Origin of the sequence: Solidesulfovibrio aerotolerans, from assembly GCF_009856865.1 — a bacterium.
GTDB lineage: Bacteria > Desulfobacterota > Desulfovibrionia > Desulfovibrionales > Desulfovibrionaceae > Solidesulfovibrio > Solidesulfovibrio aerotolerans.
This window is the reverse complement of sequence record NZ_WVUD01000003.1, coordinates 114670-211633: the sequence shown is the minus strand read 5'-3', so window position 1 is coordinate 211633 and position 96964 is coordinate 114670. Positions and strand designations below refer to the sequence as shown.

The window sequence follows — 96964 nt, the reverse complement described above, 5'->3', positions numbered from 1 at the left end:
AGTCGTTCACAGGAAGCCTCCGTCTGTTTGAACTTTGAGCGGTTCAAGCGATGGAGGCTTCCGATTCCCGGAACTGTCAAACTTTGTGAGTCCCCCGGCAGAGCCGGGGGTTTACTCGTTATTATTACATGGTGTTAAATGTTTAAAAACTTTGGTTCAAACCTTGCTTTGTCCTTTGGTTGGCGGTGCGTCGCGCGAAAGCACCTTGGCAGCGGCCGGACAGGCTGCCGACCAAAGGCAGATTCCAGCAGCAGCACCGATACGGGTCTCAATGCTGTGCTTTTGAGAGAGGGATCATGTTGTCATTTGCAGTGAAAGTGCTTCCGTTTCTTGGTTGGTTTCCTAACTATTCGGCCGAGCGCCTGAAAGCAGATTTCATGGCCGGCTTAACCGTGGCCCTGGTGCTGATTCCCCAGAGTATGGCCTATGCGCAACTGGCTGGCCTTCCACCGCATTACGGTCTGTATGCATCGTTTCTGCCGCCGCTTATCGCCGCGCTCTTTGGCTCCAGCCGCCAGTTGGCCACGGGGCCGGTGGCGGTGGTGTCCCTGATGACCGCCGCCAGTCTCGAACCGCTGGCAACAGCCGGCAGTGACAGTTTTATCGCCTACGCCGTGCTCCTGGCCCTGGTCGTCGGTATTTTTCAGCTTTCCCTGGGCCTGTTGCGCCTGGGCCTTGTGGTCAATTTCCTTTCGCACCCGGTGGTGTCCGGGTTTACCAACGCGGCAGCCATCATCATTGCCACCAGCCAGCTCTCGAAGATGTTCGGGGTGTCGGTGGACAATGCCGAACACCACTACCAAACCGTCGTCGAGGTGTTCTCGGCCGCCCTCCACTACACCCACTGGCCGACCCTGGCCCTGGGAGGATTCGCCTTTGCCGTCATGTTCCTGCTCAAACGCTTTGCGCCACGGGTTCCCAATGTGCTTGTCGCTGTGGCCCTGACCACGCTTTTCGCCTGGGCCACCGGGTTTGAGCACAATGCCACGGTGGACGCCCAGAACCTCAACGATCCCCAGGCCATGGCAGACATTGCCCAATACAATGCGGCCATGGACACCCAGGCCAATCTGGCCAACGCACGCACGGCCCTTAGTACGGCCATTGCCAAGGCCAAGGACCAGGACGAACGCTTCACCGCCGTTGATGACGAAAACCAACTGCACCTGATCACCCTGGAAATGGATATCGCCCAAAGCACCGCCAAAGCGGCCCGGGCCCGGCTGCGGGGCATGCTTTTTAAAGGGGTGCCCGGCCCTGATGGCGCCTTGGCCTTTTATGCGCAGGGCCAAGTTGCACCAGGAGCGAAAACCGACGGCCGCACCTGGCGCTTAAAGGTTGGGAACAAGGGCCTGGACCAGACGCGTCTGACTATGATCGGCGGTGGCAGCGTGGTTGGCGTCGTGCCGGCCGGCCTGCCGAGCCTTGCTGTGCCGAAAATCGATCTGGCCATCATGGGGGGGGTATTGCCCTATGCCGCCATCATCGCGCTGCTCGGATTTATGGAAGCCATTTCCATTGCCAAGGCCATCGCCGCCAAGACCGGCCAGAGCCTTGACCCGAACCAGGAATTGATCGGCCAGGGGCTGGCCAACATTTTCGGTGCCGTAAGCCACAGCTATCCCACCTCCGGTTCCTTTTCCCGCTCGGCTGTCAACCTGCAAGCCGGGGCGCAGACCGGTTTTTCCAGCGTGTTCACCAGCGCCATGGTGGTCGTGTCCTTGCTCTTTTTTACGCCGCTGCTCTACAATTTGCCCCAGTGCACCTTGGCGGCCGTTATCATGATGGCCGTCATCGGACTCATCCACCCGTCAAGTTTCGTGCATTCCTGGAAAGTTGCCTGGTATGACGGAGCCATCTCCATTATCACCTTCGGGGCCACCCTGGCCTTCGCGCCCCATCTCGACAAGGGCATTCTGATCGGCGTCACCCTGTCCCTCGGGGTCTTTCTCTATCGCAATATGCGCCCTGTGGTCAGTTCCCTGGCCCGAACCGAGAAAGGCGAACTGCGCGATGCCACCCGCAACGGCTTGGCGCTTTGTCCCTATGTTGATGTTGTCCGTTTCAATGGGCCGCTCTTTTTCGCCAATGCAAGCTTTTTGGATGATTCCATAACCTCCCGCCTGCAATCGAAAAAGAACCTCAAGCATATCATCCTCGAGGCAAAGGGAATAAACGATATGGATGCGTCCGGTGAGGAAGCGCTGTCCCTGGTTATCGACAGATGTCGCAGCAGAGGAGTGGATATTTCCGTCTCCGGCGTCAATGATCTGGTCATGGCGATCATGAGCCGCAGTGGGTTATTGGAAAAAATCGGGCTGGAGCATCTCTATGCCGATGTCGACAAGGCGATATGCAGCGTCCACACCAATGCGCACCAGGACAGTACCGAAGACAGCTGCCCGCTGACCACGGTCTGCCGCCTCAACAATCAGCCTCCCGGGCAGATCAAACGGCCCAGACTCCATGCCTTTAACGTGGGCTAAGGTTTCGATGGACAGACTGGGCGGGCGGCGGCGAGGTCTCGACAGACTCCATGCCTGCATCGTGGGGGATAAGGTGGACCCGTCGCGGTTGGCCTTGATCCTCTGGCCGCCGCAGGTGAGCCTGCGGCGGGGGGGATTCTGCCTGCGGGAGAGTCACGCCGTATCAGACCAACTAGGCTGCTTCTTTCTTGGCGTCGTCAGGGGCGGCGGCCAGGTGGTCGAGGATCAGCCCATAGAAACCAAAGGCGTCGTCCGTCTGATGATGCCAGCCCAGATGGTTGCCGCAGCCGGCGCACACGGCCATCTGCCAGAAGCCTTCGGTCGGCTGGCCGAAATCCAGCGCGAAATGGCCCATGGACAAGCAGCCGGGGGCCAGGGAAAAACACCCGATTTCCTGGTCGATGCCATGGGCCGTCGGCACGGCGTGCCGGTGGGAGCCGTTGACGGCAATGCGCTGGCTCGACCGGGTTATGTCATCGCCGCACTGGGCGCAGACCATGCGGTCTGTGCTGGCCAGCGAGGGGTTGTCAAAGATCGGCTTGGGGGCCTTTATTGGTTCGTCAGGAGCCTCATCCCAGGTCAGGCTGATGGGCGGCGACGTCGTGAAAAGTGTGAGGTGCTTGTTCATGGTGCAATCCTCCCGGGCGACCGGTATCCCGTTGCGGCAGACCCGCTGTTTTGAGCCTTCGGGACGATTCAGTATCCCTACCGGCTCAGTCTGCATTAAGCTATGCACGATCTGTTCCCAAACAAGCGGGTTGGGAGGAGGGCGATGGCGAAAACGAGGGGCGCAGGCTGGAAATTTCAGTCTCGTAGCATGAAATCATGGATGATTTCTTAGTAATGAGTCCAAAAAAAGAGTCCGTGACAAGGGTGGCAGAGTGCCAGCCCGGATACAGGCCGCATGGCTCATGCGTCGGAAAGAATTGCATAAGTCCAACGCTGGCTATACACTATGCCTGAATCGTCAACCCGGCTTCGCGCGACACAATTGTCGCAGTCGGCTTCAAAAGTGTCGTCATGCATCAGTATCTTGGCCACCTCGCTGTTTCCGATCCCCTGCACGGGTATCTGCGCGACGTCATTTTGCCGCAATTGGCGGCATCGGATCGTGAACCACGCTGGCGTGTCTACCGCGTCGCTCCGGCCAGCGCCGTCTATCTCTACGAAGACAAATGGACCCAGGCCCGGGTGGTGGGAAAGTTCTACGCCCGCTCCAGGGGCTTAAACGGCAGCTTCGCCCCCCAGACTGCGGAAAACGAATACCGCAACCTGGAATTCGCCCGCAGCCTGGGCCTGGACGCTCCCCCGGATTATGTGGCCCGTCCCCTTGGCGTCAACGCCGCCCTGAGCGATCTGCTGGTCATCGAATACGTTGCCGGCGACCAGCTCGACAGCGTCATCGACGCCGCTGCCCGCGATGGCCGCAGTGAGCGGCTCTACCGCAAGCTTTCCGGTTTGGCCCGATTTTTTGCCCGCCTGCACAACGCGACGGCCGGTCCGGAACACGTCGATTTCGCCAGAACCCAAGGCTACTTCGGCCGGGTGGTCGACTATCTGGCCAGCCACGACGTTGTTTCCGCGCATCGCGCCGAGCGGTTGCGGGAGCTGGGGCATGCCTATGCCGGCCGGGAGGCCTTGTGGCAGGATGTCCAGGTCACGGTGCATGGCGACGCCACCCCGTCCAATTTTTTGTTCGGACGCGGCCAGGACGTTTACGCCATCGATCTGGAGCGCATGCACCGCGACGACCGGGTCTATGACGTGGGGCGGTTGTGTGGGGAGCTCAAACACTGTTTTCTGCAAATCACCGGCGACAGTGCGCGGGCCGAGCCGTTTATCGGGCATTTTCTCTGGGAATACGCCGGCTACTTCCCGGATCGCGAACGCACGTTTGCCGCCCTGTCCACCCGGCTGCCGTTTCATATGGGGCTGACGCTTATGCGCATCGCCCGCAACGCCTGGCTTGAAGAGGGCTATCGCAAACGCCTTGTCCACGAAGCCAAGGGTATTTTGACGGGGGCTTTATGATTGTTCGAGGAATCATCTGCGACATCAATGGTACGCTCATTGACATCAACACCGACGAGGGCAACGAACAGATTTACCGCTCCATCAGCCATCTGCTCAAGTATTACGGCATTCGCACCAGTCGCGGCGATGTGCGTGAGGGCTATTATCAGATCCTCAAAGAGCAGCGCCGGGCGAGTGGGGAAGCGTTTCCGGAGTATGATGCCGTGGCGGTGTGGCGGGAATTTGTGGTCAGCCGTCTGGAGCGCAGCGGGGCGAGCATACCCAAAAACAAGCTGACCCAGTTGCCGCATTTTCTGGCCGAGCTTTTTCGCGGCATTTCGCTCAATCGCCTGGAACTCTACCCGGAAGTGCGCCAAGTCCTGGACGAACTGCGCCCCAACTACCGTCTGGCCGCCCTGTCCGACGCCCAAACCGCCTGGGCCTTGCCGGAAATGCGCCAGGTCGGCATTGAAGAATTGTTCTTCCCCATCGTCGTCTCGGGCGACCTGGGCTACCGCAAGCCTGATCCGCGCATTTTCGCCCTGACCCTGCGGCGTATGCATCTGTCGCCACAGGAAGTGGTCTTTGTCGGCAACGACATGTACCGCGATATTTACGGCGCGCGTCAAGCCGGTATGCGGACCGTCTTTTTCGCCACCGGCCAGGGCCAGCAGCGCATGGACGGCGTCGAAGCCCACTACAACATCTACCGCTTCGGGGAACTGCGCAACGCCATCCGCTTTTTCGAGGCACAGCCTTAATGAAGTATCGCTGCGGGAGCTAAAAGGGGCGCTGCCCCTTCTGGACTTTCCCGCCGGGGGGGATAATCCCCCCCGGACCCCCTTTCCAGGGGGACTGGTCCGTAAACCGAGTCGGGGTGTGCGTAGGGAGAAAGAACTACTCGCCCATGTCCGTGAAGCCGTCCATCTCCTTGTGCTTTTTCCAGGAGATTTCCAGGGCGAACTTCTCTTTGTCCTTTTTCTGGGACGCCTTCATATCCACGTTGACCAGCACCGACGGACGCAGGGTGATGGACTCATCACCGGCAGCGATGGTGACCAGCCCGGCCTTCATGTCAGACACCAGCTTTTCCAGGTTGGCGATGACTTCGGTGATCTGCATCACCCCTTCGACCTTGATCTTGCCTTTTTCCTTTTCCATGGTGGACTCCTTATAAACGGCGTCAGCCGATGATTTCAAACGCAGTAGAGCGCCCACGGGCCAACCGGATTGACCCCTGGCGTTTGAGCACGAATCCCACAAGCGGTGTCAGGGCCTCCATGTCCAGGCTTGCCCCCGGCAGACGGCAGCGGAAAAACTGTCCGTCATCCGCCAGCGTCAGGGTGTAGCGGCCGATGCTGTGCGCCCGAAGCCGGGCGGTCAGGGTCGGCAGGGGCGCGCCTGCGTCGCCGGGATGCCGGCACAGCGCAGCAGCAGGCTCCAGGGAAGCCAGCAGGCGATGCAGGGCCTGACTGCAAAAAAAGAGCGTTGCCACCGGCAGATCCAACGCATCGGGAGCGACCGCAACCGTCAGGCTGGCCTCGCTCTCGGGAAGCAGCCCTTCCAGGACGCCGCGTAAAAAGGCCTCTGCCGGATGGAGCGGCGGGTCGGTGCTTGGCAGAGCTGTATGGGCGGCATGGGCTGCTGGGGCTACCGAGCTGGGCGTAAGCACACGTTCTGGCGGGCAGGGCGATTGGGGCTGTTCCGCTTCGGGCGAACAGGGGCCACCGGTGCCGTCGTCGCGCAGGGGAGGCGTCGGTTGTCCGGCACCGGCACCGGCTGTGCCTTTCGGGGGGCGCGGGCAGGTCTTCCAGTTTGCGGCTACCATGGGCGAACCACTAGCCTGGGCGACGTTACGATTTAAAGACAAGTTCGGGGCGGTCGGGAGCGGGGAAGCCGGCTAACGGCGGCGGGGGATGGCGGGAAGGCGTCCTGGTGGGTATTGCATTCGGGCTCAAGAGATAATGACGAAGGGATAAGACGCCGCTACATCGGTCAATCGGCTGCGGCAGGCGTTTTCTTTTGACGACACAGGGGCAATTGGTTCATTATTAACGCAAAGATATCGAATCATGCACACGATCATAGCGTCGGATATTTACGGCATAACGCCTGCCGTGCAGTCCCTGGCCGGCAATCTGGACCGGCAGGCCGTCGTGCTTTCGCCCTGGGACGGGGTGGGCTGTCCGTTTGCCACGGAGCAGGAGGCGCATGCGGCCTTTCTGGCCGGGGAGGGGATCGCCGGGTATGCGGCCCGGATTGCGGCGGCAGCCGGGCAAGCGCCGGCCTTTCTCGTGGGGTTTAGCGTCGGGGCCACGGCGATCTGGCTGCATACGGCCGGCGCGGGCTGCCATCCGGCCAGCCGGGCCGTGCTGTTTTACGGTTCACGGATTCGCTGCCATCTTGACGTCCGGCCGCGTTGCCGGGTGCGGGCGATTTTCGCCGCCCAGGAAGCGGCTTTTGATCCCCGGGACATTGCCTCGCAATTGGTGTCGGACACTGTTGCCGTACACATCGAACCGGAAGCGGCGCACGGGTTTATGAACCCGCTGTCGCCGGGGTATGATGCGGCGTTGGAGCGGAAATATCTCCATTTCTTGCAAAGTTATTGCGCAGAAGGTGTTCTTTCGTGAACGTGCGTATTGTGTATTTGTTGAGTTTTGGATTTGGTCTTTTTGGAGCTGTTATTTTGGTGTATGTGTATTCTGTTTGTGTAAATAGCAAAGACGACAAATTAAAAGACATGCTTCGACGTGTTGCGGGTGCTAATGGAGACAAGCAAGATTTGAATTGTTTTGTTTTAGAAAAAATCGTAATTTTTATATTTACAGCATTTTTTATGGGATTTTTTGCAGTTTGTTTTTTTGGTTCAATTCTGTTTAAAAATATTGGAACGGCAAAATATTGTCTTACGGTCTTTGTGTGTATTCTTTTTGCAATAGGATGTTTGTCATCGTTTGCTGATTATTTTCTTTCGATGGTTGTTGTTGTTGACGATTTGATTTATGTTAGATGTATGAAAACATGGTTTCGACCTGTCGTTGTCATTTTTGACGGAAGCCAGGCTTACGAAAGAATAGGGACTGAGGTGTCCTCGTTTTTGGTTGCGCGTTATATGGTTTGTATTAGAATAAATAATAAGTTGTTTGTTGTCATGAATGCGAGAAATAAAAAGCATCTCATAAAAGTATTTAATAACATGAAAGAAGTTCGTGGCACTGCGGTTTGATACTATTGATCTTGGAGCTTCGATCTATATTGGTCGCAATTGTCAAATAATGTTATTCGGTTGGAGAATCCAAAGCAATTGAACCTTTATTGTCATTAAGAGGAAGTCTATTCCGTTTTTATGTCAGCCAATCCGCAACCGCGCCTTTCCTGCCTCTTCTTCCACCACCCTCCCAATGACCGCCGCCAGATCGCCGGCTGCTTCGAGCATCTGCCGGGCCGCCGCAACTTTGCTCTCGGGCACGGCCAGCACCAGCCCGCCGGAGGTCTGGGCGTCAAAGACCAGATCGCAGCGGATGGGGTCCAGCCCGGCCGCAACAGACACGGCGTCGGCGCAGTAGCGTTTGTTGGCGAAACTGCCCGCCGGCAACATGCCGTAGCCGGCCAGCTCCACCGCTTGGGGCAGCAAGGGTATGTCGGCCAGCCGCAACTCCACCGCAACGCCAGACGCCGCAGCCATCTCCAGCACATGGCCGCCCAGGCCAAAGCCGGTCACGTCCGTGGCCGCCAAAAGCCCCAGTTCCCGGATCACCCGCGCCCCGGCGGCGTTTAAGCGTCCGGCCCAGATGTATAAAAGTTCCTCCAGCGCGAGGATGTCGCCGAAATCGCCCTTGATGGCCGTGGCGAGAACACCCGTGCCCAGCGGTTTGGTCAAAATAAGCACGTCGCCCGGCCGCAGGCCCGTATTGGAAGCAAAGGCATCGGCATCGACCAGCCCGGACACGGCCAGCCCGTATTTGATCTCCTTGTCCTCGACGCTGTGGCCGCCGGCCGGCACAGCCCCGGCTTCCAGCACCGCGTCCAACCCGCCGCGAAGGATTTCCCCCAAAATGGCGGTGTCCATGGTCTTGGCCGGGAAACAGACGATGTTCATGGCAGCCAGGGGCACCCCGCCCATGGCGTAGACGTCGGACAGGGCATTAACCGCTGCGATGCGCCCGAACTTGTAGGGATCGTTGACGATGGGCGTGAAAAAATCCACCGTCTGCACCAACCCCTGGCCGCCAGGAAGCCGCACGATAGCGGCGTCCTCGTTGACTCCCTGGCTGGTGAGCAGACGCGGATCGGTAAAAGGGGGCAGACCCCGCAAGACGGCCTCCAGGTCCCCTGGAGCGATCTTGGCCGCTCAGCCGGCGGCGGTGACGGTCTTGACCAGCGCAATGCCCATTATTTCTCCTTGCGTATCGCTTGGATAAGATCGGTCGTCAGCATCTTCCCGTCAAGGCCGAATCGGACGGCCAGACCGGCGACGGTCTCAAAAAGTCCCTGGCAGAGCAGACAGCAGCCGGCTGCTGCGTCGTAGCGGCGAAAGACCGCTTCGGTGGACGGGTGGGCGGCCACGAGATCCAACACCGTGGTGGTGTCGGGATCAAAGGCCATGAGGCCGCGTCCCGGCAGGCGCAACGGCAAGGGCAACGGCGTCGCAAACGACGGTCATGGGGCAGTTTCCCCGCCGCTTTGCACCGCCCACATGCCGGCATAGACCCCGCCGGCCGCCAGCAGCGATTCGTGGTCGCCGCGCTCCACCACACAGCCCTCCACCACCACCAGAATCTGGGCGCATTGCCGCACCGTGGACAGGCGATGGGCCACGGCCAGGGTGAGCCGGCCCTGGCGGAATTCGTGGAGATTTTGCTGGATGATGGCTTCGGTGCGGGTGTCCACGGCTGACGTTGCTTCATCCAGCAGCAGCAAGGCCGGGTCGCGCAAAATGGCCCGGGCCAGGGACACCCGCTGGCGCTCGCCGCCCGAGAGTTTCATGCCGCGCTCGCCGATGATGGTGTTGTAGCCCTCGGGCAAGCGCATGATGAAATCGTCGGCCCCGGCCATGGCCGCCGCCCGGCGCACGGCCGGCAAATCGGCTTGCGGGTCGCCGAGCAGGATATTTTCCGCCACTGTGCCGTGAAACAAAAAGGCATCCTGGGAGACATAGCCCAGACGCTGGCGGTAGCTGGCCAGGGTGACCGAGGCAAGGCTTGCGCCGTTGACCAGGATGTCACCGCTGGTGGGCTCGAAGTAGCGCAGCAGCAATTTGACCAGGGTGGACTTGCCGGCACCGGTTGGGCCGACCACGCCGACAACCTCGCCCTGGCGCAGGGTGAAGCTTACGCCGTGCAGGACCGGCTCGCGGCCGGGATAGGCAAAGCGCACGTCGCGAAAGGCAATCTCCCGGGGCCGCTCGGCAAGGGCCACGGCTTCGGGACGGTCCACGATGCGCGGCTCGGTGGCCAGCATCTCGGCGATGCGCGCGGCTGCCGCCTCGGCCCGCTGGATTTGATTGATCAGCATGCCAAAGACAAATAACGGCAGAACGAGCCGCGCGGCAAAAAGGGTAAACGTGGTGTAGTCGCCAACGGTCGTTCCGTTTCCGGTGGCAACGAGCCAGCCGCCGCCGGCAAAGACAGCGGCAAAGGACAGGCCGGCCACGGCATAGATGGCCGGCAGAAATCTGGCCCGTTCGGCCTCGGCCGCCACGGCCTCGTCGCGGTAGGCGGCCGAGCGCTCGCTGACAGCGGCCAACAGCCGGGCCTCGGCGGTATAGGCCTGGATGACGCCCATGCCGGCAATGTTGTTTTCAAGCAGCCCGGCAATGGCTCCCACTGCCTTTCGCGCCCCCCGATAGCGCGGCTGCACCCGGGTGACAAAACGGCGCACGGCGAAAACGGCCAACGGCAACGGCACGAAAAGGAGCAAAGCCAGTCGCCATTCCAGGAAAAAAAGATAGCCGTAGATGCCGACAAACGTGACCACGACCCGGATGATCGAGGTGGTGGCGTCGGTGAGAAAGCTCTCCAGGGTGTCCACGTCGCCGACCACCACGGACATGATGTCGCCGGTCTGGCGGTCTTCAAAATAGGCCGGGTCCAGTGTCTGGAGGCGGCTGTAGAGGGCCAGGCGGATATCGTGGCGGGTGCGCTGGGCCATGGCCGCCAGGATGTAATCCGAGCTGCTCTGGAAGAGGGCCAGAAAGATAAACGAGGCCAAGACGGCCAGTCCGAACAGCAGATAGGTATGCGGGGCGGTGACGCCGTTAACGGCGGCATCGATGACCTTGCCGGCCAGGGCCAGCGGGAGCAGATCGCAGGCCCGGGCCAGGACGTTTAAGCCCAGTCCCAGACCAAAAGCCCGGCGATAGGGAGCCAGGAAACGAAACAGCGTCCAGACATGGCGGCCGAAAAAAGGGCCGTTCGGGTCATTGGCCGCAGCAGCGGCAGGGATCTTTTTTTTCATACAACCAGCAGCAGGGCGGCGTAGCCCACCGCGCCAAGCGTAAAGGCCGGGGCGTTGCCTGAGCCGTCCAGGGGAAGTTCGTCCTTCATGGTGTTCATGACCACGCCACCGGCCAGAAAGGCGAAGAGAATGGCCAGCACGGCGTCGTGGACGCGGAAAAGATAGCCAAAGCCCCAACCGGCCAGGACAGCCCCGGCCAGGACCAGCCGGCCCAGATGACGGTAGCTGTCGGTAAAGTGGCGGCGAAGCCCATAGTCGTTGCCGGCCATGTGCAGGGCCATGGCCAGGAAATACGTGAGGAGGTTGGCCGGTCCCGGCGTCGCCCGGTTCACCAGCAGATAGCCGATAAGGAAATTGTACAGGCCAAACGAGGCCAGATGGAGCCAGAAAACGCCTTGTCCCGGGCTAAGCGGCGGGGTGTCGCGGCCGCCGCGCGCGCCAAGGGCCGCCCGTTCCAGGGCGTAAAACACCAGCAGTCCGGCCAGGGCGATGAGAAAGACGTGGCGGTCCAGGGTGGAAACCCAGGCCCAGCCGGTTCGCAGAACCACCTCCTGGCCGTCGCACAGGCTCGGAAAGATATGGACAAAGACGTAGGCCGTGGCCGCGCCGCCGGCCAGGGACAGCCAGGGACTGCGTGGCGCGTCGAGGACGGGACTGAGCAGGCGCACATACAAATGGAGCAGGGCCAGGCACAGGGCCAGCAGGGCACTTAAGCCCATCATGGCGTCTGGTCCTCCCCGGCAGCGGCCACGGCCCGGCGCAGCAAGGCATCCTCGTCATCCCAGGCGGCCTTGTCGGCATTTTTGACGAACCGACTGGCCCGGGCAAGACCCTCGGGGGAAAGCGCAATACCCAGCTCGGCCAGCCGCAAGGCCAGGGCCGCCTTGCCCGAGAGTGGCGAAAGCGGCAGCCGGATGCCGTCGGCACCGACCAGCTCCGGGCGAAAGGGCAGATAGGTGTCGGGGTGCTTGAGCAGGCCGTCCTGGTGGACGCCGGCCGAAGTGGCAAAGATATTGGCTCCGGTGACGGCCTTGTTGGCCGGCAGGGCAATGCCGGCCCGCTCGGCCACCAGCCGGCACAGGGCCGTGAGCTGGCGGGTGTCGATGTTGATGGAGCGGCAGTACTGCTGCTGGTTGAGGGTCAGGGCCATGACGGTTTCTTCCAGAGCGGCGTTGCCGGCCCGCTCGCCGATGCCGCAAACGGTCAGATGGACGATATCGGCCCCGGCGGCCACGGCGGCCAGGGTATTGGCTGTGGCCAGGCCAAGATCGTTATGAAAATGCACCCGTACCTTGACCCCGCGCGGATGGGCCAGTCTGGTCAGCATGGCCACCCGGCGGCGCACGACTTCCGGGGTCAGCACGCCCACGGTGTCGGGAAAGCCGATGCCGGTGGCTCCGGCGTCCATGGCCGTGGTATAGGCCTGGCGTAAAAAAGCCGGTTCGGTGCGGCTGCCGTCCTCGCAGCCAAAGGTCACCCGGTCGAAGCGTTCTCTGGCATAGGCTACGGCCCCGGCGATCATCTCCAGGCATTGGGCCTTGGTCTTAGCGAGCTTGTGGCGGCGGTGCAGCGGACTGGTGCCCAGAAAAATGCCCACCCCCCGGCGTGTCGGCGGGGCGTCGGCCAGGGCGGTCCAGGCGGCGTCGATGTCGGCGGTGACAGCCCGGCACAGCGCCATGATAAGCGGGCCGCTCGTTTCGGCGGCAATGCGGCGCACCGCCTCGATCTCATGGTCCGAACCGGCCGGAAAGCCGGCCTCGATGACGTCCACTCCGGCGGCGGCCAGGGCTTTGGCAATGGCCACCTTGTCGGCCACGGAAAAGCGCACTCCGGGCATTTGCGCCCCGTCGCGCAGGGTGGTGTCGGAAATGATCAGCGGGGACAGCGGCGGCGTGGCAAAAAAACGCTTGGGCATGGCTTCTCATGCGCTGTTTTCCCGTCAAAGGCAACGCCTTGGCGGCGTAACGGTTTGACGTAGCCGGGGGCAGAGGATAGATTTTTGCCCCGGCCGGCATAGGCTGCGGGAGAACAACACCAGTAACGGGAGGGGAGCATGGCGACCATCGGCGTACTCCTGTCGGGTTGCGGCGTCCTGGATGGCTCGGAAATCCACGAAGCCACACTGACGCTGTATTTTTTGAACAAGGCCGGGGTCAAGGTCGTGTGCCTGGCCCCGGATATGACGGTTGCGGCCATGGACCATGGGACGAAAAAGCCCATGGGCGAAACACGCAATATCCGGGTGGAAGCCGCCCGCATCGCCCGGGGAGCAGTGGCCGACGTGGCCCAGGTCAAGGCGGCGGACCTGGACGGCCTCATTTTGCCCGGCGGTTTGGGTGCGGCCACAAATTTGTGCGATTTTGCCGTCAACGGAGCCAAGGGCACGGTCGAGCCGTCGGTTGCCGCCCTGCTTTCCGCCATGCATGCCGCCCAAAAGCCCATCGGGGCCATTTGCATCGCCCCGGTTGTCGTGGCCCTGGCCCTTGGAGCGCATCATCCCGAACTGACCATCGGCAACGATCCCGCCACGGCCCAGGGGCTGGAAGGGACCGGCGCCCGGCATGTGGTCTGTCCTGTCGACGGAATCGTGGTGGATGCGGCCAACCGGCTGGTGAGCACGCCGGCCTACATGCTCGGGCCGGGCATCGCCGACATAGCTCTCGGCATCGAAAAGCTCGTGGCGGCCGTCTTGGACATGGCCCGGGCTTCCTGACCGTTTTGGCGGCCCCGGTCTGCCCGGTGGCGGGATGGCCGGCATTGGCGCAGGCCAGACCGTGACGCCTCCTTGGCCGGCATTGCGCAGGCCAGGACGTGACGATTGTTTTGAAGGGAAAGACTGCCAGGGAGGGCGGATGCGGCGGCTTTTTGTCAATGCGGATGATTTTGGGCTGACCGAGGGTGTGAGCGCCGGCATTGCCCAGGCCCTGGCCGCCGGGGTGGTGGGCGGGACCACGGCCATGGTTTGCGTGCCGGGCGCGGTGGAGCGGATTGCCCGCTTCGGCCGGCCGTTTTCGGACCGGGTGGGCCTGCATCTGCAACTCACCGGCGGCACCCCCTGTCTGCCGCCAGACGCGGTGCCGAGTCTGGTGACGGCCGAGGGCCTGTTCCCACGCAAAAAGATGGCGCTGGGCAATGTGGACCCAGGCGAAGTGCGGCGGGAATGGCAGGCGCAACTGGCCTGTTTTCTGGAATCTGGCCTCACGCCGAGCCACCTGGATTCCCACCACCATATCCACAAGCGGCCCGAGGTGTTTGCGGCCTTTGTGGAATTGGCCCGGGAATGGGGCCTGCCGGCCCGGGCGCTTTCCGACGATATGCGCCGGACTCTCGACGCGGCCGGGGTGGCCCATGCCGACGTCTGCGTCACGCGGTTTTACGGGGAAACCCTCAGTGTCCCCCATTTTCTTTCTTTGGTTGATGCGGCGTTTGCGGCCCTGGGCGGCGAGGGAACCGTGGAAATCATGTGCCACCCGGGTCTTTGCGACGCAACACTGAGCGCTATCAGCACCTATGACTTCGGTCGTGAGGAAGAGTTGCGGGTGTTTACTGCGCTGCAACTGCCAGATCTGCTGGTCCGGCACGGGGTGACGGTGATTGACGCCGCGTCCCTGGCCCCCTAGTGTTGCGTTCACAAAAAAATATTTATGTTTTTTTGTGAATAAAAATAATAAATTTTGTGTTAATACTTGGGTAACCATAACGGCAATTCGCGAACGCCATAGTAGAACATTGTTTCGGCGAGCGGGCACAGAGATGTCAGACGCCGCCAAAGGATGGGCGCATGCCGGAGAGACTCCTACTATCCATGCGCAAATTTGTGGCCCCGGAGTTCGTGTTCGGTCAGGGTGCCCTGGGTCTGGCCGGCCGACAGGCGGCCGGACTTGGGGTGCGTCGGGCGCTTTTGGTGGCCGATCCCGGATTAGCTGATTTGGGCTGGCCCCAGCGTGTCGCGGCCAGTCTGAGCGAGGCCGGGGTGGAAACCGAACGCTTCGAGGCCCTGTCGTCCAATCCCCGGGACCACGAGATCATGGCTGGCGTGGCCGCCTTTGCCGCGTGCGACTGCGACGCCATTGTGGCTGTGGGCGGCGGTTCGGCCATGGACTGCGCCAAGGCCATCGGCATCGCCTGGGCCAATGGGCGCCATATCCTCGACTTCGAGGGCGTGGACAACGTCGAGCGGCCGGGGCCGCCGCTGTTGTGCGTCCCGACCACCTCGGGCACCGGTGCCGAAGTTTCGCAGTTTGCCATCGTCACCGATACGGCCCGGCAACGCAAAATCGTTATTGCCAGCAAGACGCTCATTCCCGACGCCGCCCTGCTTGATCCCGACGTCACCACCACCATGCCCGCCGAGCTGACCGCCTATACCGGACTCGACGCCCTGACCCACGCCATGGAAGCCTACGTGTCCAATGCCCATGGTCCGGTCACCGATCTTTTCGCTCTGGAGGCCGTACGCCTCATTGCCGCCAATTTGCCCCGCGCCATGCATGCCCCGGATGCTATCGAGGCCCGGGGGGCCATGCAGTTGGCCAGCCTCTATGCCGGCCTGGCTTTTTCCAATGCCATCCTCGGCGCGGTCCACGCCATGGCCCACAGCCTCGGCGGGCTGCTCGATCTGCCCCATGGCCTGTGCAACGCCATCCTGCTCGATCACGTGGTCGCCTACAATTATGCCGCCGCCCCGGACCGTTACGACACCCTGGGGCGCTGTCTCGGGGCGCAGTTTGGCGCCGCCGCGCCGCAAAGCGAGAAAAAAGCCGCCACCCTGGCGGCTCTGGCTGCCTTCAAACGCAGCGTCGGCGTTTCCATGGGGCTGGCCGACCTGGGCGTGCGCGTGTCGAATTTTTCCGATCTGGCCCGCACGGCCCTGGATGATCCGTGTCTGTTGACCAATCCCCGGCAGCCGACCCAGGCTGATCTGGAAGCCCTTTATGAAAGCGCCTACCAATCCCGGGCCTGAGCCTGACGACCGCCGGACCCGGCTGCTCGGCTTTGGGGAACACTCGGTCAGCAAGAGCTATTATCCGGAGTTGCGGCGGCGTCTGGAGGAACTCGAACGGTTTCGCTCCCTGCTCGATCAGACCGGCGACGCTATTTTTCTCGTGGATGTGGGCAGCGGCCGCATTACCGACGCCGCCGGGGCGGCCGGGGCCATGCTGCGCCTTGGCAGCCACGAATTGGTCGGCCGGTTTTTTGAAGATTTCCTGCCCGTTGACGCGGTCTGTCAGCTCCGGGGCCTTTTTTCCGGGGACTTTGCCGCCGGGCGCATCGAAACCGCCCTGGCCCTGCCCGGCGCGGTGGCCGGCACCCGCCTGCCGGTGGAGATGACCTTTCGTCTGGCCCAGGGCGGGGACGGCCCCATCGCCGTTATCGTGGCCCGCGACGTCATCGAACGCAAAAAAAGCGAAGAGGCCCTGCGCCGGGCCGAGGAACGTTATCGGGGTATTGTCGAAAACGCCGCCGAGGGCATTTTCCAAAGCACCCTGACCGGCCGGCTCATGAATGTGAACCCGGCTCTGGCGGCCATTCTCGGCTATACCTCGGCGCTGGACCTGATGGAGCATGTGAAAAACGTGGTGGACGACGTGGTGGACTGCCCCGACGACCGCCACCGCATCCGCAACGAGCTTGAGCGCTACGATCAGGTCAAGAATCTGGAAGTCCAGCTCCTCACCAAATCGGGCCAGCGCATCTGGGGACTGATCAACGCCCGGCGCATCCGGGACGGCGAAGGCCAGGCCGAACGCTTCGACGGCTCGGTCCAGGATGTGTCCGTGCGTAAAAAGGCGGAAGAGACCCTTATCCGCTACCACGACGAACTGGAACAGCGGGTGGCCGAACGTACGGCAGAGTTGACGCGCATCAACGAGCGCCTCCTGCACGAGGTGACCATCCGCAAGCGGGCCGAAGAAGCGGCCGAGGCGGCCAACCGGGCCAAATCCGATTTTCTCTCCATGGTGTCCCACGAAATCCGCACGCCCCTGACCTCGGTCCTGGGCTTTGCCGTGCTGATCCAGAAACGCCTGCAAAAATTGCTGGCCCCCCTGACCGACGGGCCGCCCCAACGGCGCCGCCAGGCTGAGCAGGTCCAGGAGAATCTCGGCATCATCGTGGCCGAGGGTGAACGGCTCAAACATCTGATCAACGACGTCCTCGATCTGGCCAAGCTCGAAGCCGGCAAGATGGCCTTTCACAAGGATCGGGTGGACCCGGCCGCTGTGATCCGCCATGTCATGAGCGCTTGTGTCGGGCTGTTGCAGGGGTCCAGGGTCAATCTGACCACCAGCATCGAGGGACGGCTGCCGGAGATCGTCGGCGACCGGGACAGGCTTATCCAGGTGCTGGTCAACCTCGTCTCCAATGCCCTCAAATTTACCGAGACCGGCTCGGTCGCCTGCCGGGCCAGGGTGCAAGGCCATTCCATCGTCATCGAAGTCGCCGACACCGGCATCGGCATTCCCGAGGCCGAGCAGCATAAGGTCTTTGAAAAGTTTAACCAGATCGGCGGAACCCTGACCAACAAGCCCAAGGGGACCGGTCTTGGCCTGGCCATCTGCAAACATATCGTCGAGTCACACGGCGGTCGCATTTTTTTTGTATCAAAGCCCGGAGCCGGCAGCACCTTTACCTTCACACTGCCGATTGCCTAAGTTGGACCATTGCGGTATGTCCCCGTCCCCCGGCAGCGTCCCCGACGTTTGCCCCCAACGCCCTTCAAGGATTCCTGCATGAAAAACGCGACCAGAAACGAAGCCCTGCGCAATATCGCCATCATCGCCCACGTCGACCACGGCAAAACCACCCTGGTTGATCATATGTTCCGCCAAAGCGGTCTGTTCCGCCAGAACCAGGAAATGACCGACCGCATCATGGACAGCATGGATCTCGAACGCGAACGCGGCATCACCATTGCCGCCAAAAACTGCGCCGTGATCTGGAACGGGGTGAAAATCAACATCATCGACACCCCGGGCCACGCCGATTTCGGCGGCGAAGTGGAGCGGGCGCTGTCCATGGTCGATGGCGCGGTGCTGCTGGTCGATGCTTCCGAAGGGCCGCTGCCCCAGACCCGCTTTGTGCTTAAAAAGACCCTGGACCGGGGTCTGCCCGTCATTGTGGCTGTGAACAAGATCGACCGCAAGGATGCCCGGGTCGAGGAAGTCTTAAACGAAATTTACGACCTCTTTATTGACCTCGACGCCTCCGAGCAACAGCTGGAATTTCCGGTGCTCTATGCTATCGGCCGCGAAGGCATGGCCAAACGCAGCCTGGACGATGCAAGCGGCGACCTCTCGCCCCTGTTCGAGACGATCCTGTCCGAGATCAAGGGGCCGCTCCACGACGCTGCCGAGCCGTTTCGCATGCTGGTGTCGGATCTGGGCTATTCCGATTTTCTGGGCCGTCTGGCCGTTGGCCGCGTTGTCTCCGGCACGGCGCACATCAACCAGACCATGGTGTGCATTGACGCCGAAGGGACGACCAAACCGCTGCGCATCTCGAAATTGCAGGTCTATCAAGGCCCCAAGCTGACCGAGACCGAAGCGGCCGATCCGGGCGACATCCTCGTCCTTTCCGGCGTTGAAGACGTGACCATCGGCGACACCATCACCGTGGCCGAATCGCCCAAGGCCTTGCCGCGCATCAATGTGGACGAACCGACCGTGTCCATGCGCTTTGCCATCAACACTTCGCCGTTCGTTGGTCGCGAAGGCAAGTTCGTGCAGTCGGCCAAGCTTCGCGAGCGCCTGTACAAAGAGACGCTGCGCAACGTGGCCATCAAGGTCGAAGAGACCGAAGACAAGGACGCCTTTACGGTCAAGGGCCGGGGCGAGTTCCAGATGGCCATTATCGTTGAGACCATGCGCCGCGAGGGTTTCGAGATTTCAGTCGGTCGCCCCGAGGTCATTTACAAGACCGAAGGCGGCGTGCGCAAGGAACCCATCGAGCACCTGTTTATCGACTCCGACGAGGCTTTTGTCGGCGTGATTACGGAGAAGCTGTCCGTGCGCAAGGGCCGCATGCTCAATCTGGTCAACCACGGCTCGGGCCGGGTGCGCCTGGAGTTCTCCATTCCCGCCCGGGGGCTGATCGGCTATCGCGACGAATTTTTGACCGACACCAAGGGCACCGGCATCATGAACTCGTCGTTTTCCGGTTACGACGAATACCGGGGCGATTTCCCCAGCCGGTTCACCGGTTCCATCGTCAGCGACCGCCAAGGTGTTGGCGTTCCCTATGCGCTGTTTAACCTCGAACCGCGCGGCCGGCTGTTCATCACGGCGGGCGAGCCGGTCTACGAGGGCATGATCGTTGGCGAGCACAACCGCGACAACGACATCAACGTCAATCCCTGCAAGGAAAAAAAGCTCACCAACATGCGGGCTTCCGGCAAGGATGAACATGTCATTCTCACCCCGGTCCTGCCCATGACCCTGGAGCGGGCGCTGCACTTCGTGCGCGAAGACGAGATGGTGGAAGTCACACCCTTATCCATCCGTCTGCGCAAAAACGTGCTGCCGGCCAAGGATCGCCACACCATGGACGGGGCCAGGAAAAAAGATAAATAGCCTTTGTTTCCTGGACGTCGATCCTACCGGGCGTTTGTATTTGCGGCGATTTCCCTCTGGATGGTTTAACTGTCCAGGGGCAGGTCGCCGCTTCTTTTTCTCGCAGCCCTCCGAAAGACCGGCAGCCCGCCCCGGCCATTGCCAGTCGCCCGGCCTTCGGGCATGACAAGGCCATGAACAGACACCTGACCATGCCCGGTTCCCTGGCCGTTGCCGCGCGTTATCTGCTTGTGGTCGTCCTTTTGACGTTTTATGGCGGCCAGGTCTGACCCTTCATAGACGCCGTGCCCCCCGTGCATCTGGGGGCCATACTTGCCACTTCCTTTGCCGTTGCCCTGGCTGTGCGGGGACTTTACATGCGCCGCGTTGTCCTGGCCGCTGCGGACCGGGACCAGCCTTCACGGCAATTCATCCTGGAGATGGGATGCTGCCTGTTGGCCGGGCTGCTTGGGGGCCTGTGGATGGAGGCGCACATTGATTTTCTCTGGGTTTCCGGCTGGAAACTGGTGCTTGGGTCTTTGGCCGCCGGGTTCTATCTGGGCCTGGAAGGCGCTTTGTTGCGCCTGCGTACCGTGGTACTCCGGGCCACGGCGGGGGGCGGCGGCTTTACGGCTGCCCGGCCGCACCGGCTGCGCAGCCTGTCCCGGCGCTTTTTGCTTATGGCCGCAATAGCCACCGTCCTTCTCATGGGTCTTTTCGGATTGATCTGGGCTGGCGACGTAAGCTGGCTGTCCTCCCTGGATCGGGAGCCGGCGGTGCTGGCCGCAGCCCGTCGTTCCGTTATGCTTGAAATCGCCTTTGTCATGGCCGTGTTGCTGGCCGGGGCTTCCCGGCTGATTCTGCTTTATGCCGGCAATCTGCACTTTCTTTTCGGCACGATCACGCAGGGAATGGCCCGGGTGCGCCAGGGCGACCTGACCGTGCGCCTGCCTGTGGCCACGGCCGACGAATTCGGCCTGATTGCCGCTGAGGCCAATGCCATGATCGAGGGACTGTCCCAGCGGGTGGCGTTGCTCGATGCGCTCAAAGTGGCTGAAGATGTGCAGCGCAATCTTTTGCCGACCGGGCCGCCGCGAATCGCCGGCCTCGATATTGCCGCCTCAAGCGATTATTGTGATGAAACTGGCGGTGACTATTATGATTTTATTCAAACCGGGCCATCCAAAACCGTGGTGGTGGTGGGCGATGTGGCCGGGCACGGCGTGGGACCGGCCCTGCTTATGGCCTCGGCCCGGGCAACCGTGCGCATGGCCGCCGCCATGTACGCCGATCCCGGAGCGGTGGTCAGCGCCGTCAACTCCCGGGTGGCCGAGGATGTCTACGGCACGGGACGGTTCCTGACGCTTTTTTATCTGGAGATCGACGCTGCGGCCAAGCATCTGCGCTGGGTCAGGGCCGGCCACGATCCGGCCCTGGTGGTGGGGGCCAGCCAGGGCGAAATAGCTGAACTGGCCGGTGGCGGCCCCCCCCTTGGAGTTGTGGAGGGTTTCCGCTATGTGGCCAGTTCAGGCCCTTGGCCGGCTGGCGGTGTGGTGTTTATCGGCACCGACGGCATATGGGAAACCCGGGGCGCCAACGACGCGATGTTCGGGAAGCGCCGGCTGCTTGACATCCTGCACGGTACTGCCGACAAGCCGGCCGACCGGATTTTGGAAGCCGTGGCCCAAGCCTTGCGAACTTTTGCCCAGGGCCGTCCCCGGCAAGACGACATCACCATGGCGGCCATCCGGTTTCCCTGACCGGGACGGCCAGACCAGTACGCCCGCGTCTTGCCCGCCCGACCGTCTTGGGCTAGGAGAGGACAATCAGGCCAGCACCCATGAAATCCCGTATCGTCGATGTCGCCGTCAATGTTTTTGGCAAACCGGCCCAGACCGCCCTGGCCCTGGTCTCTTTGCTCGCCCACAGTGGCCGCTTCATCGACAAGATTTATTTTTGCGAAGAGCCCGACTCCCTCAACGCCGTCTTTGCCCATGCCGATATTCTGGCGGCCCTGGGGGATCGGATCATCCACCACCGGCCGTCCTTTATGAACTGGCGCTACGCCGTGGACGAAACGCGGCTTGGCGACGATGCCTACCGCCACGCCCTGCGCTATCAGTATGCCTTTGAGCACACCGACAAGCGCTATCTGCTCCTCATCCATAACGATTGCGAATTTATTGGCGACGCCGTCGGCCAGTTGCTGGCCGGCCTGGGCAGTCAGGCCGGGGCCGGGGAGATCGGCCAATGCTGGTTGTGCCCGGCGCACATGCTCGGGCGCTGCGGTCCGGGACGCTACCGGGACTATCGCCCGGATTTCGCCGAACTGGCTGCGCTCTATGCCGCCGTGGACCCGTCGGTGGTCTATCGCCGCAAATATCTGGACGAGCCGACCGAGGCCCTGCGCCAGCGGCCCTGGCCCTTGCCCGAGTGCCGGCTCAACGAATTCTGCTGTCTGCTGCGCCTGGACGCGGTGCGGCCCGACACCTGCCCGAAAGGCCCGGCCCGGCCGTTTGGGGCCTACGTCGATGTTGGCAATCCCGAAACCGGCAACGGCATCCTGGACATCGGCGTGGCTTGGTTTGGCGACATGGTCCATCTGGGCCACAGCTTCGCCCATGTGCCGCTCGATGCCTGTGTGCGCCACAACGTCGGGCACACGGCCCTTTTTGCCCCGGATATGTACGTGCAGCGCGAGGAAGAGGCCCTGACCATCCTGCGCGACACCTATGGCCGCCGCATCCCCTGATCCCCGCCCCCAAGGAACACCATGGAACTATTTAGCGTCACTGCAAATTGCACTGGCTGCGGCCTGTGCGTTGCCGCCTGCCCGGCCAGTCTGGTGCGCCAGCGTCAGCCGGGTGAAGCGCCCCAGGCCCTGGCTGGCCGGGAAGCCCATTGCATCCGCTGCGGCCATTGCGTTATCGCCTGCCCGGCCAAGGCCTTTGTCCATGCCTTGCTGCCGCGAGAAGATTTCGAGCCTATCCGGCGAAAAGAACTGCCCAGCCCGGCCTCCCTGCGCCATCTGCTCATGGCCCGGCGCTCGTGCCGCACCTACGACCCGGCTCCCGTGCCCCGGGAGGACATCGTGGGCCTTATCGAAGCCGTGCGCCACGCCCCCACCGGCCACAATATGCGCCAGGTGGGGTATGTGGTGGTGGATGGTCCGGCGCGCATGGACGCAGCCCGGCAGCTTGTTTTGGATTGGATTGCTTTGGAAGTGGCGGCGGATTCGACCCGGGCGGCTGAGCTGCATCTGGCCGGCGCGGCCCGGGCGGCGGCCAAGGGCAAGGATGTGATCTTTCGCGGTGCGCCCCATGTTGTGGTGGCCCATGCCCCGGAGCAGGGCATCAGTCCCGAGGTCGATGCGATTATCGCCGCCTCGTGGCTGGAAATCGCGGCAGCAGCGGCGGGCTATGGGGCCTGCTGGTGCGGGTATCTCATGTTCGCCCTGGCCGCGCATCCGCCGGTGGGGACGGCGCTGGGCGTGCCGGCCGGGCACAGGGGCTATGCCGCACTTTTATTGGGCCGCCCGGCCAGCCGCGTGGGGCAGATCCCGCCCCGGGACATGCCGCCCGTCCATTTCTATTAGCACGCCACAGGGGGAACTTGCAGCAGGAGCCGCCGGCACTTGTTGTGCTGGCGTAAAAACCGGCCAGTTCTCCCTGTTCGGCTATTCAAAAAGCTTTTTGATCTCGGGATCGGCCGGGTAGGCCTCATCGAGGTTGACCACTTCGGCCCTAAAGTTGCCATTGGGCGTCCAGGCGAAGCCTGCCCCGTCCGGCAAGGCCAGCAGATCGACACGATTGACGGTCTTGCCCCGGGTGTAGGCCCGGGCCCACAGGGTCTTGCCCTGGGGGCCGACCCGGCCGGCCGTGCCGGCGCTGATGCCGCTGCCGAGCAGCACATCCAGGGCATCCGGGTGGGCGGTGAGGAAGGCTTCCTCGTCGGGCATACCCAGGCCGCTTAGGCCAATAACCAGCCGCACCGAGGGGCGAAGCGCCTTGGCCGCCCGGGCCACGGCATCACCGATGGCGGCCGGAGCCGGTTTGGTCAGATCCGGCGGCGGCGGAAAAAAGACAAGGCCCACCGGCACACCGGCAACGTTGAGCACTTTGGTCTGGGGCTTGTTGTCCAGGACGTCAAAGCCGGACGGGATGGGCGCGTCAGCGCTTTTGAGATAGGCGGCCTCATCCGGCAGCAAGGCCCCGGCATCGTAGCCGATGCGGGAAAGCGCCTGGCTTATGGCCGGCAGGCGATGGGGATCAGGCTTTCGGTCCGGCCCGTCAGGCAAAATTTCAAAGGGCGCGCCGAGAACAAGCGTGCGTGCCTTGCCAGGGGCAGTGGCGCGAAGCGATTGGATAAAGGCGGCCCGCCGGGCCAACCCGCCAACAAGCTTGCCGCCTCAGGAAGGGCAGGGCTCGTAGTTGCCGTAGGTGTTGCCGGATAAGACGATGGTGAGGATCGGTTCCTGGGCAGCCGCCGGCAGGGCGACGACTACGGCCAGAACCAGGGGCAATAGGGCGAGGGCGGCGCGATGGGAGCGAGTCTTCACGGGATGAGCCTCGGGTTGCGTTGGCGGTTTGACAGGGGGGTAAAAACCATCGGTTGCCGCCCCGCCTCCTTGTCGGTTCCCTTGTCTGCCAAGGACACCAGCCGGGAGACGGGGCGGCAACCAGACGCGGGCCGCACAAGGTCGGGTTATTTGAGCAGCGCGTCCACGGCCTGATCCTGGGGAAAGTTTTCATCCAAAGGATCGACCTTGGCAGTGAAGTTCTCGCCGATTTTCCAGACAAAGCCGGGCTTTCCGGGCAACGCGAGCAAATCCAGGCGGTTGAGCGTCTTGCCCTTGATATAGGCCCGGGTCCACAAGGTGCGGCCGTCCTTGGAGGTGCGGGAGGCAAAACCGGATCCGCCGCCGCTGCCGAGCAGCACATCCACGGCCCCGGTTCGGGTGTTGATAAAGGCTTCCTCGTCGAGTGCTCCCCAGGGGCTGATGCCGACCACCAGGGCGGCCTTGGCCCGCAGTTCGGCTGCGGCCCTGGCTGTGGCGTCCATAAGCTTGTCCGGCACCACGGCGCTGATGTCTTTGGGCATGGGGAAGTACAAAAGCCCCACGGCAACGCCGCCAACGATGACGATGCGGGTGACCGGGGCGTCTTCGAGTACCACCGCGCCCTTGGGCGGCAGGGACTTGTGCTCGGCTAAAAGCCTGGCTTCCTGGGGGGCAAGGGCCATGGCGTCGTAGGCCAGGCGTTCATGGGCCTTGGCCACGACCGGCAATTTGTCTGGCTCGGGCGGCGCGGCCGAGACTTCGGGGAGAAACTCCCACGGCCCGGCCACGGCCAGCACTTTGCCGGCAGTGGGCGCGTTTTGCCGCAGCATCGCGATGGCTGTGGCCCGGCGGGCCAGACCGCCCAGTTTTTGCGGCCCGCAGGTGGGGCAGGGATCGTAATAGCCGTACGTATTGCCGGCATAGAGGATGGTCAGGGCCGGATCGGCGGCAAAAGCCGTTGCTGCGGTCGCTGCCGCCAGGGCCAGGACCAAAAACAGAATGCGCAGAGTTGCCATAGGATTATTTATTGAGGTATTCCTTGAGTTCTTTGCCCGGGCGGAAAAACGGCAGTTTTTTGGGTGCCACGGTGACGACGTCGCCGGACTTGGGATTGCGTCCGGTATAGCCTTTGTAGCCCTTGATTTTAAAGCTGCCAAACCCACGGATTTCCACGCGGTCTTCGTTAATGAGCGCCTGTTTGACGGAATCGACGAAGGCGTTGACGATGTCGGCGGCTTCGTCGATGTGCAGGCCTTTGGTTTCGGCCAGGGTCTTGATGAGTTCGCTTTTGTTCATCGCGTGGTCCTCGCGCTTTTGACGGTTGGCCGAATCCCGCTGGAAGCGGGTCGGATCAATCGTCCATCTATTTCATACCATTGCCGAAAAAAACCGGTGCCCGTCAAGACTTACTTGCGGATTATCGGTATTTTTCCAAGCACTGGCGCATCAACCAGGGCTTGCTGGCGCTGTTGGCGGACCCGGTGGAGCTTGACCGCCCCGTTGACGATGTCCTGGGCGGCCGGGCTGCGCGGGGCGTGGCGCAACAGCGGTATCTGGCGTCGCACCGCAGCCGGCAGGGCCGGATCGGACCGCACGCCGCCAAGCAGGATCGGCTCAAAGCCCAGGAAATGGTTGCAGGCGGTGGACAGGCGGGTAAACGTGGCCTGGGTGTCGGCCGGTCCTTCCACCTGATTGACGATGATATGGAAGTCGGTAATCCCGTACTGGGTGTGGAGCACCTTTATTACGGCGTAGGAGTCGGTGAGCGAAGTGGGCTCGGGGGTGACGACCAGCACGCGCAATTGGCTCATGGCGGCCACGGACAGGATGGTCTGGGAAATGCCGGCCCCAAGGTCGAGCATGAGATAGTCGTAGCTGCCAAAGACCTTGTTGAGCTTATGGAACAGGACTTCGCGCATGTCGTCGTCCATTTCCAGCATTTCCGGCACACCGCTGGCGGCGGGCAGGAAATCGAAGCCGCCCGGCTCCACGGCCAGGACCACTTCCTCGGCAGTCACATCGGGCCGAAAGAGATCCTGGAGATTTTTTTCCGGCGACAGACCGAGGAGCACATCGACGTTGGCCAGGCCCACGTCGAAATCCATGAGCAGGATGCGGTGGCCGGCCCTAAACAGCGCGTAGCTTAAATTCAGGGCGAGATTGGTTTTCCCCACGCCACCCTTGCCGCTTAAAATAGCCACGGACAGGGTGGCGTTGGGATTTTGGGCTTCGGACATAGCCATGTCATCCTTTGGTTGAACCGGTGAACAGGAAGCGTTTTTCGTCGGCCCGCACCAGGGTGTTTTCCGGTGGTGCCGTGAGGTCGGCGATGGGGGCGGAAAAGAGTCGGTCCTTGCCTTGGGCCTTGGCGGTGTAAAGGGCCCCGTCGGCCAGGGCGTAGAGCTTTTCCAGGGAGATGGGGTATTTGCCCTTGGTGCAGGCCAGACCGGCTGAAATGGTCACGCGCAGGGGCGTATCCACGCCGTCGCAGACAATGCGCAACGACCGGGCCGACTCGATGAGGCGTTCAATAACCCCTTCGGCCCGCATAAGGCCGACGCCGGGCAGGATCAGGGCGAATTCTTCACCGCCGATGCGCGCCGCGTAGTCGTAGGTGCGCTTTTCAGCGGCCAAAAGCGCCCCGATGGTTTCCAGCACCCGGTCGCCGCAGGGATGGCCATACGTGTCGTTGACCAGCTTGAAGTCGTCAAGGTCCAGCAGCACCAGGGCCAGGGATTGGCCGGAACGGGCCGACCGGATAAGTTCGGCACCGAGAATGCGCTCGAAAGCCCCCCGGTTGTACAGCTTGGTCAGGGGATCGTGCTCGGAGAGAAAGACCAGCTCCTCAAGCGTCTGCTGGATGCGGGTCAGATAAGGGAAGGGATTGGCCGACAGGGGCAGGGCCAGCCAGTCGCGCAGATCCCGCCGGTTGCGCAGGCACTCCCACTCCGGCAAGGTCAGGCCCGAGCACAGGCGCATGATGATCAGGCCGTCGCCTTCGGTGGCGCAGGCCGGTTTCTCCACCGGTGCCAGCATCTGGCGCAGGGCCTCAAGCTCGGCCAAAAGAGCCTCGTCCGGAAAATCCGGCACACAACCGTTGGCTTTGCCGACGGCCGGGGCGTCGGGGTCGTTAGCGGGTTTCATTGCCGGCGCTGAGCAAAAAGCCACGGATGAACTTGTCCAATTCGCCGTCCATCACCGCGTCAACATCGCCGGCATCGACGCCGGTACGATGATCCTTGACCAATCTGTAAGGCTGCATGGTGTAGGTCCTTATCTGGGAACCAAAGCCGATGGCGTTTTTGGAATCGTAATTTTCCTGCTTTTCGGCCTGGATCTTTTTCAGTTCCAGATCGTAGAGCCGGGCCTTTAACACCTTCATGGCCGATTCGCGGTTGCGGTGCTGCGACTTCTCGTTCTGGCACTGCACCACGATGTTGGTGGGCAGGTGGGTGATACGGATGGCCGAGGAGGTCTTGTTGACGTGCTGGCCGCCCGGGCCGGAAGCCCGGAAGACATCCACGCGCAGATCATCCTCTTTGATCTCTATGTCGATATCTACGCCAGCATCGGGGTAGACGTCTACAGAGGCAAAGGAAGTATGTCGCCGCCCCGAGGAATCAAACGGTGAAATCCGGATCAGGCGGTGGATGCCTTTTTCAGAGGCCAGCAGACCGTAGGCATAGGGACCGGAAATCTGCAAGGTGACGCTTTTCACCCCTGCTTCATCGCCGGGCAGGAAATCGAGCAGCGTGACGGTAAACTGCTTGCGTTCGGACCAGCGGCGGTACATGCGCAACAGCATTTCAGCCCAATCCTGGGCCTCGGTGCCGCCGGCTCCCGGATGGATTTCCATGATGGCGTCGGCGTTGTCCTCGGGACCGAAAAAGGCGGCCAGTTCGGCATCGGCCAGTTCAAGCCGCAAGGCCTCGATCTGTTCGGCCAGGGCGTCGAGCACTTCGGGGCTGCCGTCGTCCTTGGCCATGCCGAGCCATTCGTCGAGATCGGCCCGGGCGGCCAGCAACCGCTCGGCATCGCTCACCTTGGCCGTCAGGACGCTTTTCTCCCGCAAGATCGGGGTCATGCGTTCGGGGTTTTCCCAGGCACCGGGTTGGGACAGTTCCAATTCGATAACGCTTAGGCGCTCGCGGCTTTTGGCCAGGTCAAAGACGCCTCCAGAGTTCCTCAAATTTGTCCAAGAGTTCGGTACTCTGGGTGCGCAGCTCCGAATATTGCAACATGGTGACGTGATCGCTTGCTTAAAGGGTTAGATCCCGGGGACGCATCTGCGCCCGGCGGGCGGGCAGCAGCAGGGCGGTCAGGCCGAGCACCGCGAAAAGGCCGGGGATGCCCCAGGTGATGAAAAGATAGTGCCGGTGGTACCAGGTCGTTTCCGACACGAGGGGGGTCTCCGGGCAGGGCAGGGCCAGGGCGGTAAACAAGCCACCCTGGGCCATGATGCGCCCCCGAGGATCGATCACGGCGGAAATGCCCGTATTGGTGCCTCGGATAAGCGTTCGCCCCTGTTCCACGGCCCGCAGCAGCGCCAGATCGAGATGCTGGCGCGGGGCAGCCGAATCGCCGAACCAGGCGTCGTTGGAAATGTTGACCAGGACGTTGGCCCCGGCCGCAACCCGCCTTTGGGCGAGTTCCGGAAAGATTGCCTCATAACAAATGAGCGTCCCCAGGGCAAGGTTGCCTTGCAGCAGGGGTTTGCCGTCCTGGCCGGGCCGAAAATCGCCCAGGCCTTCAACGAGCTTGCCGATAAACGTTAGAAGGTTGCCGAGCGGCACGTATTCCCCGAACGGGACGAGATGCTCCTTGTCGTAGGCTGCGGTCTGGCCGGAGGGGGCGAGGAGGTAGGCCCGGTTAAAAAGGACATGGCCGCCGAGCGAGCGCAGGTAGGCTGGCGCGCCAAAAAGCAGCGGCACGCCGGCACCGGCCGTGAAGTCCCGGATGCGCTGGGCGGGCGCATCCCCGTCCTGGTAGAAAAAAGGCATGGAGGTCTCGGGCCACACGATCAGATCCGTGGGGGCGTCGGCCACGGCCTGGCGGGACAGGGCCAGATACTTCTCGACAATTTCCGCTTCGGCCTGGGGATCCCATTTGCGGCTCTGGTCCACGTTGCCCTGGATGATGGTCACATGGGCCGTTGCGTCCTTGGGCAGCGGTTCGGCCAGCCGGCGGTTGCCGAGAAAAATGAGGCCCAGGGCCAGGACGGCGGCGGCCAGGGTCGGGCGGGAAAGGGGACCGTAGATGGCCGGGGCGGCGGCCAGGGCGGCCAGCAAACCGGACAGGCCGTAGGCACCGAGAAAGGCTGCGCCCTGAACCAGCACCGGCCACGGCGAAAAGGCGGCCGCCAGGGTGAGCCAGGGAAAGCCGGTAAACAACACGCCGCGCAGCAGTTCCATGACCGTCCAGGCGCAGGCGCAGTAGGGCAGACACAGCAACGCCGGCAGGCGCTTAATCCCAAACCGCAGGGCCACGGTCAGGGCGGCCGTGTACAGGCCAAGGACAAGCCCCATGAGCACGGGCACGGGCAGGGCGAGCAGCCAGGGCACGCCGCCGAAATCGTGGATGGGCAGGCAGGCCCAGTACAGGCTGGCCGCGGCAGACAGGGCACCGATCCAATAGCCGGCCTTGATGGCGGCCCGGGTCGAGGGAGCCCGGGCGGCGACGTAGGCCAGACCGGCCGGCAGCAGCAGCACCAGCACAGGCAGACGGGAGAGGGGATTGGCCAAACCGAGCCAGGCTCCGGCAATGGCCAGTAGGGCAGCTATGGTCACGGTACTTCTTTTTTTAACCTTTTGGGGTTGTGGCGGCGGGGCGGCCCGGACAGGCAGGCGATCCCCGGGGAAGCGGCCAAACGGTCCCTGTTCGTCCGCGCTTCGGGGGCAGCGGGGCAACGCAAATGGACCCCGGGGACGGGACCGACCGTGGGGCAAGGCGGCAAACCGCTCAAACCGTCAGGGAGCCGGGGGGGCTGGAGGCCGGGTGTCTCCCCGCCCCGGCCGGACCCGTTCGGTGGCGCGGCCCCCTTGCCGCCCGCGTACAGGATGCGCCCCGGTCGGACCGCGTCGGCGTGGCCGGTCAATCGCCGGCCGGTTCGATAACGATCCAGCGGATCTGGCGGCGGTCGGCCTCGCGGATGGTGAACCGGCGGCCTTCCAGGGTAAACGCGTCGCCAGGGCGGGGCACCCGGCCGGCCAGTTCGGTTAAAAAGCCGCCGATGGTCTCCACCTGCTCCGACTCAAGCGACAGGCCCAGGGAGACGTCGAGATCTTCGAGCATGTAGCGGCCGGAGACGAGATAGACGTCCTGGCGCAGCTCCTTGATTTCCTCGGGCTTGCTCGGATCGTGTTCGTCTTCGATCTCGCCGACGATTTCTTCCAGCACGTCTTCCAGGGTAAGCAGCCCGGAAGTGCCGCCGTATTCGTCAAGGGCGATGGCCATGTGCTTTTTTTGATTGCGAAATTCCAGGAGCATCTTCTTGAGATCCAGGGTCTCCGGGATGAAAAGCGCCTCGCGCATGATGTCCCGGGGGTCCGGCGTTTCGCTTGCGGCCGGCAGGATGTGGCTTAAGATGTCCTTGGCGTAGAGCACGCCCAGGATATTGTCCCGGTTGCCTTCATAGACCGGGATGCGCGAATGGCCATGGGTCTTAATCAGCGCGCACACGGCTTCCAGGCCGTCGTCGACCTCGGCGCAGACAATGTCCGGGCGGGGCACCATGATGTCGGACACCTGCTTGCCTTCCAGCCGCAGGATGTTGAGCAGCATGGAAGCGTCTTCCTGAATGATGGAGCCTTCCGCCTTGGCTTCAAGGATCAATTCTTCCATGGAAATGCTTTTTTGGCGGAAAAACTTGGTCAGGGCATTCCAAAACCGACCATCGGAATCGTCGTCCAACCTGGTCCTCCTTGGCGGGTCGTGCCGTCAGGCGCGGCACGCTATAGTCCGCATTGTGCGTCGATATAATGACAATGCTGGAAAAAAACGTTTGTTAAATACCCAAAATTCCCAGGGGAGTCCATGCCTCTGTTAGGGCGGTTGCGCCGCCTATTCCCCGCGCTGGCGGTAGATGGCCAGATGCCGGCGAAAGGCCCAGTCGTCCAGGGCCGGCACTCCCGTCGCCGCCGGCTTCCAGGACAGCGGCTCACCGGGCATGTCGCCCGGCACGCCAAAGCTCATGATGCGAAACCCCATGACCACAAGCCCCATGGCCTGTGGGTCGCCGTAGATGTTTTGCAACCGCAGGGCCAGATGAAACTCCATGGGCTGCCCCGCTTCCGGCTCGGCCAGGAGCAGGCGGATGATGAACCGGGAGGCGGGTTCAAACAGCCGGTGCTGGCGGCGATAGGCGTCATGCTGGAGTTCCAGGCGCAGGCCGCCGCCGGAAATGTTTCGCACCTCCACGTCCGGGGTGTCGAGCTTGGGGTCAAGGCGCAGCAGCGGTTTGCCCCAGGTGGCCGGATCGCCAAAGCGTCCCCGGATGCTCTTGATGGTGGTCTCGTGCCACATGTCCAGTTCCAGGATGCACTCGCGTGGCGGCTCCACCCGCAAAAAACCGCGCTTTTGCTCCAGCTCAAGGCGGGACGGCCAGTCCAAGAGCATGCGGATGAACGTATCGCCGGCCTTGTTGACGGTCAGAATCGGGGCCACAAAATTGTAAAAGCTGTGCAAATCCTTTTTCGGGTCCAGGCGCAGACGGAAGTCGCAGGCTACCAGCTTGCCAACCCAGGTCGGATTGGCGCGCACCAGCGAGGTCATTTCCAACTCGATGCCCCGCCCCGGCGTGGCGGACAGGATGGTGGCGTCGGTGGAGCGCGCCCCGGCATCGTCGCGGACAAAGCTCACCCGGACCTTGCTGCGCTGGGTCAGGGCCGTTTCCACCAGGGCGCGGACCTCGCCCGGGCCGGTGATCCAGGTGCTGGGCACGATGCCGGGAGACTGGTTGCGTCCCTTGATCATAAGGCCCAGGGCGATGAGGAGAAAAAACGTGGCGAAAATGGCGGCCATGAGAATGAGCGCTTCCGGGGAGGCATGGCCGGTGTTGGTGGCGTCAAGCATCCTGTCCCACCAACCGGGGTCGAAAAGGCTTAAAAAAGCCGGGAGATCGCCGAAACCCCTGAAATACGCCATGAATCCGTCATATGCCATCGTCGTGGCCGGCACAAGGGGGCCTAGGCGCTCTTGGCGTGCTTTTTCAGATGTATTTCCAGGCAGGCCACCGCAGCCGGAGTCACACCGGAAATGCGCCCGGCCTGCCCCAGGGTGCGCGGAGCCACCCGGGCAAGCTTTTCCACCACTTCCCGGGACAGCCCGGAGACGGCGGCATAATCCAGGTCCGCCGGCAGGGCGACGGCCTCATGGCGGCCCGAGCGCCCGGCCAGCTCTTCCTGGCGCTTGAGATAGCCTTCGTATTTGATGCGCGTCTCGGTCTCGACAGCGGCCTCGGGATGCAATTCGGCCAAGGGCGGCCAGAAGCGGACCAGATCGGCCAGGGTGACATCCGGGCGGCGCAGCAGTTCGTCCAGGCGCAGACTGCGATCCGCCGGCCGGCCGCCAAGGGTGGTCCAATCCGCATCGTCGCACTCCCCGGGTCGCACCCGGCGTTCGGCCAGACCGGCCATGGCCGCGGCGATGGCGGTTTCCTTGCGGCAGGCGACATCCCATTGCTGCTGCCCAACCAGCCCCAGTTCCCGGCCGATGGCGGTCAGGCGGGCGTCGGCGTTGCCTTCGCGCAACAGCAGCCGGTGTTCGGCCCGGGAGGTAAACATGCGATAGGGTTCGCTGGTGCCCTTGGTGACCAGATCGTCCACCAGGACGGCCATGTAGGCCTGATCGCGGCCCAGCAGAAACGGCGGGCGGCTGGTCAGGGCGCAAAAAGCATTGAGCGCCGCCCACAGGCCCTGGGCCGCCGCCTCTTCATAGCCTGAGGTGCCGTTGATCTGGCCGGCCAGATAGAGGCCGGGCAGCACCTTGGTCTCCAACGTGGGGGTCAACTGCACCGGGTCGGCATAGTCGTATTCGATGGCATAGCCCGGCCGCACGATGCGCGCGTTTTCCAACCCCGGGATCGTGGCGATGAGCGCCTTTTGCGTTTCGATGGGCAGGCTGGTGGAGATGCCGTTGGGATAGATTTCCGGGTTGTCCAGGCCTTCGGGTTCCAGAAAGACGTGGTGGCGGTCGCGTTCGGGGAACCGGGCCACCTTGTCTTCCACCGACGGGCAATAGCGCGCCCCGGTGCCCTGGATAACGCCGGTGAAAAGGGGCGAGCGCTCAAACCCGGCCCGTATGGCGGCGTGGGTGGCTTCGTTGGTGTAGGTCAGATAGCAGGGAACTTGGGGCAGGACCGGGCCGGGGCCGTGGAAGCTGAACCCCGGAGGCGGGGTGTCCCCGGGCTGGGCCACGGTTTGGCTCCAATCGATGCTTTTGGCCAGCAGGCGCGGCGTGGTGCCGGTCTTGAGACGCCCAAGTGTTAGCCCGTGATGGACCAAGCTGGCGGACAACCCGTCCGAGGGCGGATCGCCGAGCCGGCCGCCGCGCAGTTGGGTCAGCCCGATGTGGATCAGCCCGCCAAGGAACGTGCCGGTGGTGATTATGACGCTGCGGCCGGGAAAGACCTCGCCCGAGGCGGCCCGAACCCCGCATACGCGGCCGCCCTCGGCCAGAATTTCCTCCACGCTGTCCTGGCGCACGGCCAGATTGTCCTGGGCAAAGATATCGCGTTTGACCACCCGCATGTAGGCGTCGCGGTCGATCTGGGCCCGTGTTGCCCGAACAGCCGGCCCTTTGCTGGTATTGAGCGTTCGAAACTGGATGCCGGCCGCATCGGCCCACAAACCCATGCGGCCGCCCAGGGCGTCGATCTCGCGGACCATATGCCCCTTGGCCAGGCCGCCGATGGCCGGATTGCAGGACAGATGGCCGATGCGGTCCACGTTTTGGGTGAGCAGCAGCGTGGCCAACCCCAGCCGGGCCGCGGCCATGGCCGCCTCGCACCCGGCATGGCCGGCCCCGACAACGATGCAATCGAAAATCATGGAATGAAAGCCTCCGCAGGAGCGATCAGATTTTCCCGGCGCAGGGGTCCGGGGGGATCATCCCCTGGCCGGCGCAGGCGCTCTCCGTCTCTCCCGCTCTTTCGCTAATCGTATTTAACGGCACTTATTTCCATGAGTTTATCCAACCGAATGCGCGTTTCGATGCGGCGCATGGTGCCGGTCTTGCCGCGCATGACCAGGGAGCGGGTAATGGCGTGGGTGCCGGTGAATTCGACCCCGTCGAGGAAGGTGCCGCCGGAGATGCCGGTGGCGGCGAAATAGGTGTCGTCGCTACGCACCAGCGTTTCTTCGGTAAAAATCTGGGAGCAGTCGATGCCGGCTTCGGTAAGCGCCGCCTGCTCGGCTTCGGATTGAGGATCAAGCCGGGCCAAGAGCCGCCCGCCCAGGGCGCGGATGGCGCAGGCGGTCAGCACGCCTTCCGGGGTGCCGCCGGTGCCAAACATAACGTCCACCACGTTTTCGGGGTCAACGGCCATGAGCGACCCGGCCACGTCACCGTCGGTGTGCAGTTGGATACGGGCGCCAATCGCCCGGATTTCCTGGATGAGCACCTTGTGGCGGGGCTTGTCCAGGACAAAGACCACCAGATCGTCCACGTCCTTGCCCAGGGCCTTGGCAATGTTTCTGAGATTGTCGCCGACCGGCGCGTCCAGGTCGGCCACGTTCTTGGCTTGGGACGGCACCACCAGCTTTTGCATGTAGTAGCTGGGGCCGGGGTTGAACATGGAGCCGCGCGGGGCGATGCCGACCACCGAGATGGCGTTGGGGCGGCCGTAGGCCAGCAGATTGGTGCCCTCGACCGGATCAACGGCCACGTCCACGGCATGGCCCTGGCCGCTGCCCACCCGCTCGCCGTTATAGAGCATGGGGGCTTCGTCTTTTTCGCCTTCGCCGATGATGATGACGCCGTCGATGGGCAGGGTGTTAAACGACAGGCGCATGGCGTCCACGGCGGCCTGGTCGCCGGCGTTTTTGTCGCCCCGGCCCAGCCAGCGCGAGGAACTAAGCGCCGCCGCTTCCGTGACGCGTACGAGATCCAAACCAAGATTTCTGTCCGGCGCTTCCATGGCAGGCTCCTTTTTAAAAGAGGTATGGGGAAGCCGGCCCTGGCAGAGCGCTTTTGGGCGCAGACAGTGGGCCTGGATTCCAAACGGCCCCGAAAGCCGAAGCTTTCGGGGCCGAGTTTGTAACGGTCAGGCGGGCAAGTCCCCGTCTGGATGGTTATTTTTTGTCCCAGGCCTTTTGGATGGCCGCGGCCAGGGCCGGGGGCGTAAAGCCGTAGGCTTCGGCCAGCTTCTCGGCCGGGGCCGAGGCACCGAAATGGGAGATGCCGTGAATCCGGTCCATGGAGCCGGTGTACTGGCACCATAATTCCGGCCGGCCGGCTTCCGTGGCAAAGCGGAAGGAGACTTCCGGCGGCAGGACAGCCTCTTTGTACTCGTCGGGCTGCTCGTTAAAAAGCTCCATGCAGGGGATGCTGACAATGCGGATGGCCAACTGCGGCAACAGCTTGGCCGCGGCCATGGCCAGGGAGACTTCCGAACCGGAGGCCAAAAGGATCATATCGGGCTTGCCATCGGCAACATCGGCCAGCACGTAGCCGCCGCGTTTGACGCCCTCGACCAGCCCCGGATAGACGGCATGGTCCAGGATGGGGAGGTTTTGCCGGGTGAGCAGCAGGCAGGTGGGCCGGTTGGTCCGGGTCAGCGCCACTTCCAGACAGGAACAAGTCTCGTTGGCGTCGGCCGGACGCATGACCAGCATATTGGGAATAAGGCGCAGGGAACTGGTCTGCTCAATGGGCTCGTGGGTGGGGCCGTCCTCGCCGACATAGAAGGAATCGTGGGTGAACACGTGCAGGGCCGGGATGCGCTGGAGCGCGGCCATGCGCAGGGCGTTTCTTTCGTAGTCCGAAAAGATAAGGAAGGTGGCCCCAAAGGCCATGAGTCCGCCATGGAGCACAATGCCGTTGACAATGGCACCCATGGGGAACTCGCGCACGCCAAAGCACAGCGTGCGGCCAAGGGGTTTTTCCGGGCTGAAAACGCCGGTCACCGCGCGGAATTTTTCGGTCTGGTTGGAGGGATCAAGGTCGGCCGAACCGCCGACCAGCAGCGGGAACTGGTCGGTCAGGGCATTAAGCGCCGCTCCCCAGGCCGACCGGGTGGCCACGGCTTTGGCCGGATCGAAGGCCGGCCAGGCAAAGGTGCGGTTGCCGGGCGCGCGTTTGGACTGCCGCCACAAATCCTCAAAGGCGGCGTCGCTGGCCAGGCGGGCTTCCAGGGCCTTGTCCCAGGCCTTGCGCGCAGCGCTCAGTTCCGGATAGCGGGCGCGGAAATGCTGACCCACTTCGTCCGGCAGGTAGAAAGGCTTGTCTTCAGGCAGCCCCAGGTACTTTTTGGTGGCCGTGATCTCGGTATCGGAAAACGGCGCGCCGTGGGAGGCGCTATCGCCTTCCATGGTGCTGGCCCCTTTGGCGATGGTGGTGAGGCCGATGATCATGGACGGCCGGCTGGTTTCGGCCCGGGCTGCATCCAGGGCGGCGTGAATGGCGGCATGGTCATGCCCGTCGATTTCAACGACGTGCCAGCCCATGGACTCAAAAAGCGTCTTGTAATTGGTGTGGTCGCAGATGGCCACGGGGCCGGAGAGCTGGATCTGGTTCCTGTCGAGCATGACGATAAGCCGGCCCAGGCCCCACACGCCGGCCAGGGCGGCCGAACCCTGGAACACCGGGGTCTGGACGTCGCCATCGGAGGAAAGGACATAGGTGTATTGGCCGGCGATGTCCTCGCCCAGACGCTGCCGCAGCATGACTTCGGACACGGCCATGCCGACGGCCATGGAAAAGCCCTGGCCCAGGGGACCGGTGGTGCATTCGACGCCGGGGGTTTCGTAATTTTCCGGGTGGCCTGGGGTCTTGCTGCCAAACTGGCGGAAATGTTGCAGGTCTTCCATGGTGAGAAGGCCACGCAGATGGAGCAGGGTATAGAGCAGCATGGACTCGTGGCCGGCGGACAGGACGAAACGGTCGCGGCCAAACCACCGGGGATCGGCGGGATCGAAGCGCAGATAGTCCTTGAAAAGCACATACGCCATGTCGGCCGAGGACATGGCTCCGCCGGGGTGGCCGGACTTGGCCTTGCGGGTGGCGTCCATGATGAGGCCTTTGATGACGTTGACGGCCTTGGCGTCGATGGCGGCGGTGGTGGTCATGGAGGGATCCTCGGAAAGAGCAGTTGAGGGTTTTAGGCGTCGCAAGACGGGCAGCAGGTTTCGATCATGTCCACGCGGCGTTGATGCCGGCCGCCTTCGAAGGCCGTGTCCAAAAAGACATCGGCGATGGACGCGGCCAGACCCTGGCCGATAACCCGCTCGCCCAGGCACAGGACATTGGCGTCGTTGTGCAGGCGCGTCATGCGGGCCAGGTATTCATTCAGGCACAGGGCGGCCCGGATGCCGGGTATGCGGTTGGCGGCCATGGACATGCCGATGCCCGTGCCGCACACCAGGATGCCGGCGCTGCCGGGGGTGCCCAGCAGGCTGGCGCACACGGCTTTGGCGAAATCGGGATAATCAACACTTTTGGCTTCGGTGGGGCCAAGGTCGGTGACGTTGTGGCCGGCGGCGCGCAGATGGGCGACAAGGCTGGCTTTGAGTTCCAGGCCGGCGTGGTCGGAGCCGATGAAAACAGTTTTGGACATAGTCGCAACTCGCAGTCTGGTTGCCGTGGGGCGGTTTAGAGGTCCGGCAAAAGGCCCTGGTCCCCGGCGGCGTCCAGGGGACGGACGACGACGCTTGGCGGGACAGGCAATTCCAGGTCAACGGCCGGGTAGGGGGCCGGGCGGGGCTGCAGGGTCTTGACGCGAAGGGTCAGCGTAGCACCACCCGGCGTGGTCAGCACGAGCCGGCGGGCCACGGGTGCGGCCATGCCCGGCAACACTTCGTTGTCTTCGAAATCGACGCGCCAGGGTTCCACGCCCCGGCCGGTCAGATGTCGCGGTTTGCCCTGGAAGTCAAGGGTGAGGCTGGACAGGCGCGGGTCGCTGGAAAAGCTGTATTCGTACCCGTCGGCGACTTTTTTTGATGTGGCGAAACGGGCCGGGGCCAGCTCGCCCAGGCGTCCGGAAACAATGGCCGCCAGTTCCCGCAGGGTAAAGGGCAGGGGCATGCCCAGGCGTGAGGCTCCGGCCCGGGTGTCGGCGTGGGTGAAAAGCGTGTCGCGGGCCGGGACAAAGGCCGTAAATTCGCCGCCGGTTTCGCGCAGATGGGCGTACGCCCCGCCCATGGTCGTGGTCAGATCCAGCCGCACGGGGGTGGCGTAGTTGCCGAAAAAGCGGTAGTTGAGCCGCCCACTTTTGCTGCCCCGCGCAAAGCTTAAGGAGCCGGCCAGGGAAAAGGCCTGGGCCGGTTCGTTTTTGGCCTGATTGGCCAAAAAGGTCTGGTAAACGGCCTGGACCCCATCGGCAGTCGGAGCGGTTGGTTTGATGGTGGCGCAGCCCGAGACCCAGACGGCCAGGGCGGCCAGCACGAAAAGGCGCGGCAGGAGCGCGGCACAGCGCGGCATTACAGGGCCTCCAGCTTCTTTTTGACAGCGGCCGGGGTTTCGGAGCCCAGTTCCAGGGCGCTGCGATAGGCTTTCTGGGCCTCGGCCTTGCGGCCGGCGGCAGCGGCGATGTCGCCGTAGTGCTCCCAGATAATGGCGTCTTTGACCTTGTGGTCAATGGCCTTTTCTATGGCGGCCAGGGCATCGTCCAGGCGCTTGAGCTTATACAGCGCCCAGGCTTTGGAATCGAGGAAGAAGGGGTTGTCCGGCTCTTTTTCCAGGGCCTTTTCGATCATGCCCAGGGCGCGTTCCAGATCGCGGCCGTCTTCGGCCAGGGAATAGCCGAGGTAGTTGAGGGCATCGGCATGGCCGGCGTCCTTGTCCACGATGCGCTCCATGACCGCCTTGGCCTCGTCGCGGCGCTTGAGTTTTTCCAGGGCCACGCCGTAGCGGTAGAGCAGATCGAGGTCATCGGGCCAGGTGATAAGCGCCTCTTCCAGGGTCTTGGCCGCACCGGCGGTATCGCCGGCCTTGTCCTTGAGGGCCGCTTCCAGGCCGGCAAATTCGCGGCGGTCCGGGAAGCGTTCCCGGGCTTCGCGCACCAGCGACCGGGCCGCCGGCAGATCGCCGATTTCCGAGGCAATCTGGACGCGAAGGGTCAGGCTTTTATCATAGTTGGGATTTTCCGGCGACACCTGGGCCAGGATGCTCATGGCCGCCTTGGGATTTTTGTCGCCGTCATAGGCCAGCACGGCCTTGTAAAAGGGCAGATCGGGACTGGCCGGATCGGCTGCTTCGAGCAGGCCGAACACCTGTTTGGCCTGTTTGATATAGCCGCCGTCGACCAGGGCCGACATGGCGTCGAGATATTGGGATTTGCCAGTCTGGCCGTCTTTGAGCAGCGACAGGGCCTTGGCCGGATTTTTCTGGCGGATGGCCAGACGCACGAGCTTGGCCCGGACTTCCGGGGATTCCTCGCCCAGGCGAAGCATCTCCTGGTAGGCCTCCTGGGCACCCTTGAAGTCGTTTTCGGCTTCGAGCAAACCGGCCAGATCCGCCCAGGCAACCATAAGCCCGGCGTCTTGGGCGACGGCGTTGCGCAAATAGCGGACGGCGTCCTTGGGTTGTCCGGCTCCGGCAGCGGCTTTGCCCATGAGATAATACACGGTGGCGTCGCGTTCGGTTTCCGGGATGCGCCCCAGCAGCCCGGCCGCCTCTTTGTTGCGGCCGGCGTCGATGCAAAGCGAAGCCAGTTCCTGGACAGTGTCGGCATCGGCCGGATGGGTCGACAGAAACGTTTCCAGGACTGCTATCGCCTCGTTGTTGAGGCGGCGCATCTGGTAGGCGTTGGCCAGATAGAAAATGACTTGTCGGTTGCCCGGGAAGTCGGTCCGGGCTTTTTCCAGGGTTGCCGTGGCTTTTTCCCGATCATTTTGGCCCCAGTACAAATTGGCCAGCTCGATGGCCAGATCGGGCGAGGGGTGGGCGGCGTCGAGTGCGGCCAGGATTTTGGCCGCTTCGTCCTTGCGACCCTGGCGCAAAAGATCCTGGTAGATCAGAAATTGGTAGCTGACCTCCGCCGACGAGGTCAGCCCCCGGGCGGCATGGGCCGTGCGGGCCAGACGGCTGGAGGCGCAGGAATTGGACAACAGACACGGTAAAAGCGCCAGCACCACCAACAAAGGCAGGCGTGCCGCAGCGAGGCGATTGCGTACTTCAGACATAACCGGCATCCGTTGCGGCGGCAGGGGCGTTGTCAGCCGGCCCGGGGCCGGAGGGGAAACGTCCGGCGCGCACGCCGCTATTCATCCTTGTGGATCCAATCCGAGGAAAAATCCTCGATGCGCTTGGACAAATGGTCCTTGAGCTTCTCCAGGAGCCGGGATTCAATCTGGCGCACCCGTTCCCGGGTGATGCCGTATTTGGCTCCGATCTCCCGCAGGGTCACCGGGGAGTCGGAGAGGATTCGATTGTCGAGCAGGTCGATCTCTTTTTCGTTGAGCTTGGGTCGGATCGCCTGGATATGTTTGTCGAGCTGCTGCGAAATCTCATCGCCAGCCAGGATTTCCTCGATGCCGGGGGTCAACGCCGGGAGAAAATCCAGCCGGGTGGTGGTGGTGTCGTCGCCCAGCGACACGTCCAGGGACAGGTCGTTGCCGCTTAGCCGCTGATCCATCTCCACGATGTCGGATTCGGTGACGTTTAAGGCCTGGGAGAGCTGGGAGGCGCTGGGGTCAAAGCCCAGGCTCTGCAAGCGCTGGCGTTCTTTGTTGAGGTTGTAAAACAACTTGCGCTGGGCTTGGGTGGTCCCGATCTTGACCATGCGCCAGTTGTCCATGATGTATTTAAGGATGTAAGCCTTGATCCAATAGGCGGCGTAATAGGAAAACTTGATGCCCTTGTCCGGGTCGAACTTGGTGACGGCCCGCATGAGGCCGACGTTGCCTTCCTGGATGAGATCCAGCACATTTTGCATCCAGCGGCGCTGGAAATCCATGGCGATTTTGACCACCAGCCGCAGATGGGAGGAAATGAGCCGGAACGCAGCCTTTTGATCATTGGCGTCGCGAACCCGTCGGGCCAGTTCCTGCTCTTCCTCGGGCTTGAGCATGGGAAACTTTCCGATTTCACGCAGATAGAGCTGCAGCGGATCGCGGGTGGAAAGGGCTCCTTCCGATCTGGCCCGGGGAACTGACAACTGGAAATCATCATCGGGATCGATGTCAAGGGTTGGCGAATCGGGGTCGTCAGCCTCCTCGAACGCGTCGGGTTCGACAGGGGCCTGGTCCGTATCTTCCGGGGAAATGTCTTGATCGTCTTGAAGTTCCATCAGATAATGACCGTGTTTGCGGGTGCGGTCGCACCGCTTGGGTTTGCCGGGCTAAGGGCCTGTGACAGCATAGGGGCTGTCTCCCATGCCTACCCTTCACTGTAAACTTTTGGTTTGTCCTTTTCAATGTTTTTCAGTAGACGGTCCGCGTTTCGGTTGCGACGGTACGCCGCAGACACGCACAAGGAGGCTTCGTGGGCGATTTCAGAAAAGCGCTGGGCGACGACGGGCTGCTCATTTTCGACGGGGCCATGGGAACACTGCTCCAGGGCCGGGGACTGGCAGCGGGGGAATCCCCGGAACTGTTCGGTCTGGCCCATCCCGATGCCATCATGGCCACCCATCGCGAATATGTCCAGGCCGGCTCCCGGGTCATCACCGCCAATACCTTTGGCGGCACCCATTTCAAGCTGCCCCCCGGCACGGATGTTGTGGCGCTCAATCGTGAAATGGCCCGGCTGGCCCGGCAGGCCGCCGGTCCGGGCGTGTTTGTGGCCGGCTCCGTCGGTCCCACCGGCCATTTTGTCGCACCGCTGGGCAAGGCCAGCCTCAGCGATCTGGTGGCCGCCTTTGCCGAGCAGATTCGCGGTCTGGCCGAAGGGGGCTGCGATCTGATCATTGGCGAGACCCATTTCGATCTGGCCGAGGCCAAAGCCGTCATCCTGGCCTGCCGGCAGGTCTGCTCCCTGCCTGTGGCCATGTGCATGACGTTTGAGGGCGCGGCCAGCCTGACCGGTTCCAGCCCCGAGGTCTTTGCCGACGCCATGGAAAATCTCGGCGTCGATCTGATCGGCGTCAACTGCGGCCAAGGCCCCGACGACATGCGGCTCGTCGGCGAGGTCTTTGCCCGCCGTCTGGCCACGCCCTTTTTCGTCAAACCCAACGCCGGCATGCCGCGTCTGGAAAACGGCGTAACCGTTTTCCCCATGGGACCGGCGGAGTTTGCCGAAAAGACCGCCCGGTTCGCCGATCTCGGGGCCAAGGCCCTGTCCGGCTGCTGCGGCACCACCCCGGCCCATATTGCGGCCCTGGCCGGGGCTTTGGCCGGGCGTTCCTACAAACGCGCCGACACGCCCGACCGGCCGGTCCTGGCGGTCACCGCCCGTTCCACCACCGTCTGTGTCGGCGGGAAAAGCCCCTGCGCCCTTATTGGCGAGCGCATCAACCCCACCGGCAAGCCCGAACTGGCCGCCGAACTGGTGGCCGGAGAATTTTCAAAAGCCCTGGCCTTTGCCGAGGAGCAGACGGCCGCCGGGGCGCACATCCTCGATGTCAACGTGGGCGCGCCCATGGTCGATGAGGTGGCTGTGCTGCCGGGGCTGGCCCTGGAGCTGGTCAAACGCCAGCAACTGCCGCTGTGTCTGGATTCCAACAACGCCGACGCCCTGACCGCCGGCTTGTGGGCCTATCCGGGCACGCCGCTTATCAATTCCATCAGCGGCGAACCCGGGCGCATGGAGCGGCTGGGGCCGGTGTGCCGGGATCACGGCGCGCCGTTTATTCTGCTGCCGCTCAAAGGCCGCAAGCTGCCGGTCACGGCGGCCGAGCGGCTGGCCATCATCGAAGAATTGCTCATCCAGGCCGATTCGCTTCGCATCCCGCGCCGGCTGATCCTGGTCGATGCCCTGGCCCTGACCGTTTCCTCCAAGCCCGAGGCGGCCGTGGCCTGCCTGGACACCATCCGCTATTGCCGCGACACGTGGGGGCTGCCCACGGTCCTTGGCCTGTCCAACATCTCCTTTGGCCTGCCGGCCCGGGAGCTGGTCAACAGCGCCTTTTTCGCCATGTGTCTGGGGGCAGGGCTGGCTGCAGCCATCGCCAACCCCAACGTTGCCCGGCTCATGGAAACGTTGACTGCCGGCGAAGTGCTCCTGGGCCGCGATCCGCAAGCCGGCCGGTTTATCAGCCGCTATGCCGGCTGGAAACCGAACCAGGGCGGTGGGGGTGGCGTTGTTGCCGCTGCTGCGGTGGCCGGCGACGACGGCGAGAGCCGCTTGCGCCGGGCCGTGGTGCGCGGGCGCACCGAAGAAGTGCTGGAGCTGGTCGAAAAGGCGCTGGCCGATGGCCAGGACGCTGCAACCATTTTGAGCGACGAACTGATACCGGGTATTATGAGCGTGGGCGAGCGCTACGAGCGCAAGGAATTTTTCCTGCCCCAGCTTTTGGCCGCCGCCGAAGCCATGCGGGCCGGCTTTGCCCGTCTGGAGCCGCTGTTGACCGCCACCGCCGGGGCGGCCAAGGCCCGCATCGTCATGGCCACCGTCGAAGGCGACATCCATGACATCGGCAAGAACATCGTGTGCCTGATGCTTAAAAACCACGGCTTCGAGGTCATTGACCTCGGCAAGGACGTGCCGGCCGAGCGTATTGTGGCGGCGGCCAGCGAGCATGGCGCGTCGGTCATCGGCCTTTCGGCCCTCATGACCACCACCATGGTGCGTATGGAAGACACCGTGCGCCTGGTTCGCGAGCAGGGGCTCACCGCCCGGATCATGGTGGGCGGGGCCGTGGTCACCGAAGCCTTTGCCAAATCCATCGGGGCCGACGCCTATGCCACCGATGCCGTGGACGCCGTGCGCCAGGCCAAAGCCCTGGCCGCTGGCGCGTAGAAAAAACAACTGGCGCGGCGCGGCGCGTTTGGAGTAAATGTTCCTGGCGGCCGCGCCGCCGAATCGTTCCCCTGGAGGACGCCGTTGCCTATTCGTTCCCTTCTTATGGCCTTGCTGCTTGTCTGTGCGCCGTTATCTGTGGCCAGTGCCCAGGATACCGGCAGCATCACCGGCCAGGGCGTGCTCGATACCGTGGTCGCTGCCCAGGGCAAGGTCGTGGTCATTGATTTTTTTGCCTCCTGGTGCAAACCGTGCCTCATGGAGATTCCGGAATTTATTGAAGCCAGAAAGCATTATCCCGCCGACAAGGTGGTCTTTATCGGCATCTCCCTGGATCAAGACCCCGGGCAGTATGCCCGCTTCGTCAAACAGACACCCTTTAATTTTCCGGTCTATCTGGCCGATCCCGATGTCATCAACACCTTTGGCGTCAAGATGATCCCCAAGACCATCATCTATGACCCAACCGGCCAGCAGGCGCTCAACCACGCCGGCTTTATGCCCGGCGAGATGCTGCGCCAGGTGCTCGACAAACTGCTCGGCGGCGAAGCCAAATGAGCGATTATTTCATCCGCAAGGCCAGGATTCAGGACGTCAAGCCGATCCACGCCATGCTCATGCATTGCGCCCGCAAGGAATTTCTGCTGCCGCGCTCGTTTAATCAGCTCTACAGCCATTTACGGGACTTTTTTGTCCTGGCCGAACATGACGAGCCCGGTATTCGCGGCTGCTGCGCCTTGTCCATCTGCTGGGACGACATTGCCGAAATCCGTTCCCTGGCCGTGGACGAGAGCATCCAAAAACAGGGGTGGGGCGGCAAACTCGTGGAAGCCTGCCTGTCCGACGCCGTGACCCTTGGCATTTTTCGGGTGTTCACCCTGACCTACCGGCCGCATTTCTTCGAGCGCCTGGGCTTTGTGGGCGTGGAGAAGGAACAGCTGCCGCAAAAGGTCTGGGCCGACTGCATCCATTGTCCCAAGTTTCCGGAGTGCGATGAAAACGCGCTCATCATGGAAATGTAAGGGCCTTTTTTCGTCTCTAACAGTGCAAAAATGCAGGGAATGATGTCCGAATCATTGCGTGAAGTATTTGGCGAGGCGGCCATTGCCGCCCGGGTGGCCGAATTGGGACAGGAAGTGTCGGCGCACTTTGCCGGCCGGGACGTGGTCATGGTGGGCGTCCTTAAGGGCGCGTTGCCGTTTATGAGCGATCTGCTGCGGGCGCTTGATTTTTGTCCGGAGCTGGATTTCGTGCGGGTGGCCAGCTACGGCGCCGGCGTGGCTCCCGGCGAACTGCGGTTTCTCATGGACCTGGAGACAGATATCGCCGGCCGTCACGTCCTGCTGGTCGAAGACATTGTGGACACGGGCCGCTCATTGGCCTATCTCCTCAATATGCTTGAGAAGCGAAATCCAGCCAGCCTGACGGTCTGCTCGTTTTTGGACAAGCCGTATCGCCGCGAGGTCGCGGTGACGGTGGATTTTGTCGGATTTTCCGCCCCTCCCGTGTTCCTGGTGGGCTACGGCATGGACATCGGGGAACGGCTGCGGCGGCTGCGTGGCGTGTACGAGCTGATCCGGTAGGAAATGGCCTTGAATTTGCATTAGTTGGCCAAAAACCGCAACCGGCGTGGAAAAAACACCATGATTGTACAATGCCCGAATTGCCAGGCCAAGTTCAAACTGCCCGACGGCAAGGTTGGCCCGGCCGGGGCCAAACTGCGTTGTGGCAAATGTCGCAACGTCTTTCACGTCGAACCGCCGGCACCGCCTGAGGCCGATGGATTGGCGGATTTCGATTTTCCCGACGATCTGGCACCGACGCCCTCCAGAGCCGGGGCGGCCGGCGGCGGAGCGATTATGCCCGACGACGGCGTGCCGGCCGGACTCTTCCATTCCGAATCCTACGACGGGACCGCAACCTCCAAGAAAAAACGCGACCCGGAACCGGACGTTGAAGACGATTTTCCGGGCGCTCCGGTCAAGCCGGGGTTCAGCCTCGACGATGTGGCGGATCTGTCGCTGTCGGGCGGCCGGCCGTCAAAAGAACGACGCAAACGCTTGCTGATCATTGGCGGCGTGCTGGTTTTCCTCGTGGTTGTGACCCTGGCCGCCGTCCATTTCCTGGATTTGTGGCCCGGCAGGAAGGCCGCCAAGGACGCCGCCCAGACGGCACCGGCCGAAACCGCGACGCCGGCCGGCGAGGCTGCCAAGCCCGCCGACAAGGCCGCCGCTCCCGCAACACCGGCTGCGCCCGGTGCCCAAAAGCCCGAGGAGGCGGCCAAGGTCAAGGACATCATGCTGCAAAACGTGCGGCAGTATTACGTGTCCAATGAAAAGGCCGGCCAACTCTTTGTCATCGAGGGCAAGGCCGTCAATAATTTCAAGGCCCCCAAGGAAATGATCAAGCTTGAGGCCAGCCTGTTTGACGAGAAGGGCGGGACGCTGGCGGCCAAGGAAGAACTGGCCGGCAACACGGTGTCGCTTTTTCAGCTCCAGGTCATGACCCGCGATGAACTCAAAAACGCCCTGGCTTCCCAGGTCGGCGTGCTCACCAACAACACCAATATCGCCCCGGCCGGCGAAGTGCCGTTTATGATGGTCTTTTTTGATCCGCCTGAGGCCGTCAAAGAATTCGGGGTCAAGGTCATCGACGTCAAAGATCCGCCCCGGCAGTAGGATGGCGGTCAAGGCAAAGCGGCTTTTCGTCTGCTCCGACTGCGGGGGCACGGCCCCCACCTGGCGCGGCCAGTGTCCCCGATGCGGGGCCTGGAACACCCTGACGGAAAAGCTCGGTTCATCCCGCGTCGCCAGCCCCGACGGCCTGCCGTCCGGGCTGCCCATTGTCCTTGGGGAACACCCGGGCGCGGATTTCAAACCCTTCCCCACCGGCATCGAAGGCCTGGACCGGGTGCTCGGCGGCGGGCTCACCCCGGGCGGGGCCGTGCTCCTTGGCGGCGAACCGGGCATCGGCAAATCCACCTTGCTCCTGCAACTGGCCGGTCTGGCCGCCGCAGCCGGACGGCGGGTGGTCTACGTTTCCGGCGAGGAATCCCTGCCCCAGCTCAAATCCCGGGGCGAACGCCTGGGCGTGCTCCACGAAGGCTTGCTGGCCGCTTCCACCACCGACGCCGGGGCCACGGTGGATATTCTCGGTGCCAACCCCGCGCCGGATTTGGTCATCCTCGATTCCGTCCAGACCATGCACGCGGCCGGGGTCGAAGGTGCGGCCGGGTCTGTGTCCCAGGTCCGGGCCGTGGCCGCCGCCTGCGTGGAAGCGGCTAAACGCGGTGACGCCTGTCTGGTGCTGGTCGGCCATGTCACCAAGGACGGCCAGATCGCCGGCCCCAAACTGCTGGAGCACATGGTCGATACGGTGCTTTACCTCGAAGGCGAGCGCCGACATCTCTTTCGTATCCTGCGGGTGCTTAAAAACCGCTTCGGCCCCACCGACGAACTGCTGGTCATGGAAATGCGCGAGGCCGGCCTGTGCGAAGTGCCCGATCCCTCCACCTTTTTCCTGGGCGACCGCGATCCGGCCGTGTCCGGTTCGGCCGTGGTCATGGCCATGGAAGGGCGGCGGCCCTTTGCCGTGGAAGTCCAGGCCTTGGCCGCCAAGTCCTTTCTGGCCATGCCGCGCCGGGCCGCCCTTGGCCTCGACGTCGGCCGGCTGCATCTGCTGCTGGCCGTGCTCGAAAAGCGCCTGCGGCTTAACCTCGGCCAGACCGATATCTACGCCAAACTCGGCGGCGGCCTGAAAATCGCCGACCCGGGCCTTGATCTCGGCATTGCCGCTGCGGTCCTGTCCTCGTTTTACGACCGGCCCCTGCCGGCCGGGGCCGTCTTTTGGGGCGAAGTGGACCTCTCCGGGCGCATCCGCCCGGCCGCTGCCCAGGATACGCGCCTCAAACAAGCCGAACGCCTGGGCTACGGTCCCATCATCAGCCCCGACGCCGGCAAAGGCCGGCCCAAGGCCGACAACCTCGGTGATCTGGCCCGGCTGCTTTTTTCCTAAGCGCGCTGTGCAAAAACCGAAGATGCCTCCGGCGGCCAAAGGGCTGAGCCCTTTGGAATCCCACCTGAAAGGCAGGGGGTTAAAGGGGAACGGCGTTGCTGTTATGGTTGGTGGGACGAAAATGCATTTGCCTCGGGTAGGCAATGCCACAGGACAAGCTTGACGGGAACCACCGTAGGGCCGACGGCATGCCCTCCCCGAACCCCTGCAAGTGGAGAAGATTTTTAATGGGTTTGCGACACTGGCAGGGAATAGGGATATGCGCGAACAGGTGTGCTTCTGCTTTGGCTACACCGTGGCCGACATCGAGGCTGATCTGAACCGAAACGCCGGCCGCTCGACCATCCTGGAACGGATCGCAGCCGAGAAGTCCCTTGGGGGCTGCCACTGCGCCCAAAAAAATCCCCAAGGGCGGTGATGCCTGCCCCAAGTCCGCCAGGTGGCGGAAGCGTGGCGCAAGCGGCAGGGCGGGATTTCTGTTTTCTAAAGTAACGCCGGTCAGGCGGCAGGCGCGTCCTCGATGTCCAAAACATCGCCGGGCCGGGCATAGCGAAAGAGAACACTGCCGTCACGGGTGAGACGCTCGGCGTATTGCTCGATGTATGCGACGTGCCCGCCCAGGTGCATGGGCGCGAAGTAGCGCGGCTGGACCCGTTGGAGCAGTTCCGGCGCGCCGGACAGACTTTCCGCCAGCCTGGGGTCCATGTTGGTCAGGGCCACGTCCACCGGGCGCTCGGCCAGCCGGGTTAACGCCCGCCGCCAGGACATGCCCACTGCCCGGTTGGCCGCCGGCGAGTTGCCCGGCCAGTCCCACAAGGCCAGATCCCCGCCGAAGTAGACGGTCAGACCCGCCACGTCGATGCGATAGGCCAGCCCCATATCGTTGCTCTCAAGCCCTTCCACCGTCATGCCGCCGACCTCCCGGACCATGTCCGGCTCCAGGACCACCGTGTCTGCCGGCAGGACCGTCCCATAAAGGTCGGCCACGTCGTCGGATACGACGAAACGGCGCGAGGCAGCCCGACTCGTTGCCGCTGCAAGGTTGGGATCGAAATGGTCGTCGTGGCTGTGGGAGACGAAAACCGTCAGATCGGTGCCGGCAAGATGCGCCGCAGCGACCTGGGCCGCCGCCTGGGGCAGATACCTGGAAGCGGGGTAGTCAAAGAGCAAGGTCTTTGCGCCCGCTTCCAGGATAAAGCAGTCGTGGTGGATGTATAGAAGGCGCGCCGGCATGGCGGGCTGGCTAGGCAATATCCCACTGGGGGCCGGTGGGGGTGTCCATGACCGTCACGCCAAGCCCGGCCAGTTCGTCGCGGATGACATCGGAACGAGCAAAATCCTTGGCCTTGCGGGCTTCCTGGCGCTCGGCCACCAATCTATCCACCCGGGCGGCGTCGATGCCCAGGCGCGTCAAACGGCAAGCCTTTAATGCGGCCAGAAACGTCTGGCTGTCGCTGCCCAAAACCCCCAGGATCGTGGACCACTCGGCCAAAGCGTCCAGGATGCGGCGCAGGATGTCCGCCGTCTCCCGGCTTTTGGCCATGGTCTTGTCATCCATGAGGCGGCCGGCCAGACGCACCAGGCCAAAGACATGGCCCATGGCCTGGGCGGTGTTGAGGTCGTCGTCCATGGCGGCAGTAAAGCCTTCCACATGCCGGGCCAGTTCTTCGGACACATCGGCCGGCAGCTTGCTCTCGCTCCATTTGGCGCGGGTGAGCGCCTGCTCCATCTGCACCTTGGCCGCATAAATGCGCTTGATGCCTTTCTCTGCCTCGTCCAGGCCCTGGTCGGAATAATCCAGCGGGCTGCGGTACTGCGAGGATAAAAGGAAAAAGCGCAGCACTTCCGGGAGATAGCGGGCGTAGATGTCGCGGATGGTGACGAAATTGCCCAGCGACTTGGACATTTTTTCGGTGTTGATGCGCACGAACCCGTTGTGCACCCAATAGCGGCAGAATTCCCCGCCGATGGCCGCCTCGCTCTGGGCGATTTCGTTTTCGTGGTGGGGGAAGATCAGATCCTGGCCGCCGCCGTGGATGTCGATGGGCATGCCAAGGAGCTTTTCGCTCATGGCCGAACATTCCAGATGCCAGCCGGGCCGACCCGGGCCAAAGGGGCTCTCCCAGACCGGCTCGCCGGGCTTGGAAGCCTTCCACAAGGCAAAATCCAGCGGATCTTCCTTTTCCTCGCCCGGAGCCACCCGGGCGCCCGAACGCATGTCTTCCACGTCGCGGCCGGACAGCTTGCCGTAGCCGTCAAAGGAGCGCACTCGGAAATAGACATCGCCCGACGGGGTGCGGTAGGCATGGCCGCCGTCGATGAGGCGCTGGGCCAGCGCTGCCATTTCGCCGATATATTCCGTGGCCTTGGGCTCGGCGTCGGGACGCAGGATGCCGAGTTTGTCCATGTCTTCGTAAAAGGCCGCGATGTAGCGCTCGGCGATCTCCGTGGAGGTCGCACCCTCGGCATTGGCTTTTTTGATGATCTTGTCGTCCACATCGGTAAAATTGCGTACGAATTTTACCTCGTTGCCGATGTGGCGCAGATAGCGCACGAGCACGTCAAAGACCACCGAAGACCGGGCGTGGCCGATATGGCACAGGTCGTAGGCGGTGATCCCGCAGACGTACAGGGCCACCTTGCCCGGCACGCGGGGAACAAACGGCTCCTTGGCCCGGGTCATGGTGTTATAAAGCTGCATCCTCGCCTCCCGTCAAAAAGTCCTCACCCTTTGCAAAGGGGAGTTGTAAAGTCAACCAGGGGGAGAAAACCCCTGGTTGAAAAAAGGGGTTTTCTCCCCCTGGACCCCCTCTTTCCCCAAAAATTTTTTAAGGGGGTTGGGGTAAGAGAGCCACGGCTGTATTCACCTGACCGTGGGCTTTTTTCACCCCTGGCTTTCGCCAGGGGTGAAAAAAGCCCACCAGCCAAGGGGTCCGGGGGGATTATCCCCCCGGCGGGGTGCAGGGGCAGCGCCCCTGCATTCTTCTATTGCTCCAACCGCCAGCCGGTGACCAGGGCGACGGCTTTGATGCCTTTTTTTTCGCCGGTAAAGCCCAGCCCCTCTTCGGTGGTGGCCTTGAGGTTGACGTGCGATTTATCCAGCGCGAGCAATGCCGCCACATTGACCCGGATGGCCTCGGCGTGGGGGCTGATTTTCGGGATCTGGGCAATGATAGTCAGATCGACGTGGGTGATGGTCAGCCCCCTGGCTTTGGCCAGGAGCAGGGCTTCGCTTAAAAACACGCCCGAGGCCATGTTGTCGAAATCGGGATTGCTGTCCGGGAAAAGGCGCCCGATGTCACCGCCGGCCACACAGCCCAACACCGCGTCGGTCAGGGCATGCAGCAGCACGTCACCGTCGGAATGGGCCAGCACGTCCGGCGCGCCGAGAATGGGAAACCCGCCGAGCTTCATGGGCCGGGCCGGTTGTTTGCCGGGAGCCCGGTTCGGATCGGCGTAGCGGTGCACGTCGTAGCCGTAGCCGGTGACGGGCAGGGGCTGGCTGGCGGCGGGTGCAAGCCGGGCCAAGTCTTGGGGATGGGTGATCTTCATGTTTTCCGGGGTTCCGGCTACGGTGAAAACGGGCTGGCCCAGGTGTTCAACGAGGCTTGCGTCGTCGGTGACGGTGAAATCCGGGCCGGCATGGGCAAAAGCGGCCAGCAGCAGGGCCTTGTCAAAGCCCTGGGGGGTCTGCACGGCGGCCAGGGCGTCCCGGGGCAGGGTGGCGACGACGGTGTCCCCGGCCACTTCCTTGATGGTGTCGGTGACAGGCAGCACCGGAATCACGGCTTTGTGTCCGGCGGCCAGGGCGTCGGCCACCCGGCCGATGAGTCCGGCATCGACAAAGGGCCGGGCCGCGTCGTGGACCAGCACCAGGGCCGCTTCCCGGGGTAGGGCGGCCAGACCGTTTTGCACGGAGTCCTGCCGACGCGCCCCCCCGGCTGTGGTGAGTACCGGGATGCCCGGGTGGCAGCGTTCAAGAAGGCCCCCCAGTTCCAGGGCGGCCGCGTCCAGATCATCTGGCGGGAAGACAACCACCACCCCGGTCACGGCCGGGGATTTGGCAAAAGCGGCCAGAGATTGCCAGTAGAGCGGCCGGCCGGCACAGGAAAGAAACTGTTTTTTTACGCCGCCCGCCGCCTCGGCCAAACGGGTTCCGCAGCCGGCAGCGAGCAGCACGGTCCACAGGGACACAGGGCATCCTTTGGTTTGAAGGAAAAAAAAGGGGAGTCGGCCGATAAGCCGGGTTTTGTTCCCCGGAAGTTCCGGGGCGGCCATCATTCCTCTAGGACCGCAGTTGCCTACGGCCTCAAGCAACCTACCCGAGGGCACGGCCGGGCCAGCCTTAACGCCCTCCTATTTGGTCTTGCTTCGAACGGGGCATGCCGAGCTTGCCGTGTCACCACGGCAACTGGTGGGCTCTTACCCCACCGTTTCACCCTTACCTGCGCTTAGGGGCGCAGGCGGTTTGTTTTCTGTTGCGCTCTCCCGGGATCGCTCCCGCTGGACGTTATCCAGCGTCCTGCCCTGTGAAGCCCGGACTTTCCTCCCCGGGCCTTACGGCCCGCGACGATAGCCTGTCCGACTCCCCGGACAGATGCATAAGGCCCTTTTGCCGCTGCGTCAAAGGGGATGGTCGTCATTGTCGCCTTGAGAGCCGGCCGGGCCGGTGGTAGAAGGGGAACGATGTCACATCGCCGCACCGTTTGGAGGCTCCATGCGTTTGCTTTTGACCCTGCTCGTTGTTGCGGGAACGGCCTGCCCGGCCCTGGCCACGGATTGGCGGTTTTTAGCCGCCCATGACGATCAGTCCGTGGCTTTGTATTATGACCGCCATTCAGTGCGAACTGATGGCGAGCGGGTCAAGGTGCGGATCAAGCGGGTGTTTGCCCCAGATGAAGGGCGCGATATCGCCGCCGAACAGGGCTTTGCCGTGGGCGTGGCCTATGCCGTGGAACGGGTGAGCCTTGACTGCGGGCAAAAGCGCATCTCCCGCCAACAGGCTGCCTGGATTGGCGTTGGCGGCAAGCTGCTGGACCGAACCCTGGCCCCGGCCCAGGGGTGGCGGCCCATGCGGCCGGGCGGTCTGGGCGAGGCTCTTTGCCGGGAGCTGGAGTAGCTGGCTGTATTATAAAGCACGCATCGGCAATTTTGAGTCTGGGCGAGGTTTTTGCCGGGAACTGGAGCAGGGCGGCGTCTTACGCTTTTGCCCGAAAGGAGCCGGCCCAGCGCGACAAGGCGTGTGCGCTGACAGCCCTTTTCCCACGCGAACTGTGGCGGAGGTGGAAAGATGCGGCCTGGAATCTGTTTGATGATCTTTTTCCTGCTGGCGACGGGTTGGGCCGAGGCTTGGGGCGAAGGGGCGTATTCGGCCGGGTATGCTGCTGTGCTGGCCGCCCATGTCCGCGACGGCGGGGTGGATTATGCGGGACTCAAAGAGCAGGAAGCACTTTTGAATACCGTCCTGGAGGCCATGGCCGCTGTTGATCCTGCGACCTTGCCGCAACCAGAGCGGATTGCCTTTTACATAAACGCCTATAATGCCTGGACCATCAAGCTGATTTTGGACCACTGGCCGGGAATCCGGTCCATCAAGGAGGCCGGGAACATCCTGCGATCCCCCTGGAAGCGGGAATTCGTCCGGCTGGCTGGCAAAACGGTCAGTCTCGACGCCATCGAGCACGGTATCCTGCGCCGGCACTACGGTGACGCGCGCCTGCATTTTGCGCTGAACTGCGCCTCCGTGAGCTGTCCGCCCCTGGCCGGGGTGCCCTACCAGGGCCAGACCCTTAACGCCCAACTCGACGCACAGACCGCAGCGTTTATCAATGACCCGGCCCAGACCTTCGTGGCCGATGGCCGGCTGCATGTCAGCAAGCTTTTTGACTGGTACGGCGAGGATTTTGGCGGCGAAACCGGTGCGTGGGCCTTCATTCGGCGCTTTGCCGGCCCCCGGTTGGCTACGGCCTTGGACGCCTTGGCCGACCACCGTCTGGTGTACACGGACTATGATTGGGCGCTCAACGACCGGCCCCGGGGAGCGCGGCCGTCAGCCCCCGCTGCCGCGCCGGAGCAGCCGTGACCGGGAGGGTGGTCCCAGAGACGAACATTTCCCGGCCGGGCGCTGTGGGCCAAGTTCGGGGCAACGACGCGGCAGCGATGTGGGCAGTATGGCGGTTTGTCCCCCTCGTCCTGGCCCTGGCCGGGCTGGCGCTGTGCGGCCGCTACGAAGTGGGGCGGGTCGGGTACGCCGTTTGTTTCCTGGCGGGCTTTGCCGGGTTGCTCCTGGCGGTGCGCGGCTTTCCTGCGGCCTTTCCCCGGCATCGGACCACGGTCGGCCTTTTGGTCCTGGCCGTTTTGGTGCGCCTGCTGTTTTTGTGGGCCTGGCCGGCCGATTCAGATGCGAACCGTTACCTCGTGGAAGGGGACATGCAGCGAGCCGGGGGCAATCCGTATAGCCTCGCCCCGCGCGATGCGCGCCTGCCGCCCTTGCTCTCCGCTCCGGCCAGGGACGCGCTGGCCCGGGTCAACCACCCGGAACTGACCGCCGCCTATCCGCCCCTGGCCGAGCTGTTCTGCCGCGCCGTGGCCGCCATAAGCCCCCGGCCAATCGCCTTCAGGATCACTTTTGCCCTGGCCGATATGCTCACCGGGTTGGTCCTGGCCCGGCTGCTGGCAAGGCGCGGCCTGCCCGCCGTCTGGCTGGCCCTTTTTCTGCTCAATCCCCTGACCCTGGCCATGGGAGCCGGAGAAGGGCATCTCGACGCCCTGGTCGCCTTGGCCGTAACCTTGGCTCTGGCCGCCTTTGAAGACAACCGCCGCCAGGGATGGGGATTTTTCTGGCTCGGGGCCGCCGGGCTGGTGAAATATCCGGCCTTGCTGCTCATTCCTTTCTTTTTCTCAGGCAAAAACGTCGGCAAGGCTGCCTGGGCACTCGTGCCTCTGGTGTGTTTTCTGCCCTACATGGACGCCGGGTTCGGCCTCTTTGCCTCATTAATTGCTTTTGCCGGCCAGCTCTCCCATGGCGGACCGCTCGTGGCCGCCTTGCAGCCCGTCCTGGCCGCCAAGGCTCCGGCCGTGGCCCTGGTAGCGGGCGGACTGGCCCTGGCAGCGGGTTGGCTGGCCATCCAGGATCAGGCCCGGGGGGCGTTGTTGGCCATTGTTGTGGTCCTGGCCTGTCTGCCCACGGTCTATCCCTGGTATTTCCTGGTGGTTATTCCGTTTTGGACCCTGCGGCCGGGCTGGCCGATCTTGTGGTTGCTGGCTGCCCAGGCAATCGTCACCACGCCGACCTGGCTACGGGCCGCCGGCCTTGGCGGCGAGGGCTGGGCCATGGCCGTGGTCTGGCTGCCCTTCCTGCTTCTGCTGGCCGCCTCCCTGCGCCGGCCGGCCTTTCTTGCCCCGCTGCGAGCCTTTGCGCTGGTGCGTACGGTGTCGGTGGTCGTTGCGGCGCGCAACGAAGCGGCCAACATCGAACGCTGCCTTGCTTCCTTGCAGGGAATCGGCCTGACCGAAGTGGTGGTGGCCGACGGCGGCTCCACCGACGACACGGCGGCCCTGGCCCGTAGGCATGGCGCGACGGTGGTTACGGCCAGCGGCGGGCGCGGCGGACAGATTGCGGCCGGGCTGGCCGCTGGCCTGGGCGACGTTGTGCTGGTGCTCCATGCCGACGCGGTGTTGGCTGCCGCAGCCCCGGCCCGCCTAGTCCGGGCGCTCAATGCCTGCCCCTGGGCCGGGGGCGGCGTGGTCGGCATGCACTTTGACGCGCCCGGGGCCGGCTTGGCGTTTATAACGATGCTTAATGCCCTGCGCGCCCGGACCACGGGCATCGGCTTTGGCGATCAGGGCCAGTTTTTTCGCCGTGAGGCGATTGCCGCAGCCGGCGGCTTTCCGAATATGGCGTTGATGGAGGATGTCGAGCTGTCGTTGCGCCTGCGCGCTGTCGGCGAGACGTTGTGCCTTGGCGGCGGCGTGACGGTGTCCGGGCGGCGCTGGGCCGGAGCAGGCTTTGGCGGCAAGGCGGCCGGCGTGGTCTGGTTGTGTGCGCAGTATCTGGCCGCCCGCCGTTTTGGCCTGACCGACCCCACCGGCTGGCGCTATTTCAGGCGTTACTACCGGTAATTTCGAGCTGCCCCAGTCCACGGCTGAGAACTCTCAGCCATGCCCAAAACCCCTTGAAATACTTCTCCCTTTCAGGGAGGGCGAGGTGTGCCCCCTTAACCCCTTGCCTTCAGGTGGGATTCCAAAGGGCTCAGCCCTTTGGCCGCCGGAGGCACTCTTCTGTCTTCTTCCCCCGGCCACCGGAGGCATCATTTTTTTATGTAAATTTCACCAGACGGCGGTGTAGGCCAGGGGGGCGAGATTCCAGGTCCGGCCGTAGACGTGCACCCGTTTGGTCGGCTGTCCCGTGCCGTCCACAAGGGGACCGCCGGCATGGAGCCAGCCGAGTATTCCGGCAGCCAGGTTCAACGCCGGGATGCCTTGCTGGGCCAGGGTCCGGGCCACAAGCCCACTGCGGTAGCCGATGGTGCAGTAGACAATGACTGTCTTGCCGGCAAATCGGGCGGGATCGGCCAGAAAGGCCGCCTCGGTCACGGCGGCGGGCAGGGTGGACACGGCCCGTTCGGCGTCGGTGCGGGCATCGACAAAGACGGCTTCGCCCGCCTGCTGCAAGGCCAGGGCCTTGGCCGGGGCGATGTCTGCTACTTGCGGCAGTTGTTGCCGGTAGCCGTCGTACAGGGCATAGGCCTGCTGCTGGCGGCCGGCATCGTCAGCGGGCGGCCGCTGGCAGGCGGCCAGGGCCAGAACCACCCCCAGCGCCAGGGCCAGGAGTGCAGCGGGCAGCCCGGCCGGCTTGGGTCCGGGCGCACGGGAAGCGTTGGGTATGTGCAATGCGCCGCCGGGCGTTGTGGCATTGCTGGCGGGGCCGGGCTTATGGGAAGCAATGGGCATGTTCAATCCCTGTCTGGTGCGCCGTGCCCTCTCTTCTCGGGAACGGTGGGCTTTGGTTGCGAAGCGGCAGGCCGCCCCCGGCGGCAGGCTGCAGGCAGTCAGGTGCCGCCCGAGGCAGGTTCCTTGCCTGACAGGCAAAAGGCCAGCACACCGACAATGAGGGCGAGGCCGAGCAGCAGATATTCCATGGCCCCTTATTAGCAGGCCGGGTAGCGCGCGTCGATAATGGGTTGCCCAGGGTGCCGGGAGGCGAGGGCGGGAGACGGATGACAGGCGCAACGAAAGGGGCTATGAACCGGGGATAAAACGTCGAACTTGCGGCGGGTATCGGAGGAAGTATGGGCAAATGGAGACTGCTTGTGGCGGTGGCCGTGCTGAGCGCGCTGGCGCAGCCGGCCAGGGCTGACGACGACGTGGAACGCGTGCGCAAGGTGCTGCGCGAGCATCCCGAAATCGTGGTGGAGGCCATCCGCCAACAAGGTCCGGCCGTGCTCGAAGTGATTGAAAATACTGCCCGGACGCGCCAGAAGGAACTGGAGCGGGCCCGGTTTGCCCAGTCCCTGGCCAAGCCGCTGACCCCAGCCTTGGAAGCGGGGCGGGCAACGCTTGGACCGCAGAACGCGCCGGTGACCATCGTTGAATATTCGGATTTTCTGTGCCATTTCTGCGGCCAGGCCGCCGGCACGGTCAAGGCTCTGACCCAGAAGCACCCCCAGGACATCCGGCTGGTGTTCAAGCATTTTGCCACCGGGAAAAACAGTGTCCGGGCGGCCCTGTATTTTGAAGCCATCAATCTGCAAGATCCCCAGAAGGCCTGGGCCTTTATGGATGGTGTTTTTGCCCGGCAAAAAGATGTGACGGACAAGGGCGACGAAGTCCTGGACGCCATCGCCAAGGAACTCGGCGTTGACGCCAAACGGCTGGCCGAGGACATCAAGCGCAAGGATCTGGCCGAAAGGATCGCAGCAGATACCAAGGAAGCCCGGGATTTCGGCTTTGAAGGCACGCCGGTGTTCCTGATAAACGGCGCTCCGGTGCGCGGTGCCGTGCCTGTTGAAGTGCTTGAAGAATTTGTCGGTGTCGCGGCCAAGGTCGGCCAACCGGCCAAGAGCCAGTAACCGTTCACTATGCTGCGGCCCGGGGCTTGTCTTCGGGCCGCAGCAGGCCTACCAGGGACGATATCCGCGCAGGCCGGGATAGAGGCATGCCAAGCGTCAGACAGATACTCGTCCAAAACGTCATCAAGACCATTCCGGTTGGGTTGCTCGTCATAGGCCCGCGCGGTACGATCATTGTCTCCAGCCCGTCAGCCGCGCACCTGCTCGGCCTGGCAAACGACACCCTGGAAGGCCGTGACTGGCGCACGCTGGTACGCAGCGAACCGATCAACGAACAATTCAATCGCAATCTGGTCGAGGCCGTGGAGAAACGCCAGGCGTTTCGCCATTGTCTGGCCGACTATCTGCGTCCCGACGGCGAGTTGCGCCGTTTTTCCATGACTGCCTCCTGTCCGCAAATTGACGGCAAGCCGGTTGGCGTCACGCTGCTCTTTGACGACGAGACGGCCCTGTACCGCAGCCGGGAGCGGGAAACGGCCGCCCTGCGTGAAAAAAACCGTCTTCAGCACGACATGATCGAAAGCCTGAATAATCTGGCCCTGTCCGTGGCCCATCAGGTGCGCAATCCGGCGGCGGCCATCGGCGGCTTTGCCCTGAAGCTGCTGCGCGAGCACAAGGAGCGGCATCTCTCGACGGAACATCCCGACATCATCTTTCAGGAAGCCCGGCGTCTCGAAGATCTCGTGGGTGCTGTGGTGCGGCTGGCGTCCCTGGCCCAGCCCCGGTTTGATACCGTGGAGCTGACCCGACTCCTTGAGGAAGCCGCTTCCCGGGCGGGCGAAGCAGCAACCGGTCTGCACAAACGGGTGGAGTTTACGCTGGACCTTGAGTCGGTGGAGATCGTGGCTGACGAGGCTTTGCTTTGTCAGGCTTTGGACGAAATTTTACTGAATGCCGTGGAATTTTCCGGTCGCGAGGCCGTTGCCATCGCCATCAGCCTGACCCGGCGCGACGATGCCTGCCGGTTGACCGTGGCCGACGATGGGCCGGGGGTACGCGGCGAGTTGCGCGCCTTTGTCTTTGATCCCTTTTTCACCACCAAGGCCCGGGGGGCCGGCATCGGCCTGACACTGGCCCGCAAGGCGGTTCTCGAACACAACGGCGAGATTGATCTGCGCCAGGGCGAAGGCGGCGGCACCGTGGTGGCGATACGTCTTTTTGACACCCCGGAGGATGGCCTTGGGCGCGAAGCCTTTTACGGCACCATGGGACTCGATGTGCGGGAACTTAAAACCAAGGCCCGGGAACTGGGCCTGGACGTTTCGGGCCTGACCGCCATTGATGCTGTGCGCACCATTCAAAAACACGAAGGTTTTTCCCCCTGCTTTGCCTGGGGCGTGCATGACCGCTGCGGCCAGGAACTGTGCGCGTTTCGGCGCGAATGCGTCAAAACCACGCGCATCGACGACGGCCAGCGCATCGTCTACGGCGGGGCCTGATGCTCGCCTTCTGTGCGCCTGTCATCTGGCGGTTGCCGCCACGGTCTGGAGAAGGGCCTGCCTCACTGCAGCGCGGCTCCTGTGCGCGCGGCACCGGGCTGGGCTGGCTGGATCGGATCGTCAAGGGCGGTTTGCTGGCCGCGACGCTGGTCTTTCTGCTGCCCGGGCAGGGGTTGGCCCGCACCGTCTACGGCTATGAGGACAGCCTGGGCATGCTCCATACCAGCACGACCAAGGTCAACGAGCACTACAAGCCGCTGCTTGAAGGCAAGCTCGAACACGAGGCGCTCATGCGGGCGCTTCGGGAGCAAAACGCCCTGGGTGGGCCGCCTCTGGCCAGGGTGCTGTCCGTGGATCTGGGGCCGCTCTCCGAAGCCGGCGAGCGGATCATGGGCGCGGCCCAGCCGTATCTCGGCGCGCCCTATCGGCTCGGCGGCGACACTGCCACCGGCATCGACTGTTCCGGGCTGACTAAGGCCGTCTACGCCCGCTTCGGCTGCGATCTGCCGCGCCAGAGCCGGTTGCAGGCCGGGCTTGGCACGCCGGTGGCCGCCACGGAGCTGGCTCCCGGGGATCTGCTTTTTTTCGCCACCAACCGGGACGTGGGCATCAGCCACGTCGGCATTTATCTCGGCAGCGGCCGCATGCTCCATTCCAGCCCCCGGCGCGGCGGCGTGGGTGTGGATCGTTTGCCCGGAACAGATTACGAACGCTGGTTTGTGGCGGCCAGACGTCTGGCCCGGCCCGGCGGGTTTGATGCTGCGCTCGGGACGCCAATGACGCCCGGGCGACGCAAGTAACAGTTTTGGCCCAGAGGGAGTCGCAGCATGAGCATGGGGGAACAGTTGCCGCAGATTGATCCGCAGACGTGCAGTGGTTGCGGACTGTGCGCGACAGCCTGCCCTTCCGGGGTTTTGACCCTGATCGACGGGCGCATCCAGGTGCAGGAATCGGGTTGCATCGGCTGCGGCCATTGCGGGTCGGTGTGTCCGACCGGGGCTGCCACTGCGCCGGCCGGCGACGGCTGGGCCGAGCACTATGACGTTATCGAATCCCGTGGCGCGGTCCTTGCTCCCGGGGAATTCCCGGCCGGCCCCTTGGTCGATCTGCTGCGTTCGCGGCGCTCCTGCCGGTGTTTCACGGAAAAGCCCGTGTCCGGTGCCATGCTCGAAGATCTGCTGCGCGCGGCCGTGACGGCTCCTTCCGGCACCAATTCCCAGGCCTGGACCTTTACGGCCCTGACTTCCCGGGCTGCGGTCCTGGGGCTTGGCCAGGCCGTGGCCGGTTTTTTTGCGCGCCTCAACAAACTGGCCGCCAATACGCTTTTGCGGCGGGCTTATACCTTTATTGGCCGGCCGGAATTGGAAAATTACTACCGGGAGCATTTTGCCTCGGTGGCCGCCGCCCTGGTGGATTGGGAACGCGACCGCACGGATCGGCTGTTTCACGGGGCCACGGCCGTGGTGATCGTCGGGTCGCGGCCCGGCGGGAGCTGTCCGGCCGAGGATGCCTTGCTGGCCACCGGCAACATGCTGCTGACGGCCCATTGCCTGGGCCTGGGCACCTGCCTGATCGGCTACGCCGTCGAGGCCATGCGCCATGATCGGCGGGTCAAAGAGGCGGCCGGGGTGCCTTCCGGGGAAGCGGTCCATGCCGTGGTGGCCCTGGGCTGGCCGGATGTGACCTTTTTGCGGCCAACCAGTCGCCGTCGGCCCCTGGTGCGGTATAAAACGGCCTGAGGGCCGGGTTGGCCCGAAGCGGGCGGTCGTTTGTCTTGTCGGGGATGACAGTTTTATGGCAAGGCCCAGACAGAAAGGGTCGGACAGGGAATGTTGGAGGGATGGGAGTGATGCGGGGATGGGTTTTGGGCGCGATGCTGCTGGGACTGTTTGGGGCTGTGCCCTGGCAAGCTTTGGCCGGGCAACTGGAAGCGGTGCGTCTGCAGGGGCTGGCCTTGCGCCAGGGACCGGACGGGACATCGCCCATGATCCGGGCGTTGCGGGTTGGGGAGACTGTGACCGTAACGGCGCGAAAAGGCGAGTATGTGGCCGTGACCCTGGCCGATGGCCAGGCAGGCTATGTCCACGGCGGATTTCTGACCGGCTTTGACGATATCGCGCCCATGCCGGCCTATGCCGCACGCATGGATCGCAGCGTGGCCCGGCCCGGGGCCGGGCCCGGGTCGGACATGGGCACGGCCGAGACCGGCAAGACGGCTGGGGATGGAAAAACGGTTGCCGCGACCGGCCAGACCCCACCGGCCAAGACGTTGCCGGACAAGACCCAGTCGGGACAGACCCAATCGGGCAAAACGCCGGCAGCGGCCGGCAAGGCGGCCCCGGCACCGGCCGCCCCGGCCGGCGCGAACCGGGAAACGGTGGGCAAACTGACGCCGCCCCCGGCCATGCCGGCCTATGTCCCGGTTGCCGACGGCGGCGGGCTGGACCGGTTTTTGGCCACCCTTGTGGCGGCGCAACCTTCCGCCGCCGGGGCAGGGCAGGACGCAGCCGAGGCCAACGCCCACAAGATCCGCTATGCCATAGAAGTCCACCTGTCCCAGCGCAAGCTCTACCTCTATGAGAATCTGCCCGATGGCTCCCGCAATCTCGTGCGGCTATACGTGGTGGCCGTGCCGGGCCGGGATATGGAAGCCCCGCAAGGCTGGGGCACGGTGACCGGCATCAATTTCGAGCCGTCCTGGCGACCGACTCCGGCGATGAAGGAGCGGGCGTTGAAAAAAGGCAAGCCGCTGCCGGAATACGTGGGGCCGGGGGTCAAGGACAATCCCATGGGTACGTTTAAGATTATTTTGTCCCATGGCTATGGTTTCCGCATCCATGGCAACAACAACCCCGGCTCCATAGGCCGGCCCGTCACCAGCGGCTGCATCCGCATGCGCAACGATGAAGGCAAGGACTTGGCCAAAATGATTGACGTCGGCACGGAAGTGGTCTTTTTGAACTGAATCCGGCAGCAGTCAGGAGTGGTCGCGGCAGATCGGCGGCAGGCCGAGCGTTTGCCATGGAGGCTCCATGAAAGGGTTGTATCCAGGCGGGGAGCCGGCTGGGGAGGAATCCCGGGAAACCGGGGCCAGGGAGCCGGCGACTTTCGATCCAGAAGGCGCACGTCACCACATGGGTATTGATCCGGACGGTTTCCGGCGGATTTTCGACTGCATCTGGCATGAGGTGGCCAAGCGGCGGACCCTGCTTGACGAGGCCTACGAAGCCGGCGACCTGGATCGCGTTGTCCTGCAGGCCCACACCATCAAAAGTTCCGCCGCCTCTATTGGCGCGCAGGCCCTGTCCCGGGCCGCCGCTGTCGTGGAACAGGCTGCCCGGGACAAGGCCTTGGGCGAACTCGCTGCGGCCATGGTCCATTTTCACGCCGCCAAGGATACCTTGAGCCGGCTCGTAGGCATCGTCTAGACCGGTGTCTGCGCCAATCACGACAGGGAGGAGGCGCTTTTGAATCGGCGTCTGATCACCGCGTCAGCCCTGCTGGCTTGCTGCCTGGCCGGGTGTGCTGCGAACAAGGATTTTGAAAAGGAAATATTGGGGCATCCGGCCCCCGACCAGCCAAGCGACTCCGGCTGGTCCCGACAGGCGCCGCCACCGCCACCCCCGCCGCCGCCGGCCCAGGCCAGACCGACACCGCCGGCACCGTATTCCGCGCCTGCTCCGGTGGCTGCGCCGGATCAGGTCGTGCCGCCGTCTGCGGCTACGGGTCCGGCCGGGGCCGCCCGGACCATTGCACCGCCGCTGGTGGAGCCTGCCCCGGCCGTGACCGATCCCCGCTTTGCGCCCAAACCCTTTTCGCCGGGGACTGCCGAGCAGCCCGGGCAACCTGGACAGTCCGGGCAGGCCCAGGGGCCGGGTGCCCAGACCGCCCCGCCGGCCGCACCATCGGGGGCGGGCCAACAAGCCCTGCCAGCCGCCCCGGCAGCGCCTGCGCGGGCTGACGAGGCCCCGGCTGCTGGTGCCCCATCGGATCGGGCCGCGTTCACCTTCATGGTCGGTTCGTTTGCCCACAGCGAAAAGGCCGGCGAACTCATGACCACCCTGGAAGCGCGGGGATTTTCCACGCGTATGGACCAGGGCAAGCTCAACAATAAGACGTTTTTCAAGGTTTTTGCCGTCAAGGACGGCAACCGGGCGGAACTGGAAGGCGAGCTGTTTGCCGCCGGGGTGACCGAGCCCCGGCTGGTGGCCGAACAGCCTGTGGACAACGCTGCCCCGCCCAAAACTTCTGGCAAGGCGACCGCCAAGGTGAGTCCGGCGGCGGCCACACCTGCTCCTAACGCCTCTTCGCCCAAGCCTTCGGTCAAGTACGCGCCGCCCAAAGTGGAGCCGGCTCCGCCGCTGCCTGACGGCTATGTGCCGCCGCCGCCCAAGGCGTCGGGGTCCTGATCACTTCGCCGGCGCGGCCTTGGGGATGTGCCCAAGCCGCGCCGGTTTTGCTGCGGGCCGCACCGACAGACACACAATGCCGGCCAGCACCCCGACGCAGCCAGCCAACTCCCGCCAGCCCACCGTCTCCCCGCACCACAGCGCCGCGCAGCCCAGTGCAGCCACAGGCATAACGCCCGTGGTCACGCCAGCCGTGGCCGCATCCACCCGCATCACACCGTAAAACCAGAGCATATAGGCGGCGGCAGTCACGCCAAGGCCGTAGTAGACAACCTCACCGATGGAGCGGGCGGTCAGCTGGGAAAGCTGCATCCCCGTCCCTTGCCACATTCCAGGCCCGAGAAAGAGGACGCAGCCGAGCAGGGATACCCACATGGCCGCAGCCAAGGGGGAGAGTGGTTCCCGGACCGTGCGGCGCAAGAGCAAAAAGATCGCTTCAAAGCCGACGGCGCATAATACCAGCAGATTGCCCAAAATCGGCGACGGCCCGATACCAGCTTCGCCGCCACCGCCGATAACGGCAAGGCCGGCCGTGGTGCAGGCGATACCGGCCACAGCGGCCCGGGGCAGGCGTTCCCGGAAGAGAAGCCGTCCAAGGAGAGTGACCATGGCCGGCGTGGCTGCGGCCACCACCCCGGCCTGGGCCGCGCCGGTCAGGGCCAGACCGTAAAGCAGGCAGGCGGTAAACAAAAATGAACCACACACGGCCTGGGCGAACAGTGCCGCCAACGTGCGGCGCGACACCCTGGGGAAGCGGCCTTCCAGTATGACGACCAGGGGGACAAGAATCAGGCTGGCCAGGGCAAAGCGGGCCAGGGAAGCGAAATAGAGCGGTAGGACAGCGGTCATGCTGCGGCCCACGGCCACGGATGACCCGACCAGGACCATGGCGGCCACCAAGGCTGCAACCGCTTTGAAGCGGGACGACATAGAGACCTCCGTCAAAGATGATGACGGAGTCTAGCGGACCCGGACGCGGCTTTCTTGAACGATCTTGCGCCAGGCACCAGGCGGCAGGCCAAAGCGGGCCTTAAACGCCCGGGTGAGATGGCTCTGGTCGGCAAACCCTACATTGGCCGCGATATCGGCCAGCCGGGCGTTGCCGGCAAGCTGGTCCCGGGCGGCCCGGCAGCGAAATTCCAGCAGATGGCCGTGGGGCGGCAGGCCGGTGTGGCGGGTAACGGCCCGGGCCAGATGCCACGGCGACAACCCGGTGGCGGCGGCCAGATCGCTTAAGCAAATATCGGCGGCAAAGTGCGCGGCCAGCATCTCCAGGGCCAAACGCACCGCCCGGGGTTCGCAGCGACTGCGCGGGGCCGCCGGGTGGTCGTCGCCGTGGCGGGCAATCCAGGCGGCCAGCAAGGCGAGGAGCCGCGTCTCCTTGGCCAGGGTGGAGACGCCCGGCTCCAGGAGCAAACGATGGACATGGCCCAGTCTGTCCGCAAGAACGGCGTCTTCAATGACCCCCGGACGGAAATGGGGCGGCGGCGCGCCCGGCGGCAGCACCAGGGCCAAAGCCGGCAGCGGCAGGTAGAGCATGCGATAGCGCCAGCCTTCGGGCACGGCCGGTCCGCCGTCGTGGGCCACTCCGGGCTGGACCAGACTGAGGCTTCCCGGTGCGGCCACCACCGTGTTTCCCCGATAGCGAAAAGCCAAGGCCCCGGATTCGATGCGGCCCAAGGCGTATTCTTCGTGGATGTGGCGGGAGAAACGCTGGGTGCGGTAGCTGGCGGTCAGGGCCAGGATGCCGCCGCAGAGGGGCAGGCGGACGGCTGTGACCGCCTCGGTCGGGGATTGCGGCGAGGGTGTATCCATAAAACCACGAAAAACGCCGCCGTGCCTGGGCACGGCGGCGTCGGGATGGCGCGGGTTACTGGGAGATGGCGTTTCGCCGGTACTGGATATAGGCGTCCTTGACGGCGGTGTAGGGATCGACCGCCGGTTTGACGACACTGTCGTAAGCTTCCAGCCTGTTCGGCAGATTGTTAAAAACGTCGCCTCCCTTGATGATGTAGGACCAGTACCAGGGGTTGTCCTCGCCGCCGATGGACCAGGGGCCAAATATCCAGGTCAGGGGATTGGCGACGGCGTCGCCGGCCATGCCGACAGTGTCGCGAAGGGTGGAGGGGCCAAGGAACGGCCAGACGATGTAGATGCCGTCGCCTATGCCGTAAAAGCCCAGGGTCTGGCCGAAATCTTCGTTGCCCGGAGCCAGGTTGGGATCGGCTTTGGCCACATCCACGAGACCGCCGATACCCAGCGTGCTGTTGAGCATGAACCGGCCGAATTCCTTGGAGGCCTTCTTAAAGTCCATTTGGAGCAGGGCGTTTAAGAAGCGTATGGGAAAGATGAAGTTCTGATAGGCGTTGGTCAGGCCAGAACGCACGGGTTTGGGCACCACAAAGGCGTAGCTGACGGCGATAGGGCGCATCAGACCGCTGTAGAAGAGATGGTTGAAGCCAAACCAGAACTTGTTCCAGTGGTAGAGCGGATCAGCGACCGGGCCGTAGCTCGCCTCGGCCGGAACCGGGGCCTCGGCAGCAGCCGGCGTGACAGCCGGGGCTTGGGCCGCTGTTGCAGTCGGCTGCGCCACCTTGCCGATATCCTTGCCGGTCTGGTTACGGTGATGGCAACCAGTCGAAGCCAGGACCGACAGCACAAGCAGGATCAGGATACATTTACGGGGCAAGGCGGCTATCATGGCATCTCCACGCGGTTCTTGCGTTTAAAAAAAACAGCTCTACCGAAGCGTCATTGTACATGTCTTTTGCCCTTGTGCGGGGCCTGTGTCAAAAACTATTCACTGCCGCGTACCGATATGGTTGCAAAGACACCCACCGGGGTTCAGGAACGTTTGGTCGAAATTTTTGCAATCAGGGCATCAGGGCTTTCATTCATGAGGATCTGGCCGAACTGGCTGCGGTAGTTCTGTACGAGGCTCACGCCCTCAATGATGACATCGTACACTTTCCAGCCACTGCGATCCACCAGCCGGTAGGAGATGGGAATCTCCTTGCCCCTGCCCACGACCTTGGTAGCTACTTCGGCCTTGCCGTCACCAAGATCCTGTTCTTTAAGATACTGCACCTTTTCATCGGTGTAGCTTTCGATTTTGTCAAGGTAGGTGTTTTCCAGCAGCGTTCCGAAAGCTTTGACGAACCGGTCCTGCTGCTCTGGGGAAAACTTGTTCCACTCCGCGCCAAGCGCCCGGCGGGACAGTTCTTTCATGTCGAAAATTTCGGCAATGGAGGCAATGAGCTTGACCCGCAGACCGGGCCGGGATTCCTGGTTTTTGTACGCCGGGTCGGACAGCAGCCCGATAATACGGTCAACCGACTGGCTCAGCGTGTCCGTGGCCGGGCCGGCCGAGGCGCGGGAGACCGTGGCGCTCATGAGGATCAGGAACAGCACCAGACAAGACATGAAGCGTTGCATACGCAATTTCCACCACTGGTAAAAGTCAGGGGAGGGCGGGAGGCCGGCTATTTCACCCCGCCAAAAACATATTTGCCGATAAGATCGCCCAAATCAACCGACGACTCGGTCTCAACGATCAGGCCGCCGGGACGCAAAGGATCATCGGAACCGCCCGGGGAAATCTTGACGAACTTGTCGCCGATAAGCCCGCTCGTCTTGATCGAGGCAATGGCGTCGTCGGTCAGCCGCACATCCTTGTCCAGGGTCAGGGCCACCAGGGCGGCGTGATCTTTCTGATCAAGCTTTATGCCCGATACCCGCCCGATCCGCACGCCCGCCATCTCCACGTAGGCACCGCTTTTAAGCCCTGTCACGTCTTTAAACCGCGCCGTGACCTGATATCCATCGCCGCCGATGACTTCGAGCTTGCCGAGCTTGACGGTCAGATAGGCCACACACAAAAGTCCAGCCAGGACAAAGATGCCGACCGACGTTTCCATCGCGTATTTTTTCATGCCACCGGCCTTTTACGGCGAACCCGCGCAACTTGCAACACGCCCGCCGACTTCTGCGTTACAGCAAAAACGAGGTCAGGACATAGTCCGCGACCAAAATAACCACACAGGAAAGGACCACCGCCGAGGTGGTGGCCAGACTCACGCCCTTGGCCCCGAAGCCCTCCCGCCGGGTATGGGTGAAGTAGCCTTCATAGCAGCAAATTGCCGCTACAAGCAATGCAAAGACCAGGGCCTTGACAAAACCGCCTGTGACGTCGGCCAATTCCACCGTTGCGTCGATGCGGTCAAAATAGACGCCGGGGTTGATGCCGAGCAGCACACAACCGGAAATATAGCCGCCCATGATGCCCACAACATCAAAAAGAGCGGTCAGCAGCGGAAAACAGATAAGCGCCGCCGCCAGCCGGGGGGCCACTAAAAAACGAATGGGATTGATGTCCATGGTGGACAGGGCGTCGATCTGCTCGGAAATGCGCATGATGCCGATTTCGGCGGCCATGGACGAACCGGCCCGGCCGGTAATCATGATGGCGGTCAGCACCGGGCCAAGCTCGCGGATGATCGATAGGGCCACCGCTGCGCCCAAAAGGCCCTCGCTGCCGAATTTGACCAGGGTGTAATACCCCTGCAACCCAAGCACCATGCCGGTGAACAGGCCGATGAGCGCGATGACGAAAATGGATTTGACCCCGATGAAATAGACCTGCTGTACGATCTTGGTCCACGACGGAGCCGGGACCACGATGCGCCATAATCCCTGGACCAGAAAAATAGAGAAGCCGCCAAGCTCGGCCACAAAGGTTAGAGCGGCGCGGCCGACAGCCGTAAACGGTGCGAAAAGCAGAGAAAGGGCGGTTTGTGTCATCGTTTCCAGGCGCGGCGATTAAACGCTCTCGGGCCGGCCGGACTTTTGATTACACTTGTTTAACCAAAATGGGAAGTGGACAGCGCCGGTTCGAGCTTGACGCCGGCGACAAGACGTTTTAACCGTTTGTTTGAAACGAATGGTTTAACCGGAGAGTCCAATGGTCGATGCCCCAGATGTAAAAACGCGTATCCTCGACGCCGCGGCGCAGGAGTTTAGCCGGGAAGGTTTTGCCGGAACCAAGGTTGACGCCATTGCCAAACGGGCCGGCGTCAATAAGGCGGGGCTGTATTACCACGTCGGCAATAAGGAAAAACTCTACGAGGCCGTGCTGCTGCATCTCTTTGCCCAGGTGGCGGGAACACTCGAGCAGGCTGCAGCCCCCGAGACTGCGCCCGGTGCCGCCCTGGGCGCCCTGACCGCCGCTCTGGCCGACCTGTTTACGCGCCTGCCGGTGCTGCCCCGGATCATGGCCCTGGAAATGGCCTCGGGCGCGGTCAACATGCCGCAAGCCGCGTTGGCAGAATTTCGGCGCATTTTCGCCGTCACCCGGGGCATTTTGGCCCGGGGGCAGGCGGCCGGCCTGCTGGTTGCAGCCGAGCCCGTGTTTGTGCATCTGACCCTGGTGGGGTCGATGATCGTCTACTGCCTGTCCGAACCCCTGCGGCTGCGCTTTGCCGCTGCGGGCCGGGATATGGGACTGGATATGGAGAGGCCTGTTGCCGATATGGCGGCGTTTCTGGCCCAGGTCATGGGGCGCGGTCTGGCCAGGACCGATGGTCCCGGCCTGCTTGGCGGAGGTGGCCCATGCATCGATTGACACTGTTGGCTGCGGCTTTGGCCCTGGCCGTGGGCCTGGCCGGCTGCGACCAGCCCGGCCCCACGACCTACCAGGGCTATGTGGAAGGGGACTTTGTCTACGTGGCCGGCAAACTGGCCGGACGGTTGGACGCCTTGCTGGTTTCCCGGGGAGAGCGGGTGGCCGTCGGGCAGCCGCTCTACGCGCTGGAACACGCCTACGAGGCCCAGGGGCTGGCCCTGGCCGAGGCCGATCTGCGCCAGGCCGAGGCCACCCTGGACGACAAGAAAAAAGGACTGCGGCCCGAAGAAATCGACCAGATTCTGGCCGATCTGCGCCGGGCCGAGGCGTCCCACGAACTGTCGCGCCTGGAATACGAGCGCCGCGTCAAGCTCTACGCCTCGGCCACCATCGCCAAGGAAGAGCTCGACACCGTGCGCACGACCAACGTCCGGGACAAGCATCAAGTCAAGGAATTGGAAGCCAAACTGGCCACGGGCCGGCTGCCCAGCCGCATCGATCAGATCACGGCGGCGGCCGATGCCGTGGACGCTGCCCGGGCAACTGTTGGGCAGGCCCGCTGGAATCTCGACCAGATGCGCCAGTCGGCCGGGGTGGCCGGGGTGGTCTTTGATACCCTGCACTACCAGGGCGAATGGGTGGCGGCGGGCAGTCCGGTGGTGGTGCTGCTCCCCGACGCCAACATCAAGGCCCGCTTTTTCCTGCCCGAAGCCGTGGCCGGCCGGCTGGCTGTGGGCAGCCCGGTGCGGGTGGCCTGGGACGGCGGGGCCGAACCGGTGGCCGCGACCATCCGCTATATCGCCCCCCAGGTCGAATACACGCCGCCGGTGATCTACAGCCAGGGGTTTCGGGAAAAACTCGTCATCATGGTCGAGGCGGATTTTACCCCGGCCGACGCCGTGCGCCTGCATCCCGGCCAGCCCATCGATGTGTCCCTGGACCCTGCGGTCGGCGCAGGCCCCCAGTGAATCCGTCGCCCCCGGTCATTGACGTGACCGGCCTGACCAAGGTCTTTGGCCATAAAACCGTGGTGGACCACCTCGACATGCAGGTGGGCAGGGGGGAGATCTACGGCTTTTTAGGCCCCAACGGCTCGGGCAAGACCACGTTTATCCGCATGTTGTGCGGGCTGTTGCGGCCCGACGACGGGCAGGGCACCTGCCTTGGTTTTGACGTGCGCACCCAGGCCGAGCTGATAAAGCCCCATGTCGGCTATATGTCCCAGAAATTTTCCCTCTATGACGATATGACCGTGCGGGAAAATCTCGATTTCATCAGTCGCATGTACGGTGTGGCCAATCGCAGCGCGGCCATTGACCGCACCATCGGGCGCATGAACCTTGGCCGGTTTCGCGACCAGTTGGCCGGCACCCTGTCCGGCGGCTGGAAGCAGCGGCTGGCCCTGTCCGCCTGCATGATCCACGAACCGCAGCTCCTGCTTCTGGACGAACCCACTGCCGGGGTCGATCCCATGGCCCGGCGCGATTTCTGGGACGAGGTCCACAAACTGGCCGGTGAGGGCATAACAGCCCTTATTTCCACTCATTATATGGATGAAGCCGAGCGCTGCCATCGTCTGGCCTACATTGCCTACGGGCATTTGTTGGCCACCGGCACGGTGGCCCAGGTCGTTGCGGCCGAAGGGCTGGTCACTTACGAAATTGCCGGCCCGCAACTGTACGGCCTGATCGACCGGTTGCGCGGCCTGCCGGGTGTTGAGCAGGTGGTGGCCTTTGGCATCACCCTGCACGTCAGCGGCCGCGAGGCTGATGTCCTGGCCCACAGTCTGGCCCCGTATGCTGCCCCGCCGCTGACCCTGCGCCAGATTCCCTCCAACCTCGAAGAGGTCTTTATCAGCCTCATGCGTAAGGCGGTGACCTGATGGCCCGCATCGTCACGTTTTCCCTGATTCGCTTCGCGGCCATGGTATCCAAGGAATTCACCCAGATGCGCCGCGACCGGGTGACCTTTGGCATGATGGTGGGCATTCCGCTGCTCCAACTCATCCTTTTTGGCTACGCCATCAATTCCGACCCCAAAAATCTGCCCACGGCCATCCTCGACAACGACCGGTCGGTCTTTTCCCGCGATATGGCCATGGCGATGCAAAACAGCAGCTATTTTAAATTCACCCAGGCGATCGGCACGGAAGCCGAGGCCGACGAACTGCTGCGGCTGGGGCGCATCCAGTTCGTGGTGACCTTTCCCGTCAACTTCGGCCGCGATCTGGCCCGGGGCGACCGGCCGGTGGTGCTGCTCGAAGCCGATGCCACCGATCCGTCCGCCACCTCCAATGCCGTGTCCGCCATCCGCCAGGCCGCAACCGATGCCTTTACCCGCGACCTCACCGGCCCGTTAATAGCCCTGCGCCCGGCCAACGGGCCGGTGGAGCTGCGCCTGCACGCCCGCTACAATCCCGAAGCTGTCACCCAGTATAACATCGTGCCCGGACTCATGGGCGTGGTCCTGACCATGACCCTGGTCATCATCACCTCGTTGGCCATCACCCGCGAGCGCGAGCGCGGCACCATGGAGAATCTGCTCATTACGCCGGTGCGACCGGTTGAAGTGCTGCTGGGCAAGATGCTGCCCTATATTGTGGTGGGGTATATCCAGATGGGGCTTATTATCATTGCGGCCATGACACTTTTTAAAGTGCCGGTCATCGGCAGCCTGCCGCTGCTTTTTCTGGTGTCTTTCCCGTTTATTGCCGCCAATTTAGGCGTTGGGATCACCTTTTCAACCATTGCCCAGAACCAGTTGCAGGCCGTGCAGATGTCGTTTTTCTTCTTTCTGCCGTCGATCCTGCTTTCGGGGTTCATGTTTCCCTTTCAGGGCATGCCGGAATGGGCGCAGTGGATCGGCTCGGTGCTGCCGCTCACGCACTATCTGCGGGTGGTGCGGGGAATCGTGCTCAAAGGCAACACCTTTGTGGATATCGCGCCGCACATGTGGCCCATTGGCCTTTTCCTGTTCGCCTCTTTGGGACTTGGGATCAAGCGCTACCGCCAGACGCTGGATTAAGCGAGTCCTTCCACCACCTGGGCTTTTTCCAGCAGATCGCGCCCAAGAAGGGCCAGATTCTCGCGCCACAGGCGGTCGGCGTCGGCGTCGGACACGGCGTATTCCAGCTTGATCTTATTGCCCAGCACCTGGCTCACTTGCGCTTGCGTCTGGGCCTTGGCCAGACTGGAGCCTTGCTTGTGCCCCACGCGCACGGTGCCGTCGTACACGCAGGGATGGCCGGCCAGAAACGAGCGGATGTCGCGTTCGAGATCGTCGAACTGGGTGGGATTAAATCGGATGTCAAACGGACCGGCCTTTGTCAGGGCTTGGCGCGAAAGCAGATGGCAGCAGCCGGACACGGACAGGCAGGGGCGGGTATAGGCGAACAGGCTCAAATCCGCAGCACCCCGGCAGGCTTCACAGACAAACAGCCGCTCCTTGGCCTCGGCCATGGTCGGCTGGCCCATGTTTGGCGGGAAAAGGTTGAAATCGGCGGACTGGTGGTCGCGCGGCGCGTCCAGATCGTTAATGGCGCAGCCAACCGCCCCGGCCATGGGATTGTCCCGGGCCGTGGCCAGCAGGCGGGAAAGCCAGTCGCGTTGCGGGAAGGCGTCGTCGTCCAGGAAGGCGACATGGGTGCAAGCCGCCACTTCGGGCAGGGCCAGGAGCCAGTTGCGGGCTCCTGGCGCGCCGATATTGACGGGCAGGCGCACGCTGACGAACCGCCCGGCCGGGAACCGGGCGGCCATCCCGGCCAGCATGTCTGGCGTTGCATCGGTGGAACCGTTGTCCAGGACCGCCACCATTGCCTCGCCGAGATCGGTCGCGGCCAGGTGGGTCAGGCAGTCGTAAAACAGCTCGGCCTTATTAAGCGAATACAGGCACACGGCAACTTCGCCGGCCTTGGCCGGGGGCGGCACGGTAACGGGCTTGGCCAGTTCGAAGGCGCGAAGCGTCAGATTGACATGATAGGGCAAAACGCGCCGGGCCGTCAGACAGGCGCTGAGCGCTCCTTCCCGGTCGCCCAGGCGGTCCAGGCAGTGGGAGGTGGCGAGGGCGACGAAAAGGCCCCAGACATCGGCGTCAAGGGTGGCGAGGCGGTCCAGGGCGATTTCCGGGGACAGGCGCAACACGGCAAATTCGGCGGCCAGCCGGGCGAAAAGCGATGGCGGGAGCACGGGCGCAAACTCGGCAAGCAGCCGCTCGGCCAGTTGGGGGTCGGGCAGGCGGCACAGGCCGGCAAAGGCCGGGGCCAGCCGGGCCAGACCGGCGACGCGGTCGCGGCAGGACACTTCCAGATAGCGAATAAAAAGATCGGCATCGCCGCTGGCCGCGATGGCCTCGTAGGAGACGTCGTCGGCCGGTTGCGGCATTCCGGCCAGCAGGCTGGCCATGGCGGCGGCCCGGGGTGGCAGAAAAGGGGTCTGGGCCTGGGTCTGGGCGAGCAGGGCCAGACTTGGCGCGTCAAAGGGATCGATTTGGCCGGCATAGGCCAGCAGGCCCTTGGCGGCAGCGGCGCAATCGGGCTGGCCTGCCCCCTGGGCCAGGAGCAGACCGGCCAGGGACAGGCGCAGTTCCTTTTGCTGGGAAGTCAGCGCCCAGATGGGCAGGGCGTTTAAGATGCCGGCCAGAAATTGCGGCCCCGGCAGCGGCAGTGGTGCCACGGCGATGCGGCGCGGATCGATGGGCATGGCTTTTCCCTTTGGCGCGTTGGTGCTAGGTTGTCTCCCGCAACTACCCGGACCCATGCCGGAAGTCCAATCCCGATCCCAGGCCTAAACGGGCCAAAAGGCGGCAGTCCCCATGCAGTCGAGCACACTTGCCGCAGCAGCACAGATAGTATGCGGCGGCGGTTGTATCGTCTATCCGACGGAAACCTATTTCGCCTTGGGCGCGCTGGCAACCGATGCGGCGGCCCTGGCCCGCATTGCGGCCATCAAGGCCCGCCCGGCCGCCAAGCCCTTGCCGCTGCTGGTGGGTGACATGGCCCAGCTCGCCGCCGTATTGCCCGACGGTTTTCTGGCCGGGCCGTTGGGCGAGGATTTTACCACGCTGACCGACCGGTTCTGGCCCGGACCGCTGTCGCTGGTGGTGCCGTGCCGGGCCAGTCTGCCGGGGCTGGTCAAGGACGCGCTGGGCCGGGCCTCGGTGCGCTTTACGCCGCACGAGACTGCGGCTGCGCTGTGCCGCTTGGCCGGCGGGGCGCTGGTTGCCACCAGCGCCAATGTCAGCGGCGGCGCGCCGGCGGCCGTGCCGGGCGAGCTTGATCCGGCGGTGGTGGCTGCGGCCGACGGACTCGTAACGGCAGGAATGCCCCCGGCCGGCGGCCCGGCCTCGACAGTTGCGGGGTTGCTCGGCGGGCGGCGGCTGCGGATTTTTCGCCAGGGGGCGACGGCGGCGGCAATGCTTGAAGCGGCCGGGTATCAGCTCGTAAGCGGCTAAGAGATCCTACGCCTGCCTTTTCTCCCCAAGTCGCCACAACTTCTCCGCCACATGGCCCAGTCCCCAGAAACTGACCGAGAGCAATACGAAGAAAATAACCTTGTTGGTGGAATCCCAAAAGAATTCGAAAAATCGCGTGTAGCAGTTGAGAAAGAGAAAGGTGAGGCCGAATCCCTTGACCGTGGTGTTGTCGTGGCGCAGGCCGTAATAGATGGCCCAGCCGGCAGCAAGGGCGAATAGCAGCGACCAGTGAAACAGTTCGATCTGCTTGACCCGCGCCCAAGTCTCCTCATCGCCATGGTTGCCGAATATGGAGAGTATCCACAGGGCAATGAACAGATAAAGCAGGCCCATGACCAGGGTGGTGTGCTGGAACGGCCGCAGCTTTTCCTGGCTTTGCAGGGCGAGTCCCGCCGCCGTGAGCAGGCCGCCAAAAAGGGTAAAGCGCAGCGGGTAGTTCATGCCCAGGTAGTAGGCCCCCCAGCCCGAAGCATAGCCGGTCTCGGCCCCAAGCCAGCCCCCCAGCGAAAGCAGGGCAAAAAGCCAGATGAGCCCAGAGCGGAAAAAATAGCCCAGCACGCCATAGATCAAGCACGACAGCAGGATGAGCAGGGAAAAATGGCCGCTGTCCTTGCCCAGAGCCAGACCGAGTTGGTACACGGCCCCGGCCACGGCTAAAACGCCAAGAAAGAATATCGCTTCGTTGCTGAAGCTCTTGTCAGGATATTTGCCCCGCCGACGCAGGCCAAACGTAAAAATGGCCCCGGCCGTGGCCGCCATGCCGGCGCATTTGGCCAGCGGTGGCGCATTGAAAAGGACGTGCAGGAGCTCTCGCAGATAATCGTCGCTGATAACTGCAACAAGCGCGATGATGATGCAGATGATCGAGAGCAGAAAGGAATACTTGCCAAGGGCTTTCCAGTCGAACGGGATGACGGCAATGTCATCGGTAAGACGCTGTGCGGTTTCAGGGTCAAGGCGTTGCGTGTGTTGCCATTCGACAATGGCCCGGCGCAGAAATTTCGCTTCGCGTTTGCTGACCTGCATACGGTGTCCTCGCGATGGGTTCCGAGATGAAAGAGCCGGTTACGGCGAGGCTGTCTCTGACCAGCTTGCGGAAGTTGATACGGATTTCGGAATGTGGCCGCAAGCCTGTTCGCCTTCTCCCCCTGGCGTCGGTGTGGAAACCAGCGAGGTGGCGGCGTTTGTTTTTGATTTGACCGATGTTCGCCTTTTTCCGCTTTCGTGGGTATGGGATCATCTCGTCACCCTAACGCCAATACCTCCTGCGCCTGCTCCCAGACCGTGTCGACCGCAATGCCGGCCAGGCACGGCAGCGGGCGGGGGCAGGCAGCGGCAAATTCCCCGGACGTCACCCCGACGCACGGCGAGCAGGGCAGGTCGGCCGTGACGATGGCCAATCCCTGCGGTCCCCACTGGCGCGGTGCGGTGGGACCGAAAAGCGCCACGCCGGCAACGCCGTGCAGCCCGGCCAGATGCAACGGGCCGCAGTCCGGGCCGATGACGCAGCGCGCAGCTCTTAGGGCCGCCGAGAGCGCTTCCACACTGGCCGGGGCAAGTGTCTCGCCGGCCAAAGGGGCCACGCCGCGTTCCAGTTCCGCCGGCCCCAGCACAAAGACGGGCCGCAGGCCGTTGCGGGTTAGGAGGCTGGCCAGGGCTTCAAAGCGGGCCAGGGGCCAGCCCTTGTCGGCATGGCCGGCACCCGGGAAAAGCAGCACGGTGTCGCCGTGCGGCCCAGGACGGCCGAACAGCGCCTGAAATGTTTCGCGGTAATCAGCGGCAAAGGCAATGCCGCACCGGGCCAGGGCATCCTTATAGAGGTCGCGGGGCGAAGCCGCCGAGCCGGGCACGACCCCGTGCAGAAACAGAAACTGCGGTGCCTGCACTCCTGGCGGACGGGCGGCCAGTCCCGGGCGAACCACCAAAACGTTTTGCAGGACATCGGGCCAGCCGTTCCCCTGAAATCGGGCGTCCAGGCCCCGGCGGATCTCGGGCGGGCAGGGCGTGGCCAGGGGGGAAAGGTAGCCGGCCAGGGACGGGCGCACGGCGAAATGGGCCGGGATGCCGGGGAAGTGGCGCAGCACAGACAGGAAAACCGGCCAGGCCAAGAAAAAATCCCCAAGCGCACCGGCATGTTCCAAAACGATCTTGTCAGGGGTTTGCATTTCGCGTACTCTCGGTAATGGAAAAAGACGTTTCTTTATAAACGCTTGAGACTTCTTTCCCGGAAAGGACGGGCATTTTGCCGCCTCTCCCGGGGAAAGTGTCCCGCATCTTTCACGGAGACTGTGCCCATGTCCCTCGTCAAACCGTGTCCCCAGTGCGGCCATCCCATTGTCCATTACCGCAATCCCGTGCCTACGGTGGATGCGTTGATCCACATTCCCGGGCGCGGCGTGGTGCTGGTCGAACGCCAAAACGAACCCCATGGCTGGGCTTTGCCCGGCGGTTTCGTCGATTACGGCGAGCCGGCGGAGCTTGCGGCCATTCGCGAGGCCAAAGAGGAAACCGGGCTTACCGTGGAACTGACGGGGCTGCTCGGCGTCTATTCCGACCCGGCCCGCGATCCCCGCCACCACACCTTAAGCGTTGTCTACATTGCCCAGGCCGTGGACCCGGACGAATTGGCCGCCGGCGATGACGCCAAGGGCGTGGGCGTTTTTCCCCTCGGCCAGTGGCCCAGTCCGATATGCTTTGATCATGCCCGTATCCTCAATGATTACGAGAATTATTTAAAACAGATCAATCCGCATGCGCGGTGACGGCGGCGCAAGTTTGTTATAGGCTGTCGCCATGTCGGGCGGGATGTGCTCCCGGAGTCGCCGCATCGGCATTGTCAGCGGACAGCCTGCCATCAAAGACGGACGAGCGGACAGGGATGCCCCGCCTTGCCGTCAGGGAACGCAACCGGCCATGCCGAGGAGAGCGATGAAGTTTCATCACAAGGTCCTCTTTGTCGCTTCGGAAATGTATCCCTTCTCCAAGACCGGCGGTCTTGGAGACGTCATGGGGGCACTGCCCAAGGAACTCAAGCGCCAGGGCGTCAACGTCGCCCTGATCGCCCCGTATTACGGCCGCCTCAATCACGGCGACCATCAATTGCGGCTGATCTATTCCAAATGCCGCGTCGGGTATCCCTGGGCTCCCATCACCGCCGACATCTACACCGCGACCTGCGACGACGTGCCGGTCTATTTCGTCCAGCGCGGTGAATATTTCGACCGTCGTTTCTATTACAATACCCATGACGGCGATTATTTTGACAACTGTGAACGTTTTATCTTTTTCTGCCGGGCCACCATGGCCTGGGCCAGCCGCCTCGACGGCGCGCCGGCCATTGTCCACGCCCATGACTGGCAGGCCTCGCTGGTCCCGGCCTATCTGCACTTTTTGCGCCCGGCCGCTCCGTTTTGGCGCAACACCAAGACCGTCATGACCATCCACAACCTGGCCTTTCAGGGGCGGTTCGCCTCGCGGCTCTTTTTTGATTCGGGCTTGCCCAAGGAAGCCTGGGGCATTCATGGCGCGGAATTCTGGGGCGATTTCAATCTGCTCAAGGCCGGCATCGCCTATTCCGACATCATCACCACCGTCAGCCCCACCTACGCCCTGGAAATCCTCTATCCGCAATTCGGCTGCGGCCTGGAAGGCATTCTGTCCCAGCGGTCCTCGCAACTGCGCGGTATCTTAAACGGCGCAGACTATACCGTCTGGGACCCGATCAACGACCGACACCTGCCCAGCACCTACAGCCCCGATGACCTGTCCGGCAAGGACATCTGCAAACGCAACCTCGTGGCCGAACTGGGGCTGGACCGCCGGTTTTTAAAGCGTCCCATCCTGGGCTTTATCGGCCGCATCCGCGACCAGAAAGGCATTGATCTGCTCATCGACATCATGGGCCGCATCATGGAAAAGGACGCCGCCGTGGTGGTCCTTGGCGAAGGCAGCCTCGATTACGAAGCCGTTTTGCTCGAAATGATGGAGAATTATCCCGGCCAGTTGGCTGTTCGCATCGGCTACACCGAGGATTTGGCCCACCGCATCCAGGCTGGCTCCGACATCTTTCTCATGCCCTCGCGCTACGAGCCTTGCGGCCTGACCCAGATGTATGCCCTGCGCTTTGGCACCCCGCCCGTGGCTACGGCCGTGGGCGGGCTTCGCGACACCATCGTGCCCTGGCCCGATCCCCAGGCCACGGGATTCACCTTTTCCGACACCGACCCGGAACTGTTTTACCGGGCCGTGCTGGACGCCCTGGAAATGTGGAACCAGCCCGAGGCGTGGCGGGCCATGGTGGTGCGGGCCATGCGGGCGGATTATTCCTGGGAAAAGGCCGCCAAAAACTACATCAATCTGTATCGGGAACTTGGGGCGGATATTTAAAGCCCGCCGCTTGTTTCGCCGCCGAAGTGACGACGGATCGACCCTGATCCGTCGATGTCGCTTGGCATGACGGCAGTGCCGCCCGCGCGGCCAAAGGAGTCCTTGATGCGCCAAGCCGGTAAAAACAAGCTGCCCTGTCTGCCCGTTGCTCTCGGCGAACTCGATATCTTTCTTTTTGGCCAGGGAAAACACTGGGATCTGTACCGGGTGCTCGGGGCGCATCCCCACGACGGACCCGAAGGTTCGGGCTACCGGTTCGCCGTCTGGGCTCCCAACGCCCGCAGCGTATCGGTGGTAACCGACCAAAACGACTGGACTCCGGGCCGCCAAAGCCTCCATCCCGTGGCCGCCTCGGGCATCTGGGCCGGGTTTATCCCGGGTTTTGAAAAGGGCTGGCTGTACAAATTCGCCGTGGAACAAAAACACGGCGGGATCGTTGAAAAAGCCGATCCCTTTGCCCTGTGTACGGAAATGCGCCCCGGCATCGCCGCCCGGGCCTGGGACCTGGACAGCTACGCCTGGAACGACGCAGCCTGGATGGCCGAGCGGCGGGAGAAAGGCCTGCCACTCAATGAAGCCGTCTCCTTCTACGAAGTGCATCCCGGCTCCTGGCGCTGGAAAAGCGCAGAATACGGTTCGTTTTATTCCTACCGCGATCTGGCCGAAACGTTGGTCCCCTATGTGCGCGACCTGGGTTTCACCCACATCGAATTCATGCCCCTGGCCGAGCATCCCCTGGACGAGTCCTGGGGCTACCAGACCGGCCACTATTTCGCCCCCACCTCGCGCTTTGGCACGCCCGAAGAGCTGCGCTATCTGATCGATGTGTGCCACCAAAACGGCATCGGCGTCATCCTCGACTGGGTTCCGGCCCACTTCCCCAAGGATACCTGGGGGCTGGGCCGTTTCGACGGCACCGGACTGTTCGAGCACGAAGACCCGCGCCAGGGCGAACACCCCGATTGGGGCACCTATGTCTTTAACTACGACCGCCACGAGGTGAAAAACTTCCTGCTGGCCAACGCTCTGTACTGGTTTAAGGAATTTCACATAGACGGGCTTCGCATTGACGCTGTGGCCAGCATGATCTACCTGGATTATTCCCGGGAGGAGGGCCAGTGGATTCCCAACCAGTACGGCGGCAAGGAAAACATCGCCGCCATTGAGCTCATGCGTGAACTCAACACCGTCGTCCACGACCATTTCCCCGGCGCGTGCATGATCGCCGAAGAATCCACCTCCTGGGCCGGCGTCTCACGACCCGTCTACACCGGGGGGCTTGGGTTCACCTTCAAATGGAACATGGGCTGGATGAACGATACCCTGGACTATTTCAGCAAAGATCCCATCTACCGGGGCTTTCACCAAAACCAGCTCACCTTTTCCATGCTCTACGCTTTCCACGAAAATTTCATCCTGCCCCTGTCCCACGACGAGGTCACCCACGGCAAAGGGGCGCTGATCAGCAAGATGCCCGGGGATCAATGGCAGCAGATGGCCAACCTGCGCCTGTTTCTGGCCTACATGTGGGCGCACCCCGGCAAGAAGCTCCTCTTTATGGGCTGTGAATTCGGCCAGTGGAAGGAATGGAACTCCCGGGAACCGCTTGACTGGGTACTCATGGACTTCCCCAGCCACCGGGGGGTGTCCGAATTGGTTCGGGCGCTTAATCGCGTGCACAAGGACCATCCCTCCATGCACGCCAAAGACAACGATTGGACCGGCTTTGAATGGGTGGACCTGTCGGATTACGCCGCCTCGGTCATTACCTTTTTGCGCAAGTCCCCAACCGGCGCGCCGGTCCTGTGGGCCTTTAATTTCACCCCCATCGTTCGCGAAAGCTACGCCGTCGGCTGCCGCATTCCCGGCTACTGGCGCGAAATCGTCAACACCGATTCCGCCCTGTTCGGCGGAACCAACGCCGGCAACGGCGGCGGCGTCATGGCCCAGTCCGCTGCCTACGGTAACTGGCCGCACTACCTGTCCCTGACACTCCCCCCCCTGGCCGCCGTGGCCTTTACGCCAGAGTAAAAGAAAGAGCTGGGAGGAGGCGTTGCCTCCTCCCAGACCCTCCTCCACCGGGGGGGATAATCCCCCCCGGACCCCCTTGGCGGGGGCGGGTGTAGTCAATTATTTCTGAGTGTTGCGCCGGGGCGAGGCGGTGGCCCACCTGGAGAGACGAAATCCAACCGTAGACAGATGGAGTGTTATGACCGCATCCGCTACTGCTGCCGGCTCTGCCAGACCCGTCCCCGTCCTGCTCACCCTCGGCGACGCCAACGGCCTTGGCCCGGAACTGGCTTGCCGGCTCCTGGGCGATCCACAGTCCGCGCCCTGCGACCGCCCCATTGCCCTGGTCGGCCCGGAGTCGGCCCTGCTCTGGCACGGCGAGCATCTGGGGCTGGCCCCGTTCTGGACCCGGCTGGAGACCGGCGAGACCTTGGCCGATGCCGCGCCCGGCGTCTATTTGCTGGAGCCGCCGCGACTGGCCGGGCTGCCCGTCACCCCTGGCAGGCAAACTCCCGCCGGTGGACTGGCCGCCGGGGAGACGCTGGAATATGTCATGACCCTGCTGGCCGCCCATCCGAATTGGGGACTGGTCACCGGACCGCTGTCCAAGGCGGCGCTCAATGACGCCGGATTCCTCTTTCCAGGGCACACCGAATTTCTGGCCGAGCGCTCGGGAGTGGGGCGAAAAGGCGTGTGCATGCACCTGTGCGGCCCGGTGCTGCGGGTCAGCCTCGTCACCACCCATCCGCCCCTGGCCAAGGTGCCCTCGCTTGTCACCTACGACCGGGTGGCCCGCTGCCTGACGCTTACCTGGGACCATGTGCGCCGCCTGGGCGTGTCGGACAAACCCATTGCCGTGTGCGGGCTTAATCCCCATGCCGGGGAGGGGGGCCTGCTCGGGCGCGAAGACGAAGACGTGGTGCGCCCGGCCGTTGCGGCAGCTGTGGCTGCGGGCGTGTCGGCTGTTGGGCCGCTGCCGGCGGATACGCTTTTTTACCGGGCCGCCCAGGGCGAATTTTCCGCCATCCTGGCCATGTACCACGACCAGGGCCTGCCGCCGCTCAAGCTGTTGCATTTTAAGGACACCGTCAACGTGACCCTGGGGCTGCCCTTTGTGCGCACCTCAGTCGGCCACGGCACGGGCTTTGAACTGGTAGGCACGGGTAAGGCCGCCACCAGCAGCCTGGCCGCCGCCCTGGTGTTGGCCTGCCGCTTGACGGCTTGAGGCGTGAGGGAGGAAGAGCCTCCGGCGGCCGGGGGGGATAATCCCCCCCGGACCCCCTTGATTGGAGAAGTCTTTTAGGGGGTTTGGGGCGGCTGTCCGCGTTGCTTCCTGCCTCGAAGCATCATTGTTTGGGGTGCGCGTTATTCTTCAGGCAAGGCCTGAAGAATAACGCGCACCCCAGGCAGGGAGGGTCCGGGAGGGGGCTACCCCCTCCCGGCCGCCGGAGGCATTCTTCCGTCTTCCGTCCTGCTCCCCAATTTACGCCACCACCCATACGGCCAGCCCCTTGGCGGCGTGGATGATTTTGGTTGAGACGCTGCCGAAGAGAAATTCTTCCTGTTTGGACACGCCCCGCCGTCCCACCACCACCGTGTCGTAGCCGCCTTCCTCGGCCAGTCGCAAAATTTCCAGTGCGATGCTCGTGCCGATGCTGCATTCCTGGGCCTCGCGTAAGGGCGACCGGCAACTCTCCACAAAGCGCGTCGTCACAGCGGCCTCGGGCACGCCGGCGGCCACCAGCATGGCCCGGGCCTCGTTAAGGGAGGTCCGCATGGCCTCGATGCGTCGGGCGCATTCCGCTTTCCAGGCCGCGTCGTCGGCAAACAGGTCGCGGTCTGCCGGGCGTTCGATGGCGGCCACGTCCACCAGACGATTGCCGCCGGAACCGACCATGGCGGCGGTGTAGGACACGGCGCGGCGGGCGTTGTCCGAGCCGTCGTAGGCGATGAGAATTTTAGCGGTGTGCATGGCTGCTCCGGCTTCAAAGGGTTGGCTGGGACAGGGCGTCGCGGGCGCGTGACAGATCGTCGATCAATTCCGCTGTCGTGTCGTAATAGACTTCTGCGGCCAGGGAAAACCGCAAGAGAATGTTGTTGAGAGACTCCGGGATGTAGGGAAAGAGCTTTTTGAGATTGACGACGCGGTTGGGGAACATGATGGAACAGTCGTTGGCGTCGATGATGACCCGTTGGGACGGCGTTAACGCCTGGGTGGTGTGTTGGCCCATGCCGACCAGGAACTGGATGATGTTGCCCAGTCCAAAGAGGTCGAGGCCAAACGGGCTTTCCTGGAAATCAAAAGTGTAGTCAAAATCGATCCAGCAGTAGCGGCCAGTCTCGCGCAGCACGTAGAGGTGGTCGCGCCGGATGTCGCCGTGTTTTTCGCCCCGGTCGTGGAGCCACTGGATGGCCTGGCAGGCTTCGATAAAGCGTTCCAGCACCTCCGGGAAGTGGTCGTGAAAGTAGTCGCGGTGGGGCATCTCCAGGGCCTCGATCTTCTCATCAAGGCGCTTGCCGGGGACAATGTCCAGGATACGCACCGGGTTGTCCGCTGTGTCGTAGATGGTTTCGCCCTGCATGAACCGGTCGTCACCGTGGACCAGATCGAGGATGCGGGTTTCCTTGCGCGGGCTTCGGGTGCAGGTGACCGTCATGGTGCCGATGGTCATGGGGAATGATTCGTGAAAAACGAGCTTTAAAATGTTGCGGCCGCCGGTTTCCAGGCAGCGGCAGCGTTTGACCCAGAATTTGGGGTCTTCCATGCCGAAGCGGCGTTCGGCTTCGTCGCGCAGCACCAGAAAATGGCGATCCGCCAGCACAATGACGTCGCCGTGGCTGATGCGCATGAATTCGGTGGTGTCGGTATAAAGATCCCCGACGTGGCGGGCCGGAAAATCCGGGGCCATCTGGGCGAGCAGGGTACGGGCGGATGGGGCCAAGGAAACCTCCGTGGCAAAACGTGGTTCCTCTATCTTTTGCCTCAATTACCCGGTTTCGGCAATGCCCAGGGTGCACGGTGTATCTGGAAAAGCTCCTGCCGGCCGCAGGCGCGGTCATGCCTTCCCATTTGTCACCCCCGGACTTGTCGCCGCTTCCCGGCCGGTGTTAGGATGCAGGCAACAGGACAGATGGGGCCGGCTTGCGTTGTCGCATGGAGCGACTGCGTCCCGGGCCGGTCTGCTGTTGGCTGTCGGGCCGGATACAAGCAGGAGAGCAGTATGGATCACAAACGCGTTGCTATCGTGACAGGCGCATCCCGGGGAATCGGTGCGGCCATCGCCAAGCGGCTGGCGGCCGACGGGCTGGCCGTGGTCGTTAATTACGTGAACGGCGAGGCCAAAGCCCAGGCCGTGGTCCGAGACATTGTGGCCGCCGGCGGCCATGGAGTCGCCATCAGGGCGGATGTGGCCGATTCCGGTGACGCAGCCGAACTCTTTGCAGCGGCCGAGGCCGTGTTTGGCGGCGTGGACGTGCTGGTCAACAATGCCGGGGTGATGCAGCAGGGGTTGGTTCCCCTGGCCGACACCGACGATGCCCTGTTTGACCGGCTGGTGTCGATCAATCTGCGCGGCAGCTTTAACATGCTGCGGCTGGCGGCCACAAAGCTGCGCCAAGGCGGGCGCATCGTCAATTTTTCCTCCAGCGTGGTGGGGCTGGCCCCGCCGGGCTATGCCGTCTACGCGGCCACCAAGGCGGCCATCGAAACCATGACTGCCATTTTTGCCAAGGAACTGCGCGGGCGCGACATAACCGTTACGGCCATTGCCCCCGGGCCGGTTGGCACCGAGCTGTTTTTGATCGGCAAGACTCCGGAGATGGTGGAAAAGATCGCCCAGGCCGCGCCCATGGGCCGGCTGGGCACGCCGGAGGACATTGCCCGGGTGACGGCATTCCTGGTCGGCCCGCAAGGCGGCTGGATCAACGGCGCGGTCATCCGGGCCAACGGCGGCTTGGTCTAGAATCGCATTCGGTAATTTCTGGTATGGATTGCCAAGCAGCAACACTTCGCCTTGAGCCCGGCCGGTTGATCCTTGTGCGCACTGGAACGCACAGTGAGTTATTTAAATGGTAGTTGCAGCTGGTGAGTTGTCGCTTGCGGCCGGGCAAGGTACTCGTATGTATCCAAAATCTCGTATCCAAAAAAAATGGGGGCCTACCGGCGTGTGCCGGTAAGCCCCTGAAATCCGTTGGTGGAGGCGATGGGACTCGAACCCACGACCTCTGCGTTGCGAACGCAGCGCTCTCCCAGTTGAGCTACGCCCCCATCGGGAAGACGGTTAATAAGCGCAATCGTCGGCCCGGTCAAGAAGACCTTTGCCATTTTTTGGGGTGACCCTGATCGTCATATTCCCGTGTTGACCTCGCTCGCCGCTTTTGCCATTGTGTCAATCGAAACACCCCTGAAACCATTATGTCTTTTTTGGCGGCCTGGCCGCCCGGAGTTTGTTCATGAAGATCCATCGCGCCCTGCGCATGGAGCGCTGCATCGGTTGCCATTCGTGCTCCCTGGCCTGCGCCCGGCTGGTTTACAAGTCCATGTCCTGGAACACGGCCGGCATCCGTATCCGCTCCACTGGCGGCGTCTCCAGCGGCTTTCAGGCAATCCTGTGCCTGGCGTGCGATCCCGCCCCCTGCGCTGCGGCCTGCCCCACCGGGGCCATGGTCCAGCGCAAAGCCGGCGGTGGCGTGCTGCTCAAAAAAACGCTGTGTATCCAATGCGGGAAGTGCGCTGCCGCCTGTCCGGTGGAGGCCATCGCCCTGGACGCCGCCAATAATCCCAGCGTGTGCATCCACTGCGGCCAGTGTGTCGCCTATTGCCCCCACGATTGCCTGGAGCTGGTCGAGGCCGACAAGCCCGATGCTGCCCCCTGCCTGGAGAGTTGCCATGTCGAGCGATAACGATCTTTTTCGCGTTTTGGTCTATGATCTCAGCCGCAAACGCGGCGAGCTGGTCATGCTTCCCGGCCGGCGGCAATTTATCGGCGGCTCGGGCTTGGCGGCGCTGCTCTATGAAAAATACGGCCTGCCCGGGGCAGCCCCCTTTGATCCCGGCCAGCCGCTCATTTTCGCCATCGGACCGGCCACCGGCTATTTTCCGCTCATGAGCAAGACCGTGTGCGGTTTCAAATCCCCCTACAATGCCAACTACGCCGAGTCCCATGCCGGCGGCCGCTCGGCCCTGGCCTTGCGCTTTGCCGGCTACGATGCCCTGGTCGTCACCGGCAAAGCGGCGTCTTTGTCCACGTTGGTGGTGGGTTCGCGGCGCATCGAACTGATCGACGTCCACTATCTGGCCGGGGCCGATGTTTTTACCACCGGCAAGCTGCTGCGTAAAATCGCTGCCGGCGCGTCCGGGCATCGCAGCATCATGCGCATCGGCCCGGCCGGTGAAAACGGTTCAAGCTACGCCTGTATCAACGTCGATACCTACCGCCATTTCGGCCGACTCGGAGCCGGGGCCGTCATGGGGGCCAAAAACGTCAAAGCCATCGTTTTGATGGGCGACGGCGATTTGCCGCTGCCCGAAGACAAGGGCTATGCCAAACTGTTTAAGGACATCCACGAAAAGGTCACCTCCTCGGGGATGATGGAAAAATACCACAACCTGGGCACGCCGGCCAACGTGCTGCCCTTAAACGAACTCAAATCCCTGCCTTGGCGCAATCTGGCCGCCACCTCCGATCCTGACGCCGACAAGATCTCCGGCGAGGCCTTTGCCGACAAGCTTCTCATGCACAACGCGGCCTGCGCCGGTTGTCCGGTGGGCTGCATCCACGTCGGCATGGTGCGCGAGATGTTTTCCACCTCCCACCGGTTTGCCATCCATCAGGTGGCCTATGACCATGAGCCGAACTTTGCCGCCGGCCCCATGCTCGGCGTGGTCGATCCGGTCGAGGTGCTGGCCATAAATGACATGGCCGACCGCCAGGGGCTGGATATCATCTCCGCCGGCGTGGCTCTGGCCTGGGCCGTGGAAGCGACCCAAAAAGGGCTTATTTCGGAAAAGGAAACCGAGGTGAAGCTGACCTTTGGCGACGCTGCGGCCTTTAAGCGGGCCATGTGGCTCATCGGGCACAAGGCCAATGATTTCTATGCGCTGCTGGGGCAGGGGACCATGGCCGCGGCCGCGCACTACGGCGGCGGCGACTATGCCTGCGTGCTGGGCCAGGAAATGGCCGGCTACGCCACCGGCGAAACCTATTTCGCCTCCCAGACCGTGGCCTTTCGCCATTCCCACCTCGACACCGGGGCCTATTCCTACGACCAGAAGCACAAGGAACACGACGTCGATGCCGTGGTCAAATTCCTCGTGGACGACGAACGCGAGCGCGTGCTCCTGACGTGCCTTGTGGCCTGCCTGTTTGCCCGCGAGGTCTACAAGCCCCAGACCATGGTCGATATCCTGGCCTGCCTCGGCCATGGCGAGCTGGCTGCCGATCTCGACGCGGCGGCGGAAAATGCCCGGCGGGCCCGTTGGCGGCTCAAAATCGCCACCGGCTATGATCCCATGGCCACGCGCATCCCCAAGCGCTTTTCCGAGGTGACCACCTGGAAAGGGCCCATTGACGCCGTCTACATGGAGGCCCTGCGCCAGGGCTACGCCCGGGCCGTGGCCGCACTCGGCGTGCCTTTGGCGGGCTGATGCGAAGACGGAAGAGGCCTGCGGTGGCCAAAGGGCTCAGCCCTTTGGCCACCGCAGCAACGGTGTTACCTGACGCCTCGCTGCAGTGTACTCTAACAGGACATGCAAGTCGCCAATCTAAGCGGCTTGTGGCTTCAGGTTCCAGGCCAAAAGCTTAGACGTACTTCTTCATCGTCACTGTCCATTGGCGTTTAGCAGCAACAGGGGGTTATGGGCAGCCTGGGAAGGAGGATGGCTGGTATAGGTGTCGCAAAGGCTCCAAGGATCGGACCCGTTGCTGCTGCAATAGGAATGGACGGATATCTTTCCTACTGACCCTGAATTGTCTACATCCACGACAGCATAATTGAACTTTTTTTGTTCATTCCAGTTCGGTGGACCGTCCGGCATGGCCGGTTCGTCCGCTGTACCGGCAATGGGCGCGCCGCAGGTGCCGGCAACGATTTGCGGTATCGATTTTGTGAAATTGTTGGTTGGATTGCTGGCATTGAAGTTTGAATCGATCATGACCCGTGAATACAGGTGGGTGTGCCCGTTGAAGACGGCAGTTACGTTTTGGTCGTTTATAATCTGCCAGAACGAACACATGCTTGGGGCCCAACAGGCGTGGTAGGCTTGATCGGTTGGCTCAAAGGCTGGATTGTGCACAATTACGAATTTGGTCTTGGCGGTGCTGGCGGAAAGAGTCGTCTGAAGATAAGTGAGTTGCGCTTGGTTCAAAGAGCCGGATGCCGTGTAGGGGATCGAGGATTGACTTGGGTCTACGTAAAAACCGTCCAGAACGACAAACAACGAATTTCCGTTATCGGCCGTAAACGAATAGGCTAGGTACTTGTATTCATCGTTGTAATTCGTGATGCCCGGCATGAATTGGGCTGAAAGGTTGGCGGTTATGAAATCCTGATAGGCCACTTGGCAGGAACGCATGAGAACGGCTTCCTCAGCCGCGACCGAAGTGCCGCCGGCCTCGTGCAATTCATGGTTTCCGATGGCCAGATAGAGCGGCAGCGAAGCTGGCAGGCCCGTAGGTTGGGCCCGCATGAAGTTCAGCCAGGACGAATAGGTATATTGGCCGTTGATTTTGGCCCGATAGGACATGTCCCCATAAAAGATCAGGAATTCTGGGGATGGATTTAAAGCCGTCACCTGTTGGTTCACAGCGCCCAAAACTGTGTTGTTGACGGGCGCAGCCGTTGTGTAGCCGCGCGAATCGCCCATGGCGACAAAGCGTAGGGCCGAGGCCTGCCTTGGGACGAGGGCGGACAACAAGATGCCGAGCGTCATGAGCCAAACGAGAAGACGATGTTCGGATATAGGGGGCAAAAAGTGTGTTGCGTTGTGCACAATTCCCCTCCGGAGTCCGTTTGGGATTTTCCTACGAGGAGCTATTCATACGCCAAAGCCTAGCAATTCGCCACCGGAGCGAGGTTTCGTGACCGAATTTTTTCACAAAACAAATGCAATAATTTCAAACTTGGAGACAATGGAAAAGAACTTCGGTTTATTTGAAGAAGGCCCATGCAAACGTCTTGTCGTACGCTTTTTTCCCGTTTCGAGTTCGAACCCCACTTCCTGTCTGGCGGGCAATGCCGCTCCAAGTGCGTGGGCCCGGCAGGGCGCACAAAAAGAAAAAAGCGCGAGTTGCCTCGCGCTTTCAAGGGAAGCCGGACACCCGGCTCCAACCGTTACCGCTGCTTCCTTTCGGACCTGACGGGGTTGGCGGCGAAACCGCCATCCGACTTCCCCAAAATTCGTGGCGGAGAGGGAGGGATTTGAACCCTCGGTACCCGTTAAGGTACATACGATTTCCAATCGTACTCCTTCGGCCGCTCGGACACCTCTCCGCGAAGCACTGCTATCTAGCCAAGACCCTTGATCTTGGCAAGCAAAAAATGCGGGCTAGGCCAATTTTTTTCCGGTCAGCACCGCGTAGGCCGTCAGGTACTTTTCCTGGGTCTTGGCCACAACGTCCTCGGGTAGGTGCGGGGCCGGCGGCTGCTTGTTGAAACCGACAGCGGTCAGCCAGTCGCGCAGATACTGCTTGTCGTAGCTCGGCTGTGACTTGCCGGCCACATAGCCTTCGGCCGGCCAGAAGCGCGACGAGTCCGGGGTGAGCACTTCGTCAATGAGGATCAGTTCGCCGTCAAGGAGGCCGAATTCAAATTTGGTGTCGGCGATGATGATGCCGCGCTCCCGGGCATAATCCCGGGCCTTGGCGTACATGGCCAGACTCGTTGCTTCGACTTTGTCGAAAAGGGCAGTCCCGAGCAGTTCCCGGGCCGCGTCCCGGGTGATGTTCTCGTCATGGGCTCCCAGCTCGGCCTTGGTGGACGGCGTGAAGATGGGTTCGGGCAGGATTTGCGACTCCACCAGTCCGGCCGGCAGGGCGTGGCCGCAGACCGTGCCTGTGGCCTGATAGTCTTTCAGGCCCGACCCGGTGATAAAACCGCGTACGATGCACTCGATGGGCAGCGGCTTGGCCCGCTTGGCCACCACGGCCCGGCCGGCCAGATCAGCGGCGTAAGGGGCGAGCGGTGCCGGAAAATCGGCCGTGTCGGCGGCGAGCAGATGATTGGGGATCAGATCTTTGAATTGCTCCATCCAAAAAAGAGTGATCTGGTTGAGGATCACGCCCTTAAGCGGAATGGGATCGGGCATGATGACGTCGTAGGCCGAAATACGGTCTGTGGTGACGAGCAGCAGGCTTTCCGGGGACAAGGCGTAGATGTCGCGGACCTTGCCGCGCGAGAGCAGGGGATAGGCCTTGATGTCGGTTTCGATAACGGCGTGCATGGCAACAATCCTCGTTTAAGCTTTGAAGCGGCATTCCACGCTGCGGGCGTGGGCTTCGAGATTTTCAAGGCGTGCCAGCCGGGCGATCTTGGCTCCATGGGCGGCCACATAGCCCGGGGCAGCGGCAATGAGACTGGTTTTTTTGGTAAACGTCGAGACGGACAAGGCCGAGGAAAACCGGGCCGTGCCCATGGTCGGCAGCACATGGTTGGGACCGGCGAAATAATCCCCCACCGGTTCCGGGCAGTGGTGCCCCATAAAGACCGCCCCGGCATGGCGCACCTGGCCGACAACGGCCCAGGGATCGGCCACGCACAGCTCGAAGTGCTCGGGCGCTATGGCGTTTATGAGCTGCATGCCAACGCCCATATCCGGCACCAGGGCCAGGGCTCCGTAATGCCCCAGGGCTGAGGCGGCAATCTCGTTTCGCGGCAGATCGGCCAGTTGGCGGGTCAGCGCCGCGCACACGGCGTCAAGCAGGGCCGCGTCGTCGCTGACGCACACGGCCGCCGCCATGGGGTCGTGCTCGGCCTGGGACAGCATGTCAGCAGCCAGCCAGTCGGGATTGGCCGTGGCATCGGCCAGAATGGCGATTTCGCTGGGGCCGGCGATCATGTCGATGCCGATGCGGCCAATGAGCAGCCGTTTGGCCGTGGTGACATAGATGTTGCCCGGCCCGACCACCACGTCCACCGGTTTGATGGAGGCCGTGCCGTAGGCCAGGGCGGCGATGCCCCAGGCGCTGCCGATCCGGTAGACCTCGGTGACGCCGCACACGGCGGCAGCAGCCAGGATATAGGGATTGAGCGTGCCGTCGGCCCGGGGCGGGGAGACGACCACAATGCGCGGCACGCCGGCCACCCGGGCCGGAATGGCGTTCATGAGCAGGCTGGAAATCAGCGGCGTTTCGCCGCCGCGTCCACCCGGCACATAGCAGCCGGCCGCGTCCACCGGAGTGACGATCTGGCCGAGCATGGTGCCGTCATGGGAGGGAACCCACCAGGATTGCTCTTTTTGCCGTTCATGAAAGGAGCGGATGTTGGCCGCAGCCTCTTCAATGATGGCCAGATCGGCGGCAGGCACGGCGTCGCGCCCGGCCAGGATATCGGCGGGGGGCACGCGCAGGCAGGCGGCGTCGAAGGTCTTGCAGTCGAAATCGCGGGTCATTTCCACCAAGGCTTCGTCGCCGCGCGCGGCCACATCGGCCAGGATGTGCTCGACTTTCGGGATGACGTCGCCGGCGGCTTCCTCGCGGGTGGCCAGCAGGGAGGCAAGCGCCCCGAAATCGTCGGGGCCGGTGATGGTAAAACGGGGGCAGGGCATGGGAATATCCTTGGGACTTGGCATTGATTAGTGAAGTACCCCAATTTAGGCCCAAGCGCGGCAAATGTCGAGACGATGGATACTGGCGGCTACTCGTCTTGTATTATGCATATTTTCAAAAATACATAAAGTGTTGCTTGATGTTTTTGTTGGGCGTTCCGGTAGCAGTCGGCGTCCCGACCGCGACCGGCGTACCGGTTTAGGCTGGCGACGAGGGGTCGGTTTCCGGGAGTTGGCAGCGCTCGCCGCTCGGGGGGCGCGTCAGGAGCGCGGCCACCGGTTCGCCCTTGGCCAGCCGGCGGGCCAGTTCAAGTTGTTCGGACCGGCATACGGCCAGACCGTCGATGGCCGCCCCGACCACCCGGCGCAGGATGTCGGCGTAGCGGGGACCGGCTTCGACGCCGAGCTTTTTGAGATCATTGCCCGTCACCTCCACCCGCTTGTGGCGAAGCGTGGTCAGGTGCATGGACACGTACTTCTGGAGCGGCTCGCGGGGATTGCGGGCCATAAGATAAAGCGCCCCTTCCAAGGGCAGCGGCTCCAGCAGGAAATACAACTCCGACAGCGGCCCCTTGTGGTATTCCCAGTTGTAAATGCCTTGGGCCGTGTCGCGGATCTGCTGGCGCATGGCCGCCATGTCCCCGGCCACGCGCTTGGAGAAGTTGAGCCGTCGGGCGATAATGGAAAACTGCTCGGCATCAAGGCCGGTGCACAGGGCCAGGAAGTAAAGCAGCCAGACTTGCGGCTGCGGCTCGATGTAGAGCAGGCGGTACCAGTTGACGACGTTTTCCACTTCCAGGAGCACGGCTTCCTTGGAATGCGTCAGGGCCAGGAGCGGATGGATGGCGGCCAGGAGCTTATAGTCCTGCATGCGGCGCAGGCAGGACAACGGGGTCTTTTCCTCGAAAATAAGCTGCAACTCGTGAAAGACCCGGGCACCGGAGAGCTTGTGAAAAAAGCTGTGGCGCACGGCGTTTTTGATCAACCGGTCGGTTTGCCCGCCGATGCGAAAGCCGAAGCGTTCGCTAAAGCGGATGGCGCGCACGATGCGGGTGGGGTCTTCCACAAAGCTTAAGGAGTGCAGGACCCGCAGCACCCGGTCCTTGATGTCGCGCTGGGCACCAAAAAAATCCACCAGATCGCCAAACCGCTCGGGCGAGAGATGGACCGCCAGGGCGTTGACGGTAAAATCCCGGCGGTAGAGGTCCATTTTAATGGACGAAAGCTCCACCGTGGGCAGCGCCGCCGGGTATTCGTAGTATTCCAGCCGGGCCGTGGCCACGTCCACCCGCTGGCCATCCGGCAGGATGACGACAGCGGTTTTGAACTTGGGATGAGATTTGAAGCGCCCGCCGAAGACCCGCACCATTTCGGCGGCAAAGGCGATGCCGTCGCCCTCGACCACCAGATCCACGTCGAAGTTGGGGTGTTTGAGCAGCAGATCCCGGACAAACCCGCCCACGACATAGACGGCCTGGCCCAGCTCCTGGCCGAGCTTGCCGGCTTGTTGCAGCATGGCCAGCAGCTTTTTTGGCAACCGCTCGCGCAACACACCGCCGATATTGCGTTCCTTTTTGCGCTCGGGCAAAAGCGCCTCGGGAATGCGCGCCGGCTCCTTGACAAGCGTGTTGACCAGATCGGTGCGGGTGACCACGCCGGTAAGCTGGCCGTCCTCCACCACCGGGGCCAGCCGTTGCCGGCGGCCGAGAATGATCTCCATGACAGCGTAGAGGTCGGTGTCCGGGGTGATCACAGCCGGGTCGCGGATCATGTAGTCGCCGACCGGCACGTCGCCCAGACCGTGGTTAATGGCCTTATCCATAATGTCGTGTTCGATGACCCCCACACAGCGCTTACTGCCCTTGGCCACCACGGGCAGGGCCTTTAAGCCGTAGCGGGTCATGATCTCCTCGGCCCGGCGCATGGTGGCGGTATCCTCAATGGACACGGCCGGCTTGCTCATGAGTTGCCGGGCGTGGACCTGCGGATTGATCTGGGAATAGAGCAGGCCGAAGAGTTCCTCGCGCACTTGCGTGAGCGTCATGTCCTTGATCGAGGCCGAGGCGGCGTAGGGATGGCCGCCGCCGCCTAGGGCGGCGCAGATTTTGCCCACGTCCACGTCAGGGGTGCGCGAGCGGGCCACCAGATGCACCCGGTCGTTCATAAGCCCGACGGCAAAGAGCACGCGCAGGTTTTCCATGTCCAAAAACTTGTGCACGAGCAGGGCGAAATCGCCGATGTATTGGTCGGAAGCGGCCTCGGCAATGACCACTTCGATGCCGTTTATGTCATGGGTTTGGGCCGTCTCGATAAGCTGGCTCATGATGGTGATCTGTTCCGAGGACAGCTCGCGGGTCATGAGATCCGCAATGACTCCGACGTCCATGCCGCGTCCCCGCAGCCAGGCCGCCGCCGCCAGATCGTGCTCGGTGGTGGAGGCGAAAGTAAACGATCCCGTGTCTTCGTAGATGCCAAGCCCGAGGATCGTGGCCTCATCCGGGGTGAGCGTCATGTCCCGGGCCATGATCTCGTCCATGATAATCGCCGTGGTCGAGCCCCAATTTTTGACCACCGATTTTTCGGCGGCCACATCCTCGTCGGTGTCGGGATGGTGGTCGTAGCAGTGGATGACCAGGCCTGGGGTGTTAAAAACGGCTTCAATATGGGGCGCGCGGGAGCGCTGGCGGGTATCGACCAGGACCAGGGTCGTGACACTCCCGGGGTCGATTTCCTTAAAGCTCTTGAAATTAAACATATAGGTGGCACTTTGGATGAAAAAGTGCCGGATGTTTTTTTCCTGGCTGCCCGGAAAGATAAGTGTTGCGCCGGGATAGAGCTTGCCGGCGGCGATGATGGCGGCCAGACAGTCGAAATCGGCATTGGCGTGGCCGGTGATGATGGTTGCGGCGCGGATCAGATCAGGCTTGGGTGGCATGCTCATAGCTCAAGTATCACTTTACTCTTTGCCCTGGTCGCGGGACCGGGGGTGGTGGGCGCGGTGGACGGCCAGCAAGCGGCCGGCCTGGACATGGGTATAGATTTCCGTGGCGCTGATGTCGGCGTGGCCGAGCAGCATCTGCACGGTGCGCAGATCGGCCCCGCCGTCGAGCAGATGGGTGGCAAAGGAATGGCGCAGGCTGTGCGGCGAGATGCGGGTGGAAACGTCGGCGGCCAGGGCGTAGCGTTTGATGCCCTTCCACACGGCCTGACGCGTCAGTCCCCGGCCGGAACGGTTTAAAAAGACATGCTGGTCTTTGGGAGAAAACGCGCCGCGCACCGAGGAAAGATAGGTGGCGAGAAATTCCATGGCCAAGGCGTGGATGGGTGTGACACGTTCCTTGGAGCCCTTGCCAAAGACCCGCAGCAGGCCGGCCTGGGCGTCGAAATCGGCCAGATTAAGGCCCACCAGTTCCGAGACGCGAAGGCCGGCGGCGTAGAGCAGTTCCAGCATGGTCCGGTCGCGGTAGCCCAGCGGCGTGGTCGTGTCCGGGGCGTCAAGCAGGCGAACGACCTCCTCGCGTGAGAGCACGTCGGGGAGCAGGCGCGGCAGTTTGGGATTCTCGATCAGGGCGGCCGGCGACTGGGGCAACCAGGCCTCGTCAGCGGCAAAGGCAAAAAAACCGCGCAGGGCCGAAAGATGCCGGGCCAGGGAACGGCTGGCCAGCCCACGCGCGCGCAAGTGCATGAGATAGAGGAGCACTGTCTCGTCGCTGACAGCTTCAAGCGTGCCGGCGTGCTCGTTTAAAAAAATTAAAAAAGCTGTGATATCGGTTGAATACGCGGCGATGGAATGCTCAGAAAGCCCCTTGGCCACTATCAGATGCTCCAGATAGCGGTCGATCCAGGGGTGGGCTGGACGGGGCGGGGCAGGGGACATGTCGTGGGTCATCATGGGCAGATACAGCATCCTGCCATGATTTGTCCCGGTCGTAAACGGCTGTGACCGCCTTCTGGCGGCTTGACACGGGCTTTAGCCGTTCCTTATTGTATCCGGCCTGCCGCCGCAAGGCGGGGACACACGCCCAAAGGAGCCGTTCATGATCGAATTTCCCATGGCCGACCGCGTGGCCGCGCTGCCGCCGTATTTGTTTGCCGAGATCGACCGCGTCAAGGCCGAAGTCAGGGCCAGGGGCGTGGACATCATATCCCTGGGCATCGGCGATCCCGATCTGCCCACCCCGGACTTTATCGTCGAGGCCCTGTGCGCCGGAGCGAAAAAGCCCGAAAACCACCAGTATCCCGACTATGTGGGCTTGCTCGCCTTCCGGGCGGCCGTGGCCGACTGGTACAAGACCCGTTTTGGCGTGACCCTTGACCCGGCCAAGGAAGTGGTGAGCCTTATTGGTTCCAAGGAAGGCATTGCCCATTTCCCGCTGGCCTTTGTCAACCCCGGTGATCTGGTCATCGTCTGCTCGCCCAACTACCCGGTGTATCCGGTGGCCACGGGCTTTTGCGGTGGCGAGGTCAAGATCCTGCCGCTCACCGACGCCAACGACTATCTGCCCGATCTCGACAGCGTCACTGACGCCGAATGGGCCCGGGCCAAGATGATTTTCGTCAATTATCCCAACAATCCCACCTCGGCCGTAGCCCCGCGCGCCTTTTATGAAAAGCTCGTGGCCAAGGCCAGGGAAACCAAGACCATCGTGGTTTCCGACGCCGCCTACA

The 96964-nt window shown here is 63.1% G+C and carries 87 protein-coding genes, 2 tRNA genes and 2 other RNA genes (1 of these 91 cut by a window edge); 43 read left to right on the top strand and 48 right to left on the bottom strand.

The genetic code is table 11. The features are described from left to right. Window positions 1-296: 296 nt before the first annotated feature. Complete coding sequence (locus GTA51_RS03725; RefSeq protein ID WP_160958795.1) at window positions 297-2486, top strand: SulP family inorganic anion transporter; 2190 nt, start codon at window positions 297-299, stop codon at window positions 2484-2486. Window positions 2487-2658: 172 nt separating this feature from the next. On the opposite strand, the gene GTA51_RS03720 is transcribed toward GTA51_RS03725, so the two are convergent. After that, window positions 2659-3114, bottom strand: a complete 456-nt coding sequence (locus GTA51_RS03720; protein WP_160958794.1) for a cereblon family protein — start codon at window positions 3112-3114, stop codon at window positions 2659-2661. Window positions 3115-3506: 392 nt separating this feature from the next. On the opposite strand from GTA51_RS03720, the gene GTA51_RS03715 reads away from it, so the two are divergent. Both GTA51_RS03715 and GTA51_RS03710 read left to right on the top strand, forming a co-directional pair. Further along, a complete protein-coding gene (locus GTA51_RS03715) occupies window positions 3507-4517 on the top strand; it encodes an aminoglycoside phosphotransferase family protein (protein ID WP_160958792.1) in 1011 nt (336 codons plus the stop codon). Continuing rightward, window positions 4514-5260 carry an HAD family hydrolase gene (locus GTA51_RS03710; RefSeq protein ID WP_160958791.1) on the top strand — a complete coding sequence of 249 codons (747 nt, stop codon included), beginning with the start codon at window positions 4514-4516 and terminating at the stop codon, window positions 5258-5260. Before GTA51_RS03715 ends, GTA51_RS03710 begins: the two co-directional genes overlap by 4 nt. Window positions 5261-5396: 136 nt before the next feature. Here GTA51_RS03710 and GTA51_RS03705 read toward each other — a convergent pair whose 3' ends face one another. Continuing rightward, window positions 5397-5660: an amphi-Trp domain-containing protein gene (locus GTA51_RS03705; RefSeq protein WP_160958789.1), complete on the bottom strand. Its 264-nt coding sequence runs from the start codon at window positions 5658-5660 to the stop codon at window positions 5397-5399. Between the two features lie 22 nt (window positions 5661-5682). Further along, window positions 5683-6327: a hypothetical protein gene (locus tag GTA51_RS03700; RefSeq protein WP_160958787.1), complete on the bottom strand. Its 645-nt coding sequence runs from the start codon at window positions 6325-6327 to the stop codon at window positions 5683-5685. 244 nt (window positions 6328-6571) lie between these two features. On the opposite strand from GTA51_RS03700, the gene GTA51_RS03695 reads away from it, so the two are divergent. Both GTA51_RS03695 and GTA51_RS03690 read left to right on the top strand, forming a co-directional pair. Continuing rightward, entirely contained in the window at window positions 6572-7132 is a 561-nt protein-coding gene (locus tag GTA51_RS03695) for a dienelactone hydrolase family protein (RefSeq protein WP_160958786.1), read from the top strand. After that, window positions 7129-7728, top strand: coding sequence for a hypothetical protein (locus tag GTA51_RS03690; RefSeq protein WP_160958784.1), 600 nt, complete (start codon window positions 7129-7131; stop codon window positions 7726-7728). The genes GTA51_RS03695 and GTA51_RS03690 overlap by 4 nt, the downstream gene beginning before the upstream one ends. Window positions 7729-7851: 123 nt before the next feature. Here the strand turns inward: GTA51_RS03690 and selD are convergent, their stop codons facing one another. From selD to GTA51_RS03665, 5 genes are read right to left on the bottom strand one after another with little or no spacing between them, the layout of a single operon-like run. Then, complete coding sequence (gene selD / locus GTA51_RS03685) at window positions 7852-8895, bottom strand: selenide, water dikinase SelD (RefSeq protein WP_160958782.1); 1044 nt, start codon at window positions 8893-8895, stop codon at window positions 7852-7854. Further along, on the bottom strand, window positions 8895-9107 hold the full coding sequence (locus GTA51_RS03680; RefSeq protein ID WP_160958781.1) for a hypothetical protein: 213 nt from the start codon (window positions 9105-9107) through the stop codon (window positions 8895-8897). Before GTA51_RS03680 ends, selD begins: the two co-directional genes overlap by 1 nt. Before the next feature lie 54 nt (window positions 9108-9161). Further along, a complete protein-coding gene (locus GTA51_RS03675) occupies window positions 9162-10958 on the bottom strand; it encodes an ABC transporter ATP-binding protein (protein WP_160958779.1) in 1797 nt (598 codons plus the stop codon). Beyond that, complete coding sequence (locus GTA51_RS03670; protein WP_160958778.1) at window positions 10955-11680, bottom strand: hypothetical protein; 726 nt, start codon at window positions 11678-11680, stop codon at window positions 10955-10957. Before GTA51_RS03670 ends, GTA51_RS03675 begins: the two co-directional genes overlap by 4 nt. Next, window positions 11677-12873 carry a LeuA family protein gene (locus GTA51_RS03665; protein ID WP_160958776.1) on the bottom strand — a complete coding sequence of 399 codons (1197 nt, stop codon included), beginning with the start codon at window positions 12871-12873 and terminating at the stop codon, window positions 11677-11679. Before GTA51_RS03665 ends, GTA51_RS03670 begins: the two co-directional genes overlap by 4 nt. Before the next feature lie 138 nt (window positions 12874-13011). On the opposite strand from GTA51_RS03665, the gene elbB reads away from it, so the two are divergent. From elbB to GTA51_RS03625, 8 genes are all read left to right on the top strand, one after another. Continuing rightward, the gene (gene elbB / locus GTA51_RS03660) at window positions 13012-13671 is read left to right on the top strand and encodes an isoprenoid biosynthesis glyoxalase ElbB (RefSeq protein ID WP_160958775.1); all 660 of its coding nucleotides are present in this window, start codon (window positions 13012-13014) and stop codon (window positions 13669-13671) included. A 139-nt stretch (window positions 13672-13810) separates the two neighbouring features. Then, a complete protein-coding gene (locus GTA51_RS03655) occupies window positions 13811-14578 on the top strand; it encodes a carbohydrate deacetylase (RefSeq protein WP_160958773.1) in 768 nt (255 codons plus the stop codon). A gap of 161 nt (window positions 14579-14739) precedes the next feature. Further along, window positions 14740-15921 carry an alcohol dehydrogenase-like regulatory protein ErcA gene (ercA, locus tag GTA51_RS03650; protein ID WP_160958771.1) on the top strand — a complete coding sequence of 394 codons (1182 nt, stop codon included), beginning with the start codon at window positions 14740-14742 and terminating at the stop codon, window positions 15919-15921. Beyond that, window positions 15893-17611, top strand: coding sequence for a sensor histidine kinase (locus tag GTA51_RS03645; protein ID WP_160958770.1), 1719 nt, complete (start codon window positions 15893-15895; stop codon window positions 17609-17611). Before ercA ends, GTA51_RS03645 begins: the two co-directional genes overlap by 29 nt. A gap of 78 nt (window positions 17612-17689) precedes the next feature. Then, a complete protein-coding gene (typA, locus tag GTA51_RS03640) occupies window positions 17690-19528 on the top strand; it encodes a translational GTPase TypA (protein ID WP_160958768.1) in 1839 nt (612 codons plus the stop codon). Window positions 19529-19812: 284 nt separating this feature from the next. Continuing rightward, entirely contained in the window at window positions 19813-21267 is a 1455-nt protein-coding gene (locus tag GTA51_RS03635; protein ID WP_160958766.1) for a PP2C family protein-serine/threonine phosphatase, read from the top strand. Between the two features lie 80 nt (window positions 21268-21347). Then, on the top strand, window positions 21348-22259 hold the full coding sequence (locus GTA51_RS03630; protein ID WP_160958764.1) for a hypothetical protein: 912 nt from the start codon (window positions 21348-21350) through the stop codon (window positions 22257-22259). 21 nt (window positions 22260-22280) lie between these two features. Beyond that, window positions 22281-23102: a nitroreductase family protein gene (locus tag GTA51_RS03625; protein WP_160958763.1), complete on the top strand. Its 822-nt coding sequence runs from the start codon at window positions 22281-22283 to the stop codon at window positions 23100-23102. Between the two features lie 81 nt (window positions 23103-23183). On the opposite strand, the gene GTA51_RS03620 is transcribed toward GTA51_RS03625, so the two are convergent. From GTA51_RS03620 to GTA51_RS03545, 16 genes are all read right to left on the bottom strand, one after another. Continuing rightward, complete coding sequence (locus tag GTA51_RS03620) at window positions 23184-24065, bottom strand: UshA-like (seleno)protein family 2 (RefSeq protein WP_420705126.1); 882 nt, start codon at window positions 24063-24065, stop codon at window positions 23184-23186. A gap of 146 nt (window positions 24066-24211) precedes the next feature. Continuing rightward, window positions 24212-25081 carry a UshA-like (seleno)protein family 2 gene (locus GTA51_RS03615; RefSeq protein WP_160958759.1) on the bottom strand — a complete coding sequence of 290 codons (870 nt, stop codon included), beginning with the start codon at window positions 25079-25081 and terminating at the stop codon, window positions 24212-24214. A gap of 4 nt (window positions 25082-25085) precedes the next feature. After that, window positions 25086-25361 (bottom strand): HU family DNA-binding protein, encoded by a 276-nt coding sequence (locus tag GTA51_RS03610; RefSeq protein WP_024826291.1) that lies wholly within the window; start codon window positions 25359-25361, stop codon window positions 25086-25088. A 110-nt stretch (window positions 25362-25471) separates the two neighbouring features. Continuing rightward, window positions 25472-26302, bottom strand: a complete 831-nt coding sequence (locus GTA51_RS03605; RefSeq protein WP_160958758.1) for a MinD/ParA family protein — start codon at window positions 26300-26302, stop codon at window positions 25472-25474. 7 nt (window positions 26303-26309) lie between these two features. Beyond that, complete coding sequence (locus GTA51_RS03600) at window positions 26310-27209, bottom strand: GGDEF domain-containing protein (RefSeq protein WP_160958756.1); 900 nt, start codon at window positions 27207-27209, stop codon at window positions 26310-26312. Further along, window positions 27196-28306, bottom strand: a protein-coding gene (prfB, locus tag GTA51_RS03595; protein ID WP_160958754.1) for a peptide chain release factor 2 whose coding sequence is annotated in 2 segments (ribosomal slippage) — window positions 27196-28230 and window positions 28232-28306 — 1110 coding nt in all. Because the reading frame shifts where the segments join, the coding sequence is not laid out codon by codon here. The genes GTA51_RS03600 and prfB overlap by 14 nt, the downstream gene beginning before the upstream one ends. An 18-nt stretch (window positions 28307-28324) precedes the next feature. Continuing rightward, a complete protein-coding gene (gene lnt, locus GTA51_RS03590; RefSeq protein WP_160958753.1) occupies window positions 28325-29851 on the bottom strand; it encodes an apolipoprotein N-acyltransferase in 1527 nt (508 codons plus the stop codon). A 304-nt stretch (window positions 29852-30155) separates the two neighbouring features. Beyond that, window positions 30156-30974 carry a hemolysin family protein gene (locus tag GTA51_RS03585; RefSeq protein ID WP_160958751.1) on the bottom strand — a complete coding sequence of 273 codons (819 nt, stop codon included), beginning with the start codon at window positions 30972-30974 and terminating at the stop codon, window positions 30156-30158. A 150-nt stretch (window positions 30975-31124) separates the two neighbouring features. After that, window positions 31125-32207: a PilZ domain-containing protein gene (locus GTA51_RS03580; RefSeq protein WP_160958749.1), complete on the bottom strand. Its 1083-nt coding sequence runs from the start codon at window positions 32205-32207 to the stop codon at window positions 31125-31127. Window positions 32208-32248: 41 nt separating this feature from the next. Then, complete coding sequence (mnmG, locus tag GTA51_RS03575; protein WP_160958748.1) at window positions 32249-34111, bottom strand: tRNA uridine-5-carboxymethylaminomethyl(34) synthesis enzyme MnmG; 1863 nt, start codon at window positions 34109-34111, stop codon at window positions 32249-32251. Between the two features lie 104 nt (window positions 34112-34215). Continuing rightward, entirely contained in the window at window positions 34216-35199 is a 984-nt protein-coding gene (glpX, locus tag GTA51_RS03570) for a class II fructose-bisphosphatase (protein WP_160958746.1), read from the bottom strand. A 154-nt stretch (window positions 35200-35353) separates the two neighbouring features. Continuing rightward, entirely contained in the window at window positions 35354-37348 is a 1995-nt protein-coding gene (tkt, locus tag GTA51_RS03565) for a transketolase (protein ID WP_160958745.1), read from the bottom strand. 32 nt (window positions 37349-37380) lie between these two features. Further along, window positions 37381-37836, bottom strand: coding sequence for a ribose 5-phosphate isomerase B (gene rpiB / locus GTA51_RS03560; RefSeq protein WP_160958743.1), 456 nt, complete (start codon window positions 37834-37836; stop codon window positions 37381-37383). A 35-nt stretch (window positions 37837-37871) separates the two neighbouring features. Continuing rightward, on the bottom strand, window positions 37872-38699 hold the full coding sequence (locus tag GTA51_RS03555; protein ID WP_160958741.1) for a hypothetical protein: 828 nt from the start codon (window positions 38697-38699) through the stop codon (window positions 37872-37874). Continuing rightward, window positions 38699-40402: a tetratricopeptide repeat protein gene (locus GTA51_RS03550; RefSeq protein ID WP_160958740.1), complete on the bottom strand. Its 1704-nt coding sequence runs from the start codon at window positions 40400-40402 to the stop codon at window positions 38699-38701. Before GTA51_RS03550 ends, GTA51_RS03555 begins: the two co-directional genes overlap by 1 nt. A 77-nt stretch (window positions 40403-40479) precedes the next feature. Continuing rightward, window positions 40480-41508 (bottom strand): sigma-70 family RNA polymerase sigma factor, encoded by a 1029-nt coding sequence (locus GTA51_RS03545; protein WP_160958738.1) that lies wholly within the window; start codon window positions 41506-41508, stop codon window positions 40480-40482. A gap of 194 nt (window positions 41509-41702) precedes the next feature. On the opposite strand from GTA51_RS03545, the gene GTA51_RS03540 reads away from it, so the two are divergent. The 7 genes from GTA51_RS03540 (at window position 41703) to GTA51_RS03510 (ending at window position 48549) form a co-directional block, all read left to right on the top strand. After that, window positions 41703-44117 (top strand): homocysteine S-methyltransferase family protein, encoded by a 2415-nt coding sequence (locus tag GTA51_RS03540; protein ID WP_160958736.1) that lies wholly within the window; start codon window positions 41703-41705, stop codon window positions 44115-44117. A gap of 84 nt (window positions 44118-44201) precedes the next feature. Continuing rightward, entirely contained in the window at window positions 44202-44675 is a 474-nt protein-coding gene (locus GTA51_RS03535; protein WP_246197940.1) for a TlpA family protein disulfide reductase, read from the top strand. After that, complete coding sequence (locus tag GTA51_RS03530) at window positions 44672-45139, top strand: N-acetyltransferase (protein ID WP_160958734.1); 468 nt, start codon at window positions 44672-44674, stop codon at window positions 45137-45139. The genes GTA51_RS03535 and GTA51_RS03530 overlap by 4 nt, the downstream gene beginning before the upstream one ends. Before the next feature lie 42 nt (window positions 45140-45181). Then, window positions 45182-45700, top strand: a complete 519-nt coding sequence (hpt, locus tag GTA51_RS03525; RefSeq protein WP_160958733.1) for a hypoxanthine phosphoribosyltransferase — start codon at window positions 45182-45184, stop codon at window positions 45698-45700. A gap of 60 nt (window positions 45701-45760) precedes the next feature. After that, window positions 45761-46795, top strand: a complete 1035-nt coding sequence (locus GTA51_RS03520; RefSeq protein ID WP_160958731.1) for a DUF3426 domain-containing protein — start codon at window positions 45761-45763, stop codon at window positions 46793-46795. Between the two features lies 1 nt (window position 46796). After that, a complete protein-coding gene (radA, locus tag GTA51_RS03515) occupies window positions 46797-48131 on the top strand; it encodes a DNA repair protein RadA (protein WP_160958729.1) in 1335 nt (444 codons plus the stop codon). 259 nt (window positions 48132-48390) lie between these two features. Beyond that, window positions 48391-48549 carry a bacterioferritin-associated ferredoxin gene (locus GTA51_RS03510; RefSeq protein WP_160958728.1) on the top strand — a complete coding sequence of 53 codons (159 nt, stop codon included), beginning with the start codon at window positions 48391-48393 and terminating at the stop codon, window positions 48547-48549. A gap of 80 nt (window positions 48550-48629) precedes the next feature. On the opposite strand, the gene GTA51_RS03505 is transcribed toward GTA51_RS03510, so the two are convergent. The 4 genes from GTA51_RS03505 to rnpB form a co-directional block, all read right to left on the bottom strand. Continuing rightward, window positions 48630-49364 carry an MBL fold metallo-hydrolase gene (locus GTA51_RS03505; protein ID WP_160958726.1) on the bottom strand — a complete coding sequence of 245 codons (735 nt, stop codon included), beginning with the start codon at window positions 49362-49364 and terminating at the stop codon, window positions 48630-48632. A 10-nt stretch (window positions 49365-49374) separates the two neighbouring features. Then, complete coding sequence (cysS, locus tag GTA51_RS03500; protein WP_160958724.1) at window positions 49375-50832, bottom strand: cysteine--tRNA ligase; 1458 nt, start codon at window positions 50830-50832, stop codon at window positions 49375-49377. Window positions 50833-51116: 284 nt separating this feature from the next. After that, on the bottom strand, window positions 51117-52325 hold the full coding sequence (gene ispD, locus GTA51_RS03495) for a 2-C-methyl-D-erythritol 4-phosphate cytidylyltransferase (protein ID WP_160958723.1): 1209 nt from the start codon (window positions 52323-52325) through the stop codon (window positions 51117-51119). A 28-nt stretch (window positions 52326-52353) separates the two neighbouring features. Then, window positions 52354-52720: RNase P RNA component class A (gene rnpB / locus GTA51_RS03490), an RNA gene on the bottom strand. Between the two features lie 128 nt (window positions 52721-52848). Here rnpB and GTA51_RS03485 point away from each other — a divergent pair. The 3 genes from GTA51_RS03485 to GTA51_RS03475 all read left to right on the top strand — a co-directional run bounded on the left by GTA51_RS03485 (window position 52849) and on the right by GTA51_RS03475 (window position 56252). Further along, complete coding sequence (locus GTA51_RS03485; RefSeq protein WP_160958721.1) at window positions 52849-53250, top strand: surface-adhesin E family protein; 402 nt, start codon at window positions 52849-52851, stop codon at window positions 53248-53250. Between the two features lie 192 nt (window positions 53251-53442). After that, entirely contained in the window at window positions 53443-54213 is a 771-nt protein-coding gene (locus GTA51_RS03480) for a DUF547 domain-containing protein (protein ID WP_246197939.1), read from the top strand. 77 nt (window positions 54214-54290) lie between these two features. After that, the gene (locus GTA51_RS03475) at window positions 54291-56252 is read left to right on the top strand and encodes a glycosyltransferase (protein WP_160958718.1); all 1962 of its coding nucleotides are present in this window, start codon (window positions 54291-54293) and stop codon (window positions 56250-56252) included. A gap of 207 nt (window positions 56253-56459) precedes the next feature. Here GTA51_RS03475 and GTA51_RS03470 read toward each other — a convergent pair whose 3' ends face one another. Beyond that, a complete protein-coding gene (locus GTA51_RS03470) occupies window positions 56460-57083 on the bottom strand; it encodes a rhodanese-like domain-containing protein (protein ID WP_246197938.1) in 624 nt (207 codons plus the stop codon). A 338-nt stretch (window positions 57084-57421) separates the two neighbouring features. Here GTA51_RS03470 and GTA51_RS03465 point away from each other — a divergent pair, with 338 nt between their 5' ends. The 7 genes from GTA51_RS03465 (at window position 57422) to GTA51_RS03435 (ending at window position 64049) form a co-directional block, all read left to right on the top strand. Continuing rightward, window positions 57422-58201 (top strand): DsbA family protein, encoded by a 780-nt coding sequence (locus GTA51_RS03465; RefSeq protein ID WP_160958716.1) that lies wholly within the window; start codon window positions 57422-57424, stop codon window positions 58199-58201. Between the two features lie 86 nt (window positions 58202-58287). Next, entirely contained in the window at window positions 58288-59640 is a 1353-nt protein-coding gene (locus GTA51_RS03460; protein ID WP_160958714.1) for a two-component system sensor histidine kinase NtrB, read from the top strand. Then, window positions 59640-60440: a C40 family peptidase gene (locus tag GTA51_RS03455; protein ID WP_160958713.1), complete on the top strand. Its 801-nt coding sequence runs from the start codon at window positions 59640-59642 to the stop codon at window positions 60438-60440. The genes GTA51_RS03460 and GTA51_RS03455 overlap by 1 nt, the downstream gene beginning before the upstream one ends. Window positions 60441-60467: 27 nt before the next feature. Next, window positions 60468-61379: a nitroreductase family protein gene (locus GTA51_RS03450; protein WP_246197937.1), complete on the top strand. Its 912-nt coding sequence runs from the start codon at window positions 60468-60470 to the stop codon at window positions 61377-61379. Window positions 61380-61513: 134 nt separating this feature from the next. Continuing rightward, window positions 61514-62605, top strand: a complete 1092-nt coding sequence (locus tag GTA51_RS03445) for a L,D-transpeptidase family protein (RefSeq protein ID WP_246197950.1) — start codon at window positions 61514-61516, stop codon at window positions 62603-62605. A gap of 67 nt (window positions 62606-62672) precedes the next feature. Continuing rightward, a complete protein-coding gene (locus GTA51_RS03440) occupies window positions 62673-63068 on the top strand; it encodes an Hpt domain-containing protein (protein WP_160958697.1) in 396 nt (131 codons plus the stop codon). A gap of 39 nt (window positions 63069-63107) precedes the next feature. After that, entirely contained in the window at window positions 63108-64049 is a 942-nt protein-coding gene (locus GTA51_RS03435; RefSeq protein WP_160958694.1) for an SPOR domain-containing protein, read from the top strand. On the opposite strand, the gene GTA51_RS03430 is transcribed toward GTA51_RS03435, so the two are convergent. The 6 genes from GTA51_RS03430 to GTA51_RS03405 form a co-directional block, all read right to left on the bottom strand. Continuing rightward, window positions 64050-64979 (bottom strand): DMT family transporter, encoded by a 930-nt coding sequence (locus GTA51_RS03430; protein ID WP_160958693.1) that lies wholly within the window; start codon window positions 64977-64979, stop codon window positions 64050-64052. A gap of 30 nt (window positions 64980-65009) precedes the next feature. Continuing rightward, window positions 65010-65864: a helix-turn-helix domain-containing protein gene (locus tag GTA51_RS03425; RefSeq protein WP_160958691.1), complete on the bottom strand. Its 855-nt coding sequence runs from the start codon at window positions 65862-65864 to the stop codon at window positions 65010-65012. Window positions 65865-65919: 55 nt separating this feature from the next. Beyond that, window positions 65920-66750: an MlaA family lipoprotein gene (locus GTA51_RS03420; protein ID WP_160958690.1), complete on the bottom strand. Its 831-nt coding sequence runs from the start codon at window positions 66748-66750 to the stop codon at window positions 65920-65922. Between the two features lie 143 nt (window positions 66751-66893). Beyond that, window positions 66894-67484: an MlaC/ttg2D family ABC transporter substrate-binding protein gene (locus GTA51_RS03415; protein ID WP_160958688.1), complete on the bottom strand. Its 591-nt coding sequence runs from the start codon at window positions 67482-67484 to the stop codon at window positions 66894-66896. Between the two features lie 47 nt (window positions 67485-67531). Next, window positions 67532-67981 carry an outer membrane lipid asymmetry maintenance protein MlaD gene (gene mlaD / locus GTA51_RS03410; protein ID WP_160958686.1) on the bottom strand — a complete coding sequence of 150 codons (450 nt, stop codon included), beginning with the start codon at window positions 67979-67981 and terminating at the stop codon, window positions 67532-67534. Between the two features lie 58 nt (window positions 67982-68039). Further along, the gene (locus tag GTA51_RS03405) at window positions 68040-68849 is read right to left on the bottom strand and encodes an MlaE family ABC transporter permease (RefSeq protein ID WP_160958684.1); all 810 of its coding nucleotides are present in this window, start codon (window positions 68847-68849) and stop codon (window positions 68040-68042) included. A 160-nt stretch (window positions 68850-69009) separates the two neighbouring features. Here GTA51_RS03405 and GTA51_RS03400 point away from each other — a divergent pair, with 160 nt between their 5' ends. Genes GTA51_RS03400 through GTA51_RS03385 form a run of 4 tightly spaced genes read left to right on the top strand, consistent with a single transcriptional unit; the run spans window position 69010 to window position 72693 of the window. Beyond that, window positions 69010-69669, top strand: a complete 660-nt coding sequence (locus tag GTA51_RS03400; RefSeq protein ID WP_160958683.1) for a TetR/AcrR family transcriptional regulator — start codon at window positions 69010-69012, stop codon at window positions 69667-69669. Further along, a complete protein-coding gene (locus tag GTA51_RS03395) occupies window positions 69657-70637 on the top strand; it encodes an HlyD family secretion protein (protein ID WP_160958681.1) in 981 nt (326 codons plus the stop codon). The genes GTA51_RS03400 and GTA51_RS03395 overlap by 13 nt, the downstream gene beginning before the upstream one ends. After that, window positions 70634-71551: an ATP-binding cassette domain-containing protein gene (locus GTA51_RS03390; protein ID WP_160958679.1), complete on the top strand. Its 918-nt coding sequence runs from the start codon at window positions 70634-70636 to the stop codon at window positions 71549-71551. The genes GTA51_RS03395 and GTA51_RS03390 overlap by 4 nt, the downstream gene beginning before the upstream one ends. Continuing rightward, window positions 71551-72693: an ABC transporter permease gene (locus GTA51_RS03385; RefSeq protein ID WP_160958678.1), complete on the top strand. Its 1143-nt coding sequence runs from the start codon at window positions 71551-71553 to the stop codon at window positions 72691-72693. Before GTA51_RS03390 ends, GTA51_RS03385 begins: the two co-directional genes overlap by 1 nt. Here GTA51_RS03385 and GTA51_RS03380 read toward each other — a convergent pair. Further along, window positions 72690-74366 (bottom strand): glycosyltransferase family 2 protein, encoded by a 1677-nt coding sequence (locus GTA51_RS03380; protein WP_160958676.1) that lies wholly within the window; start codon window positions 74364-74366, stop codon window positions 72690-72692. The two genes, GTA51_RS03385 and GTA51_RS03380, sit on opposite strands and share 4 nt — an antisense overlap. A gap of 112 nt (window positions 74367-74478) precedes the next feature. On the opposite strand from GTA51_RS03380, the gene GTA51_RS03375 reads away from it, so the two are divergent. Further along, entirely contained in the window at window positions 74479-75117 is a 639-nt protein-coding gene (locus GTA51_RS03375) for an L-threonylcarbamoyladenylate synthase (RefSeq protein WP_160958674.1), read from the top strand. Between the two features lie 6 nt (window positions 75118-75123). Here the strand turns inward: GTA51_RS03375 and GTA51_RS03370 are convergent, their stop codons facing one another. Together GTA51_RS03370 and GTA51_RS03365 are read right to left on the bottom strand one after the other, a co-directional pair. Beyond that, a complete protein-coding gene (locus GTA51_RS03370; protein ID WP_160958672.1) occupies window positions 75124-76164 on the bottom strand; it encodes a DUF2157 domain-containing protein in 1041 nt (346 codons plus the stop codon). 218 nt (window positions 76165-76382) lie between these two features. Further along, entirely contained in the window at window positions 76383-77303 is a 921-nt protein-coding gene (locus GTA51_RS03365) for a glycosyltransferase family 9 protein (RefSeq protein WP_160958671.1), read from the bottom strand. A 129-nt stretch (window positions 77304-77432) separates the two neighbouring features. On the opposite strand from GTA51_RS03365, the gene GTA51_RS03360 reads away from it, so the two are divergent. The 4 genes from GTA51_RS03360 (at window position 77433) to pdxA (ending at window position 82759) form a co-directional block, all read left to right on the top strand. Continuing rightward, window positions 77433-77900, top strand: a complete 468-nt coding sequence (locus tag GTA51_RS03360; RefSeq protein WP_160958669.1) for an NUDIX domain-containing protein — start codon at window positions 77433-77435, stop codon at window positions 77898-77900. A gap of 166 nt (window positions 77901-78066) precedes the next feature. Beyond that, entirely contained in the window at window positions 78067-79524 is a 1458-nt protein-coding gene (glgA, locus tag GTA51_RS03355) for a glycogen synthase GlgA (RefSeq protein ID WP_160958667.1), read from the top strand. A gap of 105 nt (window positions 79525-79629) precedes the next feature. Next, window positions 79630-81555, top strand: coding sequence for a 1,4-alpha-glucan branching protein GlgB (gene glgB, locus GTA51_RS03350; RefSeq protein WP_160958666.1), 1926 nt, complete (start codon window positions 79630-79632; stop codon window positions 81553-81555). A gap of 178 nt (window positions 81556-81733) precedes the next feature. Beyond that, a complete protein-coding gene (pdxA, locus tag GTA51_RS03345; RefSeq protein WP_160958664.1) occupies window positions 81734-82759 on the top strand; it encodes a 4-hydroxythreonine-4-phosphate dehydrogenase PdxA in 1026 nt (341 codons plus the stop codon). Between the two features lie 258 nt (window positions 82760-83017). On the opposite strand, the gene GTA51_RS03340 is transcribed toward pdxA, so the two are convergent. Both GTA51_RS03340 and GTA51_RS03335 read right to left on the bottom strand, forming a co-directional pair. Next, a complete protein-coding gene (locus GTA51_RS03340; protein WP_160958662.1) occupies window positions 83018-83506 on the bottom strand; it encodes a universal stress protein in 489 nt (162 codons plus the stop codon). A 13-nt stretch (window positions 83507-83519) separates the two neighbouring features. Then, on the bottom strand, window positions 83520-84476 hold the full coding sequence (locus GTA51_RS03335) for a serine/threonine protein kinase (RefSeq protein WP_160958661.1): 957 nt from the start codon (window positions 84474-84476) through the stop codon (window positions 83520-83522). A gap of 279 nt (window positions 84477-84755) precedes the next feature. Between GTA51_RS03335 and GTA51_RS03330 the strand changes: the two genes are divergently transcribed. Then, window positions 84756-85496 (top strand): SDR family oxidoreductase, encoded by a 741-nt coding sequence (locus GTA51_RS03330; RefSeq protein ID WP_160958659.1) that lies wholly within the window; start codon window positions 84756-84758, stop codon window positions 85494-85496. Between the two features lie 229 nt (window positions 85497-85725). Here the strand turns inward: GTA51_RS03330 and GTA51_RS03325 are convergent. Continuing rightward, window positions 85726-85801, bottom strand: a tRNA-Ala gene (locus GTA51_RS03325). Window positions 85802-85986: 185 nt separating this feature from the next. Between GTA51_RS03325 and GTA51_RS03320 the strand changes: the two genes are divergently transcribed. After that, entirely contained in the window at window positions 85987-86436 is a 450-nt protein-coding gene (locus tag GTA51_RS03320; RefSeq protein WP_160958657.1) for a 4Fe-4S binding protein, read from the top strand. Further along, complete coding sequence (locus GTA51_RS03315; RefSeq protein WP_160958656.1) at window positions 86423-88180, top strand: aldehyde ferredoxin oxidoreductase N-terminal domain-containing protein; 1758 nt, start codon at window positions 86423-86425, stop codon at window positions 88178-88180. Before GTA51_RS03320 ends, GTA51_RS03315 begins: the two co-directional genes overlap by 14 nt. A gap of 174 nt (window positions 88181-88354) precedes the next feature. On the opposite strand, the gene GTA51_RS03310 is transcribed toward GTA51_RS03315, so the two are convergent. The 7 genes from GTA51_RS03310 to xerD all read right to left on the bottom strand — a co-directional run bounded on the left by GTA51_RS03310 (window position 88355) and on the right by xerD (window position 96188). After that, window positions 88355-89524, bottom strand: a complete 1170-nt coding sequence (locus GTA51_RS03310) for a metallophosphoesterase (protein ID WP_160958654.1) — start codon at window positions 89522-89524, stop codon at window positions 88355-88357. Between the two features lie 308 nt (window positions 89525-89832). After that, an RNA gene (gene ffs / locus GTA51_RS03305) (signal recognition particle sRNA small type) lies at window positions 89833-89928 on the bottom strand. 6 nt (window positions 89929-89934) lie between these two features. Beyond that, window positions 89935-90024 (bottom strand) — tRNA-Ser (locus GTA51_RS03300). Window positions 90025-90079: 55 nt separating this feature from the next. Further along, the gene (locus GTA51_RS03295; RefSeq protein ID WP_160958652.1) at window positions 90080-90973 is read right to left on the bottom strand and encodes a phosphoribosylaminoimidazolesuccinocarboxamide synthase; all 894 of its coding nucleotides are present in this window, start codon (window positions 90971-90973) and stop codon (window positions 90080-90082) included. A 15-nt stretch (window positions 90974-90988) separates the two neighbouring features. Beyond that, window positions 90989-92296, bottom strand: a complete 1308-nt coding sequence (gene hisD / locus GTA51_RS03290; RefSeq protein WP_160958651.1) for a histidinol dehydrogenase — start codon at window positions 92294-92296, stop codon at window positions 90989-90991. Window positions 92297-92495: 199 nt separating this feature from the next. Next, on the bottom strand, window positions 92496-95237 hold the full coding sequence (locus tag GTA51_RS03285; RefSeq protein WP_160958649.1) for a CBS domain-containing protein: 2742 nt from the start codon (window positions 95235-95237) through the stop codon (window positions 92496-92498). A 15-nt stretch (window positions 95238-95252) separates the two neighbouring features. Beyond that, the gene (gene xerD, locus GTA51_RS03280; RefSeq protein WP_160958648.1) at window positions 95253-96188 is read right to left on the bottom strand and encodes a site-specific tyrosine recombinase XerD; all 936 of its coding nucleotides are present in this window, start codon (window positions 96186-96188) and stop codon (window positions 95253-95255) included. Window positions 96189-96333: 145 nt separating this feature from the next. On the opposite strand from xerD, the gene GTA51_RS03275 reads away from it, so the two are divergent. Further along, window positions 96334-96964 carry the 5' portion of a pyridoxal phosphate-dependent aminotransferase gene (locus GTA51_RS03275; protein ID WP_160958646.1) on the top strand. Its footprint extends 536 nt past the window's final position, so the window shows 631 of its 1167 coding nt (coding positions 1-631); its start codon is at window positions 96334-96336; its stop codon lies beyond the right edge, outside the window.

Coding starts and splice junctions, on each gene's coding strand:
- GTA51_RS03725 (WP_160958795.1), top strand. CDS start 297: ATGTTGTCATTTGCAGTGAAAGTGCTTCCGTTTCTTGGTTGGTTTCCT.
- GTA51_RS03720 (WP_160958794.1), bottom strand. CDS start 3,114: ATGAACAAGCACCTCACACTTTTCACGACGTCGCCGCCCATCAGCCTG.
- GTA51_RS03715 (WP_160958792.1), top strand. CDS start 3,507: ATGCATCAGTATCTTGGCCACCTCGCTGTTTCCGATCCCCTGCACGGG.
- GTA51_RS03710 (WP_160958791.1), top strand. CDS start 4,514: ATGATTGTTCGAGGAATCATCTGCGACATCAATGGTACGCTCATTGAC.
- GTA51_RS03705 (WP_160958789.1), bottom strand. CDS start 5,660: ATGGAAAAGGAAAAAGGCAAGATCAAGGTCGAAGGGGTGATGCAGATC.
- GTA51_RS03700 (WP_160958787.1), bottom strand. CDS start 6,327: ATGGTAGCCGCAAACTGGAAGACCTGCCCGCGCCCCCCGAAAGGCACA.
- GTA51_RS03695 (WP_160958786.1), top strand. CDS start 6,572: ATGCACACGATCATAGCGTCGGATATTTACGGCATAACGCCTGCCGTG.
- GTA51_RS03680 (WP_160958781.1), bottom strand. CDS start 9,107: ATGGCCTTTGATCCCGACACCACCACGGTGTTGGATCTCGTGGCCGCC.
- GTA51_RS03675 (WP_160958779.1), bottom strand. CDS start 10,958: ATGAAAAAAAAGATCCCTGCCGCTGCTGCGGCCAATGACCCGAACGGC.
- GTA51_RS03670 (WP_160958778.1), bottom strand. CDS start 11,680: ATGATGGGCTTAAGTGCCCTGCTGGCCCTGTGCCTGGCCCTGCTCCAT.
- GTA51_RS03665 (WP_160958776.1), bottom strand. CDS start 12,873: ATGCCCAAGCGTTTTTTTGCCACGCCGCCGCTGTCCCCGCTGATCATT.
- elbB (WP_160958775.1), top strand. CDS start 13,012: ATGGCGACCATCGGCGTACTCCTGTCGGGTTGCGGCGTCCTGGATGGC.
- GTA51_RS03655 (WP_160958773.1), top strand. CDS start 13,811: ATGCGGCGGCTTTTTGTCAATGCGGATGATTTTGGGCTGACCGAGGGT.
- ercA (WP_160958771.1), top strand. CDS start 14,740: ATGCCGGAGAGACTCCTACTATCCATGCGCAAATTTGTGGCCCCGGAG.
- GTA51_RS03645 (WP_160958770.1), top strand. CDS start 15,893: ATGAAAGCGCCTACCAATCCCGGGCCTGAGCCTGACGACCGCCGGACC.
- typA (WP_160958768.1), top strand. CDS start 17,690: ATGAAAAACGCGACCAGAAACGAAGCCCTGCGCAATATCGCCATCATC.
- GTA51_RS03630 (WP_160958764.1), top strand. CDS start 21,348: ATGAAATCCCGTATCGTCGATGTCGCCGTCAATGTTTTTGGCAAACCG.
- GTA51_RS03625 (WP_160958763.1), top strand. CDS start 22,281: ATGGAACTATTTAGCGTCACTGCAAATTGCACTGGCTGCGGCCTGTGC.
- GTA51_RS03615 (WP_160958759.1), bottom strand. CDS start 25,081: ATGGCAACTCTGCGCATTCTGTTTTTGGTCCTGGCCCTGGCGGCAGCG.
- GTA51_RS03610 (WP_024826291.1), bottom strand. CDS start 25,361: ATGAACAAAAGCGAACTCATCAAGACCCTGGCCGAAACCAAAGGCCTG.
- GTA51_RS03605 (WP_160958758.1), bottom strand. CDS start 26,302: ATGTCCGAAGCCCAAAATCCCAACGCCACCCTGTCCGTGGCTATTTTA.
- GTA51_RS03600 (WP_160958756.1), bottom strand. CDS start 27,209: ATGAAACCCGCTAACGACCCCGACGCCCCGGCCGTCGGCAAAGCCAAC.
- GTA51_RS03580 (WP_160958749.1), bottom strand. CDS start 32,207: ATGGCGTATTTCAGGGGTTTCGGCGATCTCCCGGCTTTTTTAAGCCTT.
- mnmG (WP_160958748.1), bottom strand. CDS start 34,111: ATGATTTTCGATTGCATCGTTGTCGGGGCCGGCCATGCCGGGTGCGAG.
- glpX (WP_160958746.1), bottom strand. CDS start 35,199: ATGGAAGCGCCGGACAGAAATCTTGGTTTGGATCTCGTACGCGTCACG.
- tkt (WP_160958745.1), bottom strand. CDS start 37,348: ATGACCACCACCGCCGCCATCGACGCCAAGGCCGTCAACGTCATCAAA.
- rpiB (WP_160958743.1), bottom strand. CDS start 37,836: ATGTCCAAAACTGTTTTCATCGGCTCCGACCACGCCGGCCTGGAACTC.
- GTA51_RS03555 (WP_160958741.1), bottom strand. CDS start 38,699: ATGCCGCGCTGTGCCGCGCTCCTGCCGCGCCTTTTCGTGCTGGCCGCC.
- GTA51_RS03550 (WP_160958740.1), bottom strand. CDS start 40,402: ATGTCTGAAGTACGCAATCGCCTCGCTGCGGCACGCCTGCCTTTGTTG.
- GTA51_RS03545 (WP_160958738.1), bottom strand. CDS start 41,508: ATGGAACTTCAAGACGATCAAGACATTTCCCCGGAAGATACGGACCAG.
- GTA51_RS03530 (WP_160958734.1), top strand. CDS start 44,672: ATGAGCGATTATTTCATCCGCAAGGCCAGGATTCAGGACGTCAAGCCG.
- hpt (WP_160958733.1), top strand. CDS start 45,182: ATGTCCGAATCATTGCGTGAAGTATTTGGCGAGGCGGCCATTGCCGCC.
- GTA51_RS03520 (WP_160958731.1), top strand. CDS start 45,761: ATGATTGTACAATGCCCGAATTGCCAGGCCAAGTTCAAACTGCCCGAC.
- radA (WP_160958729.1), top strand. CDS start 46,797: ATGGCGGTCAAGGCAAAGCGGCTTTTCGTCTGCTCCGACTGCGGGGGC.
- GTA51_RS03510 (WP_160958728.1), top strand. CDS start 48,391: ATGCGCGAACAGGTGTGCTTCTGCTTTGGCTACACCGTGGCCGACATC.
- GTA51_RS03505 (WP_160958726.1), bottom strand. CDS start 49,364: ATGCCGGCGCGCCTTCTATACATCCACCACGACTGCTTTATCCTGGAA.
- cysS (WP_160958724.1), bottom strand. CDS start 50,832: ATGCAGCTTTATAACACCATGACCCGGGCCAAGGAGCCGTTTGTTCCC.
- GTA51_RS03485 (WP_160958721.1), top strand. CDS start 52,849: ATGCGTTTGCTTTTGACCCTGCTCGTTGTTGCGGGAACGGCCTGCCCG.
- GTA51_RS03480 (WP_246197939.1), top strand. CDS start 53,443: ATGATCTTTTTCCTGCTGGCGACGGGTTGGGCCGAGGCTTGGGGCGAA.
- GTA51_RS03475 (WP_160958718.1), top strand. CDS start 54,291: ATGTGGGCAGTATGGCGGTTTGTCCCCCTCGTCCTGGCCCTGGCCGGG.
- GTA51_RS03470 (WP_246197938.1), bottom strand. CDS start 57,083: ATGCCCATTGCTTCCCATAAGCCCGGCCCCGCCAGCAATGCCACAACG.
- GTA51_RS03465 (WP_160958716.1), top strand. CDS start 57,422: ATGGGCAAATGGAGACTGCTTGTGGCGGTGGCCGTGCTGAGCGCGCTG.
- GTA51_RS03460 (WP_160958714.1), top strand. CDS start 58,288: ATGCCAAGCGTCAGACAGATACTCGTCCAAAACGTCATCAAGACCATT.
- GTA51_RS03455 (WP_160958713.1), top strand. CDS start 59,640: ATGCTCGCCTTCTGTGCGCCTGTCATCTGGCGGTTGCCGCCACGGTCT.
- GTA51_RS03450 (WP_246197937.1), top strand. CDS start 60,468: ATGAGCATGGGGGAACAGTTGCCGCAGATTGATCCGCAGACGTGCAGT.
- GTA51_RS03445 (WP_246197950.1), top strand. CDS start 61,514: ATGCTGCTGGGACTGTTTGGGGCTGTGCCCTGGCAAGCTTTGGCCGGG.
- GTA51_RS03440 (WP_160958697.1), top strand. CDS start 62,673: ATGAAAGGGTTGTATCCAGGCGGGGAGCCGGCTGGGGAGGAATCCCGG.
- GTA51_RS03430 (WP_160958693.1), bottom strand. CDS start 64,979: ATGTCGTCCCGCTTCAAAGCGGTTGCAGCCTTGGTGGCCGCCATGGTC.
- GTA51_RS03425 (WP_160958691.1), bottom strand. CDS start 65,864: ATGGATACACCCTCGCCGCAATCCCCGACCGAGGCGGTCACAGCCGTC.
- GTA51_RS03420 (WP_160958690.1), bottom strand. CDS start 66,750: ATGATAGCCGCCTTGCCCCGTAAATGTATCCTGATCCTGCTTGTGCTG.
- GTA51_RS03415 (WP_160958688.1), bottom strand. CDS start 67,484: ATGCAACGCTTCATGTCTTGTCTGGTGCTGTTCCTGATCCTCATGAGC.
- mlaD (WP_160958686.1), bottom strand. CDS start 67,981: ATGAAAAAATACGCGATGGAAACGTCGGTCGGCATCTTTGTCCTGGCT.
- GTA51_RS03405 (WP_160958684.1), bottom strand. CDS start 68,849: ATGACACAAACCGCCCTTTCTCTGCTTTTCGCACCGTTTACGGCTGTC.
- GTA51_RS03400 (WP_160958683.1), top strand. CDS start 69,010: ATGGTCGATGCCCCAGATGTAAAAACGCGTATCCTCGACGCCGCGGCG.
- GTA51_RS03395 (WP_160958681.1), top strand. CDS start 69,657: ATGCATCGATTGACACTGTTGGCTGCGGCTTTGGCCCTGGCCGTGGGC.
- GTA51_RS03385 (WP_160958678.1), top strand. CDS start 71,551: ATGGCCCGCATCGTCACGTTTTCCCTGATTCGCTTCGCGGCCATGGTA.
- GTA51_RS03380 (WP_160958676.1), bottom strand. CDS start 74,366: ATGCCCATCGATCCGCGCCGCATCGCCGTGGCACCACTGCCGCTGCCG.
- GTA51_RS03375 (WP_160958674.1), top strand. CDS start 74,479: ATGCAGTCGAGCACACTTGCCGCAGCAGCACAGATAGTATGCGGCGGC.
- GTA51_RS03370 (WP_160958672.1), bottom strand. CDS start 76,164: ATGCAGGTCAGCAAACGCGAAGCGAAATTTCTGCGCCGGGCCATTGTC.
- GTA51_RS03365 (WP_160958671.1), bottom strand. CDS start 77,303: ATGCAAACCCCTGACAAGATCGTTTTGGAACATGCCGGTGCGCTTGGG.
- GTA51_RS03360 (WP_160958669.1), top strand. CDS start 77,433: ATGTCCCTCGTCAAACCGTGTCCCCAGTGCGGCCATCCCATTGTCCAT.
- glgA (WP_160958667.1), top strand. CDS start 78,067: ATGAAGTTTCATCACAAGGTCCTCTTTGTCGCTTCGGAAATGTATCCC.
- glgB (WP_160958666.1), top strand. CDS start 79,630: ATGCGCCAAGCCGGTAAAAACAAGCTGCCCTGTCTGCCCGTTGCTCTC.
- pdxA (WP_160958664.1), top strand. CDS start 81,734: ATGACCGCATCCGCTACTGCTGCCGGCTCTGCCAGACCCGTCCCCGTC.
- GTA51_RS03340 (WP_160958662.1), bottom strand. CDS start 83,506: ATGCACACCGCTAAAATTCTCATCGCCTACGACGGCTCGGACAACGCC.
- GTA51_RS03330 (WP_160958659.1), top strand. CDS start 84,756: ATGGATCACAAACGCGTTGCTATCGTGACAGGCGCATCCCGGGGAATC.
- GTA51_RS03320 (WP_160958657.1), top strand. CDS start 85,987: ATGAAGATCCATCGCGCCCTGCGCATGGAGCGCTGCATCGGTTGCCAT.
- GTA51_RS03315 (WP_160958656.1), top strand. CDS start 86,423: ATGTCGAGCGATAACGATCTTTTTCGCGTTTTGGTCTATGATCTCAGC.
- GTA51_RS03295 (WP_160958652.1), bottom strand. CDS start 90,973: ATGCACGCCGTTATCGAAACCGACATCAAGGCCTATCCCCTGCTCTCG.
- hisD (WP_160958651.1), bottom strand. CDS start 92,296: ATGCCCTGCCCCCGTTTTACCATCACCGGCCCCGACGATTTCGGGGCG.
- GTA51_RS03285 (WP_160958649.1), bottom strand. CDS start 95,237: ATGAGCATGCCACCCAAGCCTGATCTGATCCGCGCCGCAACCATCATC.
- xerD (WP_160958648.1), bottom strand. CDS start 96,188: ATGATGACCCACGACATGTCCCCTGCCCCGCCCCGTCCAGCCCACCCC.